At 67.6% G+C, this 112,863-nt stretch carries 106 protein-coding genes and 2 riboswitches (2 of these 108 cut by a window edge); of the genes, 62 read left to right on the plus strand and 44 right to left on the minus strand.

The genetic code is table 11. The annotated features are described in order from the left end of the window. Both menD and EV678_RS04660 read left to right on the plus strand, forming a co-directional pair. Positions 1 to 317, plus strand: the end of a protein-coding gene (gene menD, locus EV678_RS04655) for a 2-succinyl-5-enolpyruvyl-6-hydroxy-3-cyclohexene-1-carboxylic-acid synthase (protein WP_130458676.1). It extends 1,459 nt beyond the left edge of the window; the window shows 317 of its 1,776 coding nt (coding positions 1,460-1,776); the start codon falls outside the window, past its left edge; it ends in the stop codon at positions 315 to 317. A gap of 199 nt (positions 318 to 516) precedes the next feature. Further along, on the plus strand, positions 517 to 1,359 hold the full coding sequence (locus EV678_RS04660; protein ID WP_207222169.1) for an alpha/beta hydrolase: 843 nt from the start codon (positions 517 to 519) through the stop codon (positions 1,357 to 1,359). A gap of 12 nt (positions 1,360 to 1,371) precedes the next feature. On the opposite strand, the gene EV678_RS04665 is transcribed toward EV678_RS04660, so the two are convergent. From EV678_RS04665 to EV678_RS04675, 3 genes are all read right to left on the minus strand, one after another. After that, positions 1,372 to 2,133, minus strand: coding sequence for a YdcF family protein (locus tag EV678_RS04665; protein WP_130458677.1), 762 nt, complete (start codon positions 2,131 to 2,133; stop codon positions 1,372 to 1,374). Positions 2,134 to 2,379: 246 nt separating this feature from the next. After that, positions 2,380 to 4,329: a propionate--CoA ligase gene (locus tag EV678_RS04670; protein ID WP_130458678.1), complete on the minus strand. Its 1,950-nt coding sequence runs from the start codon at positions 4,327 to 4,329 to the stop codon at positions 2,380 to 2,382. 41 nt (positions 4,330 to 4,370) lie between these two features. Further along, on the minus strand, positions 4,371 to 5,537 hold the full coding sequence (locus tag EV678_RS04675) for a response regulator (protein ID WP_130458679.1): 1,167 nt from the start codon (positions 5,535 to 5,537) through the stop codon (positions 4,371 to 4,373). Positions 5,538 to 5,780: 243 nt separating this feature from the next. Between EV678_RS04675 and EV678_RS04680 the strand changes: the two genes are divergently transcribed. From EV678_RS04680 to EV678_RS04730, 11 genes are all read left to right on the plus strand, one after another. Continuing rightward, complete coding sequence (locus EV678_RS04680; RefSeq protein ID WP_014237943.1) at positions 5,781 to 6,302, plus strand: C40 family peptidase; 522 nt, start codon at positions 5,781 to 5,783, stop codon at positions 6,300 to 6,302. A 175-nt stretch (positions 6,303 to 6,477) separates the two neighbouring features. Continuing rightward, positions 6,478 to 7,500, plus strand: coding sequence for a Fe(3+) ABC transporter substrate-binding protein (locus tag EV678_RS04685; RefSeq protein WP_130458680.1), 1,023 nt, complete (start codon positions 6,478 to 6,480; stop codon positions 7,498 to 7,500). 108 nt (positions 7,501 to 7,608) lie between these two features. Beyond that, a complete protein-coding gene (locus EV678_RS04690) occupies positions 7,609 to 8,028 on the plus strand; it encodes a hypothetical protein (protein WP_130458681.1) in 420 nt (139 codons plus the stop codon). Positions 8,029 to 8,153: 125 nt separating this feature from the next. Further along, entirely contained in the window at positions 8,154 to 9,536 is a 1,383-nt protein-coding gene (locus EV678_RS04695; RefSeq protein WP_130458682.1) for a TolC family protein, read from the plus strand. A gap of 4 nt (positions 9,537 to 9,540) precedes the next feature. Then, complete coding sequence (locus tag EV678_RS04700) at positions 9,541 to 10,083, plus strand: hypothetical protein (protein WP_130458683.1); 543 nt, start codon at positions 9,541 to 9,543, stop codon at positions 10,081 to 10,083. Next, a complete protein-coding gene (locus tag EV678_RS04705) occupies positions 10,080 to 11,249 on the plus strand; it encodes an efflux RND transporter periplasmic adaptor subunit (protein ID WP_130458684.1) in 1,170 nt (389 codons plus the stop codon). Before EV678_RS04700 ends, EV678_RS04705 begins: the two co-directional genes overlap by 4 nt. Positions 11,250 to 11,259: 10 nt before the next feature. Next, on the plus strand, positions 11,260 to 14,373 hold the full coding sequence (locus tag EV678_RS04710; RefSeq protein ID WP_130458685.1) for an efflux RND transporter permease subunit: 3,114 nt from the start codon (positions 11,260 to 11,262) through the stop codon (positions 14,371 to 14,373). A gap of 74 nt (positions 14,374 to 14,447) precedes the next feature. After that, a complete protein-coding gene (locus EV678_RS04715; protein WP_130458686.1) occupies positions 14,448 to 14,831 on the plus strand; it encodes a hypothetical protein in 384 nt (127 codons plus the stop codon). 239 nt (positions 14,832 to 15,070) lie between these two features. Next, a complete protein-coding gene (locus EV678_RS04720) occupies positions 15,071 to 16,198 on the plus strand; it encodes an NAD(P) transhydrogenase subunit alpha (protein WP_130458687.1) in 1,128 nt (375 codons plus the stop codon). Beyond that, on the plus strand, positions 16,198 to 16,500 hold the full coding sequence (locus tag EV678_RS04725) for an NAD(P) transhydrogenase subunit alpha part 2 (RefSeq protein ID WP_014237952.1): 303 nt from the start codon (positions 16,198 to 16,200) through the stop codon (positions 16,498 to 16,500). The genes EV678_RS04720 and EV678_RS04725 overlap by 1 nt, the downstream gene beginning before the upstream one ends. After that, positions 16,501 to 17,871, plus strand: a complete 1,371-nt coding sequence (locus tag EV678_RS04730; RefSeq protein WP_130458688.1) for an NAD(P)(+) transhydrogenase (Re/Si-specific) subunit beta — start codon at positions 16,501 to 16,503, stop codon at positions 17,869 to 17,871. It begins immediately after the preceding gene. 387 nt (positions 17,872 to 18,258) lie between these two features. Here EV678_RS04730 and EV678_RS04735 read toward each other — a convergent pair whose 3' ends face one another. From EV678_RS04735 to EV678_RS04755, 5 genes are all read right to left on the minus strand, one after another. Further along, positions 18,259 to 19,554, minus strand: a complete 1,296-nt coding sequence (locus EV678_RS04735) for an McrC family protein (RefSeq protein WP_130458689.1) — start codon at positions 19,552 to 19,554, stop codon at positions 18,259 to 18,261. Beyond that, positions 19,551 to 22,589, minus strand: coding sequence for an AAA family ATPase (locus tag EV678_RS16125; RefSeq protein WP_130458690.1), 3,039 nt, complete (start codon positions 22,587 to 22,589; stop codon positions 19,551 to 19,553). Before EV678_RS16125 ends, EV678_RS04735 begins: the two co-directional genes overlap by 4 nt. Before the next feature lie 417 nt (positions 22,590 to 23,006). Continuing rightward, positions 23,007 to 23,462, minus strand: a complete 456-nt coding sequence (locus EV678_RS04745; RefSeq protein WP_130458691.1) for a four-helix bundle copper-binding protein — start codon at positions 23,460 to 23,462, stop codon at positions 23,007 to 23,009. 201 nt (positions 23,463 to 23,663) lie between these two features. Then, complete coding sequence (locus tag EV678_RS04750) at positions 23,664 to 24,140, minus strand: hypothetical protein (RefSeq protein ID WP_130458692.1); 477 nt, start codon at positions 24,138 to 24,140, stop codon at positions 23,664 to 23,666. Positions 24,141 to 24,221: 81 nt separating this feature from the next. After that, entirely contained in the window at positions 24,222 to 25,874 is a 1,653-nt protein-coding gene (locus tag EV678_RS04755; RefSeq protein ID WP_412784072.1) for an ABC transporter permease, read from the minus strand. An 88-nt stretch (positions 25,875 to 25,962) separates the two neighbouring features. Between EV678_RS04755 and EV678_RS04760 the strand changes: the two genes are divergently transcribed. The 4 genes from EV678_RS04760 (at position 25,963) to dbpA (ending at position 31,095) form a co-directional block, all read left to right on the plus strand. Further along, the gene (locus EV678_RS04760) at positions 25,963 to 27,033 is read left to right on the plus strand and encodes an ABC transporter ATP-binding protein (RefSeq protein WP_130458694.1); all 1,071 of its coding nucleotides are present in this window, start codon (positions 25,963 to 25,965) and stop codon (positions 27,031 to 27,033) included. 154 nt (positions 27,034 to 27,187) lie between these two features. Continuing rightward, positions 27,188 to 28,876 carry a sensor domain-containing diguanylate cyclase gene (locus EV678_RS04765; RefSeq protein ID WP_235832405.1) on the plus strand — a complete coding sequence of 563 codons (1,689 nt, stop codon included), beginning with the start codon at positions 27,188 to 27,190 and terminating at the stop codon, positions 28,874 to 28,876. Positions 28,877 to 29,177: 301 nt separating this feature from the next. Next, on the plus strand, positions 29,178 to 29,666 hold the full coding sequence (locus EV678_RS04770; protein ID WP_130458696.1) for a hypothetical protein: 489 nt from the start codon (positions 29,178 to 29,180) through the stop codon (positions 29,664 to 29,666). A 7-nt stretch (positions 29,667 to 29,673) separates the two neighbouring features. Next, on the plus strand, positions 29,674 to 31,095 hold the full coding sequence (gene dbpA, locus EV678_RS04775) for an ATP-dependent RNA helicase DbpA (protein WP_130458697.1): 1,422 nt from the start codon (positions 29,674 to 29,676) through the stop codon (positions 31,093 to 31,095). Here the strand turns inward: dbpA and EV678_RS04780 are convergent. The 4 genes from EV678_RS04780 to EV678_RS16285 all read right to left on the minus strand — a co-directional run bounded on the left by EV678_RS04780 (position 31,092) and on the right by EV678_RS16285 (position 35,520). Then, positions 31,092 to 31,649, minus strand: coding sequence for a YgjP-like metallopeptidase domain-containing protein (locus EV678_RS04780; RefSeq protein WP_130458698.1), 558 nt, complete (start codon positions 31,647 to 31,649; stop codon positions 31,092 to 31,094). The genes dbpA and EV678_RS04780 overlap by 4 nt on opposite strands. 18 nt (positions 31,650 to 31,667) lie before the next feature. Beyond that, positions 31,668 to 32,990: an OprD family outer membrane porin gene (locus EV678_RS04785; RefSeq protein WP_130458699.1), complete on the minus strand. Its 1,323-nt coding sequence runs from the start codon at positions 32,988 to 32,990 to the stop codon at positions 31,668 to 31,670. 8 nt (positions 32,991 to 32,998) lie between these two features. Further along, positions 32,999 to 34,393 (minus strand): diguanylate cyclase, encoded by a 1,395-nt coding sequence (locus tag EV678_RS04790; RefSeq protein ID WP_130458700.1) that lies wholly within the window; start codon positions 34,391 to 34,393, stop codon positions 32,999 to 33,001. A gap of 257 nt (positions 34,394 to 34,650) precedes the next feature. Next, complete coding sequence (locus tag EV678_RS16285; RefSeq protein ID WP_235832406.1) at positions 34,651 to 35,520, minus strand: acyl-CoA thioesterase; 870 nt, start codon at positions 35,518 to 35,520, stop codon at positions 34,651 to 34,653. A 167-nt stretch (positions 35,521 to 35,687) separates the two neighbouring features. Further along, positions 35,688 to 35,904: riboswitch (cobalamin riboswitch) on the minus strand. Positions 35,905 to 35,973: 69 nt separating this feature from the next. Then, positions 35,974 to 36,187, plus strand: a riboswitch (cobalamin riboswitch). A gap of 136 nt (positions 36,188 to 36,323) precedes the next feature. Between EV678_RS16285 and EV678_RS04800 the strand changes: the two genes are divergently transcribed. The 15 genes from EV678_RS04800 to cobA are packed head-to-tail and all read left to right on the plus strand — an operon-like array spanning position 36,324 to position 48,056. Beyond that, positions 36,324 to 37,001 (plus strand): energy-coupling factor ABC transporter permease, encoded by a 678-nt coding sequence (locus EV678_RS04800; RefSeq protein WP_014237971.1) that lies wholly within the window; start codon positions 36,324 to 36,326, stop codon positions 36,999 to 37,001. Continuing rightward, positions 36,998 to 37,369, plus strand: coding sequence for an energy-coupling factor ABC transporter substrate-binding protein (locus EV678_RS04805; protein WP_130458701.1), 372 nt, complete (start codon positions 36,998 to 37,000; stop codon positions 37,367 to 37,369). Before EV678_RS04800 ends, EV678_RS04805 begins: the two co-directional genes overlap by 4 nt. Then, positions 37,363 to 38,094 carry a cobalt ECF transporter T component CbiQ gene (gene cbiQ, locus EV678_RS04810; protein WP_130458702.1) on the plus strand — a complete coding sequence of 244 codons (732 nt, stop codon included), beginning with the start codon at positions 37,363 to 37,365 and terminating at the stop codon, positions 38,092 to 38,094. The genes EV678_RS04805 and cbiQ overlap by 7 nt, the downstream gene beginning before the upstream one ends. Beyond that, a complete protein-coding gene (locus EV678_RS04815) occupies positions 38,091 to 38,930 on the plus strand; it encodes an energy-coupling factor ABC transporter ATP-binding protein (RefSeq protein ID WP_130458703.1) in 840 nt (279 codons plus the stop codon). Before cbiQ ends, EV678_RS04815 begins: the two co-directional genes overlap by 4 nt. A 13-nt stretch (positions 38,931 to 38,943) precedes the next feature. Beyond that, the gene (gene cobM / locus EV678_RS04820; RefSeq protein WP_130458704.1) at positions 38,944 to 39,747 is read left to right on the plus strand and encodes a precorrin-4 C(11)-methyltransferase; all 804 of its coding nucleotides are present in this window, start codon (positions 38,944 to 38,946) and stop codon (positions 39,745 to 39,747) included. A 9-nt stretch (positions 39,748 to 39,756) separates the two neighbouring features. After that, positions 39,757 to 40,743 (plus strand): sirohydrochlorin chelatase, encoded by a 987-nt coding sequence (locus tag EV678_RS04825; RefSeq protein WP_130458705.1) that lies wholly within the window; start codon positions 39,757 to 39,759, stop codon positions 40,741 to 40,743. Positions 40,744 to 40,746: 3 nt separating this feature from the next. Further along, entirely contained in the window at positions 40,747 to 41,427 is a 681-nt protein-coding gene (locus EV678_RS04830; RefSeq protein WP_026687354.1) for a precorrin-8X methylmutase, read from the plus strand. Beyond that, positions 41,417 to 42,613, plus strand: coding sequence for a cobalt-precorrin-5B (C(1))-methyltransferase (locus tag EV678_RS04835; RefSeq protein ID WP_130458706.1), 1,197 nt, complete (start codon positions 41,417 to 41,419; stop codon positions 42,611 to 42,613). Before EV678_RS04830 ends, EV678_RS04835 begins: the two co-directional genes overlap by 11 nt. Next, positions 42,606 to 43,898 (plus strand): precorrin-6y C5,15-methyltransferase (decarboxylating) subunit CbiE, encoded by a 1,293-nt coding sequence (gene cbiE, locus EV678_RS04840; protein ID WP_130458707.1) that lies wholly within the window; start codon positions 42,606 to 42,608, stop codon positions 43,896 to 43,898. Before EV678_RS04835 ends, cbiE begins: the two co-directional genes overlap by 8 nt. Positions 43,899 to 43,901: 3 nt before the next feature. Next, positions 43,902 to 44,702: a precorrin-2 C(20)-methyltransferase gene (gene cobI / locus EV678_RS04845; protein WP_014237980.1), complete on the plus strand. Its 801-nt coding sequence runs from the start codon at positions 43,902 to 43,904 to the stop codon at positions 44,700 to 44,702. A 28-nt stretch (positions 44,703 to 44,730) separates the two neighbouring features. Further along, positions 44,731 to 45,516 carry a cobalamin biosynthesis central domain-containing protein gene (locus tag EV678_RS04850; protein ID WP_014237981.1) on the plus strand — a complete coding sequence of 262 codons (786 nt, stop codon included), beginning with the start codon at positions 44,731 to 44,733 and terminating at the stop codon, positions 45,514 to 45,516. Further along, the gene (locus EV678_RS04855) at positions 45,513 to 45,920 is read left to right on the plus strand and encodes a cobalamin biosynthesis protein (protein ID WP_014237982.1); all 408 of its coding nucleotides are present in this window, start codon (positions 45,513 to 45,515) and stop codon (positions 45,918 to 45,920) included. Before EV678_RS04850 ends, EV678_RS04855 begins: the two co-directional genes overlap by 4 nt. A 41-nt stretch (positions 45,921 to 45,961) precedes the next feature. Continuing rightward, positions 45,962 to 46,957, plus strand: a complete 996-nt coding sequence (cobJ, locus tag EV678_RS04860) for a precorrin-3B C(17)-methyltransferase (RefSeq protein WP_014237983.1) — start codon at positions 45,962 to 45,964, stop codon at positions 46,955 to 46,957. After that, the gene (locus EV678_RS04865) at positions 46,954 to 47,292 is read left to right on the plus strand and encodes a (2Fe-2S) ferredoxin domain-containing protein (protein ID WP_014237984.1); all 339 of its coding nucleotides are present in this window, start codon (positions 46,954 to 46,956) and stop codon (positions 47,290 to 47,292) included. Before cobJ ends, EV678_RS04865 begins: the two co-directional genes overlap by 4 nt. Next, complete coding sequence (gene cobA / locus EV678_RS04870; protein WP_130458708.1) at positions 47,289 to 48,056, plus strand: uroporphyrinogen-III C-methyltransferase; 768 nt, start codon at positions 47,289 to 47,291, stop codon at positions 48,054 to 48,056. The genes EV678_RS04865 and cobA overlap by 4 nt, the downstream gene beginning before the upstream one ends. Before the next feature lie 13 nt (positions 48,057 to 48,069). Here cobA and EV678_RS04875 read toward each other — a convergent pair whose 3' ends face one another. Further along, on the minus strand, positions 48,070 to 48,360 hold the full coding sequence (locus EV678_RS04875; RefSeq protein WP_014237986.1) for a YkgJ family cysteine cluster protein: 291 nt from the start codon (positions 48,358 to 48,360) through the stop codon (positions 48,070 to 48,072). After that, the gene (locus tag EV678_RS04880) at positions 48,357 to 49,250 is read right to left on the minus strand and encodes a patatin-like phospholipase family protein (protein ID WP_130458709.1); all 894 of its coding nucleotides are present in this window, start codon (positions 49,248 to 49,250) and stop codon (positions 48,357 to 48,359) included. Before EV678_RS04880 ends, EV678_RS04875 begins: the two co-directional genes overlap by 4 nt. 107 nt (positions 49,251 to 49,357) lie before the next feature. Here EV678_RS04880 and aat point away from each other — a divergent pair, with 107 nt between their 5' ends. Both aat and EV678_RS04890 read left to right on the plus strand, forming a co-directional pair. Next, on the plus strand, positions 49,358 to 50,074 hold the full coding sequence (gene aat / locus EV678_RS04885) for a leucyl/phenylalanyl-tRNA--protein transferase (RefSeq protein ID WP_130458710.1): 717 nt from the start codon (positions 49,358 to 49,360) through the stop codon (positions 50,072 to 50,074). A 5-nt stretch (positions 50,075 to 50,079) separates the two neighbouring features. Beyond that, on the plus strand, positions 50,080 to 50,853 hold the full coding sequence (locus EV678_RS04890) for an arginyltransferase (RefSeq protein WP_130458711.1): 774 nt from the start codon (positions 50,080 to 50,082) through the stop codon (positions 50,851 to 50,853). 4 nt (positions 50,854 to 50,857) lie between these two features. Here EV678_RS04890 and EV678_RS04895 read toward each other — a convergent pair whose 3' ends face one another. From EV678_RS04895 to EV678_RS04910, 4 genes are all read right to left on the minus strand, one after another. After that, positions 50,858 to 52,129 carry a PepSY-associated TM helix domain-containing protein gene (locus tag EV678_RS04895; RefSeq protein WP_130458712.1) on the minus strand — a complete coding sequence of 424 codons (1,272 nt, stop codon included), beginning with the start codon at positions 52,127 to 52,129 and terminating at the stop codon, positions 50,858 to 50,860. 9 nt (positions 52,130 to 52,138) lie between these two features. Continuing rightward, positions 52,139 to 54,565, minus strand: coding sequence for a TonB-dependent receptor (locus EV678_RS04900; protein ID WP_130458713.1), 2,427 nt, complete (start codon positions 54,563 to 54,565; stop codon positions 52,139 to 52,141). A gap of 167 nt (positions 54,566 to 54,732) precedes the next feature. Then, a complete protein-coding gene (locus tag EV678_RS16460) occupies positions 54,733 to 55,752 on the minus strand; it encodes a FecR domain-containing protein (protein WP_207222171.1) in 1,020 nt (339 codons plus the stop codon). Beyond that, entirely contained in the window at positions 55,749 to 56,261 is a 513-nt protein-coding gene (locus EV678_RS04910) for a sigma-70 family RNA polymerase sigma factor (RefSeq protein WP_130458714.1), read from the minus strand. Before EV678_RS04910 ends, EV678_RS16460 begins: the two co-directional genes overlap by 4 nt. A gap of 103 nt (positions 56,262 to 56,364) precedes the next feature. Between EV678_RS04910 and EV678_RS16035 the strand changes: the two genes are divergently transcribed. The 12 genes from EV678_RS16035 (at position 56,365) to EV678_RS04965 (ending at position 67,265) form a co-directional block, all read left to right on the plus strand. After that, complete coding sequence (locus EV678_RS16035) at positions 56,365 to 56,541, plus strand: hypothetical protein (protein ID WP_165397451.1); 177 nt, start codon at positions 56,365 to 56,367, stop codon at positions 56,539 to 56,541. 69 nt (positions 56,542 to 56,610) lie between these two features. Then, the gene (locus EV678_RS04915) at positions 56,611 to 57,645 is read left to right on the plus strand and encodes a quinone-dependent dihydroorotate dehydrogenase (RefSeq protein WP_130458715.1); all 1,035 of its coding nucleotides are present in this window, start codon (positions 56,611 to 56,613) and stop codon (positions 57,643 to 57,645) included. Between the two features lie 101 nt (positions 57,646 to 57,746). Continuing rightward, positions 57,747 to 58,331, plus strand: a complete 585-nt coding sequence (gene rsxA, locus EV678_RS04920; RefSeq protein ID WP_130459282.1) for an electron transport complex subunit RsxA — start codon at positions 57,747 to 57,749, stop codon at positions 58,329 to 58,331. Beyond that, positions 58,331 to 58,873, plus strand: a complete 543-nt coding sequence (gene rsxB / locus EV678_RS04925; RefSeq protein WP_014237996.1) for an electron transport complex subunit RsxB — start codon at positions 58,331 to 58,333, stop codon at positions 58,871 to 58,873. Before rsxA ends, rsxB begins: the two co-directional genes overlap by 1 nt. Before the next feature lie 3 nt (positions 58,874 to 58,876). Then, complete coding sequence (rsxC, locus tag EV678_RS04930) at positions 58,877 to 60,658, plus strand: electron transport complex subunit RsxC (protein ID WP_130458716.1); 1,782 nt, start codon at positions 58,877 to 58,879, stop codon at positions 60,656 to 60,658. A gap of 10 nt (positions 60,659 to 60,668) precedes the next feature. Beyond that, positions 60,669 to 61,658, plus strand: a complete 990-nt coding sequence (locus EV678_RS04935; protein ID WP_130458717.1) for an RnfABCDGE type electron transport complex subunit D — start codon at positions 60,669 to 60,671, stop codon at positions 61,656 to 61,658. Between the two features lies 1 nt (position 61,659). Further along, positions 61,660 to 62,337, plus strand: a complete 678-nt coding sequence (gene rsxG / locus EV678_RS04940) for an electron transport complex subunit RsxG (RefSeq protein WP_014237999.1) — start codon at positions 61,660 to 61,662, stop codon at positions 62,335 to 62,337. 12 nt (positions 62,338 to 62,349) lie between these two features. Next, a complete protein-coding gene (locus EV678_RS04945) occupies positions 62,350 to 63,039 on the plus strand; it encodes an electron transport complex subunit E (protein WP_130458718.1) in 690 nt (229 codons plus the stop codon). Positions 63,040 to 63,272: 233 nt separating this feature from the next. Beyond that, on the plus strand, positions 63,273 to 63,923 hold the full coding sequence (nth, locus tag EV678_RS04950) for an endonuclease III (RefSeq protein WP_130458719.1): 651 nt from the start codon (positions 63,273 to 63,275) through the stop codon (positions 63,921 to 63,923). Positions 63,924 to 63,942: 19 nt separating this feature from the next. Next, positions 63,943 to 65,022: an FIST C-terminal domain-containing protein gene (locus EV678_RS04955; RefSeq protein WP_130458720.1), complete on the plus strand. Its 1,080-nt coding sequence runs from the start codon at positions 63,943 to 63,945 to the stop codon at positions 65,020 to 65,022. Positions 65,023 to 65,025: 3 nt separating this feature from the next. Further along, positions 65,026 to 65,457, plus strand: a complete 432-nt coding sequence (locus EV678_RS04960; RefSeq protein ID WP_130458721.1) for a DUF1841 family protein — start codon at positions 65,026 to 65,028, stop codon at positions 65,455 to 65,457. A 158-nt stretch (positions 65,458 to 65,615) separates the two neighbouring features. Next, positions 65,616 to 67,265, plus strand: coding sequence for a methyl-accepting chemotaxis protein (locus EV678_RS04965; protein ID WP_130458722.1), 1,650 nt, complete (start codon positions 65,616 to 65,618; stop codon positions 67,263 to 67,265). 75 nt (positions 67,266 to 67,340) lie between these two features. Here the strand turns inward: EV678_RS04965 and EV678_RS04970 are convergent, their stop codons facing one another. Further along, positions 67,341 to 69,437, minus strand: a complete 2,097-nt coding sequence (locus EV678_RS04970) for a methyl-accepting chemotaxis protein (protein WP_165397452.1) — start codon at positions 69,435 to 69,437, stop codon at positions 67,341 to 67,343. A gap of 225 nt (positions 69,438 to 69,662) precedes the next feature. Between EV678_RS04970 and EV678_RS04975 the strand changes: the two genes are divergently transcribed. From EV678_RS04975 to EV678_RS04995, 5 genes are all read left to right on the plus strand, one after another. Continuing rightward, complete coding sequence (locus EV678_RS04975; RefSeq protein ID WP_130458724.1) at positions 69,663 to 70,511, plus strand: AAA family ATPase; 849 nt, start codon at positions 69,663 to 69,665, stop codon at positions 70,509 to 70,511. A gap of 2 nt (positions 70,512 to 70,513) precedes the next feature. Further along, on the plus strand, positions 70,514 to 72,937 hold the full coding sequence (locus EV678_RS04980) for a diguanylate cyclase (RefSeq protein ID WP_130458725.1): 2,424 nt from the start codon (positions 70,514 to 70,516) through the stop codon (positions 72,935 to 72,937). A gap of 3 nt (positions 72,938 to 72,940) precedes the next feature. Next, the gene (locus EV678_RS04985; protein ID WP_130458726.1) at positions 72,941 to 74,122 is read left to right on the plus strand and encodes a vWA domain-containing protein; all 1,182 of its coding nucleotides are present in this window, start codon (positions 72,941 to 72,943) and stop codon (positions 74,120 to 74,122) included. Positions 74,123 to 74,216: 94 nt separating this feature from the next. Beyond that, positions 74,217 to 75,584 (plus strand): esterase-like activity of phytase family protein, encoded by a 1,368-nt coding sequence (locus EV678_RS04990; RefSeq protein ID WP_130458727.1) that lies wholly within the window; start codon positions 74,217 to 74,219, stop codon positions 75,582 to 75,584. 11 nt (positions 75,585 to 75,595) lie between these two features. After that, entirely contained in the window at positions 75,596 to 76,297 is a 702-nt protein-coding gene (locus tag EV678_RS04995; protein WP_130458728.1) for a histidine phosphatase family protein, read from the plus strand. 126 nt (positions 76,298 to 76,423) lie between these two features. On the opposite strand, the gene EV678_RS05000 is transcribed toward EV678_RS04995, so the two are convergent. Both EV678_RS05000 and EV678_RS05005 read right to left on the minus strand, forming a co-directional pair. Further along, a complete protein-coding gene (locus EV678_RS05000; RefSeq protein ID WP_130458729.1) occupies positions 76,424 to 77,014 on the minus strand; it encodes a DUF1415 domain-containing protein in 591 nt (196 codons plus the stop codon). 143 nt (positions 77,015 to 77,157) lie between these two features. Beyond that, the gene (locus EV678_RS05005) at positions 77,158 to 78,996 is read right to left on the minus strand and encodes a GspE/PulE family protein (RefSeq protein ID WP_235832407.1); all 1,839 of its coding nucleotides are present in this window, start codon (positions 78,994 to 78,996) and stop codon (positions 77,158 to 77,160) included. Between the two features lie 100 nt (positions 78,997 to 79,096). Between EV678_RS05005 and EV678_RS05010 the strand changes: the two genes are divergently transcribed. The 4 genes from EV678_RS05010 to EV678_RS05025 all read left to right on the plus strand — a co-directional run bounded on the left by EV678_RS05010 (position 79,097) and on the right by EV678_RS05025 (position 82,961). Next, on the plus strand, positions 79,097 to 79,393 hold the full coding sequence (locus EV678_RS05010; protein WP_014238012.1) for a hypothetical protein: 297 nt from the start codon (positions 79,097 to 79,099) through the stop codon (positions 79,391 to 79,393). A gap of 225 nt (positions 79,394 to 79,618) precedes the next feature. Beyond that, positions 79,619 to 80,485 (plus strand): phosphate/phosphite/phosphonate ABC transporter substrate-binding protein, encoded by an 867-nt coding sequence (locus EV678_RS05015; protein WP_130458731.1) that lies wholly within the window; start codon positions 79,619 to 79,621, stop codon positions 80,483 to 80,485. Positions 80,486 to 80,489: 4 nt separating this feature from the next. Then, a complete protein-coding gene (locus tag EV678_RS05020) occupies positions 80,490 to 81,920 on the plus strand; it encodes a sensor histidine kinase (protein ID WP_130458732.1) in 1,431 nt (476 codons plus the stop codon). A 9-nt stretch (positions 81,921 to 81,929) separates the two neighbouring features. Next, a complete protein-coding gene (locus tag EV678_RS05025; protein ID WP_130458733.1) occupies positions 81,930 to 82,961 on the plus strand; it encodes an HD-GYP domain-containing protein in 1,032 nt (343 codons plus the stop codon). 72 nt (positions 82,962 to 83,033) lie between these two features. Here the strand turns inward: EV678_RS05025 and EV678_RS05030 are convergent, their stop codons facing one another. From EV678_RS05030 to EV678_RS05085, 12 genes are all read right to left on the minus strand, one after another. Beyond that, positions 83,034 to 84,065 (minus strand): response regulator, encoded by a 1,032-nt coding sequence (locus tag EV678_RS05030; RefSeq protein ID WP_130458734.1) that lies wholly within the window; start codon positions 84,063 to 84,065, stop codon positions 83,034 to 83,036. Next, complete coding sequence (locus EV678_RS05035) at positions 84,062 to 86,563, minus strand: PAS domain S-box protein (RefSeq protein WP_165397453.1); 2,502 nt, start codon at positions 86,561 to 86,563, stop codon at positions 84,062 to 84,064. The genes EV678_RS05030 and EV678_RS05035 overlap by 4 nt, the downstream gene beginning before the upstream one ends. A gap of 139 nt (positions 86,564 to 86,702) precedes the next feature. Further along, positions 86,703 to 88,619, minus strand: coding sequence for a molecular chaperone HtpG (gene htpG, locus EV678_RS05040; RefSeq protein ID WP_130458736.1), 1,917 nt, complete (start codon positions 88,617 to 88,619; stop codon positions 86,703 to 86,705). 103 nt (positions 88,620 to 88,722) lie between these two features. Further along, positions 88,723 to 91,329, minus strand: coding sequence for a diguanylate cyclase (locus EV678_RS05045; protein ID WP_130458737.1), 2,607 nt, complete (start codon positions 91,327 to 91,329; stop codon positions 88,723 to 88,725). Positions 91,330 to 91,340: 11 nt separating this feature from the next. Beyond that, entirely contained in the window at positions 91,341 to 91,898 is a 558-nt protein-coding gene (gene greB, locus EV678_RS05050; RefSeq protein WP_014238020.1) for a transcription elongation factor GreB, read from the minus strand. A gap of 136 nt (positions 91,899 to 92,034) precedes the next feature. Next, the gene (hybE, locus tag EV678_RS05055) at positions 92,035 to 92,652 is read right to left on the minus strand and encodes a [NiFe]-hydrogenase assembly chaperone HybE (RefSeq protein WP_165397454.1); all 618 of its coding nucleotides are present in this window, start codon (positions 92,650 to 92,652) and stop codon (positions 92,035 to 92,037) included. A 4-nt stretch (positions 92,653 to 92,656) separates the two neighbouring features. Beyond that, positions 92,657 to 92,944, minus strand: a complete 288-nt coding sequence (gene hypC, locus EV678_RS05060) for a HypC/HybG/HupF family hydrogenase formation chaperone (protein ID WP_014238022.1) — start codon at positions 92,942 to 92,944, stop codon at positions 92,657 to 92,659. Beyond that, positions 92,944 to 93,444, minus strand: a complete 501-nt coding sequence (locus EV678_RS05065; RefSeq protein ID WP_130458739.1) for a HyaD/HybD family hydrogenase maturation endopeptidase — start codon at positions 93,442 to 93,444, stop codon at positions 92,944 to 92,946. Before EV678_RS05065 ends, hypC begins: the two co-directional genes overlap by 1 nt. 128 nt (positions 93,445 to 93,572) lie before the next feature. Continuing rightward, on the minus strand, positions 93,573 to 95,285 hold the full coding sequence (locus EV678_RS05070) for a nickel-dependent hydrogenase large subunit (RefSeq protein ID WP_014238024.1): 1,713 nt from the start codon (positions 95,283 to 95,285) through the stop codon (positions 93,573 to 93,575). 21 nt (positions 95,286 to 95,306) lie between these two features. Continuing rightward, positions 95,307 to 96,464: a Ni/Fe-hydrogenase cytochrome b subunit gene (gene hybB, locus EV678_RS05075; protein ID WP_130458740.1), complete on the minus strand. Its 1,158-nt coding sequence runs from the start codon at positions 96,462 to 96,464 to the stop codon at positions 95,307 to 95,309. A 13-nt stretch (positions 96,465 to 96,477) separates the two neighbouring features. After that, positions 96,478 to 97,452 (minus strand): hydrogenase 2 operon protein HybA, encoded by a 975-nt coding sequence (hybA, locus tag EV678_RS05080; protein ID WP_014238026.1) that lies wholly within the window; start codon positions 97,450 to 97,452, stop codon positions 96,478 to 96,480. A 2-nt stretch (positions 97,453 to 97,454) separates the two neighbouring features. Then, entirely contained in the window at positions 97,455 to 98,636 is a 1,182-nt protein-coding gene (locus EV678_RS05085) for a hydrogenase small subunit (protein ID WP_014238027.1), read from the minus strand. Between the two features lie 501 nt (positions 98,637 to 99,137). Here EV678_RS05085 and EV678_RS05090 point away from each other — a divergent pair. From EV678_RS05090 to EV678_RS05100, 3 genes are read left to right on the plus strand one after another with little or no spacing between them, the layout of a single operon-like run. After that, entirely contained in the window at positions 99,138 to 100,979 is a 1,842-nt protein-coding gene (locus tag EV678_RS05090; protein ID WP_130458741.1) for an apolipoprotein A1/A4/E domain-containing protein, read from the plus strand. 9 nt (positions 100,980 to 100,988) lie between these two features. Then, the gene (locus EV678_RS05095; RefSeq protein WP_130458742.1) at positions 100,989 to 101,708 is read left to right on the plus strand and encodes an OmpA family protein; all 720 of its coding nucleotides are present in this window, start codon (positions 100,989 to 100,991) and stop codon (positions 101,706 to 101,708) included. After that, positions 101,705 to 102,232, plus strand: coding sequence for a hypothetical protein (locus EV678_RS05100; RefSeq protein ID WP_130458743.1), 528 nt, complete (start codon positions 101,705 to 101,707; stop codon positions 102,230 to 102,232). Before EV678_RS05095 ends, EV678_RS05100 begins: the two co-directional genes overlap by 4 nt. 59 nt (positions 102,233 to 102,291) lie before the next feature. On the opposite strand, the gene EV678_RS05105 is transcribed toward EV678_RS05100, so the two are convergent. Continuing rightward, on the minus strand, positions 102,292 to 102,612 hold the full coding sequence (locus EV678_RS05105) for a hypothetical protein (protein WP_130458744.1): 321 nt from the start codon (positions 102,610 to 102,612) through the stop codon (positions 102,292 to 102,294). A gap of 159 nt (positions 102,613 to 102,771) precedes the next feature. Here EV678_RS05105 and EV678_RS05110 point away from each other — a divergent pair, with 159 nt between their 5' ends. Genes EV678_RS05110 through EV678_RS05125 form a run of 4 tightly spaced genes read left to right on the plus strand, consistent with a single transcriptional unit; the run spans position 102,772 to position 105,653 of the window. Continuing rightward, positions 102,772 to 102,984, plus strand: coding sequence for a YdcH family protein (locus EV678_RS05110; RefSeq protein ID WP_014238032.1), 213 nt, complete (start codon positions 102,772 to 102,774; stop codon positions 102,982 to 102,984). A gap of 36 nt (positions 102,985 to 103,020) precedes the next feature. Further along, on the plus strand, positions 103,021 to 104,322 hold the full coding sequence (locus EV678_RS05115) for an O-acetylhomoserine aminocarboxypropyltransferase (RefSeq protein WP_130458745.1): 1,302 nt from the start codon (positions 103,021 to 103,023) through the stop codon (positions 104,320 to 104,322). A gap of 10 nt (positions 104,323 to 104,332) precedes the next feature. Next, on the plus strand, positions 104,333 to 105,118 hold the full coding sequence (locus tag EV678_RS05120) for an alpha/beta fold hydrolase (protein ID WP_130458746.1): 786 nt from the start codon (positions 104,333 to 104,335) through the stop codon (positions 105,116 to 105,118). A 22-nt stretch (positions 105,119 to 105,140) separates the two neighbouring features. Further along, on the plus strand, positions 105,141 to 105,653 hold the full coding sequence (locus tag EV678_RS05125) for a DUF3124 domain-containing protein (protein ID WP_130458747.1): 513 nt from the start codon (positions 105,141 to 105,143) through the stop codon (positions 105,651 to 105,653). Between the two features lie 57 nt (positions 105,654 to 105,710). Here the strand turns inward: EV678_RS05125 and EV678_RS05130 are convergent, their stop codons facing one another. The 10 genes from EV678_RS05130 to EV678_RS05170 form a co-directional block, all read right to left on the minus strand. Further along, positions 105,711 to 106,598, minus strand: coding sequence for a DMT family transporter (locus EV678_RS05130; protein WP_130458748.1), 888 nt, complete (start codon positions 106,596 to 106,598; stop codon positions 105,711 to 105,713). Next, complete coding sequence (locus EV678_RS16040; RefSeq protein WP_014238037.1) at positions 106,595 to 106,759, minus strand: hypothetical protein; 165 nt, start codon at positions 106,757 to 106,759, stop codon at positions 106,595 to 106,597. Before EV678_RS16040 ends, EV678_RS05130 begins: the two co-directional genes overlap by 4 nt. Before the next feature lie 66 nt (positions 106,760 to 106,825). Next, positions 106,826 to 107,833 (minus strand): inorganic phosphate transporter, encoded by a 1,008-nt coding sequence (locus EV678_RS05135; protein WP_130458749.1) that lies wholly within the window; start codon positions 107,831 to 107,833, stop codon positions 106,826 to 106,828. A 9-nt stretch (positions 107,834 to 107,842) separates the two neighbouring features. Continuing rightward, on the minus strand, positions 107,843 to 108,481 hold the full coding sequence (locus EV678_RS05140) for a DUF47 domain-containing protein (RefSeq protein ID WP_043798343.1): 639 nt from the start codon (positions 108,479 to 108,481) through the stop codon (positions 107,843 to 107,845). Between the two features lie 67 nt (positions 108,482 to 108,548). Then, a complete protein-coding gene (locus EV678_RS05145; RefSeq protein ID WP_130458750.1) occupies positions 108,549 to 109,295 on the minus strand; it encodes a hypothetical protein in 747 nt (248 codons plus the stop codon). A 110-nt stretch (positions 109,296 to 109,405) separates the two neighbouring features. Next, the gene (locus tag EV678_RS05150; protein WP_014238041.1) at positions 109,406 to 109,903 is read right to left on the minus strand and encodes a hydrogenase maturation protease; all 498 of its coding nucleotides are present in this window, start codon (positions 109,901 to 109,903) and stop codon (positions 109,406 to 109,408) included. Next, positions 109,900 to 111,360 (minus strand): Ni/Fe hydrogenase subunit alpha, encoded by a 1,461-nt coding sequence (locus tag EV678_RS05155; protein ID WP_130458751.1) that lies wholly within the window; start codon positions 111,358 to 111,360, stop codon positions 109,900 to 109,902. Before EV678_RS05155 ends, EV678_RS05150 begins: the two co-directional genes overlap by 4 nt. Positions 111,361 to 111,372: 12 nt before the next feature. After that, positions 111,373 to 111,930: an NADH-quinone oxidoreductase subunit B family protein gene (locus EV678_RS05160; protein ID WP_014238043.1), complete on the minus strand. Its 558-nt coding sequence runs from the start codon at positions 111,928 to 111,930 to the stop codon at positions 111,373 to 111,375. Beyond that, the gene (locus EV678_RS05165; protein ID WP_014238044.1) at positions 111,927 to 112,640 is read right to left on the minus strand and encodes a 2Fe-2S iron-sulfur cluster-binding protein; all 714 of its coding nucleotides are present in this window, start codon (positions 112,638 to 112,640) and stop codon (positions 111,927 to 111,929) included. Before EV678_RS05165 ends, EV678_RS05160 begins: the two co-directional genes overlap by 4 nt. After that, positions 112,637 to 112,863: the 3' end of an NAD(P)H-dependent oxidoreductase subunit E gene (locus EV678_RS05170; RefSeq protein ID WP_232058831.1), read on the minus strand. It continues 1,606 nt past the right edge of the window; 227 of the gene's 1,833 nt are visible here — the last part of the coding sequence; the start codon falls outside the window, past its right edge — the gene reads right to left on this strand; it ends in the stop codon at positions 112,637 to 112,639. The genes EV678_RS05165 and EV678_RS05170 overlap by 4 nt, the downstream gene beginning before the upstream one ends.

Consider the following 112,863-nt stretch of genomic DNA (forward strand, 5'->3'; position numbering starts at 1 on the left):
CCGCGGCCCGGGAGCTGGATTGCCTGCTGGTGGTGGTGAACAACGGCGGCGGCGGCATTTTCGAGTATCTGCCGGCCCGGGCCCTGCCCGAATACGAGACGGGCTGGCTGACCCCGGTGCCCCTCGTCCTGGCCCATGGGGCGGCGGCCTACGGGGTGCCTTACCGCCGGGCCGCATCCCGCGCCGAGTTCCAGGCAGCCATCGCCGAGGCCGTTGCCACGGGCGGCCCCTGGCTGGTCGAGGCGGTGGTCGAACGGTCGGAAAGCGTCGCCCGGCACCGGGCCTACTGGCAGGCGGTGAGCGGCAGCGAGAGCTGAAGCGAGGGATGGGCCGGTGGGCGCACGACGGTCATAGCGCCGGCGATCGGCGCCGCCAGGCGCCGTAGCGGCAACGCGGCTGACGCCGGGGATGGCGCCGGCGGCAGGGTCAGCCCCCGGTCAGCGGAGGGTCAGAGGTGGGTCAGTCCCCGGGGCTAGCATGGCGCGCCATAAGCCGATCAACGGCTAGGAGAGTGACTTGCCCCACCCGCTTCCCCCCGGCGACGACACCGCCGTCCTGCTGCTGCACGGCCTCTACAGCAACCCCAACGAAATGTCCCCCCTCGGCAAGGAGCTGGAAAAAGCCGGCTACCGCGTCGCCATTCCCCATTTGCAGGGCTATACGGTGTGCGCCGAGGACGTGCTGGACCGCCGCTTCGCCCGCAGCCCCTGGGAGGAGTGGTACGCCCAGGTGGAAACGGTCTTCGACGAACTGCGGCAGCAGCATCGCCGCGTCGTCGTCGGCGGCCTGTGCATCGGCGCCGACCTGGCCCTGCACCTGGCGGCCCAGCGGGGCCTGCAGGTGGCGGCGGTGCTCGCCCTGGCCACCACCCTTTACTACGACGGCTGGGGCATTCCCTGGTACAGCTTCCTCCTGCCCCTGGGCTACTACACGCCCCTGCGCCACATCTACACCTATCGGGAACGGGCCCCCTTCGGCCTGAAGAATCCCCGGGTGCGGGCCCGGGTGGAACGGGACATGCGGGAAAGGGAAGTCTCCGCCGCCGGCGCCTCGGAGCTGCCCCTCAACGGCATCTACCAGGCCCAGCGCCTGATCGGCAGCATCAAGAAGGAATTGCCCCAGGTGGTCAGCCCCACCCTGGTGATCCACTCCCGGGAAGACGACGTGGCCAGCCTGCGCAGCCCGGAGCAGGTATACCGCCGCATCAGCGCCGAGCGCCGGCGCAAGGTGGTGCTGGACGACAGCTACCACATCATCACCCTGGACAACGAACGGCGCCGGGTCAGCGGCGAAGCGCTGGATTTTCTCGCCCAGGTGCTGGGCGCGCCGGCTGCGGCCCGGCTATCCCGGGCCGCCTGAAAAGCGGCCGGCTCAGCCCCGCAGCCAGTACCAGAAACGCCCCAGCCATTCGTGCAGGGCGGTGCGCGAGGCGCGCAGGCCGTCGGCCTGGGGCAGGTAGTCCAGGGCCGTGGGCACGCCGCGCTGGAACAGGGTCGGCATGGGCACCACTTCCAGGCCCGCCCGGCTGAAGGCCAGGGCCGCCCGGGGCAGGTGCCAGGCGTGGCTGACCAGCAGGACCCGGGACACGCCGGCCTCCTTGAGCAGGGCAGCCGTCTTCAGGGCATTCTCCCGGGTGTTGTCCGACTCGCCCTCAACCCAGCGCACCGGCACCCTGAATTCGTCCCGCAGCACCCGGGCCATGGCCTCGGCCTCGCTCACCTCGCCGCCGTCCGGCGTGCCGCCGGTGACCAGCAGCGGCAGGCCGGTCTGGCGCTGCAGCTGCCCGGCGTAGCGCAGGCGGACCAGGGTCTCGTTGCCCACCGTGTCGCCGCCGTATTCCGGCGCTTCCCGGTAGCGGCCGCCGCCGAGGACGACGATGGCGCCGGCTCCCTTGGCCTTTTCCTGCACCTGCTCCGGCACCACCGGCGGCGCCTCCAGGCGCTGCACCAGGGCGCGGCCCACCACCGGCAGGGACAGCACCAGCAGCAGCAATCCCCCCGTCAGTCCCAGGCTCATGGCCAGCTGGGGGCGTCGCTGTCGGAAGAGGAAGGCCAGCAGCAGGAGCCCCAGACCGTTACCCGGCGGCAACAGAAAGGTAGCCACCAGATTGGTGGCGAGCCAGGACGTGGACATCGCTTGTTTTCCTCCCCAGGAAGGGGCCGCCGGCACCGCGCCGGCCTGCCGCCTATGACGTTTGGCAGACAGTGTAGCCGTTTGCCGCCCCGAGGGGGAGCCCCTGCCGCAACCGGCCGGCAGGCCGCTGCGGAGCGCGGCCATCTGGGCCCTTCCTGCCTGATGCCGGCCTGATGCCGGCGGCGAATGTCCAAAAAAAAGCCCGCTGCAGCGATGCAGCGGGCTTTTTGCCGGAGGCCGGCAGGATCAGGCGCTGAGGGCGGCCTTGATCTGCTCCAGGGCGGTGGGGTCCTCGATGGTGGTGAGGTCGCCCGGATCCCGGCCTTCGGCCAGGGCCTGGATGGAACGGCGCAGCAGCTTGCCGGAACGGGTCTTGGGCAGGCCGGAGATGAAGTACACGCGGCCGGGACGGGCGATGGCGCCCAGGGTCTCGTCCACCCGCTTCATCACTTCCTTCTCCAGGGCCGCCACCAGTTCGGGGGTGGCGATCTTGGAGGCGTCCTTGACCACGGCGAAGGCCACCGGCAGCTGGCCCTTGAGGGCGTCGTTCACACCGACCACGGCCACTTCGGCCACGGCGGGGTGACCCTGCACGGCTTCCTCGATTTCCCGGGTACCGAGGCGGTGGCCGGCGACGTTGATGACGTCGTCGGTACGGCCCAGGATGAAGTGGTAACCCTCGTCGTCCTTGATGGCCCAGTCGTAGGAGGAGTAAACCAGCGGTTCCTTGAACAGGCTGAAGTAGGTGTTCACGAAACGCTCGTCGTCGCCCCACACGGTGGTCAGGCAGCCGGGCGGCAGGGGGGGCACCACGCCCAGGATGCCCTTCTCGTTGGCGTCGCACTCGGAACCGTCTTCGCGGAAGATGCGCACGTCGTAGCCATAGACCGGGAAGGACGGGGTGCCGTACTTGATCTTGGTGTCTTCGACGCCGCGCACGGTGGACAGCATGGGCCAGCCGGTTTCGGTCTGCCAGTAGTTGTCGATCACCGGCAGCTTCAGCTCGCCCATGATCCATTCGTGGGTCGGCTGGTCCAGGGGCTCGCCGGCCAGGAACAGGTGCTTCAGGCTGGAGAGGTCGTACTTGTGCAGGAAGGCGGGGTCGTGCTTCTTCAGCACCCGGGCAGCGGTGGGGGCGGAGAACATCACATTGACCTTGTACTTCTCGACGATCTGCCACCAGATGCCGGCATCCGGACGGATCGGGGTGCCTTCGTACATGATGGTGGCCATGCCGCCGATCAGGGGGCCGTAGATGATGTAGGAGTGGCCCACCACCCAGCCGATGTCGGAGGTGGAGAAGAAGGTCTCGCCGGGCTTGCCGCAGTAGATGTGCTTGATGGAGGAAGCCAGGGCCACGGCGTAGCCGCCGGTGTCACGCTGCACGCCCTTGGGCTTGCCGGTGGTGCCGGAGGTGTACAGGATGTAGGAGGGGTCGGAAGACTCCACCCAGGTCACGGGCACCTGGGCGTCCATGAACTGGGAGCGCAGGGCGGCGTAATCCACGTCCCGGCCTTCGACCTTGTTGAAGGCCTTGTCCAGGCCCCGGTCCACCATCAGCACCTTGCCGGGCTTGTGCTCGGCCTGGTTGATGGCGTCGTCCAGCAGGTGCTTGTAGGGCACGGCCTTGCCGCCGCGCATGCCGGCGTCGGAGGAGACGATCAGCACCGGCTTGGCATCGTCGATGCGGGTGGCCAGGGAGCCGGAGGCGAAGCCGCCGAAGACCACGGAGTGGATGGCACCGATACGGGCACAGGCCAGGATGGCGAAGCAGGCTTCGGCGATCATGGGCATGTAGATCAGGACGCGGTCGCCCTTCTTGACGCCCAGGCTCTGGTAGATGGCGGCCATGCGCTCGACTTCGCGCTGCAGCTCGGCGAAGGAGTAGACCTTCTCCACGTCGGTTTCGGTGGAGATGAAAATCAGGGCGTTGTCGTTGGGGCGGGTCTTGGCGTGGCGATCAACGGCGTTGTAGCACAGGTTGGTCTGGCCGCCGACGAACCACTTGGCAAACGGAGGACGGGAGTAATCGCAGACCTGGTCGAAAGGCTTGTGCCAGTCGATCAGTTGGGCCTGCTCGCTCCAGAAGGCATCCGGTTGTTCGATGGAACGACGATGAAACTCTTTGTAGCTGGTCATAAAACTCCCTCTAGCGTTTGCGTCCTGCACTACTTTGGTTTGCTGATTATTTTTTATGGGGTGGATTCGAGGCTGATCTCGTCCTGTTCTATTTTCACCTAGGGCGCATCCCCACCCGGATTGCGGTTGCCCTGGGGTTCCCCCGACGCCTGGAATTTGGACTCCGGTACGTCTGCGGAAGGCCCGTATTGTAATTCATAATTAAGAAAGCTAAGGAGGGGCATCAAGGCCTTGGCCAAAGCCGCCGCCTGGGGCCGCAATTCCTCGTCCTGCCCGGCGGCCAGCATGGCCAGGGCCTGGTCGACGCTGACCGCCGCACCGCCGCGCACCGCCGCCGGTTCAACGGCAGGCGCCGGCGCCACGGCCCGGTTGCCGCCGGCAGCGGCCGCCGCCGCCCGCCGCGCCTCGGCCATGGCCAGCAGGCTGGTGGCGCTGGGCGCCCCGTCCAGGGGGAAGCTGGCGATGCCGATGCTGATGGTGAGGGGCAGACGCTGGCCGTGCACGGCGATGTTGGAAGTTTCCACCGCATGGCGCAGGCGGTTGGCGAAGGCCTCGCTGGCCGCCCCCGGGGTGCCGGGGGAGACGATGGCGAAGGTGGTGTCGGAATAGTGGCCCAGGCTGTCTTCCTTGCGGATGTTGCCGGCCAGGAGCTTGGCAAAGCGTTCCTGCAGCTTGTCCACCAGGGCGCCGCCGTATTGGGCGGTATAGCGTTCCAGGGAATCGAAGCCCAGCACCAGCACGCTGGCCGGGGCCTGCTGCCGCCCGGCCAGGGAGAGGGCCTGTTCGGCCTGGGCTTCCAGATAGGCCCGGGTGAACAGGCCGCTGTGGGGATGGCGCAGCTGCTGGTCCTGGTGGCTGTGCAGGGCCTGCTCGGCCTGGCCCAGGCGCACCAGGGAATCGACCCGGGCCAGCAACTCGGCGGTGCCGATGCCCTTGGTGATGAAATCGTTGGCCCCCAGAGCCAGGGCCTTGTCCCGGGACTCCTCGTCCTCCTCGCCGGAGATCATGATCACCGGCAGCTGGCGCAGGCGGCTGACCTTGGAATCCCGGATGCGGGCCAGCAGGTCGAAGCCGTCCATCACCGGCATGGACAGGTCGGAAATGACGGCCTGGATGTCGTGGTCCAGCACCAGGGTCTGCCAGGCGGCCTCCCCGTCGCCCTCTTCCCGAATCTCATAGTGCCCTTTCAGGTGCTTGATGATGGAAGCCCGCACCATGCGGGAATCGTCCACGATCAAGATTCTGGGATGGGGTGCTTCGGTCATGATCTTTCCTGTTGGCTCATAGGGTCCGGGGCAAGCAGGGGACGGCGCGGGCGCAGGGGCGGCACCGCCAGGCAAGGCCTGCGCAGCCCACCGGGGTCCCGGGATTATAACCACGGCGCCGCGCCCCGGCGGCGGGGCCGGTGTAAAAGCGGCTTTACCCCCGGCCACCGAATGTGACAGAAGCTTTGTACGTATATGACCTTAGGTTTACAACTGGCTGATTTTCCAATAAAGTCCGGCCCCATGCTGAATAAAAAACAGCTCGCAGCTTCCCTCCTGGCCCTGTTCATCGGGGTTCTGGCCAACACCGGCACCGCTACGGCGGATGAATTCAGGATGGAGCCCCGCGGGGAGGAACCGACCTTTTTCAAACGCTACACCAGCGGCGTCCAGGACCTGATCATCAAGGGCCTGGAGTTCGTTGGCGTGCGTTACGTTCGCGGCGGCAACACGCCGGATTCCGGCCTGGACTGCAGCGGCTTCGTGCGTTACGTCTTCCAGGACTCCCTGGGCCTCAACCTGCCCCGCACCGCCAAGGAAATGAGCCAGGTGGGCGAGCAGGTCGCCAGCAACGACCTCAAGCCGGGCGACCTGGTGTTCTTCAACACCATGCGCCGCGCCTTCTCCCACGTCGGCATCTACCTCGGCAACAACCAGTTCGTCCATTCCCCCCGCCCCGGCGGCGAAGTGCGGGTCGAGGACATGCGCCAGAGCTACTGGGTGGCCCGCTACAACGGTGCCCGCCGCGTCACCGAACAGCAGTAACGCAACACCACCACCTCCCCGACAAAGCCGGCCGATGCCGGCTTTTTTGTTGCCCGCGCCCCAGCCACCGCTGTCGCGACCACCGGTTACAGCACAAGAAACATTCTCATTTACACAAGACTCAAGCCTGACTAGAATCTGACACTTACCTGACCAACCCGTGCTGGAGTTCTCCATGACCCTGCGTCTCCCCTTTCTCGCCGGCGCCCTGGCCGCAGCCCTGTCCCTCAATCTGCAGGCCGCCGAGGAAAACGTGCTGAACCTCTATTCCGCCCGCCATTACCAGACCGACGAAAAGCTCTACGAGAATTTCAGCAAGCAGACCGGCATCAAGATCAACCGCATCGAAGGCAAGGAAGAGGAACTGCTGGAGCGCATCAAAAACGAAGGCGCCAACAGCCCCGCCGACGTGCTGCTGACGGTGGACGCCTCCCGCCTGGCCCTGGCCCACGAACTGGGCCTGTTCGCCCCGGTCAAGTCCAAGGTCCTGGAATCCCGCATCCCGGCCAATCTGCGCACCGACGACTGGTTCTCCTTCTCCACCCGGGCCCGGGTCATCGTCTATAACAAGAGCGCGGTGAAGGCCGAGGACGTGCAGAACTACGACGACCTGGCCAACCCCAAGCTCAAGGGCCAGGTGTGCACCCGCTCCGGCTCCCACCCCTACAACCTGTCCCTGATGGCCTCCATCATCGCCAACCAGGGCGAGGCCAAGGCCGAAGCCTGGGCCAAGGGCGTGGTGGCCAACTTCGCCCGCGCCCCCAAGGGCGGCGACACCGACCAGATCAAGGCCGTGGCCGCCGGCGAATGCGGCGTCACCGTCTCCAACACCTACTACGTGGCCCGCCTGCTGCGCTCCGACAAGGCCGAGGACAAGAAGGTCATGGAAAAGGTCGGCGTCGTCTGGCCCAACCAGAAGACCAGCGGCACCCACATCAACGTCTCCGGCGCCGGCATGCTGAAGAACGCACCGCACAAGGCCGCCGCCGTGAAGTTCCTCGAGTACCTGGCCTCCGACGAAGCCCAGCGCTACTTCGCCGACGGCAACAACGAATGGCCGGTGGTGGCCAGCGTCAAGGTCGGCAACCCGGCTCTGGAAAGTCTCGGCAAGTTCAAGGCCGACGCCCTGCCCGTGGGTTCCCTGGCCATGTACCGGGCCAAGGCCCAAATCCTCTTCGACCGGGCCAACTACCGCTGATCCGAAGCGGCGCCAGGCGGATGCCCCTGGGGGACATCCGCCGTTTTTGATCCCGTTTTTGATCCATCTCCATGGTCAAAACCGCTTCCGGCGCCTAGAATGCCTCCCATGCGACTCACCGCCCTCCTCACCACTGCCATCGCCCGCGGCCTCCTGGCCGTGATGCTGGCCGGTTTCCTGACGCCGACCTTCGGCTGGGAAATGGTGAGTGCGGCCGCGCCCCACGACCATGCCGCCGTGGCCGAGCACCACCACGGCGACCAGGGTGCCCACGACAGCCTGCAGCACACCCACCACGACCAGGACTGCGCCCCCCAGCACCACGCCGCCGGCGACGACGGCCAGGGCCAGCCGGGCCATCACCACTGCTGCGCCGGTCACGTTTTCGGCCACCTCATCGGTCTCACCGCCGACACCACCCTACCGGCCGCTGCCGGCAAGGACGTGCGCCCCCCGGCCATCGCCGCCCGCTATCTCTCGCCCATTCCCCTGGGCCTGGAACGTCCCCCCCGCTCCTTCTCCGCCTGAAGTCCGGCGGAAATTCCCGTTGAGCCAGCCCATGCTGCCGACGCCCTGAAAGGCGCCGCGCCGCCTGCGCCCGCGACCTCACCGCGGAGTACCGCCGGTTTTTCCCTGCCTCACCGGAGAAAACCATGCGGAAGACCGCAACCGCCCCCCATCCGGGGCACCCCGTCCGCCATCGCGCCCGCCTGCTGCCGGCCCTGCTCGCCCTGAGCCTGGGCCTCGGCCAGGGATTCCTGTCCCCTGCCCGGGCCGCGGAGCCTGCCGTCGCCCCGGCAACGGCACCCCTGCCCGCCTCGGCACCCCTGCCCGCCTCGCCCCTGGCCCGGGCCTTTGCCGCCGCCTGGGAGCGCCAGCCCCTGGCTGCCGCCCTGCCCCAACGGCAGGACGCCGCCCGGGCCCAGCAGGAAGCCGCCGACTCCCTTTTGGCCCAGCCGCCGAGCCTGGACCTGTCCACCCGCACCGACCGCTACAACCGGGACCGGGGCGCCCGGGAAGTGGAAACGGGCATCGCTCTGCCCCTCTGGCTGCCCGGCGAGAAGGACGGCACCCGGGCCCTGGCCGATGCCCGCAAGGAAGCCCTGGACGCCCGCACCCTGGCCGCCCGCCTGCAACTGGCCGCCGAACTGCGCAGCGCCTGGTGGGCCTGGCAGCAGGCCGGCCAGGACCAGCAGGTGGCCCAGGCCCGGGCCGACAACGCCGCCCGTCTCGCTTCTGATGTGGAACGGCGGATGAAGGCCGGCGACCTTTCCCGGGCCGACCTCAACCAGGCCCAGGGCGCCCAGGCCGCCGCCCAGGCGGCCCTGGCCGAGAGCCGGGTGGCCGCCCTGGCCGCGGCCCGCCGCCTGCAAAGCCTCACCGGCCAGCCCCCCCGGCCGGCCGACGGCCCACCCCAGACCGAACCGGAACCGGCCGCCAACGCCCTGCCCGCGGCCCTCGCGGATGAGGATGGCGCCGACGCCGAAGGCGCCGCTACAGCTATCGGCCACCCCTTGCTGCAGGATCTGGCCCAGCGCAGCACCGTTTCCCGCCGGGCCCTGGAACTGGCCTCCCGCCAGACCCGGGCCAATCCGGAAATTGCCATTTCCACCCGCCGCGACCGCAGCGCCGCCGGCGAGATGACGGACCAGACCTGGGCCCTGGCCCTGCGCCTGCCCTTCTCTTCGACCCCGCGCAACCAGGCCCGCATCGCCGAAGCCAACGCCGACCTGATCGAGGCCGAAACCCAGCTGCGCCTGGAACGGCAGCGCCTGGCCCAGGAAGGCGAGACCGCCCGGGCCCAGCTCGACGCGGCCCGCCTGCAGCTGGCGGCGGCAGAAACCCGGGCCCGGCTGGCGGCGGAAAACCGGGGCTTCTACGACAAGGCCTTCCGCCTCGGCGAAGCCGACCTGCCCACCCGCCTGCGCATCGAGCTGGAAGCCTTCGAGGCCGAACGCCAGGCGGTGCGCTCCCGCATCCAGGCGGCCGCCGCCCTTTCCCAACTGCGCCAGGCCCTGGGCCTGCTGCCGGAGTAAAGCCATGTTGCGACTGATATCCCCCCTGCTTCTCTGCCTCGCCCTGGCCGCCCCGGCCCGGGCCGACGGCCCCGCCGCCCCTGCCGGCAGCCCCGCCCCCAGCCCCCGGGTGGAGGCCGTCTCCGACCAGTTCGAACTGGTGGGCCGGCTGCGTCCCGAAGGGCTGGTGCTGTGGCTGGACCGCAGCGCCGACAACGCCCCGGTGCTCAACGCCCGGCTGGAAGTGGAAAGCGGCGGCCAGAGCGCCGTCGCCGCCTTCCGCCCCGAGCACGGCGACTACCTGCTCGGCGACGCCGCCCTGCTGCCCGCCCTGCAACAGGCCGGCGAGCACAGCCTGACCTTCACCCTGAGCCTGCCCGCCGCCGAGGGACAGGCGGAAGAAAGCGACCTGCTGCTGGGGGACCTGGACGTGCATGAGGATCACGCCCTGGCCTCCGGCCCAATATCCACGGCCCTGCTGGCCGGCCTTGCCCTGGCAGCCGCCCTGCTGCTGGGCCTTGGCCTGGCATGGCGCCGCCGCCAGCAACGACAAGGAGGTGCCGCATGAGCGCCCGTAGAATCCCGTCCCGCCTACTGCTGCGGGCATCCCTCGCCGCCTGCCTGGGCGCCGCTCTGGCCCTGCCGGCCATGCCCCTGCAGGCCCACGAAGGCCACGGCGACGAAGCCGCCGCCCCGGTCTCCGGCGATGCACCCCGGCGCCAGGCCGACGGCAGCGTCTTCCTGCCCAAGGCCAGCCAGCGCCAGATCGAGATCCGCACCCTGCCGGTCACTCCCGGCCCCCTGCCCCGTACCCTGGAGCTGAACGCCACGGTGATCATGGACCCCCACAAGGGCGGCCGCGTCCAGTCCATGCTGGCCGGGCGCCTGGAGCCGGGTCCGGCGGGCCTGCCCAGCGTCGGCCAGAAGGTGCAGAAAGGCCAGGTACTGGCCTACGTGGTGCCCAGCGCCGGCCAGATCGAGCGCTCCAACCAGAGCGCCCTGCTGGCCGAGCTGCAGGCCGCCCGCAGCCTGGCGGAAAAGCGCCTGGCCCGGCTGCAGGAGCTGGCCGACACGGTGCCGCGCAAGGACATCGAGGCGGCCGAGAGCGAGGTGAAGAGCCTCAAGGGCCGCATCGCGGCGGTGGGCGGCGGCCTCTCCAACCGGGACACCCTGGTGGCGCCGGTGACCGGCGTCATCGCCGCCGCCAACGGCATGGCGGGCCAGATCGTGGAGGCCCGGGACATCATCTTCGAGGTGGTGGACCCGGACAGCCTGCACATCGAGGCCATGGCCTACACGCCCCTGGCCGCCGAAGCCATCGAGGCGGCCAGCGTCGCCGTCAGCGAAGGCGGCGCCGGTGCCGGGCCGGCGGCGCCCCGGGTCATTCCCCTGGAATTCCTCGGTGCCGGGCGGCGCCTCAAGGAGCAGGCCCTGCCGGTGATCTTCGACAACCACAGCGCCGGCGTCGGCCAGTGGCTGGCCCTGGGCCAGCCGGTGAAGGTCCAGGTGCGCCTCAAGGGCACCCTGGAGGCGGCCGCCGTGCCGGCCACGGCCCTGGTGAAGAATCCGAGCAACGAGACCATCCTCTGGGTCAAGCGCAGCCCCGAGCTGTTCGAGCCCCGGGCCATCCGCTACCAGCCCCTGGACGGGGCCCGGGTGGCGGTGACCCAGGGCCTGGCCCCGGGCGACCGGGTGGTGGTGCAGGGAGCCCCCCTGCTCAACCAGGTGCGCTAGGAGAACCGGCATGTTCAAGTGGCTCCTGGAAAACAGCCTGGCCAACCGCCTCCTGGTGCTGGCCGCGGCCTTCGCCCTGATGGTCTTCGGCGGCCTGCAATTGTCGCGCACACCGGTGGACGTCTTTCCCGACCTCAACCGCCCCACCGTCACCCTCATGAGCGAGGCCGGCGGCATGGCCCCGGAGGAGGTGGAGCAGCTGGTCACCTTCCCCCTGGAAACGGCCATGAACGGCCTGCCCGGGGTGGCGGGCATCCGCTCCGTCTCTTCCGCCGGCCTGTCCATCCTCTACCTCAGCTTCGACTGGGAGACGGACATCTACCGGGCCCGGCAGATGGTGGCCGAGCGCCTCACCACCCTGGAGGGAGCCCTGCCGCCGGCGGTGACGCCGCGCATGGCGCCGGTCTCCTCCATCATGGGCGAGATCCTGCTCATCGCCATTCCCATCGACCCGGCCAAGACCACGCCCATGGCGGTGCGGGAATACGCCGACTGGGTGCTGCGGCCCCGGCTGCTGTCCATCCCCGGGGTAGCCCAGGTGATTCCCATCGGCGGCGAGGTGCGCCAGTTCCAGGTGCAGCCGGACACCCGTCTCATGGGCAGCCTGGACATTTCCCTGGAGCAGCTGAAGGCGGCCCTGCAGGGCTACGCCGCCAACACCTCCGGCGGCTTCCTGGAACTCAACGGCCGGGAATACCTGATCCGCCACCTGGGCCGCACCTCCCGCCTGGAGGACCTGCAGAACCTAGCCGTCACCGCCAGAAACGGCCAGCCCATCCTGCTGCGGCAGATCGCCAACGTCACCTTCGCCCCGGCCATCAAGCGCGGCGACGCGGGCTACGACGGCGGTCCGGCGGTGATCCTGTCGGTGCAGAAGCAGCCGGCGGCGGACACCGTGGCCCTGACGCGCACCGTGGAAGCGGCCCTGGCCGACATGGAGAAGGCCCTGCCGCCGGGCCTGGCGGCGCCCCGGGTGACCTTCCGCCAGGCCAACTTCATCGAGGCCTCCATCAACAACCTGGAGGTGAAGCTGCTGGCCGCCTCGGTCTTCGTCGCCGCGGTGCTGTTCCTCTTCCTCGGCAACTTCCGCACCACCTTCATCTCCCTCACCGCCATCCCCGTCTCGGTGCTGACCACGGCCCTGGTCTTCAAGTACTTCGGCCTCTCCATCAACACCATGACCCTGGGCGGCATCGCCATCGCCATCGGCGAACTGGTGGACGACGCGGTGGTGGACGTGGAGAACATCCTGCGCCGCCTCAAGCTGGCCCGGGCCCGCCACGAAGCCCTGAGCCCGGCCCGCCTGCTGACCCTGGTGCGGGATGCCAGCGTCGAGGTGCGCTCGGCGGTGGTCATCGCCACGGTCATCATCGCCCTGGTGTTCGTGCCCCTGTTCGCCCTGCCGGGCATCGAGGGCCGGCTGTTCGCCCCCCTGGGCACCGCCTACATTGTCTCCATCCTCGCCTCCTTGGCGGTGGCGGTGACCCTGACCCCGGTGCTGGCCTGGTACCTACTGCCGAAGATGAAGCACCTGCACGACGGCGACACCCGCCTGGTGCGCTGGCTCAAGGCGCGCTACCAGACCCTGCTAGAGCGGGTCCTGGCCCGGCCCCGGCCGGTGCTGGCGGGCACGGCGGCGGCGGTAGTGCTGGCCCTGGCGGCCATTCCCTTCTTTCCCACCACCTTCCTGCCGCCCTTCAACGAGGGCGCCCTGATCCTCTCCCTGCGCCTCAACCCCGGCGCCACCCTGGCCGAATCGGTGCGCATGGCCAGCCAGGCGGAAAAGCTGGTGCGCCAGGTGCCCGAGGTGGAACACGTGGGCCGCCGCTCCGGCCGGGCCGAGCTGGACGAGCACGCCGAAGGGGTCCATGTGACCGAACTGGACATCCGCCTGACGCCCTCCAAACGCAGCAAGGAGGAAGTCTTCGCCGACCTGCGCCAGCGCCTCTCGGTGCTGCCGGCCTCCCTCAACCTGGGCCAGCCCATCTCCCACCGCATCGACCACATGCTCTCCGGGGTGCGGGCCCAGATCGCCATCAAGATCTTCGGCGACGACCTCGACGTGCTGCGGGCCCAGGCCGGCCCCCTGCAGGAAAGGCTCAAGGCCATCCCCGGCCTGGCCGACCTGGAGATCGAAAAGCAAGTGCTCTCGCCCCAGATCCAGGTGCGCATCGACGCGGGGGCGGCGGCCCAGTACGGGCTGTCCACGGCCCAGCTGCTGGCCAGCCTGCAGTCCCTGGTGGACGGGGAGCGCATCACCCAGGTGGTGGAAGGCAACCGCCGCTTCGCCCTGGTGCTGCGCCTGCCCGAAAGCGCCCGGGGCACCACCGGGCTGGAGCAGCTGCTGATCGAGACCCCGGCGGGCCGGGTGCCCCTGGCCAAGGTGGCCCAGATCGAGGAGTCGGACGGTCCCAACCAGATCTCCCGGGACGACGGCCGGCGCCGCCTGGTGATTTCCGCCAACGCCCAGGGCCGGGCCCTCTCCGACGTGGTGGCGGACATCCGCGCCGTGGTGGCGGCCCATCCCCTGCCCCAGGGCTACTTCGTCACCCTGGGCGGCCAGTTCCAGGCCCAGGAGGAGGCGGCCCGGCGCATCGGCCTGCTCTCCCTGGTCTCGGCCCTGATGATCTTCCTGGTGCTCTACAGCCGCTACCGCTCCGGCCTGCTGGCCGGGCTGATTATGGCCAACGTGCCCCTGGCCCTGGTGGGCAGCGTCATCGGCCTGTGGCTCTCGGGCCAGCCCCTCTCCATCGCCGCCCTCATCGGCTTCATCACCTTGGCCGGCATCGCCACCCGCAACGGCATCCTCAAGGTCAGCCACTTCCTCAACCTGATGCGCTTCGAGGGCGAGGGCTTCACCAAGGAGATGATCATCCGCGGCTCCCTGGAACGCCTGACACCGGTGCTGATGACCGCCCTGGTTGCGGCCTTCGCCCTGGCGCCCCTGCTCTTCGAAGCCGGCGAGCCGGGCACGGAAATCCTGCACCCGGTGGCGGTGGTGATCTTCTCCGGCCTCATCAGCTCCACCCTGCTCGACACCTTCCTCACCCCCCTGCTGTTCTGGCGCCATGCCCGGCCGGCGGCGGAACGGCTGCTGGCGGAAGCCGGCGGCGAAGCCCTGTGAGCCGGCCCATGCTGCGCCCGTTTCCCAACCTCCATCCCATACCCATCATTTCCTCTTTGCCAAGGAGCACTGCCATGAAAAAACTGCACACCCTCGCCTCCTCCCTGCTGCTGGCCGCCGCCCTGGCCGCCCCCGCCGCCGTGATGGCCCATGCCGAACACGGCCAGCCCCAATACGGCGGCATCTTCGCCGAAGCGGGCGAAGCCCAGCTGGAACTGGTAAACCAGGCCGGCAAGGTGGCCCTCTACGTCACCCAGCACGGCGCCCCGGTGCCGGTACAGGGCGGCAAGGCCCGCCTGACGGTGCTGGAAGGCGGCGCCAAGCGCGAACTGCAACTGGCCCCGGCAGCAGAAAACCGCCTGGAAGCCGCCGCCAGTCTCAAGCCCGGCGCCAAGGTGGTGGCCGCGGTGGAACTGCCCGGCCGCAAGCCCCTGCAGGCCCGCTTTGAAGTGAAGTAAGGGAGCAAAGCAAAACAAAAGCCCCGCCGGAGCGATCCGGCGGGGCTTTTTCTTGCCAGCAACGCCCACCCTGGCCGACGCCGGGCGAACCTGCCCGAGCGGCGGCCCGATGCGCCCCACCCAGGCCCGTTTCCATACTCAGGCGTAGGGTATCCCCTAATACAGCACCCGCTACCCGAACACCATAATCCCGGGCAAATAAAACAGTTTCATCACTTTGTCTTTGGGAGAACATCACCATGCCGCTGAACATCGCGGTGGTTCGGGAACGAGCGTCCGGCGAACGCCGGGTGGCGCTGGTGCCTGAAACCGCCAGGAAATTCATGGCCCTCGGGGCCGCCATCCGCATGGAGCAGAGTGCGGGCAGCGAAAGCCACTTTCTCGACAGCGACTATCCGGAAGTCCAGGCCGTACCCGGCATCGCCGAGGCCTACGGCGGCGCCGACCTGGTGCTGCGGGTAACGCCCCCCAGCGCCGAGGAAATCGCCGCCATGCCGGAAGGATCGACCCTCATCGGCCTGCTCAAGCCCTTCGAGGACCCGGCCCGCCTGGCGGCCCTCAACGCACGCCGCATCACTGCCTTCGCCCTGGAGCTGCTGCCCCGCATTTCCCGGGCCCAGAGCATGGACGCCCTGTCCTCCCAGGCTTCCTGTGCCGGTTACCAGTGCGGCCTCATCGCCGCCGCCCGCTGCACCAAGTTCTTCCCCATGCTGACCACCGCCGCCGGCACCATCCGCCCGGCCCGGGTGCTGGTCATCGGCGCCGGCGTCGCCGGCCTCCAGGCCATCGCCACCTGCAAGCGCCTCGGCGCCATGGTGGAAGCCTACGACGTGCGCGCCGCCGCCAAGGAGCAGATCGAATCCCTGGGCGCCAAGTTCGTGGACACCGGCGTCTCCGCCGACGGCGCCGGCGGCTACGCCCGGGAGCTGTCGGCCGAAGAGAAGGCACGCCAGGCCGAGCGCCTGGCCAAGGCCGTGGCCCAGGCCGACGTGGTCATCACCACCGCCGCCATCCCCGGCAAGAAGGCGCCGGTGATCGTCACCACCGACATGATCAAGGGCATGAAGTACGGCGCCGTGATCGTGGACATGGCCGCCGAATCCGGCGGCAACTGCGCCCTGACCCAGCCGGGGGAACACGTGGTGGCCAACGACGTGAACATCCACGGCCCACTCAACCTGGCTTCCCGCATGCCGACCCACGCCTCGGAGCTGTACGCCAAGAACCTCTACAACTTCCTCTCGCCCTGGATCAAGGAAGGCCGCCTGGCCTTCGACTGGGAAGACGAGGTGGTGGCCGGCACCCTGCTGTGCCGCGACGGAAAGACGACGCACAACGGCGTCAGACAAGCCATGGGAGAGGCGTAATGGACGGCTTTATCGCGATCTACATCTTCATGCTCGCCGCCTTCACCGGCTACGAGATAATTGCCCGGGTGCCGGTGATCCTGCACACCCCCCTCATGTCGGGCTCCAACTTCATCCACGGTGTCGTGGTGGTGGGCGCCATGCTGGCCCTGGGCCGGGCCGAAACGCCCCTGGAGCAGGCCATCGGCTTCTTCGCCGTGGCCCTGGGGGCGGCCAACGCCGCCGGCGGCTACGTCGTCACCGAGCGCATGCTGGCCATGTTCCAGCCCGGCAAGCGGGCCGGCGGCAAGGAGGGTGCGTAAATGAACCTGCCCCTCTATGTCCAGCTGCCCTGGTTCCTCGGCGCCCTGCTCTTCATCGTCGGCCTCAAGGGCATGAGTTCCCCTGCCAGCGCCCGCCAGGGCATCCTGCGGGCCGGCATCGGCATGGTAGTGGCGGTGGCCGCCACCTTCCTCGTGCCGGACCTGCACAACCTGGGCCTGATGGCCCTGGCCCTGGCCCTCGGCACCGTCGGCGCCTGGCTGTCGGCGAAGAAGGTGAAGATGACCGACATGCCCCAGATGGTGGCCATCTACAATGGCATGGGCGGCGGCGCCGCGGCCGCCATCGCCGCCGTGGAACTGGCCCGGGGCGAGGCCCACGGCCTGGTGACCGTCACCCTGGCGGTGATCGGCGCCCTCATCGGCGCCGTCTCCTTCACCGGCTCCTGCGTCGCCTTCGCCAAGCTCCAGGGCCTGCTGAAAAAGGCCTACCGGCTGCCCGCCCAGAATGTCGTCAACGTGCTGCTGGCCTTGCTGGTGGTGGGCCTGGGCGCCGCCCTGGTGCTGGCCGAAAACGCCGGCCCTGGGCTGATCCTGGCCTTCTTCGCCCTGGCCCTGCTGCTGGGCCTGGTGGTGACCCTGCCCATCGGCGGCGCCGACATGCCGGTGGTGATCTCCCTCTTCAACGCCTTCACCGGCCTGGCCGTGGGGTTCGAGGGTTACGTCCTGGGCAGCCCGGCCCTCATCATCGCCGGCATCGTCGTCGGCGCCGCCGGCACCCTGCTCACCCAGCTCATGGCCAAAGCCATGAACCGGCCCATCAGCAACATCCTGTTCACGCCCATCAGCGGCGCCGCCCAGGGTGGCGAGGCCATCGCCGGCAGCATGAAGGAGCTGGGCGCCATCGACGCCGCCGCCATGATGCGCTACGCCCAAAAGGTCATCATCGTGCCCGGCTACGGCATGGCCGTGGCCCACGCCCAGCACAAGGTGTGGGAAATGACCGAGCTGCTGGAAGAAGCCGGGGTGGAAGTGAAATTCGCCATCCACCCGGTGGCGGGCCGCATGCCGGGCCACATGAACGTGCTGCTGGCCGAAGCCGGGGTGCCCTACGACAAGATCTTCGACCTGGAGGAAATCAACGCCGAATTCGGCCAGGCCGACGTGGCCCTGATCATCGGCGCCAACGACGTGGTCAATCCCACGGCCCGCACCGACAAATCGAGCCCCATCTACGGCATGCCCATCCTCAACGCCGACCAGGCCCAGAACGTCATCGTCATCAAGCGCGGCAAGGGCACCGGCTACTCCGGAGTGGAAAACGCCCTCTTCTACACCGACAACTGCCGCATGCTCTACGGCGACGCCCAGCCCATGGCCGGGGAGATCATCCAGCATTTGAAGAGCATGTGAGTTGAGGTGGTAGCAGCAAAAGAAAAACGCTGGCCTTGGGGCCGGCGTTTTTTTGGGGGGGTGGAACTTTTGGTGGTCCGTTATAACCCGGAAGCAGGCGCTCAATAGGACGCTGCTGTAGGTTTGCCTGTCGGCCTTTGCTGACATTCGACAACTAATCGTTGAGTGTCTGGTAGCTGGAGTTCAGCGGGCCTTTCGGCCCACTGGTTGTTGGTAAAGGTCTGCTTTACCGAAAGACGAACTCGCACTATCAACCTTGAGCCGACATTGGAGCTTTTAGGCCAAACGATTGCTCAGTGAACGTAATCGATGTCCGCGTACTGTTGACAAACAGGGGGAAAGGTTGAGGTTTCCCTTCGGTGTGCACAAAAGTGCATACCCCCTTGCCTACGCAGCTAAGCGCTTCGGGCGATGCGCCAATCCGAGGTGTTCGGCGCCAAGCAAGCACTCCTGATCCAGATCGAACGGTAGAACCACCAGGCTCAAGCCACCTCCGAAGTCAAAGCCATCGAGCGGACTCCGGAAGTTTTCCGTTCGCGGGTAGATCAGAGCCATGCGACCATTGCCGCCGAGGTACTTTTGCCCGTAGGCGAAGAGTTGATAGAAGTCCGATTGGCTCAAGCCGTACTTGTTCGCGCGATTGCTGGCTTCCAGCAGCTTCCACTTGGTGTCCAGAACCCAACGCTGACTGCCATCAGCAATCAGAATGTCGGGTTCTAATTGAAAGATTGGCTTCTGCTGGTGCACGCACAGTGACTGGCTCCGGGCCGGCGTGCGCACGTCGACGCCGGCCGCCAGCGAACCGCGCAGCCATCGTGCGACAAAGCACTCGAAGAGCTTCTCCATCGGGAACAGCAGACTCATGCCTTGGTATTCACCGGCCACGGCCAAGGGCATGAGCTGGTTCAGGATCAGCTCACACCATGGCCTGATTGGCCGATAGTGGGCCATCAAGCGGTCGTGTCCCCATGCACGGAAGTCTTGCTTTACCTGTTGGCTGGCCGGTATCTCTGCCAAGCGGAAACTTAGCTCCTGAGCTAGGCGCCAGTGCTTGGCATTTCGTGTGCCCTGCCGCACCCGCTCCAGAGCCAACTTCAGAAGTCGGTTCTCTGGTCGGTCAGGTAGGTAAACCTCATGCTGCACGTGGAACCGATGCTCGCACCCGGGGGGCTGGCGCAGCTGCTGATTGAGGTTAAGCTGCCCCCGGAGGAATGGCAGTTCCTCGCTGACGCGATGATACTCAAAGCGCAGGCCGCAGCTCACCAGCGTGTCCAGCTCCGCCAGAAATCGCCCCATCACCCAATCGGACAGGGGCGCGTCAAATAACTGCAGCGAGGCCTCGCCTACGTCGCGTGCGGGCAGATCCAGCAATGCGAGCAACAGTTTTCGTAGCAGTGCGCGTGCATCGGCCAGACTTCCTCCCTCGGAGTGGTGCTTGGGCACAATCTCCAACACCGTGCCGCAGGGCGTCTCGATCACACCGACGAAGTTGTCCAGCTTCAGCCGGCGCCGGCCTTCCACCTGCAGCAGCCTCGCCCCACCGCGTGAAATGCGGTCGCTCAGGCGACAAAGGTAGTCGAAAGCCGATTCATTCACCTGGGCGCAGTCCAGCGACGCGGGCACGGGCTCGGTGCAGAGCCAGGCGTGTTCGCGAACACTGACCTTGCGCGGAGCCGGCGTCATTCGTCCTCCTGCGCCTGGCGGTGGTCGATCACGCCCAAGTAGCTCTCTATGCACTGGAAAGCTTCTTCGTTGATGCTCCAGGCTTTGGGGCTGTGGCCCACGTTGGCGTCCGTGCCGAAGATCTCGTCAACGTCAATACCTCGTGCGATTACGAACTGAAATGCCTCAGGCTTGCGATGGTCGTTGAGGACCCATTGGATGCGCTGCCAGTCGTCGAAGAAGTATTCCTGCAGAAGCGGCAGCACTTGGTTGCTGAAGATCTCGGCCAGCTTGTGCAGCATGGGCGTTTGCCTGAGCGGCATGAAATAGGCATGACCCAGGCAGTGATCGCGGCCCAGCAGCGCCTCGATCCGCTGATTCAACGCGGCCAACAGATGCTTGATGGGAATGCTATCCACCTCCACGCCATCCAGCAGGTTGGGCCGGGGCGGCATGGCCTTGAACACAAAGCGACGACGTAGCGCCACATCCAAGCCGGTAAGTGACCTGTCGGCCGTGTTCATGGTACCAATCAGGTGGACGTTTTGCGGCACGCTGAATGACTCCTTGGAGTAGGGCAGCACCACTTCCAACGCTTCGCTAGCTCCGGCGCGCTTGGACGGCTCGATCAGCGTGATCAACTCTCCAAAGATACGGGAGACGTTGCCGCGGTTGATCTCGTCAATGATGAGCACTCGGGCATCCGGTAGCGCCGGGGAATGGGCGGAGAGGCTCTGCGAGCTGTCTGCACCAATCAACTGAGCGACCAACGATGCAAGTACGTTGTTGTAGCCGTTGACCAAGTACGGATCCATGCTAGTTTCCGACAGCTTGTCCATCACGCACTTCTCGCGAATGTCAGTGATGGAGATTTTGCCGGCGCTGACTGCTTGGGCCAATTCCCGGATCAGACTCATGCCGAGAGACAGCGTACGCCCTTGAGGTTTCCTCAGCTCGACTATATCGGCATTTGCCCGCACGATTTCGTATGTCGAGTCCGCCACCGGGCCTGGAAACAAACCTCCAGCCGTTGATACACGAGAGGACGTATGCTTAAGCAAACCTTGCAGCTTTTCGAGATCAATGGAGGGTGATCGCAACTCATATAGCGTCATCTGACTGAACTGGCTGTTCATCAACTCGCCGTGTGGTAGTGATGGCTCGTAGACACGTAGCCACTTCACTGGGCGCATTTGCGCGTAGTCGTCCGTGTAGTCGCTGTGCAGCTGGAACTTGTAATCCCCGCTCACCTCGCCGATAGCGCGGAACTTGAAATTCCCATCGCTTATGACCAGCAAGTCACCAGGCTTCATGCGGGTGACAAAAGCTGCCACGCTGGTCACCGTGTAATCGGTCTGCGGGTTCTCGATTTTCAGCCCATTGGCAATGCAGCGTTCGAGGATCTCGCTGCGTGAGGAGCAGCCCGAGAAGTCGACGCCACCACCGTAGCCCAGCAACGCATAGCCCTTCTCAATGCACTCGTCGTAGATCGACGCATCGCTGCCAAGCGTGTTGCCAAGGGACATCTTCCAAATGCGACGTCCTCGAATATCGAAGGGGGTCCCCGTCGCTACGGTCGCCTCTTGCGGGAGCGTCACCTTGGCCGCAGCTGCTTCGCATAGAGACTTGAAAACTCCGTCAACCACTTCGTAGCGAATTTGACCCGTGTCCTCATTCGTCGTGGCCCGCAGGCCTTCCACGAAGTCTTCATAGCTGAAGCTCTGGTGGAAAGTCACAAAGCGGATGCGGCGCTCGTGAACCAGCGTATCAAACCTCGCCTTCAGCGCATTTCTATCTGTGAGGTGCTGATGCAGAAAGCCTGGGTCAAGCACGGCGAGGGCTGCATCAATGGTGGAGTAGGTTTTGCCCGTACCTGGCGGGCCATAGAGAATCTGGTTCAAGGGCTGACTTGGAGCCGGTGCACTTGTTGTGGCAGTGGTCTGTCGGCTTTTGGCTTCTTCACCGTCTTGGTCCTGTCGTTCGAAGCGCATCACGTACCGCCGATCTGTCGTTTTTTGAATGCGCACACGGTCGCCATCTATCACCCCCTGCTTATTGAAGAGGCTGTTGAAACGGGCCTTGATTCGGCCCCGGTTCGCCAGCAAGCAAGTCTGAATCTCGGTATCGTCGGGCAATACGAGAGTGAACGACTCGGCTTCCGATTGCTCATCTGCCGCGACGCATTCGCCGGGAAAGAGGTTCTGCGTTTTCGGTATCCGGATATAGCCGTTTCTGACCGCACCGCCGGTAAGCACAAAGGAAATCTCATCTTCCGAGTTGATCTCTTCATCTTCATTCTCATCAATTGGCGCGAGCCCGAGTTCAGGTTTGTAAAGCACACGCATGAATCCCACTGGACTTAGGCCAGGAACGGTTTGCTGAGCCAATCGCAGGTAGTTACGAAGCAGCAGCATGCGTGCTACGGGCTGGTGCTTTGGTGGGATGTCGGATTCCGGGCAGCCAAGGATTTGTAGGAAATGTCCGAGGTGTGAGGACGACGATATAGGCAGCGTGTCCTCTGGGTGATAGCACGAGAGCAAGCGGAGTTTTCGACCATGGCCTACCGTCACGCGCGGTTCAACACCAGCGTGTTGATAGAGCTGTTGGTCATCGTCGATCCAGTCTAGATTGGCATTCATGTCTGCCTTAGCAACAGTAGCCTGTATTCTTAGGGTGTAGGCTAATGCATCTGTGTCGCTCAGGTCTTTTAGACGACGGTGCTTGTAGACCGAACCATCCTTCTGGAAGTACAGGATGTGCCCGCGTGAAGTGCCCGGCATGTAGCGACCAAGCAGTGGCTGCAGACCACGCTCCAACCACCAGCAGAAGGAATCGCCATCGCCCTTGCCAACGCAGTATTCCGCCAGACTCAGCTGCGGTAGACGGTCGGCCGGGTAGCGCCGGATGAACTGTTGATAGTGCGAGTCGTCGATGGAACGTCGGGTGGCCTCGTCACCGAGCAGATTTAGCTCGTCGAGCACTTTCTTGAAGTTAGAGTTGGTTTGCAAGGTACTGCCAGTTACGCTTGGATCCTTAACCGAATTGATTACCGCCATCGAATTTCTCTCCCTGGATTTTTGCTTTGATGATATCCGGCAACGCCCCCCCTCAGTACACCTGAGCAACAGTTAAGCTGAATTCCACGTTGAAGGTCGTCTTACATAAAGGTGTAACTCCAACGTTGAACGCCCAATTACCGTTGGGTCGTAAGCCGACGTAGCCATGTAGCGATCCCAGTCAAAATATAAATGGCCGGTCTTTAACCAGAATCGGCCACTTTTCATTGGGAAGGTCACAAGCCGCTACGGCCGAAAAACAGGCCTCTGAAAGCACCTAGGTTAACAACGGCTATTGGCTAGTAGCAGCCCTCCATTCAACCCAACAAATGACCTAAAAACCACCCCATACCCCCACCAATAAGAAAACCCGGACCGCCGCAAGGCAGTCCGGGGTTTTTTACGATGACAGACGGCTCAGGCTGCCACTGCCTTGCATTCCTTGAGGCAGGCGGCGCAGGAGTCGGCGCAGGCTTTGCACTCGGCGTGTTTCTTTTCGTGCTTGCGGCATTCCTTTTCGCAGGCGGCGCAGACGTCGGCGGCGACCTTGGCCATGGCCGGGGTGAACTTGGAGCCTTGCAGGGCCAGCTTCATCAGGGCGTTGCAGGTGGCCAGCAGTTCGCTGACGGATTGGGCGCAGGCGGCCATTTCCTTGTCGCCCTGGCCCAGCAGCACCAGACAGTGGGCAAGGCAGGCTTCGCCGGTCTTCTGGCAGTCGCTGCTGCTGTCGATCAGGGCGGCGTAGCTTTTGCCGCCCATGGCGCCGTGGTCATGGTGGTGATGCTGGTGGTCCTGGGCGGCGGCGGCCGCGGAGGTGGCCATGGCGGCGGCTACGGCGCCGGCGACGGTTTTCAGTACTTCACGTCGTTGCATTGATCGCTCCTTTGCGTGGGGTCGGTGAGGCGGTTCGGCGGGTTTGCCCCGCTGTTTGAACGGGCGCGGTTGCGCCCAAAAGGTGGTGAGGCGGCCAGCATAACCTGGATGGCCTGCAAGCCAATAGCCATGGGCATCTCCGGCATGCCTGCCCGGACAGGTCCGTCCTGCCTCGGGTCTGGGCCATCGCCCTGGCCGGGCCTAGCGGGGGTTCTGGGGCGCGGCGGGCATGGCCATGCCCTTGAAGCGGGCCGGGTCCACGTACTTGCCCAGGTTGCCGACACCGGCCATCACGTCGGGGTTGGAGAAGAGTTCCCGGGCGGCCACCTGGCCCAGCACCTGGAAGCTCTGCTGCACGGTCTGGGGGCCTTCCAGGGTCAGGGCCTGCTGGGTTTCGCTGCGGCAGGTCTCGGTCATGAGGCGGACGATGAGGTTGGCGGTGTTGCGGTCCAGCCCTTCCCGCTGGGCCGGTTCCACCCGGGCCATGGACTTGACGTCGGGGTGCAGGGCCATGGCGCTGAACATCCATTTGACCAGGGAGGCCCGGTCGGCCGGCGTGGTGGAGCGGACCAGGCACTTGGCCATGTCGTCGCTGTAGATGCCGGCCTGGGCCGGGGCGGTGGAGGCGGCCAGCGCGGCGAGGCCGGCGGCGAAGGCAAGCAGTTTGGCGGGGGCCATGACGTCATCCTGAGTGAATACGGCAGCGTCGATGGTAGCACCCGCCGCCCCGGGGCGTCGCGCAGCGGCGAAGACGGCACCTCAGCGCCGGGAGCGGGCGATCTGGCGGGAGATGGCGATGAGGGGCAGGATGCCGACGGCGACGATGGCCAGGGCGGCGGTGGAGGCTTCGGCCAGGCGTTCGTCGGCGGCCAGGGTGTAGGTCTGGGTGGCCAGGGTGTCGAAGTTGAAGGGGCGCATCACCAGGGTCGCCGGCAATTCCTTCATCACGTCCACGAACACCAGCAGGCCGGCGGTGAGCAGGCTGCCCTTGAGCAGGGGCGCATGCACCCGGGCCAGGGTCAGGCCCTGGGAGAGGCCCAGGCTGCGGGCGGCGTCGTCCATGGAAGGGGTGATCTTGCCCAGGCTGGCATCCACCGTCTGCAGGGCCACGGCGAGGAAGCGCACCAGGTAGGCATAGACCAGGGCGGCGATGCCGCCGGTGAGGAGTAGCCCCGGATTGGCACCGAACCAGACCTGCCACTGGGCGGCCAGCCAGTTGTCGAGCCGGGTCACGGGAATGAGCACGCCGACGGCGATGACCGAGCCGGGCACGGCATAGCCCAGGCCCACCAGCCGGTTCAGGCCCCGGGCCAGCAGGCTGGGCCAGCCGGGCTGGCTGCGGCGGGCCAGGCGCACGCTGTAGGCCAGCACCAGGGCCAGCAGCACGGCCACGGCGGCGGTGACACCGGCCACGGTGAAGCTGTTGCGGGCGAGGATGAGGAAGCGTTGGCCGAACTGGGCATCGCCCTCGGCCAGGGCCATTTTCAGCAGCAGGGCGGCGGGCAGGAGAAAGCCGGCGGTGAGGGGCAGCAGGCAGGCCAGGGTGGCCAGGGCGCCCTTCCAGCCGGTGAGGGTGTGGCCCGCCAGGGGCCGGCTGCGGCCGGTGGTGTTGTGGAAGCGGGCCCGGCCCCGGGAGAGCTTTTCCAGCAGCACCAGCAGGATGACGCAGCCGAGCAGGCTGGCGGCCAGCTGGGCCGCGGCGATGCGGTCGCCCAAAGAGAACCAGGCCCGGTAGATGCCGGTGGTGAAGGTCTGCACGGCGAAGTAGGCGACGGTGCCGTAGTCGGCCAGGGTTTCCATCAGGGCCAGGGAAACGCCGACCACGATGGCCGGCCGGGCCAGGGGCAGGGAGACGCGGAAGAAGCTGGCCCAGGGCCCCACACCGAGCATCCGCGCCGCTTCCAGCATGCCCGAGGCCCGCTCCAGGAAAGCCGCCCGGGCCAGCAGATAGACATAGGCGTAGAGGGTGCACACGAACATGGCGACGGCGCCGCCCAGGCTGCGCACCTCGGGGAACCAGTAGTCGGCCTTGCTCCAGCCGAAGGTCTCCCGCAGCCAGGTCTGCACCGGGCCAACGAACTGCAGCAGGTCCGTATAGACGTAGGCCAGCACATAGGCCGGCACCGCCAGGGGCAGCACCAGGGCCCACTCGAACACGGCCTGGCCGGGAAAGCGGTGCATGGCCGTCAGCCAGGCCGTGCCCACCCCCACCAGGGCCGTGCCCAGGCCAACCCCCAGGCACAGCCAGAGGGTGTTGCCCACGTATTCGGGCAACACCGTGGCCGCCAGGTGCTGCCAGGTTTCCCCGGTGCCGCCGGCGAAGAGGTGGGTCAGCACGCTGGCCACGGGCAGGCCCACCAGGGCGGCGATGGCAACGGCGACGGGCAGCAGGGGGGAGCGCATAGGGATCATGGTGGAAGGGTGGCCGGAAGCGGCAAAAGCGGCAGCAAAGGCGCCGCGGCACATTATAATTGCCAATCCTTCTCAACTGACTCCAAAGATGGCCCATCTGGAACTGGCGGACGTGATGCAGCGCTACGGCGCCCACACGGTGGTGGACGGCATCGGTTTCCACATCGAGGCCGGCGTCATCGCCTGCCTGCTGGGCCCCTCGGGCTGCGGCAAGACCACCCTGCTGCGCTGTATCGCCGGTTTCGAGGACATCGCCGCCGGCAGCATCGCCCTCGACGGCGAACTGGTGAGCCGCCCCGGCTTCAAGCTGGCGCCGGAACAGCGGCGCATCGGCATGGTCTTCCAGGACTACGCCCTCTTCCCCCACCTCACGGTGGCCGACAACATCGCCTTCGGCTTGAAGACCAAGGGCGGCGAACGGCAGCAGCGGGTGGCAGCCATGCTTGACCTGGTGGGCCTCTCCGGCCAGGGCGAGAAGTATCCCCACGAGCTTTCCGGCGGCCAGCAGCAGCGCGTGGCCCTGGCCCGGGCCCTGGCCCCGGCGCCCCGCCTGGTGCTGCTGGACGAGCCCTTCTCCAACCTGGACGTGGATCTGCGGGAGCGACTCTCCCTGGAAGTGCGGGAGATTCTGAAGAAGGCCGGCACCACCGCCATCCTGGTCACCCACGACCAGCACGAAGCCTTCGCCATGGCCGACGAGATCGGCGTCATGCACGAGGGCCGCATCCAGCAATGGGATACGCCCTACAACCTCTACCACCAGCCGGCCAACCGCTTCGTCGCCGACTTCGTCGGCCAGGGCGTGTTCGTCCCCGGCACGGTGCTGGCCGGCAACCGGGTGCAGATGGAACTGGGCATCCTGGAATCCGGCGTACCCGTCGAATGCAGCGCCGGCTGCGGCATCTGCGGCAAGGGCTGCGGCGTGGACATCCTGCTGCGTCCCGACGACGTGGTGCACGACGACAAGAGCCCCCTGCAGGCCGCGGTGGAACACAAGGCCTTCCGCGGCGCCGACATCTTGTACACCCTGCGCCTGGAAAGCGGCGCCCGGGTGCTGTCCCTGGTGCCCTCCCACCACAACCACGCCCTCGGCGAAAAAATCGGCATCCGCCTCGACGTGGACCACGTGGTGGCCTTCAAGCGGACTCCGGCGGCCTGAAAGAGGTCCGCGCCAGGCGTACCGATAGGGAGCCGGACACTCCCGCCACGTTGTGGTTTCCCCCGTCTAGCCGGGCCGCCCGGGTCATGGTCAAATAGGCGCACCCGGGGCCTGCCCCTCCGCCAACCCCATGCCTGTTGCTGGACAGCAAACCATGACATTCCTGCCGGACAGTTTCCGCAACCGTCTCGCCCTCCTCTTCGTCGGCCTCGCCCTGCTGGTGGGCCTGCCCACCTATCTCTACCTGGACCACGTCTATGCCGCCCGGCTGATCCGAGACCGGGGGGAAGCCCTGCGGGACCTGGCCTCCGCCGTGGCCGCCGTGCTCGGCGAAAACCTGCGGGAGCGGCAGCGGGAAATCGAACTGCTGGCCCAGACCCCCCTCTACCGCCGCGCCCCCCTGGACAGCCCCGACTTCCAGGCCAGCCTGGAGCGGGTGCAGGAATCCTATCCCCAGTATTCCTGGATCGGCCTGGCCGACCCCCAAGGCACGGTGCGGGCCGCCACCGGCAAGCTACTGGTGGGCAAGAGCGTGGCCCAGCGTCCCTGGTTCATCAACGGCCTGCAGGGTTCCTTCTTCGGCGACCTCCACGAAGCCCTGCTGCTGAGCAAGCTGCTGCCCCAAGCCGAAGGCCAGGGGCCGGTCCGCTTCATCGACTTCGCCTCGCCGGTATTCGACGAGAGCGGTCGGGTGCGCGGGGTCCTGGCTTCCCATGCCCACTGGCGCTGGGCCGCCGAAGTGGTCCAGGTGATGACGCCCCACGACGCCGAGAGCAACGCCCTGGACGTCTTCATCGTCAATCAGGACAACGTGGTGATCTACCCCGAAGGCCAGGAGAAAGCCCTGCTGGCCCCGGACAAGGCAGCCTTCAACTCCCGGGCCTACAGCACCGGCGGCTGGGGCGACGGCGTTTCCTACCTCAGCGCCACGGCCCAGGTGCGGGAAATCATTCCCGGCCAGCACCTGGGCTGGCGCATCGTCGTGCGCCAGCCCACGGCCCGCACCCTGGCCGATGTGAGGGACCTGCAGCGGGTGGTGCTCCTGGCCCTGGTCGGTGCCACCGCCCTGTTCCTGGTGCTGGCCTGGTGGAGCGCCTCCCGTTTCAGCCGTCCCCTGGAACGCCTGGCCGCGCTGGCCCACCGCATCGAGGCGGGGGATGAAAAGACCCGGCTGGAAGTGACCGACGCGCCCCAGGAAATCCGCGGCCTGGCCGCGGCCCTGCAGGACATGGCCGACGCCCTGCTCAGCCACCAGGAGGCCCTGGCCCAGAGCAACGCCCAGCTGGAAGAGAAGGTGAGCGAGCGCACCGCCGCCCTGGCCCAGGCCAATGCGGAACTGCACCAGCTGGCCCGGCGGGACGCCCTCACCAGCCTGGCCAACCGCTTCGCCGCCAACGAGCGCCTGCAGGACGAATTCCTGCGCATGAGGCGCCATGGCGGCAGCTACGGCCTGCTGATGCTGGACATCGACTTCTTCAAGCGCATCAACGACACCCTGGGCCATGCCGGCGGCGACGAAGTGCTGCGCCACGTAGCGGCGACGCTGCGTACCCTGGTGCGGGAGAGCGATTTCATCGCCCGGGTGGGCGGCGAGGAATTCATGGTCCTCCTGCCCGAAAGCAGCCTGGCCGACGCCGCCCGGGTGGGGGAGAAAATCCGCGCCGGCATCGCCGCCAGCCAGCCCCCCATCGACCGCCAGGTCACAGTCAGCGTCGGCGTCGCCCTGGCCACGCCGGAGCAGGAAGACATGGACCTGGCGGTGCGCCAGGCCGACACCCAGCTCTACCGGGCCAAGGAGGCAGGGCGCAACCGGGTCGCCGGCGGGCCGCAAAGCGCCGCCTGAAGCCCTGCCCATCGCGCCAGGGGCCAGGCTGGAAGCGGGCCCTGGCGCTAGCACCCTGCTCCGGGCCAGGGGTGGTCCGCAGCGGTGGGCATCAGGCCCAGTGCCCGCCCACGCTTCAGTGACAGGGCATGGACCCGGCGGATGCCCGTCCGGCGCGGCCCGGCGGGCAGGTGGTGAGAGAAGCAGCGCCAATTCCGCCCCGGCCGTCGACCGGCCGATTCGCCCTTTCCCCCGCCAGCCGTTAAACTCTCACCCCCGCCCGGGAACCCCATCGGTCAGCCCGGCACTGCAAAGGTCCGCCATGAAACAGATCCACGACATCGACACCCTCCTCCTGCTCGCCCTGGGCATTGCCGCCAAACGCCGCCCGGCCGAACTGCTGGAGATCATGGCCGCCATCGATTTCCTGCAGGGCAACATCCCCAGCGAAGCCAAGCTGAGCGAAGCCTTCGCCCGCCTTTCCGGCCTGGGCCTGGTTCTGGCCGAGGACGGCGGTTTCCGCCTGAGCCCGGCGGCCGAGGAGATGGTCAGCAACCTGCCGAAGAAGGGCGAGGCCGAAGAGCGCCTCTTCCGCGTCAAGGACAACCTGTCCACCTTCAAGCCCGAAGGCGAACACGCCGTGGTGACCGTGGCCGCCGACGACATCAAGGCCGCCATCCAGGCCCACCGGGAAGCCGGCAAGGGCGGCGCCAAGAACCTGCTGATGCCCAAGCCCAAGCCCGTGGAAGACAAGCCCCGCCCCGGCCAGCGCCAGCGCAAGCCGGCCCCCAAGGCCCGGCGCCGGAGCTGAAGCACCCATGAGCGATGCCCCCACTTCCCCCGATGCCGAGCTGAACGCCCCGGCCGACCTGTCCTTCGCCAGCCTGCCCCTTTCCGCCGGCCTGCTGGCCACCCTGGCACAGCTGGAATACCGCAGCATGACGGCCATCCAGGCCGCCAGCCTGCCCCTGGCCCTGGCCGGCCACGACCTCATCGCCCAGGGCAAGACCGGCAGCGGCAAGACCGCCGCCTTCGGCCTCACCCTGCTCAGCCGCCTCGACCCGCGCCGCCTGGAAATCCAGGCCCTGGTGCTGTGCCCCACGCGGGAACTGTCGGAGCAGGTAACCCAGGAGCTGCGCCGCCTGGCCCGGGGCGAGGAGAACGTGCGCATCCTCACCCTCTGCGGCGGCAGCCCCATGAAGCCCCAGATCACCAGCCTGGAGAACGGCGCCCACATCGTGGTCGGCACTCCGGGCCGCCTCATGGACCACCTGGAACGGGGCAGCCTGAGCCTGGCCGCCCTCAACACCCTGGTGCTGGACGAGGCCGACCGCATGCTGGACATGGGCTTCCACGACGCCATCGCCTGGGTTGCCCGGCGCTGCCCGGCGGAACGCCAGACCCTGCTCTTCTCCGCCACCTATCCGCCCGGCATCGCCGAACTGGCCCAGCGCTTCCTGCGCCAGCCGAAGGAAGTGAAGCTGGCGGAACAGCACGAAGGCAGCAAGATCCGCCAGCGCTTCTACGAGGTGAAACACGAGGAACGGCTGCAGGCCGTCTGCACCCTGCTCAAGCACTACCGCCCGGCCAGCACCCTGGCCTTCTGCAACACCAAGCAGCAGTGCCGGGACCTGGTGCAAGTGCTGCACGGCCAGGGCTTTTCCGCCCTGACCCTGAACGGGGACCTGGAACAACGGGAGCGGGACCAGGTGCTGATCCAGTTCGCCAACCGCAGCTGTTCCGTGCTGGTGGCCACCGACGTGGCCGCCCGGGGCCTGGACATCGCCCAGCTGGAAGCGGTGATCAACGTGGACGTGACGCCGGACCCGGAAATCTACATCCACCGCATCGGCCGCACCGGCCGCGGCGACGAGGACGGCTGGGCCCTGAGCCTGTGCAGCCCGAGGGACCGGCGCCGGGTGGAGACCATCGCCCAGATGATGGGCATGGAACCGGAATGGCACACCCTGGGCAGCCTGCAGAGCGGCAACGAGGCGCCCCTGGTGCCGCCCATGGCCACCCTGCTGCTGCTCGGCGGGCGCAAGGACAAGCTGCGTCCCGGCGACGTCCTCGGCGCCCTCACCGGCGAAGCCGGCTTCGCCAAGGAACAGGTGGGCAAGATCACCGTCACCGAGCAGGTCACCTATGTGGCCGTGGCCCGCAACATCGCCCGGGAGGCGGTGCGCAAGCTGGCCAAGGTCAAGGGCAAGAGCGTCAAGACCCGCCTGCTGGAAGACTAGGCCGGCGGGGCTTCCCCCGGCGAGGAGGGCGAGGCGGCGGCCCACAGGGGGGCGCCGCCCTGCTCCAGGTAGCAGAGGTAGGTGCGCAGGTCGAATTCCAGCTGGTGGTAGTCCGCCTCCATGTGCCGGCACAGCTGGTAGAAGGCCTTGTCGTGCTGCCGCTCCTTGAGGTGGGCCAGTTCGTGGACCACGATCATGCGCAGAAAGGCCTCCGGCATCTCCCGGAACAGGGCCGAGACCCGGATCTCCCGCTTGGCCTTCAACTTGCCGCCCTGGACCCGGGCCACCGTGGTGTGGGTGCCGAGGGCGTTGCGCAGGTCGTGCAGCTTGCTGTCGAAGGCCACCTTGCTCGGCGTTTCCGCATTGCGCAGATGGCGCCCCTTCAACTCCAGCACGTAGTCGTACAGCGCCCGGTCGGTGCGCACCTCATGGGCCCGGGGATAGCGCTCCAGCAGCCAGGGCGCCAGCCGGCCCTGGCCGATCAGGTGCTGCACCCGGGCCGTCAGCTCGGCCGGATAGCCGGCCAGGTAATCCAAGGGTCGCTTGTTGGTCATGGTGAAAATTGAGGGCCGCTAGAAGTCGTAGCGCAGGCCCAGGGTGAGGAAGTGGTTGTCGTAGCGGGAATGGGCCGAGCTGCGCGCTTCCAGGTGCAGCCGGGCCGAGACCCGGGGCGTCAGCCGGGCCCGGTAGATGAGGCTGTTGGCGATGATGTCGGCGCCGGGCAGGATGGCCTCGTCGATGTCCATGCGGGCGTGGCCCAGCAGCAGGCTGTGCTCCGGCAGGCCGTAGGGGCCCAGGTCCAGCAGCAGGGTGGCCTTGCGCAGGCGGCTGCGGGCGATGGCCGACATGGCGTCGTTCTCGGCGTAGAGATAGGGCATCAGCACGAATTCCGGATAGCCGCCCCAGTTGCCGTAGGCCGTCACGGTGCGCTGGTCGCCGCCGAAGCGGTTGGCCATCAGGGCCAGGCTGAGGCCGCTGGGGGCATGGGCCAGGGTGCCCTTGAGGCCCGCCAGGCCGTAGCTGGCGTTGAGTCCGTGGCGGGCCAGGTAGTCGCGGAAGGCCCCCACCTCCGACACCCGGTAGGCCTGGCCGTCGATGAGGGCGGTAAAGCCCCGGCCCAGGGGCTGCTTGAAGCGGCCGTCGGCATAGACGGTCTGCAGGGTGTCGCGGCCGTAGTAGTGCCACAGCTGCAGCTTGTGCTCCGCCTCGTAGGCCACCCCCGTCATCCACACGCCCCGGTGGCCGACCACGGTGGAGGGGTCCAGGGTCTCGCCGTTGCGCGCATCCGGCCGGCCCCGGCCGTCCACCAGCAGGGAGGTGTAGGTCTGCTGGGACATGCTGCGGAAATCGGAAAAGCTCACCAGGCCGTCCAGGCCCGACATCTGGCCGACGTAGCCCAGGGTCAGGGTGGTGCCGGGCAGCTCCCGGCTGCTCAGCACGTAGGCGTCGAACAGGTTGGGGATGATGCGGTATTCGTAGCTGTTGATGAGGGGCGACTGGATTTCCTGGCGCCCCAGGGTCAGGCGGCTGCGGCCCCGGCTGTAGATGAGCTGGGCCTCGCCCCACAGGGAATAGGGGCGCTTGTCCAGGCCGAACATGTAGGCGTCGGTCTGGCGCGGATTGTCCCGGGCCAGGCCCAGGTCCTGGGTGGTGTACCAGGCGGCCCGCAGGCGCCAGCCCCGGTAGTCGCCGCTCTCCAGGCCCAGCTTGCCGCCGAAGCCGGCGGTGTTCTGGTTCGGCCGGCCGCCCTTCTTGTCGTCGAAGACGTACATGGCCTTGCCGTAGCCGAAGAAGGTGGTGCCCGCCAGGGCCTCCGCCCCATCGTCCCCGGCCCGGCCCTGGACGGAGGCGCCCAGGAGGCAGGCCAGGCCCAGCAGGCGAAGGCAGCGCCCCACGCCAGCGCCTATTGCCATTCCACCCGGTTGCGGCCCAGGTCCTTGGCCCGGTACAGGGCGGCATCGGCCCGGGCCACGATGTCCTTGGCCTGGTCGTCGGGACGGTAGGTGGCGACCCCGAAGCTGGCGGTCTTCTGCCGCACCACCGGAAACTCGTTGAGCTCGAACACCCGGCGCAGGTCCTCGGCCAGCACCCGGGCCCCCGCCTCGTCCGTGTGGGGGCAGACCACCATGAATTCCTCGCCGCCCCAGCGGCCTGCCAGGTCCGTCTCCCGGGTGTGGCGCTGCAGCAGCCGGGCCACTTCCAGCAGCACCTGGTCTCCCGCCTGGTGGCCGTGGCAATCGTTCACCAGCTTGAAGTGGTCCAGGTCCAGCAGGATCAGGCTGAAGGGCTGGCCGAAACGCTGGGAGCGCTGGATTTCGCTTTCCAGCACCTCGTCCAGCTTCATGCGGTTGAACAGGCCGGTCAGCTTGTCGGTGACGGAAAGTCGCTCCAGCTCCCGGTTGAGGGCGCTCAGCTTGCGGTTGGAGTAGATGACCACGGCCAGGACGAAGGCGGCCACGGCCAGGCTCTTCCACAGCAGGCTGTAGTCGGTGTGCTGCTCCACCTTGATGGCCACGTGCCGGTTGGCGATGGCCTCCCGCTCCTGGGGCGTCACGGTGCGCACGCCCTTGTCCAGGATGTCCCGCAGCAGGGGCTCGTCCTTGACCACGCCGATGCGCAGCTGGTTGGTGTAGGCGGGAATCTGGCCGGCGATCTTGAGGTTGAACAGGCCTTCCTTGCGGATGGCGTAGGCGGCGACGATGAGGGAGCGCACCGTCAGGTCGGCCCTGCGCTCGGAAACCAGGGAGACGGCCTCCGGCTCGCTGCCGGTGAGGATCACCCGCAGGTTGGGGAAGTCCTTGCGGATGCGCTCCTCCACCATGGTGCCCCGGGGCAGGGCCACGCTCTCGCCGCTGAGGCCGAGGAGGTCGCCGACGAAGGCGTGCTCCTCCCGGGTGACGATGATGTTGGGGTCGGTGAACACGGGAGCGGTGAAATTCAGCCAGCGGTCCCGTTCCGGACTCTGGTTGAGAAAGCTCATGAGCTGGCAGCGCCCGGCCTTGGCGGCGGCCAGGCTTTCGTCCCAGGTCCGCACCGGCAGCAGCTCGATGCGCAGGCCGACCCGCTGGGCCACCAGCTGCACCAGGTCGGCGCCGATACCCTCGTGCCGCCCCTGCTCGTTGATGCGCTCGAAGGGCTCCCAGTCCGGATCGACGCACATCTTCACCGACTGCACCCTGTCCAGGTAGGCCTGCTCGGCAGCCGTGAAGACGATGGACGCCGGCTCGGAGGCGACGCCGGGCAGCGGACTCAGGGAAAGGCAGGCGGCGCACAGGGCCAGGGCTGTCTTGAGGGACATGGGGACTAGGCAGGTTGGAGGGATCGTCGCTGCCGATGCCCGGGCAGCCTGGGTTGCGGAAGGCGCCATGCCGATCACGGCACGGGCTCCGGCCCGTCTTCTTCTGTCGGCAGTATAACGGCCCGCCACCGCTGAATTGGCTCGACTATGTCACACCGCGGCGGGGGGCCGCTGCCCGGCCGGGCAGCCTGCCGCCTGCCGTTCCGGGCCGGAAACCGGGCGCCCGCCCCGGCTCTGGGGCGGGCGAAGGCCGGAGCCTAGGCCAGACGCCGCCCCAGGGGCTGGGGCACGGGCACCGGGCGGCCGTCGTAGCCCACCGCCACCATGATGAAGCGGCCCCGGGTGCACAGCCGGCGCTGGCCGGTGAGCAGGGCCTCGGCGTGCAGCAGCACTTCCACCGTCATGGAACTGTTGCCGATGGCCACCACCCGGGCCGCCAGGTCGGCGATCTCCCCCTCCAGCACCGGCGCATGGAAGTCGATGCGCTCGGAAGCGGCCATCACCACCGGCATGCGGGCCTGGCGGCTGGCCGCCACCATGGCCGCCTTGCCCAGCCAGGCCAGGGCCTGGCCGCCGAAGAGGCTGCCGTGGTGGTTGGTATGGCCGGGAAAGACCATCTCCACCATGGCCGTCACCGGGCCGATGCCGGGCAGCTGGGCGAAGCTCTCGTCGTCCTCCTGCAGCGGCGCCCCTGGACCGTCCACCGCCACCAGGGTGAAGTGGGCGGTGGCGCTGGTCTCCCTCAGCCCGGTGGCCAGGTCCTCCGCCGCCAGGGCCACCTCCACCTGCACCGAGCGCCGGCCCCGCTGCACCACCCGGCCGGACAGTTCCACCAGGCGCCCCTGGGGAATGGGCTTGCGGAAGTCGATGCGGCCGCTGCTGGCGGTGACCATGGGCCGGCGGGTCTCCCGGGTGGCCACCAGGAAGGCCAGTTTGTCCATCATGGCCATGGCGGAACCGCCGAAGAGGGTGCCGTGGTGGTTCACCTGTTCGGGGAAGACCACGTCCACCATGAGGGTGGCCTGCTGCTGCCGCGGCGAAGTGGATGAAGTGGGGGCGGGATTGGCTTCTACGGGCTGGACGGCCGTCCCCACGACGGCGCCGATTTCCATTGCTTCCATGCGCATGCGCAACTCCTTGGATGAAGCGGAGCGGGAGCATCGGAGAAGGGCGAACACCCCGGGCCGCGGCAAAGCGGCTCGGAGCGGCAGGCAGCCGAGAGCGGACAACGATGACAGTCAGGGAATGCGCGCATTTACCTTCCTCAGGGGACACCCCGCCCCAATTAGGATTGATATGAAGTAATGCCGCGGCAGGTCTCCTGACTTGCGGGTCGTCACGTTGCGCCAGCCTTCCCGGCAGTATCGCCAGTGGCAAAGAGTGGAGCGCAACGCTCGCCGCCTACAGTTGCGGGGGCAGTTCCGGACTGGAGTCAGGGCGTCGCCGCCCTGTCTCGCACCGGATTCCCTTTTCATCCCCTGGAGGGGGGAACCGAAGCGGGGCCAGTCTAACCCGCCCCGACCGATTCGCCAAACGCCGCGCCTGGCGCGGCGGATTGCCCAGCCCGGGGGGAGTGGGCTATCATCCGCCCCGATTCAGGTGCCGTGCCTCGCGCTCTGCGGGGACGGTGAAACGGGAAGCCGGTGACTCCAGGGACCACCCAGGATAGTCCGGCGCAGCCCCCGCTGCTGTAAGCCAGACGACGCTGCCTCACGCCACTGTGGTTCATCACGGGAAGGCCGGCAGGGAAGGATGAAGGCAAGCCAGAAGACCGGCCTGACATCACAAGTTGCACCATTCCCCGGGGTGACGGGAACGGTTCTGGTGATTTGCCGCCTCCTCGCTGTTCCATCCGCCGCGGCCCTTTATCCGACCTGCCACAACTCCCCCGCCTGGTGCGCCACCGTCATGCTCGCCGAGGGAGAGACTCATGCACATCATGGAAGGCTTCCTGCCCATCGAACACGCCGTGGGCTGGAGCGTCGCCGCCGCCCCCTTCGTCGCCTGGGGCATCCGTTCCGTGAACCGCCGCATCCGCGAAAATCCCGAGCAGCGCATGCTGCTGGGAGTGGCCGCCGCCTTCACCTTCGTCCTCTCGGCCCTGAAGCTGCCCTCGGTCACCGGCAGCTGTTCACACCCCACCGGCACCGGCCTGGGCGCCGTGCTCTTCGGCCCTGCCGCCATGGCCCCCATCGGCGCCGTGGTGCTGCTGTTCCAGGCCCTGCTGCTGGCCCACGGCGGCCTCACCACCCTGGGCGCCAACATTTTCTCCATGGCCGTGGTGGGACCCTTCGCCGCCTACGGCATCTTCGCCCTGGCCCGCCGCCTCAAGGCCTCCCTGGCGGTGAGCGTGTTCCTCGCCGCCAGCCTGGCGGACCTGCTCACCTACGTCACCACCTCGGTGCAACTGGCCTGGGCCTTCCCCGATCCGGTGGGCGGCTTTGGCGCCTCCTTCCTCAAGTTCGCCGGCATCTTCGCCCTCACCCAGATTCCCCTGGCCATCAGCGAGGGCCTGCTCACCGTGGTCATCTGCAACGCCCTGGCCCGCTTCAACCCGCAGGAACTGCAGGACCTGGGCGTGGCCCCGGCGCCGGAGGTGCGGGCATGAAGCGCCACCAGAACCTGCTGCTGCTCATCGCCGTGGTGCTGCTGGCGGCCCTGCCCCTGTGGCTGGTGGAACGGCCCCTGGGGCCGGACGGCCAGCCGGCGGAAATCTTCGGCGGCGCCGACAGCGAGGCCCAGGCCCTCATCACCCGCATCGCCCCGGACTACCAGCCCTGGTTCCAGCCCCTGCTGGAGCCGGCCAGCGGCGAGATCGCCTCCCTCCTCTTCGCCCTGCAGGCGGCCCTCGGCGCCGGCTTCATCGGCTATTACCTGGGCTGCGCCCGCACCCGGGAAAAGCTGCGCCGGGAACAACGACGCGGTGAAGCGGCAGCCCGGCGCGAAGACGAGGACCAGGAAGGGCCGGCGTGCTGATCGAGCAGTCGGCCTACGCCAACCGCTGGCGCGGCGTGGCGCCCCAGGCCAAGGGCCTCTTCGCCCTGGGCGGGGTGACGGCCGCCTTCGTCGCCGCCGCCACCCCGGCCGCCGGGCTCGGCGTGGCCGCCCTGCTGGCGGCCGTGACCATTGGCGGCGCCCGGGTATCGCCCCTGCTCTATCTGCGGGTAGCGGCCCCGGCCCTCTTCTTCCTCGCCATCAGCGCCCTCTCCCTGGCCGTCTCCGTGGATGGGGGCGGCCTGCAGGCCACCGCCGCCGGCACCCACCAGGCCGCCGTGGTGGCGACCCGCTCCCTGGGCGCCCTGGCAGCCCTGCTGTTCCTGGTGCTGACCACGCCCCTGAGCGACCTCATCGCCCTGCTGCGCCGCCTGCGCACCCCCGAGGTGCTGCTGGACATCATGGTGCTGTGCTACCGCACCCTGTTCGTCTTCGCCGCCGCCCTGCAGGACATGCGCGCCGCCCAGGCCGCCCGCCTCGGCCACCTGGACCGCAGCCGCCTGCTGCGCAGCCTGGGGCAGATGGCCGCCCACCTCACCCTGCAGGTGTGGCAACGTTCCCACGCCCTGCACCTGGCGGCCCTGGCCCGCAACAACGACGGCCCCCTGCGCTTCCTCGGCAGCCGCCACCCCCACGCCCGGCGCGATGCCGGCCTGGCCGGCGTGGCCGCCCTGGCCCTGGTGCTGCTTGCCTGGAGCGGCCGGTGAGCGTGCCCCTGCTGCAGCTGGAGGACGTGCACTACCGCTACCCGGATGGCAGCGCGGGCCTGGCCGGCTGTTCCCTGAGCGTTTCCCGGGGCAGCCGCAACGCCCTCATCGGCGCCAACGGCTCGGGCAAGACCACCCTCTTCCAGCACTGCAACGGCCTGCTGCGCCCCGCCACCGGCCGGGTGCACTACGCCGGCACCCCAGTGGACTACGGCCGGGCCGGCCTGCGCGCCCTGCGCAGCAAGGTGGGCCTGGTCTTCCAGAATCCGGACCGGCAGCTTTTTTCCGCCAGCGTGCGGGAGGACGTCTCCTTCGGCCCCCTCAACCTGGGCCTGAGTGATGCCACCGTCGCCGCCCGGGTGGAAGCCGCCCTGCAGGCCGTGGGCATGGACGACCTGGCCCACAAGCCGGTGCAGAACCTGAGCTTCGGCCAGAAGAAGCGGGTCTGCATCGCCGGCGTGCTGGCCATGGAGCCGGAGCTCTTGGTGCTGGACGAACCCATGGCCGGCCTCGACCAGGCCATGCAGGAGGAACTGCTGGCGGTGCTGGACGGCCTGCACCGCCGGGGCATGACCATCCTCCTGGCCACCCACGACATCCACTTCGCCTACCGCTGGGCCGACCGCATCCACCTCATGGCCGCCGGCCGCTGCTGCGCCAGCTTCGACGCCCCGGCCCTGGCCGGGCACGAGGCCGAGCTGGCCGCCATCGGCCTGCGCCTGCCCTCGGTGATCGGCCTGGAACGGCAGCTGCGGCAGCGCGGCCTGCTCCGCGGCGCCCCCCCCATCCACAGCTGCAGCGCCCTCCTGGCCCAGCTGCAACAAGAAGACTGCTGAGAAGGAACATGCCATGACCCCAGCCACCCTCGGCAAGATCTGGTTCGTCGGCGCCGGCCCCGGCGACCCGGACCTCATCACCGTCAAGGGCCGCCGCCTGCTGGAACAGGCCGGCGCCATCCTCTTTGCCGGCTCCCTGGTGGACCAGGCTGCCACCCTCTACGCCCCGCCGGGCTGCGAGATCCGGGACTCCAAGGACATGACCCTGGAGGAAATGACCTACTGGCTGCTCCAGGCCAGCCGCCGCCACCAGACCGTGGTGCGACTGCAGACCGGCGACCCGGGCCTCTACGGCGCCCTGGTGGAAATGACCCGGCCCCTGGACGAGGTGGGCGTACCCTGGGCCGTGGTGCCAGGCGTCTCCTCGGCCCTGGCCTCCGCCGCCGCGGCGGGCGAGACCCTGACCCTGCCGGAAGTGACCCAGACGGTGATCCTCACCCGGGTCGCCGGCCGCACCCCCATGCCCCCGGGGGAGGAACTGGAGGCCCTGGCCGCCCACCGTTCCACCCTCTGCATCTTCCTTTCCATCACCCTGCTGCACGAGGTGCAGCGCGCCCTGCTGGCCGCCGGCTGGCCGGAGGAAGCGCCCATCCTGGTGGTGCAGAAGGCCTCCTGGCCCGGGGAGGAAAAGATCGTGCGCGGCACCATCGCGGACATCAAGAAAAAGTGCCAGGCGGAAAAGATCGCCGCCCAGGCCATGATCATCGCCAGCCCGGCCCTCGGCGCCCGGGACTGGGAGGACATCGCCCGCTCCAAGCTCTACGACCCCAGCTTCACCCACCGCTTCCGCAAGGCCAGCGTGGGCGAGGCCTCCTGAGAAATGCCCATGACCTTCAGTGCCCAAGACACCACCCTGCTCCTGGTCGGCCACGGTTCCCGCAACCGGGACGGCAACAAGGAAATCCTCCATTTCGCCGCCCAGTGGCGGGAACGCCACCCCGGCTGGCGCATCGAGGTGTGCTTCATCGAGCACGCCGAGGTGCTGCTGGATGAGGGCCTGAACCGGGCCGCCGGCAATGCGAAGAAGGTGGTGGTGATCCCCTTCATCCTCAACGCCGCCGGCCACGTGAAAATGGAGCTGCCCCACGCCGTGGAAGAGGCACGAGCCCGCCACCCGGGCGTGGACTTCCAGGTGGTGCGCCACCTGGGCATGGGCCGGGAGATTTTCGAGGTGCTGCAGGGCCAGCTGGACCGGCTGATGAAGCAGCTGGACATGCCCGACCCCTGCACCACCGGCGTCATCCTGCTGGGTCGCGGTTCGTCGGACGCCGGCGCCAACGGCGAGCTGGCCAAGATGGCCCGCTGGATCTTCGAGGACAACGACCACGAGCTGGTGGACATCGCCTTCACCGGCGTCACCTGGCCCCGGCTGGAAACCGCCGTGCAGCGCCAGGTCAAGCTGGGCATGACCCAGGTGGCCATCGTTCCGGTCTATCTCTTTACCGGCGTGCTCATGGAGCGCATCAAGGCCCAGGCCGAGCGCCTGCAGCGCCAGTATCCCCAGGTGGCCTTCGCCCTGGGCACCCACTTCGGCTTCGACAAGGGCATCTTCGACCTGCTGGATGCCAAGGTGGGCGGCGATGAACTGCCCGAAGGCAGCCTGCTCGAATGCGACGGCTGCAAGTACCGCCTGGCCGCCGAGGACGAGCACCTGCACGACCACAGCCACACCGCCACCCACGAGCACGGACATGAGCATGGCCACGCCCACGGCGGCTGCGGCCACCAACATGGGGGCAAACATGATCACGATCATGGTCACGGCCATTGCCATGGGCACAATCACTCCCACGATCATCACTCCCACGGGTAAGCCATGAACCACAACGCCAACGTCGTCACCGAACAGCTCACCGCCGCCGGCCGCGCCATCGAGCACGATTCCTTCGCCATCATCGATGCCGAAGCCGGCCCCCACGCCTACAGCGCCGACCAGTGGCCGGTGGTGCGGCGCATGATCCACGCCAATGCCGACTTCGAATTCAACGGCCTCACCGACTTCCATCCGGCAGCGGTGGAAGCGGGCCTGGCCGCCATCCTCAAGGGCGGCACCCCCATCGTGGCGGACGTGGAAATGATCTGCGTCGGCCTCTCCGCCAGCCGCCTCAAGCACTTCGGCGTCACCACCCACCACTTCATTTCCGACGCCGACGTCATCGCCCAGGCCCAGGCCGAGGACACCACCCGGGCCGTGCAGGCCATGCGCAAGGCCCACCGCCAGGGCCTGCTGGACGGGGCCATCGTCGGCATCGGCAACGCCCCCACGGCCCTCATCGAAGTGGTACGCCTGATCAAGGAAGAAGGGGCCCGCCCGGCCCTGGTCATCGGCATGCCCGTGGGCTTCGTCTCCGCCGCCGAATCCAAGGACCTGATGGCCGAAGTGCAGGACGTGCCCTGGATCGTCATCCGCGGCCGCAAGGGCGGCTCCACCCTGGTGGTGGCGGCCATCCACGCCCTCCTCGGCGTCGCCGAAGCCCGCCAGCGCAATGCCGCCTGAAGCCGCCAACAGCGCTCCCGTGAACAGCGAAGCGCCGCCGCCGGCCGAGAAGGTCCGCAAGGGCACGGCCAAGCGGGAACGGGGCAACCGCACCGGTTTCACCACCGGCGCCAACTCGGCGGCGGCGGCGGTGGCCGCCACCCAGGGCCTGGTCCAGGGCCAAGTGCCAGCCCAGATTTTCTGCCGCCTGCCCAACGGCCAGGAAGTGCCCTTCCAGATCACCGACGGCCGCGTCGAGGGCGAAGGCATGCCCCTGCGGGCCCACGCCGTCAGCATCAAGGATGCCGGCGACGATCCGGACGCCACCCACGGCGCCCACATGACCGCCGACGTGGTGCGCATTCCCGGTGGCGGCGGCCAGGTCATCCTCAAGGGCGGCCCGGGCGTCGGCGTCGTCACCAAGGAAGGCCTGGGCCTGGAAGTGGGCGGCCCGGCCATCAACCCGGTGCCCCGGCGCAACATCAGCGACAACGTGGCCCGGGCCGGTGCTGCCATCCTGGCCGCCGGCGACAGCCTGGAGGTGACCATTTCCGTGCCCGGCGGCGAGGAGATGGCGAAGAAGACCCTCAATGCCCGCCTCGGCATCCTGGGCGGCATTTCCATCCTCGGCACCACCGGCATCGTGCGCCCCTATTCCACCGCCGCCTTCCGCGCCAGCGTGGTCCAGGCGGTGGACGTGGCGGCGCGCCAGGGCCAGACCAGCGTGGTGTTCACCACCGGCGGCCGCACCGAAAAATTCGCCATGAAGCAGTTGCCGCAGCTGCAGGAAGCCTGTTTCGTGCAGATGGGGGACTTCGTCAAGGCCGCCTTCCAGAGCGCCATCAAGCGCAAGATGCAGCACGTCTACATCGGCGCCATGGTGGGCAAGCTGACCAAGATGGGCCAGGGCCTGGCCGTGACCCACGCCTGGAAGCAGGAAATTGACCGGGACCTGCTGGCCGCCTGCGCCACCGAAGTGGGCGCCCCCGCCGACCTGGTGGAGGAAATCCGCAACGCCGAGACGGCCCGCTTCGCCGCCGAGCGCCTGGCCCTGCTGGGCCTCACCGTGCCCTTCCACCGGGCCCTGGCCATCCACGCCATGCAGAGCCTGCGGGCCTGCCACCCGGGCCCCTACCAACTCACCGTGCTGGTCTGCGATTTCGAAGGCCAGTTCATCTGTCGCGTCGAAGAGGGCGAAAGTGTCTAAACAACCCTACTGCACCGTCCTCGGCATCCTGGACGACGGCTGGGCCGGCCTGCCGGACTCTTCCCGCCACTGCCTGCAATCCGCCGGCCTCATCGTCGGCGCCGGCCGCACCCTGGCCCTGGTACAAGCCCACCTGCCCGCCGGCGCCTCCCTGAAGGACATGGACGGCAAGCTGGGCCAGGTGCCCGGCTGGATTCAACAAGCTGCCGCTGACGGCCTGCGCACTGTCGTGCTGGCCACCGGCGACCCCCTCTGCCACGGCATGGCCAGCTATCTGGTGGGCAAGCTGGGGGCCGAATCGGTCACCGTGCTGCCCGCCCCCTCCACCCTGCAACTGGCCTTCGCCCGCTTCCAGCGGCCCTGGCAGGACTACCGCATTTCCACCTGCCACACCGCCGATGCGGGCGAATGGCAGTTCGGCACCACCCCGGACAACGGCCTCTACAAGCTGATCCGGGCCATCGCCGAGTATCCGAAAGTGGCGGCCTTCACCGGCCCGGACAACAACCCGGCCCGCCTGGCCCGGGCCCTGCTGGCCGCGGGCTACGGTGAAGAGATTCGCCTGTCGGTGGCCGCCAAGCTGGCCCTGCCGGACGAGCAACTGTTCCCCGACCTCTCCCTGGAACAGGCTGCGGCCATGAGCTTCCCCGACCCCAATGTGGTGCTGGTGGAACGCCAGGTGGCCGACCCGCGCGCCATCTTCGGCTTCGACGACCTGGATTTCGTCCAGCGCCAGCCGGAGAAGGGTCTCATCACCAAGCTGGAGGCCCGGGCCCTGTCGCTGGCCAAGCTGGGTCTCAAGCCCGACAGCGTGGTGTGGGACATCGGCGCCGGTTCCGGCTCCGTCGGCCTGGAAGCCAGCCGCCTGTGCCGCCACGGCCACGTCTATGCCATCGAAAAAAACGAGGGCGACGCCGCCAACGCGAAAGAAAACGCCCTGCGTTTCCAGGCCACCAACTACACCCTGCGCCACGGCAAGGCCCCGGAAGGGCTGGAGACCTGGCCCGATCCGGACGCGGTCTTCGTCGGCGGCTCCGGCGGCGAACTGGCGGCCCTCATCGAGCTGATCCTCACCCGCTTGAAGCCCAACGGCCGCCTGGTGATGAACTTCGTCACCCTGGAAAACCTGGCCACCGCCACCACGGCTTTGGCCGCTGCGGTGGAGAAATTCGGAGCGAACTGGGACGTGACCCAGCTCCAGGCCAGCCGCAGCCAGCCCATCCTGGACATGCACCGCATGGCCGCCCAGAACCCCATTTGGATAGTGTCAGCAAAGAAGAGCTAAACCATGACCGACAAGAAATACGGCCGCCTCATCGGCGCCTCCCTGGGTCCCGGCGACCCCGAACTGATCACCCGCCGCGCCTGGACCGTGCTCAACGGCGACGCCCGCTGGCTCTATCCGGTGAAGAAGGCCGAGGAAAGCTCCTACGCCCTCTCCATCGTCACCCGGGGTGGTCTGGAAGTGCCCGCCGACGCCGAGGAACTGGTGTTCCCCATGACCCGGGACGCCGAGATCCTGACCAAGGCCTGGGCCCGGGCCGCCGCCCGTACCGTGGAACTGCTGGCCGAGGGGCGGGACCTGGTGTTCCTGGTGGAAGGCGATGCCTCCACCTTCGCCACCTTCGGCCACCTGGCCCGGGTGGTGCGGGAGCTGGTGCCGGAAGTTGAGGTGGAAACCATCCCCGGCGTCTCCTCCTTTGCCGCCGCCGCTGCCACCACCGGCACCACCCTGGCCGAGGAAGACGAGACCCTGGCGGTGATCCCCGCCGCCTACGGCGTGGAGGTCATCGACCACCTGCTGGACGAGTTCGACACCCTGGTGCTGCTCAAGGTGAAACCCCTGGTGGATGAAGTGCTGGAACTCCTGGAGCGGCGCGAGCTGCTCAGCACCAGCTGCTTCATCGAGAAGGTGGGTTCCCCCGACGAGCGCATCGTGCGCGACGTGGCCTCCCTCAAGGGCGAGAAGGTGAATTACCTCTCCCTCATGCTGGTGCAGAACCCCAAGCGCCAGCGCGGCGAACTGCGCCGGGGCTGCCGCAAGCGCAAGGCCGAGGCCGAACAGCCCAAAGAAACGGCTGCCGCCTGAACAGTTTTGCCCCAACCCAAAAAATAAAATGACTATTCCCCTCCCCTTCCCCAACGAGAGAATCGCCGTCGTCTCCATCACCCGCCACGGCATTGCCCTGGCGGGCAAGGTGGTGGCGGCCCTGCCCGGCGCCCGCCTGTTCGCCCCGGAGAAATTCCGGGCCGAGGCGGAAGCCGCAGTTGCCAGCACTCCTGGCGCGGCAGCCACCTACAGCGGCAAGACCGGCGACCAGATTCCCGCCCTCTTCGCCAACTTCGACGGCATCGTCGCCATCGTCTCCCTGGGCGCCCTGGTGCGCCTCATCGCCCCCCACCTCAAGGACAAGGAACAGGACCCGGGGGTGGTGGTGGTGGACGAGGCCGGGCGCTTTGCCATTCCCATGCTCTCCGGCCACCTGGGCGGCGCCAACGCCCTGGCCGGCATCCTGGCGGCCAGCCTGGGCGCCACCCCGGTGCTCACCACCGCCTCCGACTCCCGCCAGACCCTGGGCGTGGACCTGCTGGGCCGGGAGCTGGGCTGGACCTTCGAGGCAACCCACGACGAGGTGGTGAAGGCCAGCGCCGCCGTGGTGAACGACGAGCCGGTGGCCCTGGTGCAGGAAGCCGGCAGCCCCGACTGGTGGCCGCGCCACGCCAATGGCCGCAGCGGCCCGGTGCCCGCCAATATCAAGCAGTTCAGCCGCCTGGAAGAGGTGGACCTGGACAGCGTCGCTGCCGTGCTGTGGATCAGCCACCGCCCCCTGCCGCCGGAACTGGCGCCCCGCCTGGCAGGCCGCCTGGTCACCTACCGGCCGCCCGTGGAGCAAGGCGCTTGAGCCTGGGCAGCCGCAGAGTGGCGCTGGGCCTGGGCTGCGACCGGGGCACCCCGGAGGCGACCATTGCGCAAGCCGTGCAGGAGGCCCTGGCCGCCGCCGGCCTCGCCCCGGAACAGGTGGCGGCCGGTGCCAGCATCACCCTGAAGGCGGACGAGGTGGGCCTGCTGGGCTTTGCCGAACGCTTTGGCCTCACCCTCACCTTCTACCCGCCGGAAGTGCTGGCCACCGTGCCCGTGCCCAACCCGTCGGAGACGGTGCGCAAGTACACAGGCACCCCGTCGGTGTCGGAAGCCGCCGCCCTGCTGGCCGCCGGCACCGACATGAGCCGGCTGCTGATCGAAAAACACAAGCTGCGGGGTCCGGACGGGCGTAACGCCACCGTCTCCATCGCCCTGCTGCCCTGAGCCCGACCACTGCATTCACTGAATTTCCGAGGAACGATTTCATGACCGACATTCAAACCAACGCCCCGGCCAAGACCGGCAAGATCATGCTGGTGGGCCTGGGCCCCGGCGCCGTGGAACACATGACCGGCCGCGCCCGGGCCGCCATCGCCGAAGCCGACACCATCATCGGCTACGTCACCTATGTGCGCCTGGTGGCCGACCTGATCGACGGCAAGGAAGTGATCAAGAAGTCCATGACCGAAGAGCTGGACCGGGCCATCGAAGCCCTGGACCGGGCCAAGCAGGGCAAGAAGGTGGCCCTGATTTCCTCCGGCGACGCCGGCGTGTACGGCATGGCCGGCCCCACTTTCGAGGTGCTGTTCCAGGCCGGCTGGACCCCGGAATCGGACATCGAGGTGGAAATCGTCCCCGGCGCCTCGGCGCTGAACACCTGCGCCGCCCTGGTGGGCGCGCCCCTGACCCACGACTTCTGCGCCATCTCCCTCTCCGACCTGCTCACCCCCTGGCCCACCATCGCCCGCCGCCTGGATGCGGTGGCCTACGCCGATTTCGTGGTGGCCCTGTACAACCCCAAGAGCGGCCGCCGTACCCGCCAGATCCAGGAAGCCCAGCGCATTTTCCTGCGCCACCGGGACCCCAAGACCCCGGTGGCCATCGTCAAGAGCGCCTTCCGCCCCAAGCAGCGGCTGGAATTCACCACCCTGGAAAAGATGGCCGAGGCCGACATCGGCATGCTGTCCACCGTGCTCATCGGCAACTCCAACACCTTCATCCGGGATGGCCTGATGGTCACCCCCCGGGGCTATGCCAACAAGTACGACGTGGCCGAGGGTGAACGTTCCACCAAGGGCGGCGAGCAGGCCGGCCGCTCCCTTTCCACCGGCCTCAACGGCTGGCTGGAAGCCATCCGCGACAGCGGCAAGAGCGCCGCCGAACTGGCCGTGGAATACCGCCTGCCGGAGGACTACATCGCCGCCGCCCTGGCCGCCGGCCCGGAAGCGGCGGACGAAACCGAAGCCGAGGCGGAAGCATGAGCGAAGTCAGCAAGCCCCGCATCGGCGACTACCGCCGCCACCTGCTGGTGTGCACCGGCCCCCGCTGCACCCAGAACGGCGAGGGCCAGGCCCTCTTCGACTCCCTGGGCGACAAGCTCAAGGCCGCCGGTCTCACCGAGGGCGAGCTGCGGGTCAAGCGTTCCCGCGTCAATTGCTTCGCCGCCTGCAAGGGCGGCCCGGTGATGTGCGTGCAGCCCGACGGCACCTGGTACTACAACGTCACCGCCGACAACCTGGAGCGCATCGTCGAGGAGCACCTGAAGCATGGCCGCCCCGTGGACGATCTGGTTTTCCACCAGGGGCCCGGCCTGTGAGCCGGGTCTGGTCGGAACAGGCGCCGGGCAGCGTCTCCCTGGTGGGGGCCGGCCCCGGCGATGCGGAACTGCTGACCCTGCGTGCCTGGCGGCGCCTGCAGACGGCGGAAGTGCTGGTCTACGACAATCTGGTGGGTCCGGGCATCGTCGATTTCGCCCCGGTGACGGCGGAGCGCATCTACGTCGGCAAATCTGCCGGCAACCACACCCTGCCCCAGGAGGACATCTGCCAACTGCTGCTGGAGAAGGCCCGGGAAGGCAAGCGGGTGGTGCGCCTCAAGGGCGGCGATCCCTTCGTATTCGGCCGCGGCGGCGAGGAGATGGACGTGCTGCTGCAACAGGCGGTGCCGGTGGAAATCGTGCCCGGCATCACCGCCGCCCTGGGGGCCGGCGCCAGTTTCGGCTTTCCCCTGACCCACCGGGACCATGCCCAGAGCTGCGTCTTCGTCACCGGCCACCTCAAGGACCAGGCCCTGGAACTGAACTGGCAGGCCCTGGCCCAGCCCAACCAGACCCTGGTGATCTACATGGGCATCCACGGCCTGGAACGCATCGCCGCCGGCCTGCAGGGCGCCGGCCTGGCCCCGGAAACGCCGGCGGCCCTGGTCTATCGCGCCACCTGGCCGGAACAGCGGCTCCACGCCTGCACCCTGGCCACCCTGGCGGCGACGGCCCAGCGCCACGGCATCAAGCCGCCGACCCTGCTGGTCATCGGCAGCGTGGTGGCCCTGGCCGCCCCGGAACGGCCCTCCGCCCTGGTCTGAGGCCGGCCTTGGGTCAGGCCGGCAGGCCGGCGGCCCGCTGCTCCAGGCAGTCGTAATCCCCCGCCTGGTAGTCGCGGCAGATGAAGGGACGCTGCTCGTAGATGGTGCACAGCATGGTGCGGCGATCCAGGGCGGCGCACCAGCCGTCCTCCAGGCGGTGCATGATCCAGCCGCCCCAGGGGTCCTGCCGGGTCAGGGCTTCGGGCACCTCGTCGTCGCCCCCCAGCAGCATCACCTCCAGCTTGCAGCAGCAGGCCCGGCAGGTGGCGCAGGTGACGTTCTCCTCGGCGGCCACGGCGCTCACCGGATACCCAGCTTGGCGCGGATCAGGGGCAGGGCCGCCTGGGCCGCCCGTTCCCCTTCCAGGATGGCGTCGTTGCGGGACTTGAAGTCGGTGGAGCCGATGCCCGGAATGTCGGGGCGGATAACGACGTCGGCCTCCTTCATCTCCGCCTGGCCCAGGTGGCTGCCCATGATGGCGAAGGTCTGCAGGAGCACCTCCATGAGGCCGGAAACCTTGCCGTTCTTCGGCTTGCTGGAAATGTCCACGGCGATCACCACCTCGCCGCCCATGGCCCGGGCGGCCCGCACCGGCACCGGGCTGACCAGGCCGCCGTCCACGTACTCGCGGCCGTTGATGGTGACCGGCTGGAAGACGCCGGGCACGCTGCTGGAGGCCCGCACCGCCATGCCCGTGTTGCCGCTGCGGAAGGTCACCGCCTCGCCGCTCTTGAGATCGGTGGCGACGGCGGCGAAGGGCTTCTTCAGCTTTTCCATGGGCTGCTGCTTCACCGCCTCGTTGATGAACTTCTGCAGGGCCTCGCCCTTGAGCACGCCCCGATCCGCCAGGGACCAGTCGGTGATGGCCGATTCGTCCAGCTTCATGGCCAGCTTCTGCAATTCGTAGCCGGAATAGCCGGCGGCATAGAGGGCGCCGACGACGGAGCCGGCGCTGGTGCCGATCACCATGTCCGGCACGATGCCGTGGGATTCCAGGGTCTTGATCACCCCCACGTGGGCAAAGCCCCGGGCGGCACCGCCCCCCAGGGCCAGCACCACCTTGGGCGGCGGATGGCCCACCGTCGCCGCAGCCGCCGCCGGGGCCTCCGTCCGATCCAGGGTGACGCAGGCGCAAAGCAGCAGGGAAGCGGCCCCCAGGAGGGCGCCAAGGCAGGTACGACGGGCAGAATACATGGAGGTCTCGCAGAATTTTCCCGGGCGCTGGCCCGGGGCAAGGGCCACATTATAATGAGCCCCACCCCGGCCCGCCTTTCCACCTTTGCCTCCAGCTGAAAGCAACCATGCTGCCCTGGCTCACCGCAGCCCACGAATTCCCGCCCCTCGCCACCGCCCTCAGCGAGCCCAACGGCCTGCTGGCCGTGGGCGGCGACCTGGCGCCGGAACGCCTGCTGGCGGCCTACCGGCGCGGCATCTTCCCCTGGTATTCGCCCGGGGAGCCGATCCTGTGGTGGAGCCCGGACCCGCGCATGGTGCTGTTCCCCGCCGAATTCAAGGTTTCCCGCTCCCTCGGCCGGACCCTGCGCCGGGGCGGCTACGAGGTGCGCCTGGACACGGCCTTCGCCCGGGTCATCGCCGCCTGCGCCCAGACGCCGCGGCGGGGCCAGCACGGCACCTGGATCGTGCCGGAGATGCAGGCCGCCTACCGCCACCTGCATGAACTCGGGCTGGCCCATTCGGTCGAAACCTGGGTGGATGGCGAACTGGTCGGCGGCCTCTACGGCATCGCCCTGGGACGCATGTTCTACGGCGAATCCATGTTCTCCTGGCGCAGCGACGCCTCCAAGATCGCCGTCGCCCATCTCGCCCGCTACCTGGAAAGGCTCGGATTCGGCATGGTAGATTGCCAGATGCACACCGCCCACCTGGCCTCCCTCGGCGCCCGGGAAATTCCCCGGGACGATTTCATCGCCCGCCTCGACGCCCTGGTGGCCGCGGGGCCCGCCCCCGGCCCCTGGCCGGCGGCAGATGCAAGCCACCTGTGGCATAGCGCAGCCTGACCGACATGTCCCAACTCAACGACTCGTCCCTGCCCTTTTCCCTGCTGCAGTTCTACGCCACCTCGCCCTACGGCTGCAGCTACCTGCCGGAGCAGCAGGCCCGTTCCCAGGTGGCCACGCCCACCCACCTGATCAACACGGAAATCTACAGCGAGCTGGTGCGGGCCGGCTTCCGCCGCAGCGGCGTGTTCACCTACCGTCCCTGGTGCGATGCCTGCCGCGCCTGCGTGCCGGCGCGCATCCCGGTGCAGCGCTTCGCCCCGGACCGGACCCAGCGGCGGGTGGCCCGCCAGCACGAAAACCTGGTGGCCCGGGAAGTGCCCCTGGAATTCGCCGCCAGCCACTACGAGCTGTACCAGCGCTACCAGGCCAACCGCCACGCCGGCGGCGGCATGGACCAGGACAGCCACGAGCAGTACGCCCACTTCCTGCTGCAAAGCCGGGTGGACACCCGGCTGGTGGAATTCCTCGAACCCGGGAGCGGCGCCGTGCGCATGGTCAGCGTCATCGACGTGCTCACCGACGGCCTCTCCTCCGTCTACACCTTCTACGACCCGGACGTGCCCGGCGCCAGCTACGGCACCTACAACATCCTGTGGCAGATCCAGCAGTGCCGGGAACTGGGCCTGCCCCACCTGTACCTAGGCTACTGGATCGGCGCCAGCCGCAAGATGGCCTACAAGATCCGCTTCAAGCCCCTGGAAGGGCTGGTGGACGGAGAATGGCAGGAACTGGAGGCGATCGCCGCCGCCCAGACTGAGCCAGCCCCCCAGCCCTGATCCTTCAGGCAGGCCCCAGCACTGGCACCTCCTGCTGCAATTCCCGGCGCCGCCGCCCCCGGCGCTTCTTCCACCAGATATAGACCCCGGTCGCCGACAGCACGGCCACCGCCAGGCCCATCAGGGAAATGAGGATGCGCCCGGGCAGGCCCAGGATGCGGCCGGAGTGGACGGGGAACTGGAGTTGCACGAAGACGTCCGCCGCCGTTCCCTGCCAGGGCACCCGCTCGCCCAGGATGCGGCCGTCCTGGCCGTCCAGATAGAGGGATTTGACCTTCATGTTGCCGAAGTCGTCCCCAGGCTCGTTGAACTGGACGCCGTAGATGCCGTATTGCAGGGTGTAGAAGAGGCTGCCGGCAGGCTCCGTCCAGCCCCGGGCCCGGGCCGCCGTCTCGGCCGCGGCGATCGCTTCGGCGTAGCTGAGGTGGGGGGCGATGGGCTGCTCCAGGGGACGCATGGGACGCTGGGTGAAGGGGTCCGGCGTCAGGGTGGAGACGGCGGCCAGCACCGGGCGGAACACTTCCTGGTAGAGGTTGAGGGAGACGGAGGACAGGGCCAGGAGGAACAGCAGGCTCCAGGTCCACAGGCTGCCGGCCCGGTGCAGGTCGAAGTTGAACTTGTAGGCGCCGGCGCCGCGGCGGATTTTCCAGGAGGTGCTCCAGCGTGCCCACCAGGAGCGGCGTTCGGCCTGTCCTGCCCCGACAGGCGCATCCAGCCTTCCTTTGCGGCGACCTGCCGGCAGGGTCAGCACCACGGCGACGAAACAGTCCAGCAGCCAGAGCAGGGCGACGCCTCCCATGAACCAGTAGCCCCAGCGGTTTTTGCCGCCGAAGTCGGGGATGTGCAGGCTGTAGTGCAGCTTGTAGAGAAAGGGCAGCAGGTTTTCCCGGGACAGGGAAAGGCCGCCCCACTCCCGCCGCCCCCGGATTTCGCCGCTCACCGGGTCGGCAAAGACCTGGTTGTAGCCCGGCGCGAAAAGCTTGCCGGTGGCCGGATCGAGCCGGGGCCGCACGCCCAGTTGCAGGTTGTGCCCCGGCTCCAACTGCAGAGGCAGGAAGGTGACCTGGATGCGCGGGTCCGCCGCCTCCACCCGCCGCACCACTTCCAGGGGCGGCAGGGGCTGCCCCGGGGTGACGGCCTCGAACAGGTGGTCGTTGAGCCACTCGTCCAGTTCGTGGTCCCAGGAGATGACGGCCCCGGTGAGGCCGGCCACGACCAGGAACAGGGCCATGGCCAGGCCGACCCAGCGGTGCAGCAGGGAACAGAAACGCCGCATGGAAAGCCCTTAGAAATCCACCGTGGCGGAGAGGGTCAGGGTGCGGGGGGCGCCCAGGGTCAGGTAGCCGCCGGTGGCGGAAGCCCAGTAGTTCTTGTCCGCCAGGTTCTCGATGTTGGCCCGCAGCACCACGGCCTGGCTGCCGGCCTGGAAGCCGTAGCGCACGCCGGCGTCGAAGCGGGTCCAGGCCGGCACTTCCTGGGTGTTGGCCGTATCCAGGTACTGCTTGCCGGTATGCACCATGCGCCCCACCACCGCCAGGCCGGGCACGCCGGGCACGTCGTACTCGCCGCTCAGGTTGGCCAGGAACCTGGCCACGCCGATGGCCTGCTTGCCCACGTTGGCGGCGCTGGCGGCCTGTTCCAGCTTGGCATCCATGACCGTGATGCCGCCGATGAGGCGCAGGTTGCGGCTGGCTTCGCCGAAGAGGCTCAGTTCCAGGCCCCGGTTCACCTGCTCGCCGCTGACTTCATAGACATTGGTGCCCGGATTGGTGGCGGCGCTCAGCTGGTTCACCTCGAACAGGGCGGCGCTGGCGGCGATGCGGCCGAAGTCGGCCTTGGCCCCCACTTCCTTCTGCTTGGAGCGGAAAGGCGCCAGGGCCTGGCCCTGGTTGGCGGTGCCGGTGGGAGCGACGCCGCCTTGCAGCAGGCCTTCGATGTAGTTGGCGTAGAGGGAGAGATTGTCGGCCGCCTTCACCACCAGGCCGGCGGAGGGGGTGGTGACGGAAACGTCGTACACCGAACTCTGCACCCCGCTGCCGTAGGCATAGTTGCCCACCAGGGCCTTCTGCTGGCGGGCGCCCAGGGTCAGCAGCACCTTGTCCTGCAAGAAGCCCAGGGTGTCGGCCACGGCGATGCTGGAGAGGCGGGTGTCGGCGGTGCGCTGGGGATTGTTGAGGTCGCCACCGAAGAAGGCCAGGCCGGGCTTGGCCAGGTCCGCCGGGTTGTAGATGTTGGTGTTCTGGGCCGGCCAGGACATGGCCCAGGCATTGCGCCCCACCAGGTTGGTGCGGCTGGCGGAAAGGCTGACCCGGTGGCTGACGCCGCCGGTGACGAATTTGCCGCGCAGGCCGGCCTCGCCGGTGGACACGTCTTCCTCGTGGGGCACTTCGAAGCGGGAAAGGGTGGCGTTGCCGTTGCTGCTGTTCACCGTCGGCGTGGCGTAGATGCCCAGTTCCTTGTTGTAGCGCACGCCGTAGGCAGCGTAGGCGGTCCAGTCCTGGTTCAGGTCGTACTCGCCGCGCACGGCGGCGAAGGTGTCCTCGGTGTCGGAATAGCTCCAGGAGGGCGCGAAGTTGCGGCTGGCGTCCGGGGCCGTGGGCACGGCCACGCCGGCAGCCACCTGCACGTTGGGCCGGCCCTGGCGGATCTTGCTCTTCTGGTAGCCGAAGTCGGCGGAGAGGCGCAGCTTGTCGCCGCGGAAATCTAGGCCCACGGCCAGCATGTCCAGGCTGCGCTTTTCCCGATCGATGGAACCCTCGCCGTCCCGGCTCAGGGCATTGACCCGCACGCCCACGGACTGGTCCGGGCCGAAGCGGCGGCCGATATCCACATGGCCGCCGAAGAGGGAATCGCCGTGCAGGGTGCCGGTCACCTGGGTCACCGGCAGCTCGCCGGCCCGCTTGGGCACCAGGTTGATGCTGCCACCCATGCCGGAATTGCCGGAGGCCATGCCGTTGAGGAAGGCATTGGCGCCGCGGAACACTTCCACCCGCTCCAGCATTTCCACCGCCACGTACTGCCGCGGCAGCAGGCCGTAGAGGCCGTTGAAGCCCAGGTCGTCGGCGTAGAGGGGCAGGCCGCGCACCGTATAGGCCTCGGCATAGTTGCCGTAGCCGCGATAGACCCGCACCGCCGGATCGTTGGCCACCACGTCGGCCACGCTCTTGGCGGCCTGGTCCTGCATCAACTGGGAGGTATAGGCGGCGGTGGCGAAGGGGGTATCCATCATGTCCAGGTCCCCCAGCAGGCCGACCCGGCTGCCCCGGGCCATCTGGCCGCCGGCATAGGGTTTGGGCTGCTGGCCGGGCTGGCCAGCGCTGTTGGCGGTGACGGCCACCGTGGCCAGGGCCGCCTCCTTGCCGCTGCCGGCGGGCAGGCGGCGCAGGGTATAGCCACCGCTGTTCTGGGGCACCGCTTCCAGGCCGCTGCCGGCCAGGATGCGCTCCAGCCCCTGGGCGACACCGTAGCTGCCCTGAAGACCGCTGCTCTGCTTGCCTTCGGTGAGGGCGGCATCAACGGATAGAAGCACCCCGGCCTCGGCGGCGAACTGGCTGAGGACCCGGCTCAAGGTGCCAGCCGCAATGCTGTAGCTGCGTGCCGCCGCCTGGGCCTGGGCCGCCGGCATCAGGGCGGGCGTCAGCAGGGGGGCGGCGACGAAGGCCAGTTGCAGGGCCAGCACCAGGGGCCGGCGGGAAGGTTGGGCGAAGGACATGGGGAAACCTCTATCAATGCGTGGAAGATGTGCGCCGCAGGGGGCTCATCTGCATTGCCGAGGGGGAAACGAAAAAGGGAACCGGGGAGGAAAAAAATTTCAGGCGCCTGCCCAAAACTGCTCCTTATCTGCGCCAGGAGGCCGGAGTGAACGGCGCCGGAGGAACCTCAGCGGGGCTCCACGCTGACCCACCAGGGCAGGGTGCGGCGCACCCGCAGGGGCAGGCTTTCCTCCAGGCTGGCCAGGATGCGGTCCGTATCTCCCAGGGGGAAGGCGCCCACCAGGCGCAGCTCAGCCACCGCCGGGTCCCAGCCCAGGTGGCCGCTGCGGTAGCGGGACAGCTCGGCGAGGAAGTCGCCCAGGCGCATGTCGTCGGCCACCAGCATGCCCCGGCTCCAGGCCTGGCGTGCCGTCTGGGCCGGCACCGGGGTGGCGACGCCATTCCGGTCGTAGCGCACTTCCTGGCCGGCGGCGATCACCTGCCGGGCCCCGGGCTGGTCATGGGGCGTGATTTCCACCGCCCCGGCGAACACCGCCAGGGATTCGCCGGCACCGGCGTCTTCGTCCCGGCGCACCAGGAAGCGAGTACCCAGGGGCCGCAGCAGGCCTTCCGGCGTAGCCAGGCGCAGGGGCCGGAGCGCCGCTTCGTCGTCCACGCCCGGCTCGCCCTTGCCCGTTTCCACCAGCACCTCACCGCGCAGCAGGCTCAGGCGGCGCTCGCCGGCTTGGAAGCGCACGCTGATGGCGCTGTCGGTGTTGAGCCAGACCCGGGTACCATCGGCCAGTTGCACTTCCCGGGTTTCGCCCCGGGCCGTCTCGAAATCTGCCGTTTCGCCGGGCCACAGCCCCAGGCGGCGACCGCCCCAGGCCATGCCGCCGACGGCGGCGAACAGCACCAGGGCCTTCATTGCCTGGCGCCGCTGCATGCGGCGCTGGCGACTGCCCGCCTCCACCGCCAGCCGGGCCGCTTCGCCGGACTGGCCGGCACGGGGCAGGCTGGCAAAACTGCGGCTCACCGCCTCCACCTGCTGCCAGGCCCGGCGATGTTCCTCCCGGGCTTCGAGCCAGGCCTGCCAGCGCTGCCGTTCGGCGGCGCTGACGCCCGGGTCGTGGAGCACGGCAAACCATTCAGCCGCCGCCTGCAGCACCCGGTAGTCGGTGGCCTGAATGCCGGCCCGGGCGCTCAAGCGACGCCTCCGGCCAACAGGCAGTGGAGCATGGCCCGGGCCATGTACTTCTTCACCATGCGCTCGGAAACACCCAGGCGCTCGCCGATCTCCCGGTAGCCCAGGCCATCGAGCTGGGCCAGGAGGAAGGCCTGGCGCACCTTTTCCGGCAGGGCCGCGAGCAGGGCCTCGATTTCCAGCAGGGCCTCCAGCACCAGGGCCCGCTCCTCCGGCGACGGAGCCAGGGCCTCGGGCTGCCAGGCCAGGGCTTCCAGGTAGGCCCGTTCGATCTCCAGGCGCCGCCAGTGGTCCACCACCAGGCCGTGGGCCACCGTGGTCAGGTAGGCCCGGGGTTCCCGCAGCCCCTCCAGGTTTTCCCGCCGCAGAATGCGGCAGAAGGTGTCCTGGGCCAAATCGGCGGCACTCTCGGCGCAACCCAGCTTGTGCCGCAGCCAGGAACGCAGCCACCCGCCGTGCTCCCGGTAGAGGGCGGCCACGGCCAGATCGGATTGGGAAAGGACGGCGCTCATGGCAAAGGAAAGAAACGAATAAGAATTATTCTTATTGTAGAACGGAAAAACCTGTACGAAAAGCCATCCCCACCGGGTTCGATGGCACCGCTATCCAGACGGCATGGCTGCCCTCTCCGCCCTCTCCGCCCTCTCCGCCCTCTCCGCCCTCTCCGCCCTCTCCGCCCTGGAGGCCATGCCAAGTCAGCGGGGCGGCGCCACCCACACCATGCCGGGCAAATGGCGCTTCACGATACGCAATTCAATCTCGCAGATAGGAATGCTTCTCGGGGTGTGGTAAAACTGCGCCCTTACCTTTAGTCATATGCCGCAAGACCGGTCCATGGTGCATTGCGGTAAAATCGCGCCCATGCTCTATTCACTCGCCCGCAAAATCTTCTTCTCCCTGGATGCGGAGAAGGCCCACGGCATCGGCCTCAACGGCCTGGCCGCCCTCCACGCTGCCGGTCTGTCCTGCCTCATGGGCAAGAAGGCTCCGGAATGCCCGGTGGAGGTCATGGGCCTCCGCTTCCCCAACCCGGTGGGCCTGGCCGCCGGCCTGGACAAGAACGGCGAATGCATCGACGGCATGGCCGCCATGGGTTTCGGCTTCCTCGAAGTGGGCACCGTCACGCCCCGGCCCCAGCCGGGCAACCCCAAGCCCCGCCTGTTCCGTATCGAGGAGAAGCAGGCCATCATCAACCGCATGGGCTTCAACAACGAAGGGGTGGACCACCTGCTGCAGAACGTGGCCCTGGCCCAGTTCCCCAAGTGCGGCGGCATCCTCGGCATCAACATCGGCAAGAACTTCGACACCCCCATCGAGAAGGCCGCCGACGACTACCTGATCTGCCTGGAGAAGGTGTATGCCGCCGCCAGCTACGTCACGGTCAATATCTCCAGCCCCAACACCAAGAACCTGCGCGACCTGCAGCGGGACGACGCCCTGGACGACCTGCTGCGCCAGCTGAAGGCGGCCCAGGCCCGCCTGGCGGAAAAGCACGGCAAGCACACCCCCCTGGCCCTGAAGATCGCTCCGGACCTGGACGACGCCCAGATCCAGGCCATCGCCGACCTGCTGCGCCAGCACCGCATGGACGGGGTCATCGCCACCAACACCACCCTTTCCCGCAACGGCGTCGAAGGCTGCCGCTACGGCAACGAGGCCGGCGGCCTCTCCGGCGCCCCGGTACGAGAGCTGTCCACCCAGGTGATCCGCAAGCTGGCCACCGCCCTCCAGGGCGAAGTGCCCATCATCGGCGTCGGCGGCATCCTCTCCGGTGCCGATGCGGCGGAAAAGATCGAGGCCGGCGCCAAGCTGGTGCAGATCTATTCCGGCTTCATCTACCGGGGGCCGGACCTGGTCCGGGAGGCAGCGGAAACCCTCTGCCGGATGGGCCGCTGAGCCCTCCGGGGCGGCCCGGCGGGCAATGCCCCCAGGGCCGCCAAGGTTGCCCCTTACGTTGTTCGGCGGGATAATGCACCGCCCCTGAAAATCCGACCATGATCAGCCACTATCTCTTCATCGTCATCGGCGCCGTGTTGGTGAACAACGTGGTGCTGGTGAAAATCCTCGGCCTCTGCCCCTTCATGGGCGTTTCCAAGAAACTGGAAACCGCCTTCGGCATGGGGGCCGCCACCACTTTCGTGCTGACCGTGGCCACCGGGGCCAGCTACATCATCGACCATTACCTCCTGATGCCTTTCGGTCTGGAGTACCTGCGCACCCTCTCCTTCATCGTCACCATCGCCGCCATCGTGCAGCTGACCGAAATGGTGATCCAGAAGACCAGCCCGGTGCTGCATCAGGTGCTGGGCATCTACCTGCCCCTGATCACCACCAACTGCGCCGTGCTCGGCGTGCCCCTGCTCAACGTGGCCAACCACTACGATTTCGTCGAGTCCCTGCTCTTTGGCATGGGCTCCGCCGTCGGCTTCTCCCTGGTGCTGGTGCTCTTCGCCGGCATCCGGGAGCGCATCGAGGGGGCCGACGTGCCGGTTCACTTCCGCGGCGTCGCCATCGCCATGGTCACCGCCGGCCTCATGAGCCTGGCCTTCATGGGCTTCTCCGGCCTGGACAAGTACCAATAATGCTCATCGCCATCGCCATCATGGCCCTGGGGGCCGTCGTCCTGGGCGCTGCCCTGGGCTTTGCCTCGGTCAAGTTCAAGGTAGACGGCGATCCCCTGGTGGACAAGATCGAAGCCATCCTGCCCCAGACCCAGTGCGGCCAGTGCGGCTACCCGGGATGCAAGCCCTACGCCGAAGCCATCGCCAAAGGCGAGGCCGACATCAACCTGTGCCCCCCCGGCGGTGCCGAGGGGGTGGGCAAGCTGGCCGACCTGCTGGGCCGGGAAGCCAAGCCCCTGGACGGGGTGGAGAAGCCGCCCCAGGTGGCCCTCATCGACGAGAACACCTGCATCGGCTGCACCCTGTGCATCCAGGCCTGCCCGGTGGATGCCATCGTCGGCGCCGCCAAGCAGATGCACACCATCGTCGAATCCCTGTGCACCGGCTGCGAGCTGTGCCTGCCGCCCTGCCCGGTGGAATGCATCACCATGGAGCCGATCCAGGAAACGGTGGATACGTGGAAGTGGAAATACCCGGTCGTTGAATTGAAGAGGGTCGCCTAAGCCATGGGCCTGATGCAGCTGTTCAAGTTCAAGGGAGGCGTCAAGCCGGCCACCAACAAGGCCCAGTCCGTCACCCTGCCTATCGCCAAGGCGCCCCTGCCCTCCGTGGTGGCCGTGCCCCTGCACCAGAGCATCGGCGGCACACCCCGGCCCCTGGTGCAGGTGGGCGACAAGGTGCTGAAGGGCCAGATGATCGGCGAGGCCGACGGCTGGATCTCCGCCGCCGTGCACGCCCCCACCTCCGGCACCGTGCGGGAAGTGGGCATGTACGCCGCCGCCCACCCCTCCGGCCTGCTCACCGACTGCGTCGTCATCGAGCCGGACGGCGAGGACCGCTGGATCGAACGGCAGAGCGTCGACTACAAAACCCTGACCCCGGAACAGGTGCGCGAACTGCTGCGTGACATGGGCGTGGTGGGTCTGGGCGGGGCCGTGTTCCCCTCCCACGCCAAAACCCAGGCTTCCCGCAGCGTGCCCATGGAAGAGCTGGTGATCAACGGCGCCGAATGCGAGCCCTACATCACCTGCGACGACCTGCTGATGCGGGAACGGGCGGCCGAGGTGGTCAAGGGCATCGCCATCTTCCGCGACCTGCTGCAGCCGAAGAAGGTCCTCATCGGCATCGAGGACAACAAGCCGGAAGCCGCCGCCGCCATGGCCCAGGCCGTGCAGGCCGCGGGCGAGGACTTCCAGGTCGTCAGCGTGCCCACCCTGTACCCGGCCGGCGGCGCCAAGCAGCTGATCCGCGTCCTCACCGGCAAGGAAGTGCCCGCCAACAAGCGCTCCACCGACATGGGCGTGCAGTGCTTCAACGTGGCCACCGCCTACACCGCCTGGCGCGCCCTGGGCCACGGCGAACCGGTCATCTCCCGCCTGGTGACCCTCACCGGCAACGTGGCCGAGCCGCGCAACTACGAGGTGCTGATCGGCACCCCCATGGACGAACTGCTGGCCATCGCCGGCCCCAAGGCGGACACCGACGGCATCATCATGGGCGGCCCCATGATGGGCTTCCTGGTACCCGAGGCCAAGGCGCCGGTGGTCAAGGCCACCAACTGCCTGATCGCCCATTCGCCGGCCCTGTTCCCGCCCAAGGCGCCGGAGATGCCCTGCATCCGCTGCGGCTCCTGCGCCCAGGTCTGCCCCCACGAACTGCAGCCCTTCGAGATGTACTGGTTCGCCCGGGCCAAGAATTTCGGCAAGACCCAGGAATACAACATCTTCGACTGCATCGAGTGCGGCTGCTGCTCCTTCGTCTGCCCTTCCCGCATTCCCCTGGTGCAGTACTTCCGTTTCGCCAAGAGCGAGATCTGGGCCCGGGAACGGGACAAGAAGGCGGCCGACGGCGCCAAGACCCGTTTCGAATTCAAGCAGCTCCGGGACGAGCGGGAAAAGCAGGAAAAGGCCGAGAAGCTGGCCAAGGCCGCCGCTGCCCAGGCCGCCAAGAAGGCCGCCGAAGCCGCCGCTGCCGCTGCTGCCGAAGGCGGCGCCCCGGCCGAAGCCGCTGCGGCGCCGGCCGCCCAGAGTCCGGAAGAGGCCGCCGCTGCCGCCAAGAAGGCCGCCATCGCCGCCGCCATGGAACGGGCCAAGGCCCAGCGCGCCCAGGCCCAGCCCCAGAATACGGACGACCTGGCCCCCGCCCAGCAGCAGGAAGTGGCCGACATCGAGGCCCGCCGCGCCCGCCTGCGGGACATCGCCAAGACCGAACTGGCCCACCCCGAAGCCCATCCCGCCGAGGCCGCCCCGGCCGCTCCGGCGGACGACGGCCAAACCCCCAAGAACTGACGCCCCGGTAATGGAATTCTCCACCTCCCCCTACCTGCTCAAGGACACCTCGGTGCGCCGGGTCATGACCCAGGTGCTGCTGGCCCTGGTGCCGGGCATCGTCGCCTACGCCCTGCTCATCGGCCCGGGCATCCTGGCCCAGATCGCCATCGCCACCCTCACCGCCCTGGCCGCCGAGGCCGCCATGCTGCGCCTGCGGGACAAGCCCCTGGCCCTCTTCCTCGGCGACGGCTCGGCCGTGGTCACGGCCTGGCTGGTGGCCATCACCTTCCCGCCGGTGGCGCCCTGGTGGCTCACCGTGGTCGGCGTGCTGTTCGCCATCGTCGTCGCCAAGCACCTCTACGGCGGCCTCGGGCAGAACCCCTTCAACCCGGCCATGATCGCCTTCGCCGTGTGCATCGTCTCCTTCCCGGCCCTCATGTCCCAGTGGCCCGGCCCCGGCTCCCACCTGGCGCCGGCCCAGCAGCTGGACTGGATCTTCGGCCTGGCCCCGCGCCTGGACGGCATGACCAGCGCCACCCCGCTGGATGCGTTGAAGACCGCCCTGCGCGCCGACGAGGGCCACAGCGGGCCCCTGCCCTTCCTGGCCGGCAACGCCCAGGCGGTGATCGCCCTCTGCTATCTGGCCGGCGGCCTCTTCCTGGTCTGGCGCAAGATCATCACCTGGCACATCCCCACCGCCTTCCTCGGCGCCATGGGCCTCCTCGCCGGCCTGCTGTGGCTGTGGCAGCCCGCCGGCTTTGCCAATCCCGTCTTCCACCTGCTGGGGGGCGGCGCCATGCTGGGGGCCTTCTTCATCGCCACCGACCCGGTGTCCGGCGCCACCACGCCCCGGGGCAAGCTCATCTTCGCCGCCGGCGTCGGCCTGCTGGCCTACATCATCCGCGTCTTCGGCGGCTATCCGGACGGCATCGCCTTCGCCGTGCTGATCATGAACATCTGCGTGCCCCTGATCGACATGTACACCCAGCCGAAGGTCTTCGGCATGAAGGACCAATGACATGGTGACGGTAAAGGAACCCACGGCCGGCACCATGGCGGCGCGCACCGCCGTCATCCTGTTCGTCTTCGTCATCGTCTTCACCGGCCTCCTGGCGGGCGCCTACCAGTGGACCCTGCCGGCCATCCAGGCCTCGGCCACGGAAGAGAAGATGAAGCTGGTGAACGAAGTGCTGCCCACCGCCAGCTACGACAACGACCTGCTGCACGACACCCTGGCCCTGGCCCCCACCCCGGAACTGGGGCTGGAAGAGCCTTCCACCGTCTTCCGCGCCCGCATGGGCGGCGCCCCGGCGGCCCTGGTGCTGGAAGCCGTGGCGCCGGACGGCTATGCCGGCAAGATCCGCCTGATCCTGGCGGTGCAGGCCGACGGCCGGGTGGCCGGCGTGCGCGTCACCCAGCACAAGGAAACCCCGGGCCTGGGCGACTACGTGGAACCGAAGAAGGACAGGAACAAGGAACGGCCCTGGATCACCCAGTTCAACGGCCTCTCCCTCGCCACCCTGGCGGAGAAGGAGTGGAAGGTGAAGAAGGACGGCGGCCATTTCGATTCCAACGCCGGCGCCACCGTGACGCCCCGGGCCGTGGTCAAGGCGGTGAAGAAGGCCGTCGCCTATGTGGACGCCCACCGGGACGAACTGTTCGCCGCGGCCGACAAGAACGCAGCGGACCGGAAATAAGCGAGGCCGACCATGATCACCCGCGAGGAATTCAAGCAGATCGCCGGCAACGGCATCTGGAAGCAGAACACCAGCCTGGTGCAGATCCTGGGCCTGTGCCCCCTGCTGGCCGTGACCACCAACCTGGTGAACGGCGTCATGCTGTCCCTGGCCACCATCATCGTCATGGCCCTCTCCGGCGTGGCCATCGCCAGCCTGCGCAATTTCATCCCCCACGAAATCCGCATCCCGGTCTTCATCCTCGTCGTCGCCGCCCTGGTGACGGTGGTGGACCTGCTCTTCAACGCCAACCTGCACGAGCTGTATCTGGTGCTGGGCATTTTCATTCCCCTCATCGTCACCAACTGCATCGTGCTGGCCCGGGTGGAAGCCTACGCCGCCAAGAACCCGCCCCTGCAGGCCACCGCCGACGGCGTCTTCATGGGCGTCGGCATGCTGTGGACCCTGGGCCTCCTCGGCGGCCTGCGGGAGCTGATCGGCGCCGGCACCCTGTTCTCCGGCATCGACATGGTCTTCCCCGGCCTGCAGCCCCTGCAGCTGCTGCCCAAGGACTACCCGGGCCTGCTGCTGGCCATCCTGCCCCCCGGCGCCTTCATCCTGCTGGGCTGCCTGATCGCCTGGAAAAACTGGATCGAAGCCCGGGCCGCCGCCCGCCAGCAGAAGACTCCGCCGGCGCCGGTGGCCGAAGCCGGCTGCCATTGAAAACCCCTTGCCACAGAGGGCACAGAGGACACCGAGAAAGACGTAGACGCTTGGCCCGGGAGGCAATAGGGACGCCACTCTCCACCCAGGTGCGGCTGAAAATGGCGTCCTGCTTGCTTTTCCGGTCAGATAAAAATTGAATCCAGCCACCGGCCTCAATCACGAGGCTAGTCACTCTCTGTGATCTCTGTGTTCTCTGTGGCTAAAACAAACCTCCAGCCAAGCCCAAGACCATGAATGCCGCCAAGCGGGCCCAGATTTTCGCCCGGCTCCAAGCCGCCAACCCGGCGCCCCGCACCGAGCTGGAATACGAGACCCCGTTCCAGCTGCTGATCGCCGTGCTGCTCTCGGCCCAGGCCACCGACGTGGGCGTGAACAAGGCCACGCGCAAGCTCTTCCCCGCCGCCCCGACGCCGGCCGCCATGCTGGCCCTGGGGGAGGAAGGGCTGATGGACTACATCAAGACCATCGGCCTCTTCCGCACCAAGGCCAAGAACGCCATCGCCACCTGCCGCATCCTGCTGGAGCAGCACGGCGGCCAGCTGCCGCGGGACAGGGAGGCCCTGGAGGCCCTGCCCGGCGTCGGTCGCAAGACCGCCAACGTGGTCCTCAACACCGCCTTCGGCGAACCCACCATCGCCGTGGACACCCATATCTTCCGCATCGCCAACCGTACCCGCCTGGCCCCGGGCAAGACGGTGCTGGCGGTGGAGGAAAAGCTGCTCAAGACCACGCCGCCGGAGTACCGGCTGGACGCCCACCACTGGCTGATCCTGCACGGCCGCTACGTGTGCAAGGCGCGCAAGCCCGAATGCGAACGCTGCGTCATCGCCGATCTGTGCGAATATCCGGGCAAGACCTGTTCCGAACCCGCCCACCTGTAGCCCCTCCCGAGGCACTGCCATGACTGTCGCCACCGCCCTGGTTTCCGGCAACGATCCCCTGCCCCGCCTGGCGGAGGACGCGGTGCGCCAGGCCCTGGACAAACTCCTTGCCGCCGGCGCCAGCCACGCCAACAGCGTGCTGCTCTACCTGACCCAGGACTTCTCCCGCCAGGTGCAACCGGCCCTGCTCGCCGCCAGCCGTGCCGCCGCCTGCACCCAGGTGGCCGGCAGCGTGGCCGCCGGCCTGTTCACCGAGGAAGGCTGGGTGCTGGACCGGCCCGCCGCTGCGGCCATGGTTTTCGCCGGCCCCCTGTCCCTGGTGCCGGGCCGTCCCGGCGCCGCGCCCCTGCTCTCCCTCGCCTCCGCCTCCAGCCTGCCGCCGGAATGGGCGACCCCGGGCAGCCAGCGCTTCGGCGCCCTGCACCTGGACGCCCTGGCCAGCGAACCGGGGCCCGTGTGGCAACAGGGCCGCCCCTGCGCCGACCACCGCCTGTCCCTGTCCATCGCCGGCAGCCAGGCCAGCGTGGCCCTCTCCTGCGGCCTGCGCCTGCTCACCGAACCGGCGCCGGTGGTAGAGGTACGGGGACACGACGTGCATACCCTGGGCCAGCAGACGGCCCTGGATTCCCTGCTGCGGGCCCTGCCCCTGGAACAGCGGGAGCGGCGCCTGCTGCACCACGTCACCGCCGTGGTGGCCGAACCGGGTCACGCCCTGGAACGCCCGGAAGACACCTACTGCCGCCTGCTGCCGGTGATCGACACCAGTCCGGAAGGCATCGTCACACTGGCCGACCGGCTGGCACCGGGCCAATCCCTGGCCTGGGCGGTGCGCCAGCCCCTGGCGGCGGAACAGGAAATGCGCGACACCCTGGTGGCCCTGGGCGATGAGCTGCCCCGGCCCAGCCTGGGCCTGATGTTCTCCTGCATCGGCCGCGGCCCCTATTTCTACGGCGGCGAGGACCGGGACCTGCTGGTCTTCACCGAACGCTTCCCCGGCGTGCCCCTGCTTGGCCTCTACGGCAGCGGCCAGATCGCCCCCAGCAACGGCGGACGGCTGCTGCACAACAGCGTCGTCACCGCCCTCTTTTCCGAGATTTAAGCCATGTTCAATCCCAGCCGCGACCAGGTGCGCCGCTTCTTCTGCGACGCCTGGCAAAAGGACCGGCAAGGCCTGCCCCTGGTGGGCGCCGAAACCATCGCCGTGGACCTGATCCGCCTGCATCCCGAATACCATGCCCTGCTGGCCGACGTGGAACGGGCCCTGAGCCAGGAATGGACGCCGGAGGAAGGGCAGATGAATCCCTTCCTGCACCTCTCCTTGCATCTGGCGGTGGAGGAGCAGATTTCCATCGACCATCCCCGGGGCATCCGGGAAGCCTTCCACGCCCTGGCGCGGCGCCTGGACGATCCCCACGCCGCCAAGCACCAGCTGCTCGAATGCCTGGGCGAAGCCGTCTGGCATGCCCAGCAGGCGGGCAACCAGCTGGACCCGGAAGCCTATCTGGAAGCCGTCAAGCGCGCCGGCCGCGGCTGAATCTGACACCTGGCTGACAGAAGCCACCCCCACCCCCTGGAATTCCGCGCCTGTCGCGGACTTTGGCGGGCACTTGTCATTCCCCTACGGACAGGTGCAGTATTTAGCCACATTAGCCAAAAGTAATAGATAAAAAACCTACACCCTGGGGGAAATCCATGTTTGCGAAACTCTCGCTCAAGACCAAGCTCGTCTTGCTGCTGGTCATGTCCGTCATCGGCATGGTCCTGCTCACCGGCCTCAGTGCCTGGGGGGTGAAACGGGACCTGACTGACGGCCGCAAGGCGGTGGTCAAGGCCGCCGTCGAATCGGCCTACAGCATCGCCGCCAACTACCAGGCTCTCGAAGCCGCCGGCAAGATGAGCCGGGAAGAGGCCCAGAAGGCGGCCCGGGAAGCCATGCGCCACGGCCGCTACGGCGGCGCCGACGGCAAGTCCGAATACTTCTACGTCTATAGGAGCGACGGCGTCACCGTCATGCACACCACCAAGCCGGAATGGGAAGGCATCAGCAAGGTGGAAGAGGTGAAGGACGTGCTCGGCCGCTATACCCTGAAAAACATCCTGGCCGCCTCCAAGGCCGCGCCCGAGGGCGCCTTCGTCGAAACCCTGTTCCCGCGCCCGGGCCAGCCGGCGGACAAGGCGGTGGAGAAGCTACAGTACCTGAAGCTGTTCGCCCCCTGGGAATGGGTCATCGGCAGCGGCATCTACATGGACGATGTGGCCACGGAAGTGCGGGAGCGGGCCCTTTCCGATACCTTCATCGCCGCCATCATCCTCATCGCCGTGGCGGTGGCCACCTTCCTGGTGGGCGGCAGCATCCGCCAGCAGGTGGGGGGCGAACCCGCCGACGTCATCAAACTGATGAGCCAGGCCGCCGCCGGCAACCTGGCGGTGGAGGTGGGCAATGCACCCAAGGGCTCCATGCTCGCCTCCTTCGGCCAGATGGTGAGCGAACTGCGCCAGGTGATCCGGGAAATCGGCAACAGCGCCACCGCCCTCTCCAACAACGCCGAGCGCATCAACACCGCCTCCCAGGAAGTTTCCACCGCCTCCCAGCACCAGGCCGACGCCACCTCCTCCATGGCCGCCGCCATCGAGGAACTGACGGTGAGCATCAACCACATTTCCGACAGTTCCCGGGATACGGAGGCCGACTCCCACAATTCCGCCAGTCTGGCGGCCGACGGCGAAACCCGGGTCACCACCGCCTCCAGCGCCATCAAGAACCTGGCCGGCTCGGTCACCGGCGCCTCGGAAAAGATCCGCCACCTGGAAGGCCGCATCAAGGAAATCTCCGGCATCGCCGGCGTCATCAAGGAAATCGCCGCCCAGACCAACCTGCTGGCCCTCAATGCCGCCATCGAGGCGGCCCGGGCCGGGGAACAGGGCCGGGGCTTTGCCGTGGTGGCCGACGAGGTGCGCAAGCTGGCCGAACGCACCGCCTCCGCCACGGTGGAAATCGAGGACATGATCGTCAGCATCCAGACCGAAACCGACGAGACGGTGCAGGTCATGGATGCGGCCCTGCCCCAAGTGGAAGAAGGCGTTACCCTGGCCGAATCCGCCGCCGACGCCCTGCGGCAGATCCGCGAGGGTTCGGAAACCACCCTGCACCGCATCCAGGAAGTGGCCGAAGCCACCCGGGAACAGAGCACCGCCAGCACCAGCATCGCCCAGCGGGTGGAGCAGATCGCCCAGATGGTGGAAGAGACCTCCGCCGCCATGCGCAACACCGCCGAGACCGCCGAGGCCCTGGACAACATCGCCCGGGAACTGAACACCATGGTGGGCCGCTTCACCACCTGATGCCGGCCCGGCACCAATGACAAGGGGCGCCCGCGGGCGCCCCTTTTGTTTTTGCCGCTGCCGGCGCCGGCCGGATCAGCGGTACAGGCGGAAGCTGGCCAGGATGGCGCGCAGCCCCTCGGCCGTGGACACCAGGGCCTCGGTGGCCCGCTGGGCCTCCTGGGCGGTGGCGGTGTTCTGCTCGATGAGCACGGAAATGTGTTCCATGCTGCCGTTCACCTCCTGGCTGGCGATGCTCTGCTGCTGGGAGGCTTCGGAAATCTGCCTGGCCATGGCGCTGACCTGCTGGGAAGCGGCGGTAATGCCCTCCAGCCCGGCCACGCTCTCGCGCATCATGCCGATGCCCTCCTCCACCTCCCGCACCGCCTGCTCCATGCGGCTCACCGCCTCATGGGTGGCACCCTGGATGGCGCCGATGTTGCCGGTGATGTCGGCGGTGCTGGTGGTGGTGCGCTCGGCCAGCTTGCGCACCTCGTCGGCCACCACGGCAAAGCCCCGGCCCGCCTCGCCGGCCCGGGCTGCCTCGATGGCGGCGTTGAGGGCCAGCAGGTTGGTCTGGTCGGCGATCTCCTTGATCACCTGGGTGATCTGGCCGATCTGGTCGATGGCCGTGTTCAGCTCGTGCAGGGTGGCCGAAGAGCCGGTCACCGCTTCCACCACCCGGTTGGTGACGGCCATGCTGCGGCCAATCTGGGTGTTGCTTTCCTCCACCAGCCGTTCCGAGTTCTGGGCCGCGCTGGCAGTCTCCCCGGCGTGGCCGGCCACTTCCTGCACCGACTGGGAGAATTCCTCCGTGGCGGCGGCAACGCTCTGCACGTCGTCCAGCTGCTGCTGGGACTTGGCCGCCACCAGGGCCACCTCGGATTCCAGCTGGCTACAGCGCTGGTCCATCTGGCGGGAGGCTTCCTGGATCTGGTCCAGCATGGCCTTCAGGGTGGCCTGCATGGTGGCCAGCTGGCACAGCAGCTGGCCGGCCTCGTCGCGCCGGCTGATGTCGATGTCGCTGGTGAGGTCGCCCTCGGCGATGAGCTTGAAGGTGTCGATGGCCTGGCGCATGGGATTGACGATGGCCCGCACCAGCAGCCAGCCACCCACCACCGCCAGGGCCAGGGCCGCCAGGGTGGCCAGGGCCATGGCCCACAGGATGTTCTCGTAACGTGCCTGGGCCCGCTCGAAATCGGCCCGGGCCGAGGCCTTCAGCTCATCCACCAGGGCCTTGCCGGCCTGCTGCACCTGGCCGTAGATGGGGTTGATCTTGGTCAGCAGCAGCACCGAGGCCTGATGGAAATCCCCGGCCTTGAGGGACTCCCGGGCCGCATTGACGCCTTCGGCGGAGAATTTCTTGCGCGCCTCCCCCAGCTGCTCCACCAGCTGCCGTTCCTTCTCCGACAGGGGCAGCTTCTGCAGGGCTTCGAGCTGGGCGTTGATCTGCTGCCGGTTGGCCAGAGTCTTTTCCAGATGCACTTCCAGGCCGTGATCGTGCAGCTTCACCAGTTCGCTCTTGGGGTCGTGCTGCAGGGCCAGCATGATCTGGGAGCGGTTTTCCCCCAGCAGGGCCAGCACCTCGTTCACCACCGTGGTCGGCTCCAGCTTGCGCTGGTACTGCTCCTGCAGGCTGGCATTGCCTTCCTGCAGGCCGGAGAGGCCGATGCCGGTCACCACCGCGGTGATGGCGACGAAGGCGGCCATCATGGCCCCAAGGCGCCCCTTCACCGAGAGGCGGGACCAGAAGCCGGCAGCGGACTGGGGCAGGGAGGCGTTCTTGTTCTCCCGCAGGCGCTGGTAGAGGGCCTCGGCCGCCTGCGCCTTGTCCCGGGCCGGCGGCGTGCGCACCGACATGTAGCCTTCGGTATGGCCGTTTTTCACCACCGGCACGACGAAGGCCTCGACCCAGTAGAAGCCGCCGTCCTTGCTGCGATTCTTCACCAGGCCGCGCCAGGGATTGCCCGACTTCACCGTGCGCCAAAGGTCGGCAAAGGCCTGGGGCGGCATGTCCGGATGGCGCACCAGGTTGTGGCTGGCGCCGATCAACTCGTCACGGGAAAAACCGCTGATCTCGACGAAGGCGTCGTTGGCATAGGTGATGACGCCTTTGAGATCGGTTTTGGAGACCAGATACTGATTCGGGGGAAAGGGAATCTCTTGATTTGTAACCGGAAGATTGATTTTCATCGTTGCTGCCGCGAAAAAGGGGCTATGCCAGGAGACTAAGGAAAGACGCCATTCTTGGAATGGCATAACTTTTGTAATAGCAATTTTCATCATAGCAAAATGGCCGCCGTGGCAAGCGGCACAAATCAACGAATGGTCATTTATTGCTGTCGTTACAATGAGAGATAAAAATCCAGGCGCAGCCACGTTAATCAACGTACGCGCTCAACCTCAGCGGAGCTCCCCATGACCCCACGTTTCGACGGTTCCGAGCGTTACGTCGCCCCCCGGGAACTGACCCTGGCGGTGAACGCCGCCGTGACCCTGCAACGCCCCCTCCTGATCAAAGGCGAACCGGGCACCGGCAAGACCCTGCTGGCGGAGGAAGTGGCCCGGGCCCTGGGCCTGCCCCTGTTCCAGTGGCACATCAAATCCACCACCAAGGCCCAGCAGGGCCTCTACGAATACGATGCGGTGTCCCGCCTGCGCGACGGCCAGCTGGGGGACCCCAAGGTTTCCGACATCGCCAACTACATCGTCAAGGGCGTGCTGTGGCAGGCCTTCGAGAGCGAAACCCCGGCGGTGGTGCTGATCGACGAGATCGACAAGGCCGACATCGAATTCCCCAACGACCTGCTGCGGGAGCTGGACCGCATGGAGTTCCACGTCTATGAGACGCGGCAGACCGTGCGGGCCCGGCACCGGCCCCTCATCTTCATCACTTCCAACAACGAAAAGGAACTGCCCGACGCCTTCCTGCGCCGCTGCTTCTTCCACTACATCCGCTTCCCCGACCGGGAGACCATGGAGAAAATCGTTGCCGTGCACTACCCGGAACTGAAGCGGGAACTGCTGCAGGAGGCCCTGGAAGTGTTCTTCGGCCTGCGCGAGATGGCCGGGCTGAAGAAGAAGCCCTCCACCTCGGAACTGCTGGACTGGCTCAAGCTGCTGCTGGCCGAGGACATTCCGGCCGAGGCCCTGCGCAGCAAGGATGCCCGCACCAGCATTCCGCCCCTGCACGGCGCCCTGCTGAAGAACGAGCAGGACGTGCATCTCTTCGAAAAGCTCGTCTTCCTCGCCCGACAGGGACGCTGACCATGCCCCCCGGAGCCGCCCACCGCCGCCTGCTGCGCCATCTGCTGGCGGCCCTGTGCCTGCTGCTGGCGGCAGGTGCGGCCGGCGCCCTGGAAACGGTCACCCTGCAGCTCAAATGGCAGCACCAGTTCCAGTTCGCCGGCTATTACATGGCCCAGGCCAGGGGCTATTACCGGGAGGCGGGCCTGGAGGTGCGCATCGTCGAAGGCCGGGCCGACACCGACCCGGTGGCCGAGGTGCTGGCCGGCCGGGCCCAGTACGGCATCGGCGCCTCCGAACTGCTGCTGGAACGCAGCCGGGGCAAGCCGGTGGTGGCCCTGGCCGCCGTCTTCCAGCACTCGCCCCTGGTGCTGCTGGCCCGGGCCGGCGGCCCCATCCGCCGCCCGGCCGACCTGGAAGGGCGGCGCCTCATGCTGCTGCCGACGGAGGCCGAGCTGTTCGCCTTCCTGCGCCGGGAACAGGTCAAGGAGGAACGCCTGCAGCGCGTCCCCCACTCCTTCTCCGCCGCCGACCTCATGGCGGGCAAGGTGGATGCCGTTTCCGGCTATCTCACGGACGAGACCTACGAACTGGAAAAGGCCGGCTTCCCCTACCTTTCCTTCTCGCCCCGGGCCGCCAACATCGACTTCTACGGCGACACCCTGTTCACCGCCGAAGCCCATGCCGTCGCCCATTCGCAGCAGGTGGAGGCCTTCCGCCGCGCCAGCCTGCAGGGCTGGGCCGCCGCTCTGGAAGACCCGGCTGCCGCCGCCCGGGAGATTCTGCAGCACTACTCCACCCGCCACAGCCTGGAACACCTCCTCTTCGAGGCGGAACGCATGCGTCCCCTGATCGAACCGGACCTGGTGGAACTGGGCCACATGAGCCCGGCCCGCTGGCGCCACATCGGTGACACCTATGCGGAACTGGGCATGATGCCCCGGGGCTTTCCGGTGGAAACCCTGCTGTTCCACCCCGCCAGCCCCCAGCCCCTGCCGCCGTGGGCCTGGGGCACCCTGCTCCTGGCCGCCCTGGCCCTGCTCGCCGCCCTCTACATCCACCGCCTCTACGGCCGCCTGCAGGGACAGATGCGCCAGCGGGACAGCAGCGAACGCAACCTGCGGGCGAGCCGGGAACACCTGGCCCGCATCTTCGAGACGGCGCCCCTGGCGGCCATCGTCTACGACCAGGAAGCGAGGGTCCTGGAATGGAACCACCGGGCCGAGGAAATTTTCGGCTGGCGCCGGGAGGAAATGCTGGGCCGCAGCTTCTTCGAGCACATGGTGCCCGAAGAGGCCCGGCAGCAGGTGCAGGGCATCGTGGACAGCATTTTCAGCGGGCCGGAAATCCAGTATTCCCTCAACCGCAACCTGACCCGGGACGGCCGCGCCATCCTCTGCGAATGGAGCAACGCCATCCTCCGCGACGAGGCCGGCGGGCCGCCCAGCGTCATCGCCCTGGCCGCCGACGTCACCGAGCGGGAGCGGGTCCGCGCCGCCCTGCAGGACAGCGAGCAGCGCTACCGCACCCTGCTGGAAACCGCCCCTTTCCCGGTGGTCATCACCCGGCTCCGGGACAGCCTGGTGACCTACATCAACCAGCGGGCCGCCACCTGCTTCCAGGTGCCCCAGGAGGACGCCGTGGGGCGCCATGCCCCGGACTACTGGGTGGATATGGGCCAGCGCCAGCGGCTGATCGAGGAACTGCGGCAGAAGCAGGTGGTGACCGACATGGAGGTGCGCCTGCGGGATGCAGCCGGCCAGCCCTTCTGGGCTCTCCTCTCGGCCCGCATCCTGCTGGAGGAACAGGAACCCCTGGCCTTCGTCTCCTTCAACAACATCAACGAACGCAAGGCGGCGGAAGAGGCCCTGCAGGCCCTCAACGGCGAGCTCGCCTACCGCCTCCAGGAAATCAACCTGCTGCAGGCACGGCTGCAGGAGCAGGCCACCCGGGACGCCCTCACCGGCCTCTACAACCGCCGCTACCTGGACGAGACCCTGGAGCGGGAAGTGGCCCGGGCCCAGCGGGAAGGCTATCCCCTGGCCGTGGCCCTGCTCGACATCGACCACTTCAAGCAGCTCAACGACACCTACGGCCATCGGGCCGGCGACGAGATGCTGCGCCAGCTCGGCCACTTCCTCCAGGCCCGGGCCCGCAGCGGCGACGTACCCTGCCGCTACGGCGGCGAGGAGTTCCTGCTGGTGCTGCCCGGGGTGGACCTGGAGACGGCCCGCCAGCGTGCCGAGGAATGGCGTGCCGGCTTCGCCGGGCTGACGGTGAACTTCGGCAGCCTGGCCCTGCAGGCCACCCTCTCCGTCGGCGTCGCCTGCTACCCGGGCCACGGCAAGAGCGCCGACGCCCTGGTGGATGCGGCCGATGCCGCCCTCTACCGGGCCAAGGCCGGCGGCCGCAACCGGGTCGAAGTGGCCGGCGCGGCGGAGGAATAGGCCATGCTCGCCGGATTTCTCCTGCACCTGCGGGACGCCCGCCTGCCCGTCTCCACCACCGAATTTCTCACCCTCCTGGGGGCCCTGCAGGCCCGGGTGGTGGGCCCCAGCCTGGACGACTTCTACATCCTGGCCCGGGCCTGCCTGATCAAGGACGAAAGCCTCTACGACCGCTTCGACCAGGCCTTCGCCACCTACTTCCGGGAAGTGGAAACCCTGCCCGGCTTCGACGCCAACGCCGTGCCCGAGGAATGGCTGCAACTGGCCGCCCGGCGCCATCTCAGCGCGGCGGACCGGCAGAAGCTGGAGGCCCTGGGCTGGGAGCGGCTGATGCAGCAGTTCCGGGAACGGCTGGCGGAGCAGAAGGAGCGCCATGCCGGCGGCAGCAAGTGGATCGGCACCGGCGGCAGTTCCCCCTTCGGCCATGGCGGCTACCATCCGGAAGGCATCCGCATCGGCGGCGAGAGCGGCGGCAACCGCACCGCGGTGAAGGTGTGGGAGAAGCGGGAATTCCGCAACCTGGACGACTCAGTGGAACTGGGCACCCGCAACATCAAGGTGGCCCTGAAGCGTCTGCGCCGCTTCGCCCGCAGCGGCGCCGCCGAGGAGCTGGACCTGGAAGGCACCATCGCCGGCACCGCCCGCAACGCCGGCACCCTGGACCTGCAGCTGCGCCCGGAGCGGCACAACGCGGTCAAGGTGCTGCTCTTCCTCGACGTGGGCGGCTCCATGGACGACCACATCCAGGTCTGCGAGGAACTGTTCTCCGCCTGCCGCAGCGAGTTCAAGCACCTGGAGCACTTCTACTTCCACAACTGCGTCTATGAAAACCTGTGGCAGGACAACCGACGCCGCTTCGACCAGCGCATCGCCACCAGCGACGTGCTGCACAAGTACGGCAGCGACTACAAGCTGATCTTCGTCGGCGACGCCACCATGAGCCCCTACGAAATCCTCTACCCCCAGGGCAGCGTCGAGCACTCCAACCCGGAGCCGGGGGCCGCCTGGATCCGCCGCCTCACCGAGGCCTTTCCCCACACCGTCTGGCTCAACCCGGAACCCCAGCGGCGCTGGGAGCACACCCAGTCCATCCAGCTGCTGCAGGACCTGCTGGGCCGGCGCATGTATCCCCTGACCCTGGCCGGCCTGGGCGAGGCCATGAAGCAGCTCTCCCGCAGCGGCTGAGAGCACCGCCCCGGCCGGGACGCCGGCTTCTGTCACCATCCTGCAACAGGCGTCTCCTAGGCTTGGCTGCTTCATCCCCACCCATGGAAGAAGCATGAGCCCCAAGACGCCCCTCGCCCTGGCCTTTGCCGCCGCCCTGGCCCAGGTTCCCGCCCTGGCCGACCAGGCTTTCCCCGCCACCCTGGCGGGCCATGCCGTGCTGCCGGCCCGCACCTTCATCGCCCCGCCCAAGGATGCCCCGGCCAGCCTGGCCGTCTCCGGCAAATACACCGGGCCCGAATCCCGGCGCGTGGACACGCCCGCATCCCTGCCCGGCACCTCCTATCTCTCGGACAAGAACGCGCCCCGTCCCACCGGCGTCTCCCTGCCCTTCAAGGGCCAGCCGGTGCAGGGCTTCTCCGGCATCAAGCACGCCGGCCAGGGCCGCTACTGGGTGCTGCAGGACAACGGCTACGGCGCCCGCAACAACAGCGCCGACGCCCTCCTGATGTTCCACCTACTGCAGCCGGACTGGGACCAGGGCGGCGTCAAACTGGTGAAGAGCGCCGCCCTGCACGACCCGGACCAGAAGGTGCCCTTCCTCATCGTCAACGAAGGCACCCGTCAACGCTACCTGACCGGGGCCGACTTCGACATCGAATCCATCCAGCCCCTGGGCGATGCGGTGTGGTTCGGCGACGAGCTGGGCCCCTACCTGCTCAAGACCGACCGCCAGGGCAAGGTGCTGGCCGTGTTCGAGACCAAGGTGGACGGCAAGGTGCTCAAGTCCCCGGACCATTTCAGCGTCACCACCCCGGCCACCAGCGGCAGCTTCACCACCGTGGCCCGCCGCTCCCGGGGCTACGAGGGCATGGCCGCCTCCAGGGACGGCCAGTTCCTCTACCCCCTGCTGGAAGGACCCCTGTGGAATGCCGAAGAGAAAAAATGGGAACAGCAGGACGGCCGGGAATACCTGCGCATCCTGGAGTTCAGCGTGGCCCGGGGCGAATGGACGGGCCGCTCCTGGAAGTACCGCCTGGAGCAGAACGGCAACAACATCGGCGACTTCAACATGATCGACGCCGACACCGGCCTCATCATCGAGCGGGACAACGGCGAGGGCTTGCCGGAGCACGCCTGCAACGGCCCGGCCCGTCCGGACTGCCAGAACGTGCCGGCCAGATTCAAGCGCATCTACAAGATCAGCCTGAAGGACGCCGACGGCGACGGCTTCGTGCGCAAGATCGGCCACATCGACCTGCTGGACATCGACGATCCGAAGCACCTGGCCCGGCGCGGCGGCAAGGACGGCAAATTCACCTTCCCCTTCGTCACCATCGAGGATGTGGACGTAGTGGACGGGGAGCACATCGTCGTTGCCAACGACAACAACCTGCCCTATTCCGCCGCCCGCCAGCCCAACCTGCAGGACGACAACGAGTTCATCCTGCTGCGGGTGCCCGAACTGCTGCAGGCCCGCTAAGGAGAGACGCCATGGGCAAACGCCAACGCTTCGCCGCCCTCTTCGCCCTCTGCCTGGGCCTGGCCGCCAGCCTGCCGGCCCGGGCCGAGGAGGCGGTGCTGGAGCTGTACCTGGCCCGCCACGGCCAGACCGCCTGGAACCTGGAGAAGCGCCTGCAGGGCAGCACCGACAATCCCCTCAACGACACGGGCCGCAGCCAGGCCCGGCAGCTGGGGGAAAAACTGGCCGGCGAAAACTTCGCCGCGGTCTATAGCAGCAGCCTGGCCCGAGCCCGGGAAAGCGCCGCCCTGGCCCGTCCCGGAATGACCGTGCAGGCCCTGCCGGAGCTGGCCGAACGCTGCTTCGGCAAGTTCGAGGGCATGGCCGAGGACGGTAAAGAAGGGCAGGAAGCCGCCCTGCTGGCCGAGTTCAAGGCCCGTAGCGGCAAGCTGGAGGACAGCCTGGACGGCGGCGAATCCCTCGCCAGCCAGGCCCGGCGCGTGGCCCAGGCGGTGGAACGCATCCGCCGCGAGCAGCCCCGGGGCCAGGTGCTGGTGGTCAGCCACGGCGGCGTCACGCCCCTGATCCTGGCCCACCTGCTGCAGCTGCCGGTGGCCGAGGCGGTGGCCCGCATCCGCCAGGGCAACGACGAGGTCTATCTGGTGCGCCTGCGCCCCAGCCAGGCCCCGTCCCTGTGGAAGCTGCTGGGCCGGGACAGCCTGGAGCAGCTGTAGGCGGCCGGCACCGGAAAAGACAAAGGCCCGGGAGGCAGCTCCCGGGCCTTTTTTCATGGGGCCATGCCGCTCACGCCCAGGGGGCGCGGCGTTCGGCCATGGCATGGCCAGCATGGCCGCCCTTGCTTACTCCTGGCCCGACTCCTCCTGCAACAGCTTGCGCCAGCCCTCGTGACCGAGACGGCGCACGGTGGCGATGTTGCGCTCGTAGATGCTCTCCGGATCGGGGAAAGCGGCCACGGCCCGGTCGATGCTGGCCTCCCGCAGCAGGTGCAGGGTCGGATAGGGGGAACGGTTGGTGACGTTGTCGATGTCGTCCGCCTCGCTGCCGGCGAACTCGTAGTCCGGATGCAGGCTGGCCACCTGGTACACGCCCTCGTAGCCCAGGTTGCGGATGAGGGCCTCCACCTCCTGCAGGAAGAAGTGGTAGTCGAGGAAGTCGGTGAGCACGTCCGGATGGATGAGCAGGGTGGTGTCGAGCAGGGCAGGGTCGGTCTCGCTCAGCAGGGTGAACTCCCGCTCCAGTTCCGCCAGCAGTTCGTCCGGCGTGGCGGCGGCGCTGAGGGCGTAGCGGATCTGCTTTTTCACATGCACCGACTTGGCGAAGGGGCACAGGTTAAGGCCGATGACGGCCCGCTCCAGCCAGCGCCGGGTGTCGGCGAGGATTTTCCCGGCCGCTTCGGCGTCGGGATAGGGGTGGAGAACCTCAGGCAGCATGGGCATCTTTCGCGGAAAAGGGGGGCGCCGGGAATGGCACGGGAATGGGACGGGATGGGGCTGGCGGCGGAAGCTGGACGCCCCGGCCACGGAGATGAATGGATGCCGCCGACCGCAGCTGGGCCGGAGAACTGCGCGGAGCCTCAGCCCTGGCTGGCCGGGGGCGCTACCTTGATCACCTCTTCCAGGGTGGTGAGGCCGGCGGCCACCTTCATGGCGCCGGAAATGCGCAGGGGCTTCATGCCTTCCCGGTAGGCCTGCTCCCGCACCTTGGCCACGTCGGTGGTGGTGGTCACCAGCTTTTTCACTTCGGGGGACATCAGCAGCAGCTCGTACAGGCCCATGCGGCCCATGTAGCCGGTCATGCGGCACTCCAGGCAACCCACGGGCTGGTAGATCTGGGCCGGACGCTTGGATTTCCACGGTGCCACCAGGCTGTCCCAGATTTCCTCGTCCTCCCGCCGCAGGTCCGCCGGCTTCTTGCAGTGGGGGCAGAGGGTGCGCACCAGGCGCTGGGCCATGACCCCGAGCATGGTGGCGTTGATCAGATAGGGCGCCATGCCCAGGTCCAGCAGGCGGGAAATGGCGGAAGGAGCGTCGTTGGTGTGCAGGGTGGACAGCACCAGGTGACCGGTGAGGGCGGCCTGGATGGCCATGTCGGCGGTTTCCCCGTCGCGGATTTCGCCGATCATGATGATGTCCGGGTCCTGGCGCATGAGGGCGCGCACCCCGTCGGCAAAGCCCAGGTCGATGTTCTGGGAGACCTGCATCTGGTTGAAGGACTGCTCCACCATTTCGATGGGGTCCTCGATGGTGCACACGTTCACTTCCGGCGTCGCCAGCTGCTTCAGGGTGGAATACAGGGTGGTGGTCTTGCCCGAGCCGGTGGGGCCGGTCACCAGGATGATGCCGTTGGGCTGGCTGGTCATGAACTGCCAGCGGCTCTTGTCTTCCTCGCCAAAGCCAAGTTCGGCGAAGTCCCGCACCAGCACCTCCGGGTCGAAGATGCGCATCACCAGCTTCTCGCCGAAGGCGGTGGGCAGGGTGGACAGGCGCAGCTCCACCTCCTGGCCGCCGGCGGTGCGGGTCTTGATGCGGCCATCCTGGGGGCGCCGCTTCTCGATCACGTCCATGCGGCCGAGGAGCTTGATGCGGCTGGTCATGGCGGCCATCACCGCCATCGGGATCTGGTACACCTGGTGCAGCATCCCGTCGATGCGGAAGCGCACGATGCCCAGCTCGCGTCGGGGCTCGATGTGGATGTCAGAGGCCCGCTGCTCGAAGGCGTACTGCCACAGCCAGTCAACGATATGGACGATGTGCTGGTCGTTGGCGTCGAACTGGCGGTTGGTCTTGCCCAGCTCCACCAGCTGTTCGAAGGAGGACAGGCCGCTGACCTCGCCACCCCCGGCCGCCGCCTTCTTCACCGAGCGGGCCAGGTTGTAGAACTCCACCAGATAGCGGGCGATGTCCTGGGGATTGGCCACCACCCGGCGGATGTCCTTGCGCAGGATGGGCTTGAGCTCCTTCTCCCACTCCCGCAGGAAGGGCTCGGCGGTGGCGATGATCACCTCCCGCGTGGTCACCTGGATGGGCAGGATCTTGAAGCGGCCGGCATAGGTGTTGGAGACCACCTCGGTGACGGCGGAGAAGTCGATCTTGAGGGGGTCGATGTGCAGGTAGTCGAGGCCCACCTTGGCCGCCAGCCACTCGGTCAGGGTTTCCAGAATCAGGGGCTTGTGGGGCGGGACCAGGGACTTCCAGTTCTGGTCGGCGATCACCACCAGGGGATGGACGTCGCCCCGGTGATAGCGCCGCTCCTTGACCAGGCCGTCGGCCACCACCGCATCCACCATGCCATCCTCCACCAGCAGCTTGACCAGTTCCCCCAGGGTCAGGCGATGCTCGGCGACGGTGGCTTTGGCGGAAGTGGCGCTGGCGGAAGTGGAGGCTGGCATGGCGGCGGAAAATGTCGGAAACATGGGGCGGAACTGATCCGCACTATAAACGAATCCCGCGCCGCCCGGGGGCGCGGCAAGGGCGCTATACTCAGGCCATACGCATTTTTACATTGGACCGACCATGAAAGCCCCGGCCACTGCCCTGCTCCTGCTGACCCTCCTCTGCGCCCAGGCAGCCGTGTCGGCCCCAGCCGAGCGGAGTCCGGCCGGCAAGGCCCCGGCGGCAGCCCCTGCCCCGCTCCAGGCCGACTGCAGCAAGAGCCGCCAGCCCCAGCGCTGCGAAGCCATGCAGAAGGCCCAGGCGGCCTGCCAGGACAAGTTCGGCCCCGAGCTGCGGGACTGCATCAACCGCCATACCAGCAGCCATCCCAACAGCCACCCCGGCGCCAAGAAGGCCGCCAAACAGCCCGCCAAATAAGGCTGCCAGCCGGCCCCGGGCCACCGCCCGGAGCCCTTCTCCAGCCTGGCCCGCCGCCCTTCGCCATTGAAACCCTACTCTTAATAGGGGATACTGGCGCTCCCCCGTTTGCTCCTCCGCCGCCCCCATGGGATGGCAACGCCACTCCGCCCCCGCAGCTTCCGGGTAGAGCGTGCGCAGCGGACAACGGGACGTCCGGCACTCATCACCCGAGGAGGAACCACCATGGGACCGCTGCTCCGGCGCCTGTCCGGCCTGCTGTGGGCAGGCCTGCTGATGCTCCCCCTCGCGGCCCCTGCCGCCCCCGCCACCGCAAAGGCCACCGCCGGCAAGCCGGCGGAGCGGGTCTACACCCTGGGGGTGACGCCCCAGTTCGAGCGGCGCCAGCTCTTCGCCATCTGGAAACCCATCCTCATCGAGCTGGAAAAGCGCACCGGGCTGCGCTTCGACCTGGCCATCATGCCCGACATCCCCAGCTTCGAGCGCCAGTACAACGCCGGCGCCTTCGATTTCGCCTACATGAATCCCTACCTGATGGTGGCCAACCCGGCCGGCTACATTCCCCTGGTGCGGGACGACACACCAGTCACCGGCATCCTGGTGGTGGCCAGGGACAGTCCCTTCCGCACCCCGGCCGACCTGGAAGGCAAGGAAATCGCCTTCCCCGCCCCCAACGCCATCGGCGCCAGCCTGCTCATCCGGGCCGAGCTGGTGCGCAAATACAAGGTCAATTTCACGCCCCGCTACGTCAATTCCCACACCGCCGTCTATCTCTCGGTGACCCAGGGCCTGGCCAGCGCCGGCGGCGGCGTGCAGAAGACCCTCAACGAACAGAAGCCGGAAGTGCAGGAACGCCTGCGGGTGCTGTACCGCACCGCCGCCTTCGCCGCCCACCCCATCGCCGCCCATCCCCGGGTCGACGGGGCCGTGCGCGAGCAGGTGCGCAGCGCCCTCCTGGACTTCGCCGCCACCCCGGCGGGCAAGGCCCTGCTGCAGGAAATCCCCCTGGCCCGCATGGTGCCCACCGCCATGAAGGACTACCAGCCCCTGAAGGACCTGGGCCTGGAAGACTTCTTCGTCCCGGAACGCTGAACCCATGACCCTGCGCCTCAAGCTGCTGCTGCCCCTGGCCCTGGTGTGGACCGCCTTCATCGCCTATCTCTACGGCATCTGGCTGCCCGACTCGGTGCGCTACCAGATCGCCGTCTTCGAGCGGCAGCAGGAACGGGAAATGCACAACCTGACGGAAAGCCTGCTGCCCCTGGTAGTGGCCCGGCAACTGGGGGACATCCACGACACCCTGGATTCCCTGCGCCAGGAGAATCCGGAATGGGTCGAGGTGGTGCTGCAGGACCACGAAGGGCGTCAGCTCTACCCCCTGGCCGGCACTCCCGTCCCGCCGGCCGGGCCCGACGAGCAGCTGCACACCCAGCAGCTGAACCTGGCCAACGACAGCGTCGGCAGCCTGCGCATCCGGATCAGCCACCGGGCCCTGCTGGAAAGCGTGGCCCAGTCCCAGAAGACCCTCTTCGCCCTGCTCGCCTCGGTGCTGCTGGGAGCCTTCCTGGCCCTGGGCGTGGTGCTCGACGCCACGGTGCGGCGCCCGGTCAACCGCCTCATGACTGCCGCCCGGGAACTGGCCGAGGGCCGCTTCGACGCCCACCTGCCCCCCGGCGGCAAGGACGAGATCGGCACCCTGGTCAACACCTTCGCCGCCATGCGGGACCAGGTCCAGGCCACCCAGCAGAGCCTGCGCCAGCTCAACGAGCACCTGGAACAGCGGGTGCAGGAGGAACTGGCAAAGAACCGGGAGAAGGACCACATGCTGATCCAGCAATCCCGCCTGGCGGCCATGGGCGAGATGGTGCACAACATCGCCCACCAGTGGCGCCAGCCCCTCAACGCCCTCTCCCTGCTGGTGCGCAACATCAAGGACGACTACGACTTCCAGGCCCTCACCCCGGAAGTCATGGACCGCTCGGTGGCCGACGCCCAGCGCCTGCTGGGGCGCATGTCCACCACCATCGACGATTTCCGCGACTTCTTCCGTCCGGAAAAGAAGATGACCCAGTTCGACGTCAGCCATGCCGTGGAAGAGGCGGTGTTCATCATGCAGGGCACCCTGAAGAGCCACGGCATCGAACTGGTGGAAAAACTGGACCCCGGCGTCGAGGCCGAAGGCTTCCCCTCCCAGTTCGCCCAGGCGGTGCTCAACATCCTGGCCAATGCCAAGGAAGAAATCCTGGCGCGCAAGGTCGCCGCCGGCCGCATCGAGATCGAACTGCAGCGCCAGGGCGAAACCATCCTCCTGCGGGTCAGCGACAACGCCGGCGGCATCGCCCCGGAGATCCTGCCGAAAATCTTCGACCCCTACTTCACCACCAAGGACAAAGGCAGCGGCATCGGTCTGTACATGGCCAAGACCATCATCGAACACAATATGAACGGCAGCATCAGCGCCGCCAACCTGGGCGACGGCGCCTGTTTCACCCTGACCGTGCCGGTGCGCCAGCCGAAAAAGAATTAGAATACGCTCATGGACTCCCATACCCCGCCCGGCCTCGATCTGAACTTCCTGCAAGGCCTGCGCCTGCTCTACGTGGAAGATGAAGACGAGGTGCGGGAACTGCTCTCCCGCTTCCTCGGCCGCCGCGTCGGCACCCTGGAGGTGGCCGTCAATGGCAGGGAAGGCCTGGAAGCCTTCCTCAAGGGCGAGTACGACGTGGTGGTGACCGACATCAAGATGCCGGAAATGGACGGCCTGGAAATGGCCTCCAGGATTCGCGCCACGGGCCATGCGGTGCCCATCATCGTGGTCACCGCCTACAGCGACCGGGATTACCTGCTGCGCTCCATCGACCTGGGGGTGGACCGCTACGTCACCAAGCCCATCGACCCGGATGCCCTGCTCACCGCCATCCACGACGCAGTCATGGTGCGTACCCAGCAGAAGGCCCTGCTGGCGGCGGAAACCCGCATTGCCGACATCCTGCAGCAGACGGTGATGGCCCTGGCCCGTGCCATCGAGATGCGGGACCCCTACACCGACGGCCACCAGAAGCGGGTTTCGGCCCTGGCGGCAGCCATCGCCAAGGAAATGGGGCTGGCGCGGGAGGTGGTGGAAGGGGTGCGTTTCGGCGCCCTGATCCACGACATCGGCTCCATCCGCATCCCCAGCGAAATCCTGTGCAAGCCGGGCAAGCTCAAGCCCATCGAGTTCGAGATCATCAAGAACCACTCCCAGGCCGGCTACGAGCTGCTCAAGGATGTGGATTTCCCCTGGCCCATCGCCGAGATGGTGCGCCAGCACCACGAGCGCCTGAACGGCTCCGGCTATCCCCAGGGCCTCAAGGGTGAAGCCATCCTGCTGGAAGCCCGCATCCTGGCCGTGGCCGACGTGGTGGAGGCCATGAGTTCCCACCGTCCCTACCGCCCCGCCCTGGGGCTGGAACAGGCCCTGGCCGAACTGGAAAGCGGCGCTGGCCAGCTTTACGATGCCGAAGTGGTGAACGCCTGCGTGCGCCTCATGCGGCGGCGGCCCGATCTGCTGCCGGAGCAGGGGCTGTAAGCCAGCCTGCCGGGGGCCGAGCCTGAGCCCTCCCCGTCCTTTCCCATTGTTCCCGGTGTTATGCGGCCGCTCTCAGGCGGCCGTCCCCACGTAGCGTTCCGGATTGCTCTCCAGCACCGCCAGACAGGCATCCACCGCGGCCCCGTCGTAGAGGGTGCCCCGGTGCTGGCGGATTTCCTCCTTCGCCGCTTCCAGACCCAGGGCCGCCCGGTAGGGACGGTCCGAACTCATGGCCTCCACCACGTCGGCCACGGCGATGATGCGGGCCTCCAGGGAAATCTCATCCCCTTTCAGGCCCTGGGGATAGCCGGAGCCGTCCAGGCGCTCGTGGTGCTGGCGCACCATCTGGGCGATGGGCCAGGGGAAGGTGGCGTCGCCAAGGATCTCGTAGCCCGCTTCCACATGGGCCTTGATCAGGGCAAACTCGTCCGGCGAGGGTCGCCGCGGCATGCTGAGGAACTCGGCCGGCACCTGGATCTTGCCGATGTCGTGGATCGACGCCCCCACCCGGATGCCCGCCACCTGGGCGGCCGGCAGGCCCATGCGTTCGGCGATGGCCCCGGCCAGCTGGGAGACCCGCTTCTGGTGGCCGTCGGTGTACGGGTCCCGCACTTCGATGGCCCGCGCCAGCACCGCCACCACCTGGTTCAGGGCCTCGGTGGTTTCCTCCCGGGCCCGCTCGATTTCCCGCTGGTGGAAATGCATCTTGGCGCTGCGGCTGACCGCCTCCATGAGCAGGAAAGGGTCCACCGGCTTGGTGATGTAGCGGTCGATGCCGATCTCGATGGCCCGCACGAAATAGTCCATCTCGTTGTAGGCGGTGATGACGATCACCGGCACTTCCCGCTGGATGTCCTTGATGGCGGCGGCCATGGAAAGGCCGTCCATGACCGGCATGCGCACGTCGGTGACGACGATGTCGTAGCCGCCGTGCTGGCGGAACAGCTCCAGCCCTTCCTGGCCGTTGGCCGCCACGTCCACCTTGGCAAAACGGCGGGAGAGAAAGCGGGTCAATTCCCGACGCACCTCTTCCTCGTCTTCGACGTAAAGCAGGCTGAGGGTGCGCAGGAATTCCGCGTCTTGGTCTTTTTCGAGGGCGTTCATTGCATTGGGGCCGTGGGCGGAAGGGTGTACAAAGGCACGGTGAGGACGAAGCGGGCGCCTTCGGCGGTGTTTTCAGCCCTTATTTTACCGTGCATGCTGCGCTCCAGTATCATTTTGGTCATATACAGGCCGATGCCGCTGCCCTGCTCCTTGGTGGTGAAATAGGGCTCGAAAATGTGCCCCAGGACGTTGCCGGGGATACCGCCGGCGTTGTCCTCCACCGTCACTTCCACCTGGCCGTCGCAACGGCTGACCTGCAGGCGGATGCGGGCCGGGCGCACATGGCGCTCCTGCAGCACCTCCTTGGCGTTGGCCAGGACATTGAGCACGGCCTGGGAAAACTGGCCGTGGAAGCCCCAGGCCCGCAGGTCCGGCTCGATGGCCCGTTCCAGGGCGATATCGTTGTTCTTCAGGGAGGCCTCCATGATGAAGGCCGCATCCTCCACCGCCGCCCCCAGGTCGAAGTCCGCCGGGTCCCGGTCGGGACGGAAGAAATTGCGGAAATCGTCGATGGTGGTGGACATGCGCTGCAGCAGCTTCAGGGCCCGGCCCACGCTTTCGTCCAGGGCCGCCGCATCCAGCTGGCCAAACGCAAAGTCGTCGCGGATATTGGCGATCACCAGGCCCAGGGCGTTGAGGGGCTGGCGCCACTGGTGGGCAATGTTGTGCACCATCTCGCCCATGGCCGCCAGGCGGGACTGCTGGATCAGCAGCTGATCCTTTTCCCGGTTGCTCGCCAGCTCCTCCTGCACCCGGGCCTCCAGGCGGCTGTTGAGGGCCTGCAGTTCCGCTTCCAGGGTCTTGCGCTCGGTCACGTCCCGGTTGCTCACCCGCCGCCCCAGGGCCTCGCCCTCCTCTCCCACCACCGCCTGGCAGCCGTGGGCGATCCAGCGCACCTGCCCGTCCCGGCGCACGATGCGGAAGTCCACCATGTGCTCGTGATGGAAGACTGCCTGGTTGAGGTGTTCCTGGAACTCCTGCCGGTCGTCGGGGTGGACGATCTGCTGCAGCAGGGAAGGATCGTCGGCAAAGGCCTGGACGCCGTAACCGGTGATGCGTTCCACCGAGGGGGTCATGTAGACGATGCGGCCGTCGGCCCCCTGCCAGTATTCCCAGTCGTAGGTGAAGTCGGCCATGGTGCGGAAGTTCCGCTCGCTTTGCCGCAGGCTGTCTTCGGCCCGCCGCTTCTCGCCCACGTCCTCGACGATGCCGATGCCGCCGATGATGGCGCCGCTGGCATCGCGCAGGGGATTGGCGCGGAAGGATATCCACACGTCGATATGGCTGAGGGTGGTGCGGTAGCTGCCGTCGTAGGTGCCGCCCTCCCCGGCCAGGGCCTGGCGCATGGCCGGCAGCACCGACTGGTCCCGCAGGCGCTGCAGATCCAGGCCCTGCAAGGCCTGCACCGTGCTGCCCACCATGGTGGCAAAACGCTCGTTGCAGAAGGTCAGACAGAGGCGGGAATCGAAGTGGATGACGCCCACCGGCAGGTTTTCCAGCAGCAGGCGGTAACGTCCCTCCGTCTCGGCCAGGGCCCGCAGGGCCGACTCCTCCTGCCGTTCGCCACGCCGGTTGATCACCAGCAGGCCCAGCACCACCGCCGCCAATAGCAGGCTGCCGGCACTGTAGTAGTAGAGCTTGCTGCGCCAGTTGCTGAGGTAGTCCTCCGGCGCCATGCCGGCAAAGACGTAGAGCGGATACTCGCCCACCTTGCGGATGCTCACCAGCCGTTCCACCTGGTCCGTGCCGCTGCGGATCTTCATCAGGATTTCCCGGTCGCCCCGGGCCATGTAGGGCTGGGCCGGATGGGATTCCACCGGCTGGCCGATACGGTCGTCCCGGGCCGGGAAGCGCATCAGCATGCGGGCATGGGTGTCGCGGATGGAGACATTGCCGTGGGGCCCCAGGTCCAGGCTCTGGTAGAAGGGGGCAAAGGATTCAGGCAGGAAGGTGGCCACCACCACCCCGGCAAAACTGCCGTCCGCATTGTTGAGGCGGCGGCTCACCGCCAGGGTCCACTTGCCCGTGGTGCGGCCCAGCACCGGCTCGGCGATCACCAGGCCCGCCTCCGGGTTCTGCACGTGGGCGGTGAAATGGCTGCGGTCCGCCATGTTGTAGGGCGGCAGGGGGCTGAGGGAGCTGTAGAGGAAATCCCCCTTCACATTGACCAGGTGCAGGCCATGGACCTCGGGCACGATCTCCCGCTTGGTCCGCAGCAGCCGCTCCAGCTCCTCGCCCCGGGCGCCACGCTGGGCCTGGGAACGGGCCATATCCTCGGGGGTGACGTGGCCCTGCACGTCCTGCAGGATCTGGTCGATGTTGCGGATGCGGGCTGCGGTGTGCAGCTCCATGAGGTGGCCCAGGTTGCCCACCTCGACCCGGGCCCGCTCCTCCAGACCGTCGTAGTCGCTCTTCAGGCTGACGCCGACCAGGATGAAAAAACCCAGGAGACCGGACAGGCCGGCCATCAGGGGGAGGCGGGAATGGCGGAATTTCATGGCGGTCTTTGTTATATCCACGTACGGCGCGTGGTTTCTTTCCGCCATGCTAAGCCCTCGCCGGCGGAAACGCCAGAAATACGAAGGGCGGGAAAGCGGCCATGCCGCCTCCCCGCCCTCGCCTGCCCTGGCGACGGACTTACTTGCCGCCCAGGGACAGGGCCAGCATCAGGTCGTTGATGCGCTTGACGAAGCCGGCCGGGTCTTCCAGCTGGCCGCCTTCGGCCAGCTGGGCCTGTTCGAAGAGCAGGTTGGCCCAGTCGTCGAAGCGGGCTTCCTCATACTTCAGGCGCTGCACCGCCGGATGGTGGGGGTTGATCTCCAGGATGGGCTTGACCTCCGGGGCCTTCTGGCCGGCGGCCTTGAGCATGCGCGCCAGGTTGCCGGAGAGGTCATGCTCGTCGGAGACCAGGCAGGAGGGGGAATCGGTCAGGCGGTGGGTGATGCGCACGTCCTTGACCCGGGCCTCCAGGGCCTGCTTCACCCTGTCGGTGAGTTCCTTGTACTCGCCGGCCTCCTTTTCCTGCTCCTTCTTCTCGGCCTCGTCCTCCAGCTTGCCCAGATCCAGGCCGCCCTTGGCCACGGACTGCAGCGGCTTGCCGTCGAATTCGGTGAGGTGGCCCACCACCCATTCATCGACGCGGTCGGAGAGCAGCAGCACCTCGATGCCCTTCTTGCGGAAGATTTCCAGGTGGGGGCTGTTCTTGGCGGCGAGGAAGGTCTCGGCGGTGACGTAGTAGATCTTCTCCTGGCCTTCCTTCATGCGGGAAACGTAGTCGGCCAGGGAGACGTTCTGCTCGGTGGTGTCGTGGTGGGTGGAGGCGAAGCGCAGCAGCTTGGCGATGCGTTCCTTGTTGGCGAAGTCCTCGCCCACGCCTTCCTTCAGCACATTGCCGAATTCCTTCCAGAAGCCGGCGTACTTTTCCTTCTCGGCGGCGTCGTCGCTATCGGCCATGCCTTCCAGCAGGGACAGCACCTTCTTCACGCAGCCGCCGCGGATGGTCTCGATGTCCTTGCTCTGCTGCAGGATTTCCCGGGAGACGTTGAGCGGCAGGTCGGCGGAATCCACCACCCCGCGCACGAAGCGCATGTAGAGCGGCATCAGCTGCTCGGCATCGTCCATGATGAAGACGCGCTTCACGTAGAGCTTGACGCCGTGACGGGCGTTGCGGTCCCACAGGTCGAAGGGGGCCCGGGCGGGGATGTAGAGCAGCTGGGTGTATTCCTGCTTGCCTTCCACCTTGGCGTGGATCCAGCCCAGGGGATTTTCGAAGTCGTGGGCGACGTGCTTGTAGAACTCCTGGTACTGCTCTTCCGTGATCTCACTCTTGGGGCGGGCCCACAGGGCGTTGGCCTGGTTCACCGTCTCGTCTTCGTCGGTGGCGACCTGTTCCTTCTTCTCCTCGTCCCACTTCTCCGCCTTCATGACGATGGGCAGGGTGATGTGGTCGGAGTACTTGCGGATGATGGACTTCAGCTTCCAGGCATTGAGGAAGTCGTCCTCGCCGTCCTTCAGGTGCAGGATGACGTCGGTGCCGCGACCGGCCTTCTCCACCATTTCCACGGAGTAGTCGCCGGCGCCTTCGGATTCCCATTTCACCGCCTGGTTGTGCTCCAGGCCGGCGCGGCGGGAAATGACGGTGACCTTGTCGGCGACGATGAAGGCGGAGTAGAAGCCGACGCCGAACTGGCCGATGAGGTGGGCGTCCTTCTGGGCGTCGCCGGAGAGGGAGGCGAAGAATTCCTTGGTGCCGGACTTGGCGATGGTGCCCAGGTGGGCCACGGCTTCCTCCCGGGAAAGGCCGATGCCGTTGTCGGAAATGGTCAGGGTGCGGGCCGCCTTGTCGAAGGAGAGGCGGATTTTCAGCTCGGAATCGTCGCCGTAGAGGCCGTTGTTGTTGAGGGCCTCGAAGCGCAGCTTGTCGCAGGCATCGGAAGCGTTGGAGACGAGTTCGCGGAGGAAGATTTCCTTGTTGCTGTAGAGGGAATGGATCATCAGCTGCAGCAGCTGCTTGACCTCTGCCTGAAAGCCGAGGGTTTCCTTGGGTGCGCCCATGCAAGACTCCGTGGGTAAAAGGTGGGAACGAACGGTTGCCGCCGTGCCGGCCCGGGGGCCGGCGCGGTCGTTGCCCCGGAAAATGGGGACGGCAATCAGGATTTCAAGAGGGAATGTTGCCGGGGGCGGCGTAGAGCGCCAGGTTGCGGCCGCTGCGCTTGGCTTCGTAGAGGGCGCCGTCGGCCCGGGCCAGCAGATGGTCGATGTTGGCATCCTGGGGCGCCAGGATGGTGGCGCCGATGCTCACGGTGATGCCCAGCTCGACGCCTTCGGCCACCCGCACCTTTTCCTGGGCCACGGCCTGGCGCAGCCGCTCGGCGGCCTGCATGGCGCCCTGGCCGTCGGTTTCCGGCAGCATGACGGCGAATTCCTCGCCCCCCAGACGGCCGCAGATGTCGATGGCCCGCAGCTCCCGGGCGATGATGGCGGCGACGATCTTGAGGGCCACGTCCCCGGCCCCGTGGCCGTGGGTGTCGTTGATGCGCTTGAAGTGGTCCACGTCCAGCATCAGCACGGCCACGCTGCGGCCCAGGCGGCGGGCGCGGGTGATCTCCGCCTCCCCCTGGTCGAGGAAGCGGGAGCGGTTGTTGAGGCCGGTCAGGGTGTCCACGGTGGCCAGCCGGTGCAGGGAATCCATGGCCCGGTTGCGGTCGATGGCGATGGCGGCCTGGCGGCAGGCGTGCTCGATGACGTCCTTGTCGAAGCGGTTGGGACGCCGGCCCTGGCGGAAATAAAGAGACAGGGTGCCCAGCACTTCCTTGCCCGGGGAGACGATGGGGGTGGACCAGGCGGTCTTCAGCCCCAGGGCCGAGGCAAAGTCGCGGCAGTCCTGCCACTGTTCCGAATCGTCGATGTGCTCGGCGATGATCTGCTTGCCGGTGCGGATGGCGGCGGCGCAGGCGCACACCGCGGGGTTTTCCGGGCAGTTCTGGCCCACGTCGCGGCAGGTGCGGCGCAGGCTGGGGGCGGAGCCCAGCACCAGGTGGCCGTTGTCCGGCTGCAGCAGGAGGACGGCGGCGAAGCAGTCGGAAATGAGGGACTCGACCCGGTTGCACAGGGCGTCCAGCACCACCTGCAGGGAGGCATCGCTGGCGATCAGCTCCAGCACCTGGCGCTCGGCGGCCAGCAGCTGCTCGGCCTGCTTGCGCTCGGAAATGTCGGTGGAGCTGCCGATGAGCAGGCGCCGCCCGCCCAGGTCCACGCCCCGCTTGTAGGAGAGCAGGTAGCGCTCGCCCTTGGGCGTCAGGTGTTTCTCTTCCCGGCCAGTGACCTTCTTCGCCGCCAGGGCCTTGATGTCGTCCTGGCGCAGGCGGGAAGCCACGTCGGCCGGGTACAGCTCGAAATCGCTGCGCCCCACCACCTCGTGCTTGTCGTGGCCGACGAAGGCGGCGGCGGCCTCGTTCATGACCAGGTAACGGCCGTCCTCGTCCTTGACGAAGACCATCACCGGCAGGGTGTCCAGGATCATCTCGGTCAGGCTGGACTGCTGCTCCAGGCGCTGGTGGCTTTCCTTGAGGTCGTCCCGGGCCCGCTTCTGCTCGGTCATGTCGGTGAACACGCAGACATAGTTGATGACCTGGCCGCCCTCTCCCTTGACCGAGGTGATGGTGAGGTTCTCCGGGTACAGCTCGCCGTTCTTGCGCCGGTTCCAGATTTCCCCGCTCCACACGCCGAAGGCCGCCAGGTCGGCGTAGAGCTGACGGTAGAAGTCGGCGTCGTGGAGGCCGGACTTGAGCAGGCGGGTATCGTGGCCCACCGCCTCCTCGGCGGAATAGCCGGTGATGGCGGAAAAGGCCGGGTTGATGGACTGGATGATCCGTTCCGCATTGACGATCATGATCGCCTGCTGGCTCGACTCGGCCACCTTGGAGGCCAGCAGCAGAGCGTGGCGGGACTGCTGCAGCCGCTGGCTCTGCTCCTGCAGGGCGGCCCGCAGCTCGGCCACGTATTCCTGCTCGACGCTGTCCAGGATGTCGGCGTAGGAGAGCAGGCCGGTGATGCGGCCGTGCTCGTCCATCACCCCCAGGTGGCGGATGCGCCGGTCGTTGAAGATCTTGCGCGTGTGGTACAGGGTGGAACTGCGCGGCACGGTGATGAGGGGGAAGGTGGCCACCTCGCCGGCGCTGCAGTTGAGGGATTCCTGGCCGATCAGGCGCAGCACGTCGCGGCCGGTGAGGATGCCCAGATGGCCGTTGTGCTCCACGATGGCGGCGTCGCTGCGGGCCTCCCGCAGGCGCTGCACCGCCTCGGCCACCGGCATGCTGCCGGGCACCTGCAGGGGGGCGCTCTTCAGCACCGAGCCCACGTCACGCATGTGCACGTAGAACTCCACCCCCTGGTGGTTCACGATGTCGGTCTGGGAAACGATGCCCAGGCGCCGCCCGTCCCGGTCCACCACCAGCAGGTGGCGCAGGCGCTCCTGCTTGAAGCGGATGGCGGCGTCGGCCACGGTGTCCGTTTCCCGCACGGTCTTCACCGGCGTGCTCATGACCCGGGAAACCGGCAGATGGATGGATTCGGGGTCGGAGAAATTCAGGGCCAGGGCGTCCCGCTCGGTCCAGATGCCCCGCACCTCCCCCAGCTCCACCACCAGGATGGAGCCGCAGCGGGCCTGGTGCATGCGCCCTGCCGCCTCCGCCACCGTGGTCTGGGGAGCGCATTCCAGCAGCTCGTGCCGCAGGATCTGGGAGATGGGCAGGTCGTAATGCATGATTTCTGTCTTTACTCGATGGCCAGGTAGCGGACTTCGACGATCTCGATCTCCCGCTGGCCCATGGGGCTCTGGAAGCGCACCGTATCCCCTTCCCTGGCCTTGATCAGGGCCCGGGCCAGGGGCGAGATCCAGCTGATGTGGCCCCGGGAGATATCGGTTTCATCCACCCCGACGATGGTGTAGGTCTGTTCCTGGCCCTGTTCGTCGGCGATGGTGACGGTGGCGCCGAAGAACACCTGGTCCGTGGCTTCCCGCAACAGGGGATCCACCACCAGGGAGTTGTCCAGGCGCTTGGTGAGAAAGCGGATGCGGCGGTCGATCTCCCGCAGGCGCTTCTTGCCGTAGATGTAGTCGCCGTTTTCCGAGCGGTCGCCGTTGGAGGCGGCCCAGTGCACCACCTCCACCACCTTCGGCCGTTCCACCTTGAGCAGATGCTCCAGTTCGGCCTTGAGACGGGCGTGGCCGACCGGCGTCATGTAGTTCTTGGTGCCGATCGGCAGGCGCTGGGCGGGCTCGAGTTCGTCCTCGTCCGCGTCGTCCGACTCTTTGGTGAAAGCCTTGCTCATGAAGGGAAATGCTCGGTGAGTGCTGCAGGATGCGAAATAATTCACGCACATGATAGTGCAAAAGCCCGCCGCCGTCCCTCAGCGTCAGGCCTGACGTGGCATTTGCGGCAGTCCCGGCGGGCGCCGGGAAGGGGTTTCAGGGGCGCCCCAGGATGCCCCGCAGGAAGCCCCGCCGCCCGTCATTGACGGCCGCGCTCTCGGCCGTGGCGGCCGCAGCGGCAGTGCCAGCAGCGGTGGCGGCCGGCGCACCTGCCTCGTTGCCGACGGTGGCCGCGGGGGTGGAGGCGACCTCAGCCGGAGGCGGCGTCAGCAGGGCGCCCAGGGCTTCCCGGGCCGCCGCCAGGGCTTCGTCCTGGCTAGAGAACTGGGGCACCGGCGCCAGTAGCACGCAGTACTGCAGCGGGCCCAGGGCCTCGTCCTCGTCGCCGATGAAATCCATGGTCCCGGCCGGCAGCTGCACCTGGCGGCGCAGGCCCTGGGCCAGGTCCTGCCACAGTTCGCCGCCGCCGGGCAGCAGATAGACGTGGAGGAACCAGGGCGTCAGCACGATGCCGACCCAGTCGCCCTGAACGCGGGCGAAGGGCAGCGCCGCCACCGCCAGGGCCTCGTTGAGGAAAGGCATGCCGGCCATGGTGCCCTGGCGCACGCGCCGGAAGTGCTCCTCCAGCCGGGGTGCCGGGTCATCGGCCCAGGGCTTGCCTTCCCGGGCAGGGGGCGGCGTCCAGGCCGGTACGCGGGGGCGGAAGGAACTCATGCCCCTACTGCCGGTTGAGGTCGGCGAAGTGGCGGGCCGGGTCGTAGTCCCCTTCCAGGGATTCGGCCAGGGCCGCCAGGGCATCCTCGATCAGCAGGCGCTCCTCTTCCTCCACCACTTCCTTGCCCAGGCCGAGGGAGGCCAGGATCCAGGTGCCGACGGGTTGGGGCCCGAGCAGCATCATGTTCACCCGCTCCCGGCGGAAGTGCTCGCCCTCGCCCCGCTCGACCCAGGCGAACTCGCCCTCCTCGCCTTCCAGCTCGACGATCTGCATGGGAATGGAGAGGCACATCAGGCGATCCCTTCAATGGCTTGGGGCACGACGCCGGCCTTGGCCAGCTCGGCCAGCACCAGTTCCAGCATTTCCGGCACCTTGGCTTCCGCCTCCGGCGTCAGGGCCATGCCCGTATCCAGGGAGACGGGCTGCAGGCCGATGAGGGCCACCGCCTTGGGCGCCTTCTCGGTCAGTTCCAGGGCCGCCAGCAGGTCGGAGAGACCGATCTGATGGGGCGAGATCTTGGTGCGGAAGAACTTGGGCACCTCGTCGCCCTGCAGCAGCACGACGGAACCGGGCGGCTGGCCGACCCGCACGGCGTCGGCGATGATGAGCTTGTCCAGGCCTTCCAGGGGCTCCAGCAGTTCCATGCCGGCGGTGCCGCCGTCCAGCGCCAGCACGTGCTCGGGCAGGGAGTAGCGGCGCTGCAGCTCGTCGACGATGCGCACACCGATGCCCTCGTCGGTGAGGAGGATGTTGCCGACGCCAAGGACGGCGATGGTGGGGGTAGTAGTCATGGGCGGCACTTTAAACAATCCGGCCCCGGGCCGGTTTGAGGCAACGCAAGAAATGCTGCGGGAAGAGCCGGGGCACCAAATAAAACGGCGGCACCACCGGCGCCGCCGTTTCCCTTCAAGCCGGCAGCTCAGGCCGCCTTGACCTTCACCACCTGGTCGTTTTCCTTGTCCACCACATGCACGGCGCAGGCCAGGCAGGGGTCGAAGGAGTGCACGGTGCGCAGCACTTCCAGGGGCTTCTCGGGATCGGCCACCGGGTTGTCCAGCAGGCAGGCCTCGTAGGCGCCGGAAACGCCCTTTTCGTTACGCGGGCCGGCGTTCCAGGTGGTGGGCACGACACACTGGTAGTTCTTGATCTTGCCGTCGTCGATCACCACCCAGTGGGAGAGCACGCCGCGGGGCGCTTCGTGGAAGCCGACGCCGGCGATCTCGCCCTTGGGGAAGGTGGGCTTGTTGTAGGTCTTGAGGTCACCCTTGCCCATGTTGGCCAGGAGCAGGTCCCACTGGTGGGCCAGTTCGTCCACCTGGACGCAGGCCACCACGGCCCGGGAGGCATGGCGGCCGATGGTGGAGTGCATGGCATCCAGGCCGATCTTGGTCTTGGCCAGGGAAGAGACCGTGTCCAGGGCCAGGGTGGCGTACTTCTTGGTGGGCTCGTGGCCGGCGGCCAGCATGGCCAGCATGCGGGACAGGGGGCCGACCTGGGCGGGCTTGCCGTAGAAGGTGGGGGACTTCAGCCAGGAATACTTGCCCTCGTCCTGGAAGTCCGTGTAGTTCGGCGTGGTCTCGCCCTTGTAGGGGTGCAGGGTGGCGTTGTCGCCGTCCTTGTAGGAGTACCAGGCGTGCTTGACGGCTTCGGAAACGCCGGCTTCGAAGTACTTGTCGCCGAACTGGGTGATGGGCTTGAAGGTGCCGAGGTCGGCGTTCTGGATGTAGCCGCCGGGCAGGGCGAACTGGGTGCCCTTGCCGTCCAGGGGCAGGTCGGGCACGGACAGGTAGTCCACGATGCCGCGGCCGATCTTGGTCCACTCGGGGTAATGGGCGCCGACCACGGCCACGTCGGGCAGGTACACCTGCTTGACGAACTCGTCCAGCTTTTCGATCCATTCCTTCACCGCCAGCAGGCGTTCCACCGTCAGCACGGACTGGGAATCCACCGCCAGGGGGTTGGCGACGCCGCCCACGGCCACGTTCTGGATGTGGGGGGACTTGGAACCGAGGACGGAAACGATCTTGGAGGCAAAGCGCTGGATTTCCAGGGCCTGCAGGTAGTGGGCCACGGCGATCAGGTTCACTTCCGGCGGCAGTTTCATGGCAGGGTGGCCCCAGTAGCCGTTGGTGAAAATGCCCAGCTGTCCGGTCTTGACGAAGCCGGCGATCTTTTCCTTGACCTTGCGGAACTCGTGCTTACCGTTGCGGTTCCACGGCGAGAGGCTCTCGGCCAGGGCGGAAGCCTTGTCCGGGTCGGCCTGCAGGGCGGAGACCACGTCCACCCAGTCGAGGGCGGAGAGATGATAGAAATGCACGATGGAGTCGTGCAGGTTGTGGGCGGTGATGATCATGTTGCGGATGTACTGGGCATTCACCGGAATTTCCAGCTTCAGCGCATCCTCCACGGCCCGCACCGAACAGATGGCGTGGACGGTGGTGCACACGCCGCAGATGCGCTGGGTGATGGCCCAGGCGTCGCGGGGGTCGCGGCCGATGAGGATGTTCTCCACACCGCGCCACATCTGGCCGGAAGACCAGGCCTTGGTCACCTTGCCGCCATTCACTTCCACGTCCACCCGCAGGTGGCCTTCGATGCGGGTCACCGGATCGATCGTTACGCGCTTGGTCATTTTGGGTTTCTCCTTGAATTCTTAGTGTGCAGCAGCGTCTTCCGCGGCCAAGACCGGGAAGCGGCGGGTGATGACGATGTAGCCGAAGACCTCGATGGCAAACATGCCGAAGGTGACCAGCATTTCGGGGACGGAGGGGAAGTAGTGCCAGCCGTCGCCGGTCTCGTAACCCACCAGGTAGGAATTGATGCGCAGCAGGACGCCGCCCAGCATCAACAGCACGGCGCCGACGAAGAGGCGGGCCGGGTTGCGGCGGGAAGTCTCCTTGCCCAGCAGCGCCAGGGGGGCGATGAAGCAGGCCATCTCGAGCCAGAACATGAGGGCCTGCAGGCTGCCCTCGAAGGCCCGGGGCAAGGCGCCGCGGACTACCAGGTCGCCCACCCGCACCACCAGGAACACCGCCAGCATGCCCAGCATGACCTTGGACAGAGGCGTCAGGATGTGGGTCTCCATCTGGCGGCGGAAGCCGGCGGCGGCCATGCAGGATTCAAAGAGAATCACGGCGTAGCCGATGGTGATGGCGGAAAGCAGGTAGATCAGCGGCAGGGCCATGGACTGCCACAGGGGATGCACCTGGGTGCCCATCACCACCAGCAGGGAGCCGAGGGAGGACTGGTGCATCATGGGCAGCACGGTGCCCAGGGCGATGAAGAAGAACATCACCTTGTTCAGCTTCTTGCGCTTCTCGTGCATGCCCCACTTTTCCATGAAGGTGGGGGAGAACTCGATCCACATCACCACGATGTAGAGGGAGATGCACAGGGCCACTTCGAACATCACCGAGTTGGCCGAGGCGTAGCCCGGGGTCAGGATGTGCCAGAAGTTCCACCAGCGGCCCAGGTCGAAGATGACGCCGACACCGGCCAGGGTGTAGCCGAAGAGGGAGGCCAGCAGGGCCGGGCGCACCAGGGGATGGTATTCGCCCCTGTTGAAGATGTAGACCAGCATGGCCACGGAGAAGCCGCCACAGGCGAAGGCGGAACCGATGACCACGTCGCCCACCACCCACAGGCCCCAGGGGTAGCCGTCGTTGAGGTTGGTGACGGCTCCCAGGCCGAAGACGAAACGGACCAGGATGATGGCCAGGGCCACCACGATCAGGGTCGCCGCGGTGAGGGTCACCGGGGTCAGCAGCTTGCCGCCGACGGGGGTGGGTGCAGCGTGTTGTTGTGCAGACATTGCGATCTCTCCCTTACAGCTCGTCGTCGTCAGGCTTGACGTTGCGCTTGGCGAAATAGGTCATCACGCCGAGCACCGCCAGGGGCATCACCAGCCCGCCGTAGAGCGTGTGTTGCAGGGTTTCCGACTTGGAGGAGGCGGAACGCTCGGGCAGGGGCTTGTGGCCCACCTTCTCGAAGGGCACGGCGGACAGCTTGATCACCTGGGTGCCGCCCACTTCCTTCTCGCCATAGACGTGCTGCACGTAATGGCCCACCACGTTTTCGTAGCTCTGGTCCTTGCCCCCCAGCTGGCCGCGCTGGAACACGGTCTTGGTGCCGGGCTTGAGGGAGAGGCGGCGTTCGGCCTCGGCCTTGAGGTCCGACACCTTGCCGTAGAGGGTGGCGCCGGTGGGGCAGACCTCGGCACAGGCGGCGTACTTGCCTTCCGGCAGGCGGTGGCGGCACAGCTCGCACTTGCCGATCTTGCCGGTGGCGGAGGAGTAGTCGTACTTGGGAATGCCGAAGGGACAGGCGGCAACGCAGTAACGGCAGCCGATGCAGGCGTCGGCGTCGTAGCCGACGATGCCGGTGACCGGGTCCTTGGTCATGGCCGACACCGGGCAGGCCGAGACGCAGGAGGGATCGTTGCAGTGCAGGCAGGAGGTCTTCATGAAGGCGTAGCCGTTGTCCGGATCGTCCTTCGTCTCCATGGTGCCGCTGCGGAACATCTTGATGACGTTGAAGGTCTTGGCGGTGGTATCCAGAGGCGTATCCCACAGCTGTTCAGGCGTGGAGAACTCCGCCGGGTTGCCATTGACCTCCTTGCAGGCGGCGACGCAGGCCTTGCAGCCGACGCACAGGGTGGCGTCGTAGAGCAGGCCCAGGGCGCCCTCGGGCTGGGGATTGTTGTCCCGGGCGCAGGCCGGGCCACTCACCGAAACGGAGACCGCAGCCGCGGCTGCGCCCCCCGCCAGCGTCCCTTTCAGGAAATTGCGACGGGAAGTCATGGTCACACCTTCTCGGCGGGTTTCTGTTCGGAAGACTGCTTGGCCTTCTCGGCCTCCTCGGCGGCGTGGGAGAGACCCAGGTTCTTCGCCACCATGGCCCCGGCCCCGGCGGCGGCCCCGGCCACGGCAGCCAGCACGGCGGCAGCACCGAGGGAGGCGCCCTTGCCCTGTTCCTCGACGATGCGGGGGAAGGAGGCGGGCGGGGCGTAGGTCATGACCTTGGCGGTCTGGTGGATGGGCTTCTGGAAGCCCACGCCCTGCTCCGTACAGCCGATGCAGGGGTGGCCGCAGGCCACGGGCCAGGTGCCGGCGCCGGCGTCGCCGAAGAGGATGGTGGGACAGTTGGCGTAGGTCTCGGGACCCTTGCAGCCCAGCTTGTACAGGCAGTAGCCCTTGCGGTGGCCCTCGTCGCCGAACTCCATGGCGAAGCGGCCGGCGTCAAAGTGGGCGCGACGCTCGCAGTTCTCGTGCACCAGGCGGGAATAGGCGAACTTGGGACGACCCAGTTCATCCACCGGCGGCAGCTGGCCGAAGGTGAGGAAGTGCACCACGGTGGAAAGGAAGTTGTAGGGGTTGGGCGGACAGCCGGGAATGGTCACCACCGGCTTGTCGATGATCTTGTTCACCCCCACGGCCCCGGTGGGGTTGGGGTCGGTGGAAGGCATGCCGCCCCAGGAGGCACAGGAGCCGATGGCGATGATGGCGGCGGCGTCGGTGGCGCATTCCTTGACGATGTCGATGGCGGTCTTGCCGCCCACCTTGCAGTAGATGCCGCCATCCTTGGTCGGGATGGCCCCTTCCACCACCAGCAGGTACTGGCCCTTGTTGGCCTTCATGGCGGCCTGCTTGGCGGCCTCGATCTGGTGGCCGGCAGCGGCGAAGAGGGTCTCGTGGTAGTCGAGGGAGATGACGTCGAGGATCAGCTTCTCGATGGTGGGATGCTCGGCCCGCAGCATGGATTCGGTACAGCCGGTGCATTCCTGGAAGTGCAGCCAGATGACGGAGGGACGCTTCTTCACCGCCACCGCCTCGGCCACCGCGGCCTCGGCCCCGGCCGGCAGGCCCAGGGTGGCGGCCATGGCCGTACAGAACTGGAGGAATTCCCGGCGGCCCATTTCCAGGCGCTTGGCCGCCTCGATGACGTGCTCGTGGATTTCCAGGGACTGGAGTTTTTGCTCTTGCATGGCCTCACCCTCGGTCTGTTGCCCCGTTCCCACGGGGCTATTTGCATGGTTGCGCGGGGATCGCCGCGCCCTTATTTGGGGTGGGACGATTACAAGAACCGTGCCAGACAGGGCAAAACCATAACAATCAAGCAGCTACGGAACTCGCGTGAAATGGCGTTTCATAAAGTTGTAAACCTTGCGACGTCACAAAGCCGACACCTGGAAACTTTCTTTCCACTCTGCAAAGATGACAGATGCAAATAGTTCCCACCCAGGCCCTGGCGACGACCACCTCGGACACCCCCTACCGCCGGGGCAGGCGGCAAGCGCCTCCCGGCCATGCCATGGCTGGAGGCCAGGAATGGCGCCGGCCTCCAGCCACCCTAAACCCGCATCAATCCCGGACCCGCACCACTCCCCCGCTGCGGCAGCGGAGGCCACCGGCAGCAGCGCCGGGCCGGGGTGCTAGAATCCGGGCTCGTTGCCGCCTTTGCCGACCACCCTGACCCGCCGGGCCCGATGCCTTCCTCCCTCACTTCCCTCCTCGCCGCCACCGACATTCCGGGCCACATGCTGGTCATCGCCCTGCTCCTGGCGGCCATCTGCACCGGTTTCATCTTCCGCTTCGTCCTGCCCGCCCTGGGCCTGGGCCGCCTCTTCCGCCGCACCATCGGGCAGCTGGAGCAACTGCGGGAGAGCGGCGGCAACCCCGATCCCCAGCAGATCGGCCGCGACATCATGGGCGCCCCGCCCCTGGCCCACCTGTGGCGCGAATACGCCCAGACCCTACACCCGACCCGCACCGAGGCCGGCCCCCGCTGGCGCGCCACGGCCCTGGCGGAAAGCTTCCTCACCGAACAGGCCCTGGTGGATACGCCCCTGCGGGCCGAGTTCTACAAGCACCTGCCGGGCATCCTCACCGGCATCGGCATCCTCGGCACTTTTTCCGGCCTCATCGTCGGCCTCACCCACTTCGAGGTTTCCGCCAGCGCCGACGTGGTGCGGGGCAGCCTCAGGGAGCTGATCCAGGGTGTCGGCCATGCCTTCAAGATTTCCGCCATCGCCATCGGCCTGGCCATGCTCCTCACCTGGGTCGAAAAATCCCTGGTGGTGGCCCGCTACCGCCAGGTGGAACGGCTCAACCAGCTCATCGACAGTCTCTTCGACACCGGCATCGGCGAGGAATACCTGGCCCGCCTGGTGGGCGCCAGCGAGGGCGCCGCCCAGCAGGCGGCACAACAGGCCGCCCAGCTGCGCCAGGCCCTGGTGGCGGAAATGCACCAGGCCATGGCCAGCCTGCTGGAGCAGCAGCAACAGGCCGGCCAGCGCCAGCTGGAGAACATGACGGCGGGCCTGGCCGGCGCCGTCGGCGACAGCATCCGCGCGCCCCTGGAGCGCCTGACCCAGACTCTGGAACGGATGGAGGCCCAGCAGGGCAAGGCGGTGGCCGGCGGCATCAGCCAGGCCCTGGACGGCCTGCTGGGCAATGTGGGCCAGCAGATCGGCGAACAGCTGGGACGCCAGGAACGGGAGGCGGAGCAGCGCCAGGACCGCCTGCTGCAAAGCCTGGAAGCCACCGGCCAGCGTTTCGAGGCCAGCAGCCAGCGTCTGGAAAAAGCCATCCAGGAATCCATGGCCCAGCTGGCCGGCCAGCTCGCCCAGCAGGTGGCCGGCGTCTCCGAGGCCATCGGCGGCGGCCAGCAGGCCCAGCAGGAGCGCCTGACGGAGCAGACCGACAAGCTCATGGGCAAGGTGGCAGGCCATCTGCAGGGGGTCACCACGGAACTGAAAAATGCCGCCGCCATCCTGGAAGGCTGCGTCGCCAGCTTCAACCGGGCCGGCAGCCAGGCCATGGGCCAGCTCAGCGCCGGCGCCGAAGCCGTGCAACTGGCCTGCGGCGGTTTCGCCGCCGCCGGGCGCAGCTTCGACCACACCGCCCAGACCGTGGCCGAGGCCGGGCGTGCCATCCAGAGCGCCGCCGGCAGCCTGGCCGCCGCCAGCGCCGGCAACGGCCAGCTGCTGGAACAGCAGCACAAGGTCGGCGCCAGCCTGCGGGAACTGCTGCAGGAAGTGCAGGGCACGGTGGCCCTGGCCCAGCGGGAGGCCGCCCTCAACAGCGAGGTGGTGGGCCGCCTGGAAAGCGCCGCCCAGTCCCTCGCCCGGGCCGAGCAGCGGGCCGACGTCTATCTGCAGGGCGTCAGCGAGGTCCTGGCCAAGGCCCACGGCGCCTTCGCCGACAACGTGGAGCGTTCCCTCAAGGCCGGCAACGCCCAGTTCCAGCGGGAGCTGGCCGAGGCCGTGGGCTACCTGAAGGACGCCATCGAACACCTGGGCGACGTCCTCGCCGACGGCAAGGGCTAAACCGCCGCCATGATCGGACTCCTGCCCGGCAAACGCCGCGCCCGCCGCGAGGAAGGGGAAAAGCCCTTCTGGATTTCCTTTTCCGACCTCATGTCGGGCCTCATGGTGCTGTTCCTGGTGGCCATGACCGTGGCCCTGCTGGCGGTCACCCACGAGATTTCCGAAAGCGAGCGGGAAAAGACCCGGCGCGAGGAAGACATCCGGGAGGTGCTGCAGCGGGTGCGGGACATGACCCGGGACTTCCCCGGCGTCACCCTGCGTGGCCAGTCCGTGGACTTCGGCGAACGGGCCCGCTTCGACACCAACAGCCACAAGCTCTCCGCCGAACAGGCCCGCCTGCTGCGGCAACTGGTGCCGAAGATCCTGGCCCTGGCCCGGGACCCGGTGGCCGGCAAATGGCTGAAGCAGATCGTGGTCGAGGGCTTCGCCGACGCCCGGGGCAGCTATCTGTACAACCTCAATCTCAGCCTGCAGCGCTCGGAGCGGGTCCTCTGCGCCCTCCTCGCCAGCCCGGCCGGCAGCGCCGACGCCCTCTCGGAGACGGACCAGCAGACGGTGCGGGAACTGTTCCTGGTGGGCGGCTCCTCCTTCAATTTCCAGAAGGCCAGCGCCGAGGAAAGCCGCCGCATCGAACTGCGCCTGGAATTCCGCGATCTCGGCGAACGGGCTCCGGCCCTGCGGCCGCGGCTCCAGGAGGGGGACAGCCGCTGCCCCCTGGATGCCCCGTGAGCCAAACCGGCAGCGACCTGCAGGCCCTCGCCCTGGCCCTGGGGGAGCCCTGCCCCAGGCTGGACCCGGCAGCCGACCCCGCCAATCCGGCGCCCATGACCCGGGCCCTGCAGCGTATTCGCCTGGCCTTCGGCGACAGCGGCGCCCTGGCCGCCTCGCCCCGCTCCGCCCGGGCCCTGCTGGCCTTCCGCAGCGGCGACAGACTGCGCTTCATCGATCTCAAATACCTGTGCCACGCCGTGGACCGGCCCAATCCCTGGGACGGCCGGCGCCTGCTGCAGGACGCCCAGCTCCTGCAACGGCTGCTGCAGCAGGTGGATGCCTGGCAGGGCGAGCCCCGCCGCTTCCGCCAGTGCTACCGGGGCCTGCTGCAGGCCTACAGCGGAGCGGCGGCCGGCCCCGGCCGGACCCTGCTGGGCGATTATCTGCGGCGGCACCGGCAGTACGTCGCCGCATCCCAGCCGCCCCTGGAATGGACCCGGGAGCTGGCCCGGCACCCGGCCCTGGCCGATGGCAAAGACTGAGGCACAAAAGCAGAACGGCGCACCGAGGTGCGCCGTTCTTTTTTCCCGCCGCTGCGGTTTCAGTAACCGATGATGAAATCGGCCACATCCACCCGCACCGTATCGCGGCCCAGGGCCAGGGCGGCGTTACGGGTGAAGTCCTTGGCCCAGCCGCCGGCCTCGGCGAAGCGGGCTTCGCCGCCGTACTTGGCGACGTTGAGTACCTTGTCGATGATCAGGACCTTGCCCACCGGATTGGAGGGTTCGCATTCCAGGGTGACGAATTCCTTGTCGAACCAGCGACGGGCCTCTTCCGCGGTCTGGCCGCCGAGGTCTGCCTGGGTGAACTTGAATTCGTACTCCTTGCCTTTGCCGAAAACGACAATGACGGTGTGGGACATGGATCTCCTCCATAAGGTTAGAATTGTACGGTCTATTCTATGCCCTTTTCCGTACGCTGTGGAATGGTCCACAATGCGTCCTCGATCCTGCCTTGGCGGCCCCTTCCCTCGCGGGAAGAAAGCCGCCGGCAAAGATCATTTTACGAATGTAAACAGCCCATGACCCTGAGCGACGACGAGGCCGGCATCATCCGCGGCCGGCTGCACGAGCTGGAAGTGGAACACCGGGACCTGGACCTGGTGATCGAACACCTCACCGCCAACCCGCCGCCGGACCAGCTCCTGGTGCGGCGCCTGAAAAAGCGCAAGCTGCAGCTCAAGGACCGCATCAGGCTGCTGGAAGACATGCTGCTGCCGGACATGCCGGCCTGACAGCCCAAGAACAACGAGACCCTCAGGAGAACGCCCATGGCCGGTAAGGACGGCTACACCCTCGACACCCTGGCCCTGCACGCCGGCCAGGTGCCCGACCCGCAGTACGGCGCCCGCGCCACCCCGATCTACCTGTCCACCTCCTTCGTCTTCAAGGATTCCGACCAGGCCGCCGCCCTCTTCAACATGGAACGGGCCGGTCACGTCTATTCCCGCATTTCCAATCCCACCGTGTCGGTGCTGGAGGAGCGCATCGCCGCCCTGGAAGGCGGCGTCGGCGCCATCGCCACCGCCAGCGGCCAGGCCGCCATGCACCTGGCCGTGGCCACCCTGATGGGGGCCGGCAGCCACATCGTCGCCTCCGGCGCCCTCTACGGCGGCAGCCACAACCTGCTGGACTACACCCTGCGCCGCTTCGGCATCGAGACCACCTTCGTTCCCACCCGGGACGTGGATGCCTGGCGCGCCGCCATCCGCCCCAACACCCGCCTGCTCTTCGGCGAGACCCTGGGCAACCCGGGCCTGGACGTGCTGGACATTCCCCGCATTTCCGCCCTGGCCCACGAACACGGCCTGCCCCTGCTGGTGGATTCCACCTTCACCAGCCCCTACCTGCTGAAGCCCTTCGAGCACGGCGCCGACCTGGTCTTCCACTCCGCCACCAAGTTCCTCTGCGGCCACGGCACCGCCGTCGGCGGCGTGCTGGTGGATTCGGGCAATTTCGATTGGGAAGCCTCCGGTAAATTCCCCACCCTGACCGAGCCCTACGACGGTTTCCACGGCATGGACTTCGCCGAGGAATCCACCGTCGCCGCCTTCCTGCTGCGGGCCCGACGCGAAGGCCTGCGCGACTTCGGCGCCTGCATGAGCCCCATGAACGCCTTCCAGATCCTGCAGGGCGTCGAAACCCTGCCCCTGCGCATGCAGCGCCATGTGGAAAACGCCCGCAAGCTGGTGGATTTCCTCGTTGCCCACGAGGCTGTGGAAAGCGTCGCCTACCCGGGCCTGGAAAGCCACCCGGACCATGCCCTGGCCCAGAAGCTATTGCCCCGCGGCTGCGGCTCCGTCTTCAGTTTCAGCGTCAAGGGCGGCCGCCCCGCCGGCAAGAAATTCATCGAGACCCTGAAGCTCTTCTCCCACCTGGCCAATGTGGGCGATGCCAAGTCACTGGTGATCCACCCGGCCTCCACCACCCACTTCCGCATGTCCGACGAGGCCCTGCTGGCGGCCGGCATCGGCGCCGGCACCATCCGCCTCTCGGTGGGCCTGGAAGATGCGGACGACCTCATCGAAGACCTATCCCGGGGCCTGGCCGCTGCGGCCAAGGCTGCGGCGTAAGGAGGGGGCCATGGAACTGATCGTCCGCGACACCAAGATTTACGCCTACACCGGCGGCAAGACCTTCGACCCGCAAAAGCCCGCCCTGGTCTTCCTCCACGGCGCCGCCAACGACCACACGGTGTGGGGCCTGCAGAGCCGCTATTTCGCCAACCACGGCTACAGCGTGCTGGCGGTGGACCTGCCCGGCCACGGCCGCTCCGGCGGCGAGCCCCTGGCTTCCATCGGCGCCCTGGCCGACTGGGTGGCCGACCTGCTGGACGCCGCCGGCGTGGAAAAAGCCGTGCTGGCCGGCCACTCCATGGGCTCCCTGACCGCCCTGGAAGCCGCCGCCCGCCACCCCGGCCGCATCGGCAAGATCGCCCTGCTCGGCAGCGCCGTGCCCATGGCCGTCTCCGAACAGCTCCTGGCCGCCGCCAAGGACAAGCCGGAAAAGGCCTACCGCATGATCAACCAATGGTCCAACGCCCAGGGCCTGGGCGGCAACACCGTGCCCGGCGCCTGGCAGCCCGGGGCCAGCCTGGCCCTGATGCGCCGCGCTCGGGCCGGCTCCCTGTTCGTCGACCTGTCCAACTGCAACGACTACCAGACCGGTCTGGAAGCCGCCGCCAAGGTGCAATGCCCTGCCCTGCTGGTGATCGCCAAGCGGGACCTGATGACCCCGCCCCGGGCCGCCGGCGACCTGGCAAAAGCCCTCAAGGACGTACGCAAGGCCGAGATCGACGGCGCCGGCCATGCCATGATGGCGGAACAGCCGGACCGGGTGCTCGATGCCCTGCGGGCCTTCCTCCTCTGACCATTGCCAAGGGACCACTGTCATGAACGCCAACGCCCTGCCCCATCGCCTGCTCCGCCCGCTGCAGATCCTCGCCGGCCTGATGCTGGCCGGGGCGTTGCTGGCGGCCCCGGTCCAGGCCCAGGAGATCTACCAGGCCAAGAGCCAGACCCTCTACCTGCCCATCTATTCCCACCTCTGGCACGGCAACCTGGACAAGAGCGGCAATCCGGACAAGTCCTACCTGTCGGCCCTGGTCAGCGTGCGCAACACGGATACGAAGAACCCCATCAAGGTGCTCTCTGCCCGCTACTACGACACGGATGGCAAGCTGCTCAAGGATTTCGTGCCCAAGGTGCGCACCATTCCGCCCCTGGGCACCCTGGAGCTGTTCATCGAGCGGCGGGAGGACGAAGGCGGTTCCGGCGCCAACTTCCTCATCCGCTGGCAGGCCGAGGCCACCGTGAACACGCCCCAGGTGGAAGCGGTGCATGTGGACCTCTACAGCACCAAGGCCCTCTCCTTCATCACCTCCGCCCGGCCCATCGCCGAGTAAGCCCGCTGCCACCAGGCCCATGCCCCGGGCACGACACCGGGGCATGGCCGGAGCGCCTTATCCGGCGCGCCTCTCCGGCATGACCGGGCTGCGCACCAGGACTACCACCGCGCCCAGGATGAGGGCGCCGCCGGCCAACTGCCAGCCCCCCACCGCCTCTCCGAGAAACAGGGCCGCCAGCACCAGGGTCACCACCGGCTCCAGGGTGGACAGGGTGGCCGCATCCGCCGCCCCCAGCTTGGCCATGCCGGCGAAGAACCCCACCATGCCGACGATGGTGGAAAACACCACGATCCCCAGCACCGCCGCCCATCCCGCCAGGGAAGCCGGCCACGGCGAGGCGGCATGAAAAGCCAGCACGCCGAACACCACCGCCGCCGCCAGCATGATCACGGCAGCCGAGGCCAGGGCCCCGGCCCGGGCCGTCAGGCGCTCTCCGGCCAGGATATAGACCGAGTAGATGAGGGCTGCCGCCAGGCCCAGGCCGATGCCCAGGGGCGTGCCCGCCAGGCTGCCGCCGATGGTCAGCAGGGTGCCGACGAAGGCGGCCCCCACCGCCAGCAGCTTGCGCCTGCTGAGCCGCTGGCGCCCCAGCAGGGCCGCGAGCAAGGTCACCAGCACCGGATAGAGATAGAGCAGCACCGCCGTGAGTCCGGCCGAGGCATGGCGCAGGGCGGCAAAGTAGCAGTAGGACTGGCCCACGTAGCCGATCCCGCCCATGGCCGCCAGCCCGGGCCAGAGGGCCGGGGCCGGCCAGGCCTGGCGCCGCCAGCGCAGGATCAGGGCGAGGCAGGCTCCGCCCAGGGCAAAGCGCAGGAAGAGCAGGGTTTCCAGGCCGACGCCCTCGGCATAGGCCAGCTTGGCGAATATGGCCATGGCGCCGAAACCGGCGGCGGAAGCGGCAATCCACAGCCCTCCGCGGAGACGCTGGGGCAATGCCCTCATGGCTGGCCGTCGTCGGCGGGGGGACGGTTTTGCGGCGGCCGGGCGAAGAGCCAGAAACAGGCGCCGAAAATGGCGGCGATGCCGATTTCCCAAAGGAAGGGGAAAGACCAGACGAGCAGGACGGAGGCGGCGATCACCGCCAGGAGCTTGAGCCAGACCATGGGTGTGGAGCGGAAATGGAGTCAGGCTCCATTATGCCCGCCCCGGACGGGGCGGGCGGCGGGGAATCAAAGCAGGAAGCTGCCCAGATACCAGGCACCGGCTGCAATGAGGGCACTGCAGGGGATGGTGAGGATCCAGGCCCAGACGATGCCGCCGGCGATGCCCCAGCGCACGGCGTTGAACTTGCGCGCAGAGCCGACGCCGACGATGGCGCCGGTGATGGTGTGGGTGGTGGACACGGGAATGCCCAGGGCCGTGGCCAGGAACAGGGTGATGGCCCCGCCCGTCTCGGCGCAGAAGCCGCCCACGGGTTTCAACTTGGTGATCTTCTGGCCCATGGTCTTGACGATGCGCCAGCCGCCGAACATGGTGCCCAGGCCGATGGCCACGTAGCAGCAGACTACCACCCAGACGGGGATCGGGTCGCTGGACTGGGACAGGCCGGCGGCGATGAGCAGCATCCAGATGATGCCGATGGTCTTCTGGGCGTCGTTGCCGCCGTGGCCCAGGCTGTAGAGGCCGGCGGAAACCAGCTGCAGGCGGCGGAACCACTTGTCCACCTTGCGCGGCGTGGTGCGGAAGAACAGCCAGGACACCGCCACCATGAGCAGGGTGCCGAGGATGAAGCCGAGCAGGGGGGAGACGAAGATGAAGGCCACGGTCTTCAGGATGCCGGCGGCGATCAGGGCATCGGGACCGGACTTGGCCAGGGCCGCCCCCACCAGACCGCCGATGAGGGCGTGGGAGGAGGAGGACGGGATGCCGTAGAACCAGGTCACCAGGTTCCACACCACGGCCCCCATGAGGGCACCGAAGATGACGATGTGGTCCACGATGGCCGGATCGATGGTGCCCTTGCCGATGGTGGTGGCCACCTTCAACTGGAAGATGAAGATGGCGACGATGTTGAAGAAGGCGGCGAAAGCCACCGCCTGGTGGGGCTTCAGGACCCCGGTGGAAACCACGGTGGCGATGGAGTTGGCGGCATCGTGAAAGCCGTTCATAAAATCGAACGCCAACGCCAGCACCACCAGGAGCACCACGACTCCCAGGCTGATTTCGAGACCAGTCATGGTTATCGCTTAGGAGTTTTCGAGGACGATGCCTTCGAGGATGTTGGCCACATCCTCACAGCGGTCGGTCACGGTTTCCAGCAGTTCGTAGATGGCCTTGAGCTTGATCAGCTGGCGCACGTCCGGCTCGTCGCGGAACAGGCGGGACATGGCGGAACGCATGACGCGGTCGGCGTCGGACTCCAGGCGGTCGATTTCCTCGCAGGTCTTGAGGATGGCCGGGCCCTGGTCGGCGTTGGGCAGCAGGGAGACGGCCCAGCGCACCCGGTCGCAACAGGAGACGCAGATTTCGGCCAGCTGGATGGCTTCCGGGGTGCCCTTGCGGATGTCGTAGAGGGAGACGGTCTGGGTCACGTCCTGGATCAGGTCCAGGATGTCGTCCATGCCGGTGATGAGGGAGTGGATCTCGTCCCGATCCAGGGGGGTGATGAAGGTCTTGTGCAGCAGGGCAACCGTCTCGTGGGTGATCTTGTCGGCCCGGCTTTCGGCGGTATCCACTGCGTCGGCGGCCTGGGTGGCCTCTTCGGGGTTACGTCCCAGATGGTTGATGAAGGTGGCCAAGGCTTGACCACCCTGCACGATCTGTTCTGCGTGAGCGTTGAACAGGTCGAAAAACTTGCCCTCTTGGGGCATCAGACGTCCGAACATGAATTTTGAGTTTAGGTTTTGTGACAGAACGAGATTTTAGCACGGCAGCCCCCGGCAAGCTGTGCCCTTACGGCTTGCCGCTCTGCTGTTTTTGTTGCGGATGCCGCAGAAGCTGCGCCAGCACTCGATTCTGCCCGGTAACGAAGCGGATTTCCTCCACCTCGCCGATGAGGTAGCGCTTCTTCAGGGTGAAATCCGTGGGCCGGGCATGGATGGCCTTCCAGAAGGTGGTGCTCTCGGAAACGTAGGGCTCCTGCAGGTGCACCCGGGCGATCAGGCTCACCGCCCCCGGTTCCAGCAGGGGCGCCGCCTGCTCCGGCTCCAGGGTCAGTTCGGCGTCGAAGCCGGCTTCGTCGTCGGTACCCCGGGGCATGAAGTCGTAGAGATTGTCGAAGGCCAGAAAATAGTCGTAACGCCAGAGCACCCGCATGGTTTCCGGCTCGCCGATCTTGTCCTCGCCCACATAGCTGTCCCGCTCCTCGTTCACGCTGCCCAGGGGCAGATACTTGAAGCGGTAGTAGTCCTCGCTGGCCGGATCGGCCAGGGGCCGCCAGCTCCAGCCTTCGGTCAGCTGGTTGAAGGCCATGGGGTAGTGCAGGTGCAGGCGCCGGCTGGCCGCATCGTAGGAGACTTCCAGCCCCGAATCGGGGGCCGCCGCCAGGAGGATGTCCTCGCCCCGCCCTTCCCCGGCCGCCACGGCCTGGTAGGAAGCCACCGGGCTGGGCCAGGGCGCCGCCTGGAGGGAACCGGCAAGGAACAGCAGCAGGAAGCCGCGCAGGAGCAGGCCGGGCTGGGTGGACGTCGGATGGGTCATGGTCGTTCTGCCAAAAAGGAGCCACCCTCCCCCGGGCAGCATGCGCCATGATCTGTCGGCCGGCCGGGAACAAACCATGATGCAGGTCAATTCACCGGCGGCCCGGAATCCTAGAGCAGGGGCGGCAATCCGGGCAGGGGCCGGAGCTGGCTCCAGCGTTCCGGGTCCGGCTCGGTGCACAGCTGGCGGAGAAAGTCCCAGGCCGCCTCCAGGTGCTGGCGCCCGGCGGGGCTGAGCCCCTCCCCCAACTCGAAGCGCTGGCCCCGCACACAGAGGACGTAGGCCGGCGGCGGCGCCTGTTCCAGGGCCTGGCCATAGACGGCGAGCACGGCGCCGGGAGCCAGGGAATGGGTGCTGTGGGCCGGATTGAATAGGGGCGTCACCGGGGCGAAGCTGAAAGGCGCCGGCGTGCCCTCCCCGGCATCGATGAAGAGGGCCAGGTCCCGACCCTGGAGGTCGATGGCGTGCTCGATCTGCAGCTGAAAATCCTCCACCGTCACCACTCCGGGCAGACGGGCCTGCTCCAGGCGCTGCAACAGCAGGGGCCCCAGGGCATCGTCGCCGCGGCTGGGGTTGCCGATGCCGAAGACCACCAGCCGGCGCGTCATCCCTTGACCCGGCGGTCCAGCAGGCGGCCGCTGCCGTCCAGCAGTTCCACGGTCAGGGGCATCTGGCCCAGGGCGTGGGTGGCGCAGGAAAGGCAGGGATCGAAGGCGCGGATGGCCACCTCGATATGGTTGAGCAGCCCTTCGGTGATTTCCCGGCCGTTCAGGTACTGGCGCGCCACCTGGCGCACCGCCTCGTTCATGGCCTGGTTGTTGTGGGTGGTGGAGACGATCAGGTTGGCCATGGTGACGAGGTCGTCCTCATCCACCTGGTAATGGTGGATCAGGGTGCCCCGGGGCGCCTCGATCACGCCCACGCCTTCGCGGCGGCGGTCGCCGCAGGACATCAGGTCATCCCCCAGCAGGTCGTCGTCGGCCAGCAGTTCCTTGATAACTTCGGCGGCGTGCAGCATTTCGATCATGCGGGCCCAGTGGTAGGCCAGGGGCGCATGCACCAGGCCGCCCTGGCCGTGGTCCATGAATTCGCGCCGCTCGATCTCGGCCAGGGGGCTGGGAATGAAGTCGCAGTTCTGCACCCGGGCCAGGGGCCCCACCTTGTACCAGCCCTGTTCCCGGCCCATGGCGGTCACATAGGGAAATTTCATGTAGCTCCAGGACTTCACCTCCTCGGTCAGCAGGTGGTGGTAGTTCTGGTAGTCCACGCCGTCCAGCAGCACCTTGCCGTCCCCGTCCCGCAGACGCAGGTGGCCGTGGTAGAAGTCCAGGGCACCATCGGCCCGCACCAGGCTGAAGAGGTTGGAACGGAACAGCCCGAACTGGTCGTAGAGGGCCGGGTTGCTGGTATGCAGGCGCTTGGTCAGATGCACCGCATCCCGGCTCCAGACGATCATCTGCTCCACGTCCTGCAGCAGCATGGCCCGGTCGGCCGGATCCAGGGCCTTGTTCACCCCGCCGGGAACGGCGCCGGTGCCGTGGATGCGCTTGCCGGAGGTGACGCGGATCACCTCCTGGCCGAACTTGCGCAGCAGGATGCCCTGCTTGGCCACCTCCGGATGGGCGGCGGCGACGCCGACGATGTTGCGCTGCCCCACGTCGGAATCGAAGCCGAACAGCAGGTCGGGCGAGGACAGGTGGAAGAAATGCAGGGCGTGGGACTGCAGCATCTGGCCGTAGTGCATGAGGCGGCGCATCTTTTCCGCCGTCGGCGTGATGCTGACGGCGCCCACCACCAGGTCCAGGGCCTTGGAGGCCGCCAGATGGTGGGAGACGGGGCAGATGCCGCAGAGGCGCTGCACCATCACCGGCACTTCCCAGTAGGGGCGGCCCTGGATGAATTTCTCGAAGCCCCGGAATTCGACGATGTGCAGGCGCACCTGCTGCACCTGGTTGTGATCGTCCAGCAGCAGGGTCACCTTGCCGTGGCCTTCGACCCGGGAAACAGGATCGATGGCAACGCGGCGCAGGTTGTCGGTCTGGGACGCGGTTTCAAGTTCGAACATGGTGGGCAAGCCTCAGTCGAAACGCAGGATGGGATGGGAAAGCCGGGGCGTGTGGCCGGCGATGAGGTCCGTCAGGAACTTCCAGATGGCCTCCCCCGAGGGCGGGCAGCCGGGAATGAAGTAATCCACCCGCACCACTTCGTGGATGGGATGGACCTTGTCCAGCAGCAGGGGCAGTTCCGGGTCGTTGGGTACCTGGCCGCCGGGCAGGGATTCGACGCCGATGCAGGTGTGGTAGACCTCCTGCAGGCACTGGCCCACGTCCAGGTGGTTGCGCTGGGCCGGCAGGCCGCCGGTGACGGCGCAGGCGCCGAGGGCGATGAGGATCTTGCAGTGCTTGCGGAATTCCCGCAGCACATGGACATTCTCCGCATTGCAGACGCCGCCTTCGATGATGCCGATGTCGCAGGGGCCGCAGTGCTTGATGTCGGTCAGGGGCGAACGGTCGAATTCCACCAGTTCCACCAGTTCCAGCAGGTGCTCGTCGATGTCGAGGAAGGACATGTGGCAGCCGAAGCACCCGGCCAGGGAGGTGGTGGCGACCCGCAGCTTGCGTCCGGAAACGATCATTTTTCCACCTCTTCCATGGCTACCACGCTGATCGGCTTGGCGTCGTAGTCCCGCTCGCCGATGGGCCTGGCAAAGCCCTGGCGCTTGTGCAGGATGACGCCCACGGGACAGATGTTGGCCGCCCGGTCGCTGGCGGCAAAATCCGTGTCGGCCAGGCGGCCGCTTTCCGCATTGACCACCAGGTGCTTGTGGATGCCCCGGTCGGTGAGGGCGAAGATGTTCTTGCCGTCGATGTCCCGGCTGGCCCGCACGCACAGCTCGCAGAAGATGCAGCGGTTGAAGTCCAGCAGGACGTCCGGATGGGAGGCATCCACCGGCCGGTTGGGATAGAAATGGTTGAAATGGGCGGAGAGCATTTCCAGGTCGTAGGCCAGGGCCTGCAACTGGCAGTTGCCGCTCTTCTCGCAGGAGGGACAGAAATGGTTGCCCTCGACGAACAGCATCTGCAGCAGGGCCCGCCGCTCGCCGTTCATCTCCGGGGTGTTGCTCTCCACCTCCATGCCTTCCTTGGCCGGCATGGCGCAGGAGGAGACGTGGCGTCCGCCCACCTTGACGATGCACAGCTTGCAGGAACCGTGGGCCGGGAAATCCGGATGCCAGCACAGGTGGGGAATGTAGTGGCCGGCCTGGCGGGCGGCCTCCAGGATGGTCTGGCCGTCCTGGAAGACCACCGGTTTGCCGTCCAGCAGGAATTTCTTGGTATCGCTCATCGGTGGGCCTCCACGGAACTCAGGTGGGCGTCGGCATCGTCGCGCCCGGTCATGCGCCGGGCCTCGGCCAGGGACTGGTCCAGGTCGAAGGCGGGGGCGAAATCCAGGGACTGGAGCCGACGCTCGTAGGCGGGGCGGAACTTGATCAGGGTCTCCACCACCGGGTTGGCGGCGGCCAGGCCCAGACCGCAGTGGCTGGCGGCCTTGAGCAGGCGGTTGATCC

This window comes from Azospira oryzae (genome assembly GCF_004217225.1).
Classification (GTDB): domain Bacteria; phylum Pseudomonadota; class Gammaproteobacteria; order Burkholderiales; family Rhodocyclaceae; genus Azospira; species Azospira oryzae.

Coding starts and splice junctions, on each gene's coding strand:
- EV678_RS04665 (WP_130458677.1), bottom strand. CDS start 2,133: ATGTCCACGTCCTGGCTCGCCACCAATCTGGTGGCTACCTTTCTGTTG.
- EV678_RS04675 (WP_130458679.1), bottom strand. CDS start 5,537: ATGACCGAAGCACCCCATCCCAGAATCTTGATCGTGGACGATTCCCGC.
- EV678_RS04680 (WP_014237943.1), top strand. CDS start 5,781: ATGCTGAATAAAAAACAGCTCGCAGCTTCCCTCCTGGCCCTGTTCATC.
- EV678_RS04685 (WP_130458680.1), top strand. CDS start 6,478: ATGACCCTGCGTCTCCCCTTTCTCGCCGGCGCCCTGGCCGCAGCCCTG.
- EV678_RS04690 (WP_130458681.1), top strand. CDS start 7,609: ATGCGACTCACCGCCCTCCTCACCACTGCCATCGCCCGCGGCCTCCTG.
- EV678_RS04695 (WP_130458682.1), top strand. CDS start 8,154: ATGCGGAAGACCGCAACCGCCCCCCATCCGGGGCACCCCGTCCGCCAT.
- EV678_RS04700 (WP_130458683.1), top strand. CDS start 9,541: ATGTTGCGACTGATATCCCCCCTGCTTCTCTGCCTCGCCCTGGCCGCC.
- EV678_RS04705 (WP_130458684.1), top strand. CDS start 10,080: ATGAGCGCCCGTAGAATCCCGTCCCGCCTACTGCTGCGGGCATCCCTC.
- EV678_RS04710 (WP_130458685.1), top strand. CDS start 11,260: ATGTTCAAGTGGCTCCTGGAAAACAGCCTGGCCAACCGCCTCCTGGTG.
- EV678_RS04715 (WP_130458686.1), top strand. CDS start 14,448: ATGAAAAAACTGCACACCCTCGCCTCCTCCCTGCTGCTGGCCGCCGCC.
- EV678_RS04720 (WP_130458687.1), top strand. CDS start 15,071: ATGCCGCTGAACATCGCGGTGGTTCGGGAACGAGCGTCCGGCGAACGC.
- EV678_RS04725 (WP_014237952.1), top strand. CDS start 16,198: ATGGACGGCTTTATCGCGATCTACATCTTCATGCTCGCCGCCTTCACC.
- EV678_RS04730 (WP_130458688.1), top strand. CDS start 16,501: ATGAACCTGCCCCTCTATGTCCAGCTGCCCTGGTTCCTCGGCGCCCTG.
- EV678_RS04735 (WP_130458689.1), bottom strand. CDS start 19,554: ATGACGCCGGCTCCGCGCAAGGTCAGTGTTCGCGAACACGCCTGGCTC.
- EV678_RS16125 (WP_130458690.1), bottom strand. CDS start 22,589: ATGGCGGTAATCAATTCGGTTAAGGATCCAAGCGTAACTGGCAGTACC.
- EV678_RS04745 (WP_130458691.1), bottom strand. CDS start 23,462: ATGCAACGACGTGAAGTACTGAAAACCGTCGCCGGCGCCGTAGCCGCC.
- EV678_RS04750 (WP_130458692.1), bottom strand. CDS start 24,140: ATGGCCCCCGCCAAACTGCTTGCCTTCGCCGCCGGCCTCGCCGCGCTG.
- EV678_RS04755 (WP_412784072.1), bottom strand. CDS start 25,874: ATGATCCCTATGCGCTCCCCCCTGCTGCCCGTCGCCGTTGCCATCGCC.
- EV678_RS04760 (WP_130458694.1), top strand. CDS start 25,963: ATGGCCCATCTGGAACTGGCGGACGTGATGCAGCGCTACGGCGCCCAC.
- EV678_RS04765 (WP_235832405.1), top strand. CDS start 27,188: ATGACATTCCTGCCGGACAGTTTCCGCAACCGTCTCGCCCTCCTCTTC.
- EV678_RS04770 (WP_130458696.1), top strand. CDS start 29,178: ATGAAACAGATCCACGACATCGACACCCTCCTCCTGCTCGCCCTGGGC.
- dbpA (WP_130458697.1), top strand. CDS start 29,674: ATGAGCGATGCCCCCACTTCCCCCGATGCCGAGCTGAACGCCCCGGCC.
- EV678_RS04780 (WP_130458698.1), bottom strand. CDS start 31,649: ATGACCAACAAGCGACCCTTGGATTACCTGGCCGGCTATCCGGCCGAG.
- EV678_RS04790 (WP_130458700.1), bottom strand. CDS start 34,393: ATGTCCCTCAAGACAGCCCTGGCCCTGTGCGCCGCCTGCCTTTCCCTG.
- EV678_RS16285 (WP_235832406.1), bottom strand. CDS start 35,520: ATGCGCATGGAAGCAATGGAAATCGGCGCCGTCGTGGGGACGGCCGTC.
- EV678_RS04800 (WP_014237971.1), top strand. CDS start 36,324: ATGCACATCATGGAAGGCTTCCTGCCCATCGAACACGCCGTGGGCTGG.
- EV678_RS04805 (WP_130458701.1), top strand. CDS start 36,998: ATGAAGCGCCACCAGAACCTGCTGCTGCTCATCGCCGTGGTGCTGCTG.
- cobM (WP_130458704.1), top strand. CDS start 38,944: ATGACCCCAGCCACCCTCGGCAAGATCTGGTTCGTCGGCGCCGGCCCC.
- EV678_RS04825 (WP_130458705.1), top strand. CDS start 39,757: ATGACCTTCAGTGCCCAAGACACCACCCTGCTCCTGGTCGGCCACGGT.
- EV678_RS04830 (WP_026687354.1), top strand. CDS start 40,747: ATGAACCACAACGCCAACGTCGTCACCGAACAGCTCACCGCCGCCGGC.
- EV678_RS04835 (WP_130458706.1), top strand. CDS start 41,417: ATGCCGCCTGAAGCCGCCAACAGCGCTCCCGTGAACAGCGAAGCGCCG.
- cobI (WP_014237980.1), top strand. CDS start 43,902: ATGACCGACAAGAAATACGGCCGCCTCATCGGCGCCTCCCTGGGTCCC.
- EV678_RS04850 (WP_014237981.1), top strand. CDS start 44,731: ATGACTATTCCCCTCCCCTTCCCCAACGAGAGAATCGCCGTCGTCTCC.
- cobJ (WP_014237983.1), top strand. CDS start 45,962: ATGACCGACATTCAAACCAACGCCCCGGCCAAGACCGGCAAGATCATG.
- EV678_RS04865 (WP_014237984.1), top strand. CDS start 46,954: ATGAGCGAAGTCAGCAAGCCCCGCATCGGCGACTACCGCCGCCACCTG.
- EV678_RS04880 (WP_130458709.1), bottom strand. CDS start 49,250: ATGTATTCTGCCCGTCGTACCTGCCTTGGCGCCCTCCTGGGGGCCGCT.
- aat (WP_130458710.1), top strand. CDS start 49,358: ATGCTGCCCTGGCTCACCGCAGCCCACGAATTCCCGCCCCTCGCCACC.
- EV678_RS04890 (WP_130458711.1), top strand. CDS start 50,080: ATGTCCCAACTCAACGACTCGTCCCTGCCCTTTTCCCTGCTGCAGTTC.
- EV678_RS04895 (WP_130458712.1), bottom strand. CDS start 52,129: ATGCGGCGTTTCTGTTCCCTGCTGCACCGCTGGGTCGGCCTGGCCATG.
- EV678_RS04900 (WP_130458713.1), bottom strand. CDS start 54,565: ATGTCCTTCGCCCAACCTTCCCGCCGGCCCCTGGTGCTGGCCCTGCAA.
- EV678_RS04910 (WP_130458714.1), bottom strand. CDS start 56,261: ATGAGCGCCGTCCTTTCCCAATCCGATCTGGCCGTGGCCGCCCTCTAC.
- EV678_RS16035 (WP_165397451.1), top strand. CDS start 56,365: ATGGCTGCCCTCTCCGCCCTCTCCGCCCTCTCCGCCCTCTCCGCCCTC.
- EV678_RS04915 (WP_130458715.1), top strand. CDS start 56,611: ATGCTCTATTCACTCGCCCGCAAAATCTTCTTCTCCCTGGATGCGGAG.
- rsxB (WP_014237996.1), top strand. CDS start 58,331: ATGCTCATCGCCATCGCCATCATGGCCCTGGGGGCCGTCGTCCTGGGC.
- rsxC (WP_130458716.1), top strand. CDS start 58,877: ATGGGCCTGATGCAGCTGTTCAAGTTCAAGGGAGGCGTCAAGCCGGCC.
- EV678_RS04935 (WP_130458717.1), top strand. CDS start 60,669: ATGGAATTCTCCACCTCCCCCTACCTGCTCAAGGACACCTCGGTGCGC.
- rsxG (WP_014237999.1), top strand. CDS start 61,660: ATGGTGACGGTAAAGGAACCCACGGCCGGCACCATGGCGGCGCGCACC.
- EV678_RS04945 (WP_130458718.1), top strand. CDS start 62,350: ATGATCACCCGCGAGGAATTCAAGCAGATCGCCGGCAACGGCATCTGG.
- nth (WP_130458719.1), top strand. CDS start 63,273: ATGAATGCCGCCAAGCGGGCCCAGATTTTCGCCCGGCTCCAAGCCGCC.
- EV678_RS04955 (WP_130458720.1), top strand. CDS start 63,943: ATGACTGTCGCCACCGCCCTGGTTTCCGGCAACGATCCCCTGCCCCGC.
- EV678_RS04960 (WP_130458721.1), top strand. CDS start 65,026: ATGTTCAATCCCAGCCGCGACCAGGTGCGCCGCTTCTTCTGCGACGCC.
- EV678_RS04965 (WP_130458722.1), top strand. CDS start 65,616: ATGTTTGCGAAACTCTCGCTCAAGACCAAGCTCGTCTTGCTGCTGGTC.
- EV678_RS04970 (WP_165397452.1), bottom strand. CDS start 69,437: ATGAAAATCAATCTTCCGGTTACAAATCAAGAGATTCCCTTTCCCCCG.
- EV678_RS04975 (WP_130458724.1), top strand. CDS start 69,663: ATGACCCCACGTTTCGACGGTTCCGAGCGTTACGTCGCCCCCCGGGAA.
- EV678_RS04980 (WP_130458725.1), top strand. CDS start 70,514: ATGCCCCCCGGAGCCGCCCACCGCCGCCTGCTGCGCCATCTGCTGGCG.
- EV678_RS04985 (WP_130458726.1), top strand. CDS start 72,941: ATGCTCGCCGGATTTCTCCTGCACCTGCGGGACGCCCGCCTGCCCGTC.
- EV678_RS04990 (WP_130458727.1), top strand. CDS start 74,217: ATGAGCCCCAAGACGCCCCTCGCCCTGGCCTTTGCCGCCGCCCTGGCC.
- EV678_RS04995 (WP_130458728.1), top strand. CDS start 75,596: ATGGGCAAACGCCAACGCTTCGCCGCCCTCTTCGCCCTCTGCCTGGGC.
- EV678_RS05000 (WP_130458729.1), bottom strand. CDS start 77,014: ATGCTGCCTGAGGTTCTCCACCCCTATCCCGACGCCGAAGCGGCCGGG.
- EV678_RS05005 (WP_235832407.1), bottom strand. CDS start 78,996: ATGTTTCCGACATTTTCCGCCGCCATGCCAGCCTCCACTTCCGCCAGC.
- EV678_RS05010 (WP_014238012.1), top strand. CDS start 79,097: ATGAAAGCCCCGGCCACTGCCCTGCTCCTGCTGACCCTCCTCTGCGCC.
- EV678_RS05015 (WP_130458731.1), top strand. CDS start 79,619: ATGGGACCGCTGCTCCGGCGCCTGTCCGGCCTGCTGTGGGCAGGCCTG.
- EV678_RS05020 (WP_130458732.1), top strand. CDS start 80,490: ATGACCCTGCGCCTCAAGCTGCTGCTGCCCCTGGCCCTGGTGTGGACC.
- EV678_RS05025 (WP_130458733.1), top strand. CDS start 81,930: ATGGACTCCCATACCCCGCCCGGCCTCGATCTGAACTTCCTGCAAGGC.
- EV678_RS05030 (WP_130458734.1), bottom strand. CDS start 84,065: ATGAACGCCCTCGAAAAAGACCAAGACGCGGAATTCCTGCGCACCCTC.
- EV678_RS05035 (WP_165397453.1), bottom strand. CDS start 86,563: ATGAAATTCCGCCATTCCCGCCTCCCCCTGATGGCCGGCCTGTCCGGT.
- htpG (WP_130458736.1), bottom strand. CDS start 88,619: ATGGGCGCACCCAAGGAAACCCTCGGCTTTCAGGCAGAGGTCAAGCAG.
- EV678_RS05045 (WP_130458737.1), bottom strand. CDS start 91,329: ATGCATTACGACCTGCCCATCTCCCAGATCCTGCGGCACGAGCTGCTG.
- greB (WP_014238020.1), bottom strand. CDS start 91,898: ATGAGCAAGGCTTTCACCAAAGAGTCGGACGACGCGGACGAGGACGAA.
- hybE (WP_165397454.1), bottom strand. CDS start 92,652: ATGAGTTCCTTCCGCCCCCGCGTACCGGCCTGGACGCCGCCCCCTGCC.
- hypC (WP_014238022.1), bottom strand. CDS start 92,944: ATGTGCCTCTCCATTCCCATGCAGATCGTCGAGCTGGAAGGCGAGGAG.
- EV678_RS05065 (WP_130458739.1), bottom strand. CDS start 93,444: ATGACTACTACCCCCACCATCGCCGTCCTTGGCGTCGGCAACATCCTC.
- EV678_RS05070 (WP_014238024.1), bottom strand. CDS start 95,285: ATGACCAAGCGCGTAACGATCGATCCGGTGACCCGCATCGAAGGCCAC.
- hybB (WP_130458740.1), bottom strand. CDS start 96,464: ATGTCTGCACAACAACACGCTGCACCCACCCCCGTCGGCGGCAAGCTG.
- hybA (WP_014238026.1), bottom strand. CDS start 97,452: ATGACTTCCCGTCGCAATTTCCTGAAAGGGACGCTGGCGGGGGGCGCA.
- EV678_RS05085 (WP_014238027.1), bottom strand. CDS start 98,636: ATGCAAGAGCAAAAACTCCAGTCCCTGGAAATCCACGAGCACGTCATC.
- EV678_RS05090 (WP_130458741.1), top strand. CDS start 99,138: ATGCCTTCCTCCCTCACTTCCCTCCTCGCCGCCACCGACATTCCGGGC.
- EV678_RS05095 (WP_130458742.1), top strand. CDS start 100,989: ATGATCGGACTCCTGCCCGGCAAACGCCGCGCCCGCCGCGAGGAAGGG.
- EV678_RS05105 (WP_130458744.1), bottom strand. CDS start 102,612: ATGTCCCACACCGTCATTGTCGTTTTCGGCAAAGGCAAGGAGTACGAA.
- EV678_RS05110 (WP_014238032.1), top strand. CDS start 102,772: ATGACCCTGAGCGACGACGAGGCCGGCATCATCCGCGGCCGGCTGCAC.
- EV678_RS05115 (WP_130458745.1), top strand. CDS start 103,021: ATGGCCGGTAAGGACGGCTACACCCTCGACACCCTGGCCCTGCACGCC.
- EV678_RS05120 (WP_130458746.1), top strand. CDS start 104,333: ATGGAACTGATCGTCCGCGACACCAAGATTTACGCCTACACCGGCGGC.
- EV678_RS05125 (WP_130458747.1), top strand. CDS start 105,141: ATGAACGCCAACGCCCTGCCCCATCGCCTGCTCCGCCCGCTGCAGATC.
- EV678_RS05130 (WP_130458748.1), bottom strand. CDS start 106,598: ATGAGGGCATTGCCCCAGCGTCTCCGCGGAGGGCTGTGGATTGCCGCT.
- EV678_RS16040 (WP_014238037.1), bottom strand. CDS start 106,759: ATGGTCTGGCTCAAGCTCCTGGCGGTGATCGCCGCCTCCGTCCTGCTC.
- EV678_RS05135 (WP_130458749.1), bottom strand. CDS start 107,833: ATGACTGGTCTCGAAATCAGCCTGGGAGTCGTGGTGCTCCTGGTGGTG.
- EV678_RS05140 (WP_043798343.1), bottom strand. CDS start 108,481: ATGTTCGGACGTCTGATGCCCCAAGAGGGCAAGTTTTTCGACCTGTTC.
- EV678_RS05145 (WP_130458750.1), bottom strand. CDS start 109,295: ATGACCCATCCGACGTCCACCCAGCCCGGCCTGCTCCTGCGCGGCTTC.
- EV678_RS05150 (WP_014238041.1), bottom strand. CDS start 109,903: ATGACGCGCCGGCTGGTGGTCTTCGGCATCGGCAACCCCAGCCGCGGC.
- EV678_RS05155 (WP_130458751.1), bottom strand. CDS start 111,360: ATGTTCGAACTTGAAACCGCGTCCCAGACCGACAACCTGCGCCGCGTT.
- EV678_RS05160 (WP_014238043.1), bottom strand. CDS start 111,930: ATGATCGTTTCCGGACGCAAGCTGCGGGTCGCCACCACCTCCCTGGCC.
- EV678_RS05165 (WP_014238044.1), bottom strand. CDS start 112,640: ATGAGCGATACCAAGAAATTCCTGCTGGACGGCAAACCGGTGGTCTTC.